The sequence below is a fragment of the Bradyrhizobium sp. UFLA05-153 genome, assembly GCF_054185185.1.
The window spans coordinates 1-113,390 of sequence record NZ_JBBIAM010000017.1 but is presented as its reverse complement, the minus strand read 5'-3'; the positions used below and the strand labels follow the sequence as shown (position 1 = coordinate 113,390).

The 113,390-nt window shown below is 63.9% G+C and carries 107 protein-coding genes; 50 read left to right on the top strand and 57 right to left on the bottom strand.

The features are described 5' to 3' along the window. The first annotated feature begins 626 nt into the window (after positions 1-626). The 5 genes from Q2941_RS13115 to Q2941_RS13095 all read left to right on the top strand — a co-directional run bounded on the left by Q2941_RS13115 (position 627) and on the right by Q2941_RS13095 (position 7,820). A complete protein-coding gene (locus tag Q2941_RS13115; protein ID WP_027524573.1) occupies positions 627-1,922 on the top strand; it encodes an N-acetylmuramoyl-L-alanine amidase in 1,296 nt (431 codons plus the stop codon). Between the two features lie 255 nt (positions 1,923-2,177). Then, positions 2,178-4,682, top strand: a complete 2,505-nt coding sequence (locus tag Q2941_RS13110) for a penicillin-binding protein 1A (RefSeq protein WP_458192742.1) — start codon at positions 2,178-2,180, stop codon at positions 4,680-4,682. A gap of 123 nt (positions 4,683-4,805) precedes the next feature. Next, a protein-coding gene (prfB, locus tag Q2941_RS13105; protein WP_156944459.1) for a peptide chain release factor 2 occupies positions 4,806-5,937 on the top strand; the annotation gives its coding sequence in 2 pieces (ribosomal slippage) (positions 4,806-4,874 and positions 4,876-5,937; 1,131 coding nt in all). Then, positions 5,937-6,809 carry an NAD(P)-dependent oxidoreductase gene (locus Q2941_RS13100; protein ID WP_458192741.1) on the top strand — a complete coding sequence of 291 codons (873 nt, stop codon included), beginning with the start codon at positions 5,937-5,939 and terminating at the stop codon, positions 6,807-6,809. The genes prfB and Q2941_RS13100 overlap by 1 nt, the downstream gene beginning before the upstream one ends. 84 nt (positions 6,810-6,893) lie before the next feature. Next, the gene (locus Q2941_RS13095; RefSeq protein ID WP_254112284.1) at positions 6,894-7,820 is read left to right on the top strand and encodes a DMT family transporter; all 927 of its coding nucleotides are present in this window, start codon (positions 6,894-6,896) and stop codon (positions 7,818-7,820) included. Here Q2941_RS13095 and Q2941_RS13090 read toward each other — a convergent pair. From Q2941_RS13090 to Q2941_RS13070, 5 genes are read right to left on the bottom strand one after another with little or no spacing between them, the layout of a single operon-like run. Beyond that, on the bottom strand, positions 7,800-9,044 hold the full coding sequence (locus tag Q2941_RS13090; RefSeq protein WP_458192740.1) for an O-antigen ligase family protein: 1,245 nt from the start codon (positions 9,042-9,044) through the stop codon (positions 7,800-7,802). The two genes, Q2941_RS13095 and Q2941_RS13090, sit on opposite strands and share 21 nt — an antisense overlap. Before the next feature lie 10 nt (positions 9,045-9,054). Continuing rightward, positions 9,055-10,440 carry a glycosyltransferase family 4 protein gene (locus tag Q2941_RS13085; protein WP_458192739.1) on the bottom strand — a complete coding sequence of 462 codons (1,386 nt, stop codon included), beginning with the start codon at positions 10,438-10,440 and terminating at the stop codon, positions 9,055-9,057. Continuing rightward, positions 10,437-11,177: an ABC transporter ATP-binding protein gene (locus Q2941_RS13080; RefSeq protein WP_027524579.1), complete on the bottom strand. Its 741-nt coding sequence runs from the start codon at positions 11,175-11,177 to the stop codon at positions 10,437-10,439. Before Q2941_RS13080 ends, Q2941_RS13085 begins: the two co-directional genes overlap by 4 nt. A gap of 4 nt (positions 11,178-11,181) precedes the next feature. Then, positions 11,182-13,101 (bottom strand): glycosyltransferase, encoded by a 1,920-nt coding sequence (locus Q2941_RS13075; protein WP_458192738.1) that lies wholly within the window; start codon positions 13,099-13,101, stop codon positions 11,182-11,184. 19 nt (positions 13,102-13,120) lie between these two features. After that, positions 13,121-13,276 (bottom strand): hypothetical protein, encoded by a 156-nt coding sequence (locus Q2941_RS13070; protein ID WP_458192737.1) that lies wholly within the window; start codon positions 13,274-13,276, stop codon positions 13,121-13,123. Positions 13,277-13,405: 129 nt separating this feature from the next. Between Q2941_RS13070 and Q2941_RS13065 the strand changes: the two genes are divergently transcribed. Together Q2941_RS13065 and Q2941_RS13060 are read left to right on the top strand one after the other, a co-directional pair. Next, complete coding sequence (locus Q2941_RS13065) at positions 13,406-14,287, top strand: DUF6502 family protein (protein WP_458192736.1); 882 nt, start codon at positions 13,406-13,408, stop codon at positions 14,285-14,287. Beyond that, positions 14,284-15,480 carry a DUF5666 domain-containing protein gene (locus Q2941_RS13060; RefSeq protein WP_027524582.1) on the top strand — a complete coding sequence of 399 codons (1,197 nt, stop codon included), beginning with the start codon at positions 14,284-14,286 and terminating at the stop codon, positions 15,478-15,480. The genes Q2941_RS13065 and Q2941_RS13060 overlap by 4 nt, the downstream gene beginning before the upstream one ends. 20 nt (positions 15,481-15,500) lie before the next feature. Here Q2941_RS13060 and Q2941_RS13055 read toward each other — a convergent pair whose 3' ends face one another. From Q2941_RS13055 to Q2941_RS13030, 6 genes are read right to left on the bottom strand one after another with little or no spacing between them, the layout of a single operon-like run. Beyond that, positions 15,501-16,223: an amino acid ABC transporter ATP-binding protein gene (locus tag Q2941_RS13055; protein WP_458192735.1), complete on the bottom strand. Its 723-nt coding sequence runs from the start codon at positions 16,221-16,223 to the stop codon at positions 15,501-15,503. Positions 16,224-16,232: 9 nt separating this feature from the next. Then, positions 16,233-16,937, bottom strand: coding sequence for an amino acid ABC transporter permease (locus Q2941_RS13050; RefSeq protein ID WP_458192734.1), 705 nt, complete (start codon positions 16,935-16,937; stop codon positions 16,233-16,235). Beyond that, a complete protein-coding gene (locus Q2941_RS13045; protein ID WP_458192733.1) occupies positions 16,937-17,650 on the bottom strand; it encodes an amino acid ABC transporter permease in 714 nt (237 codons plus the stop codon). Before Q2941_RS13045 ends, Q2941_RS13050 begins: the two co-directional genes overlap by 1 nt. A gap of 34 nt (positions 17,651-17,684) precedes the next feature. After that, positions 17,685-18,503, bottom strand: coding sequence for an ABC transporter substrate-binding protein (locus Q2941_RS13040; protein ID WP_458192732.1), 819 nt, complete (start codon positions 18,501-18,503; stop codon positions 17,685-17,687). A 22-nt stretch (positions 18,504-18,525) separates the two neighbouring features. Continuing rightward, complete coding sequence (locus Q2941_RS13035; RefSeq protein ID WP_458192731.1) at positions 18,526-19,743, bottom strand: aspartate transaminase; 1,218 nt, start codon at positions 19,741-19,743, stop codon at positions 18,526-18,528. Then, the gene (locus tag Q2941_RS13030) at positions 19,740-20,414 is read right to left on the bottom strand and encodes an RraA family protein (protein ID WP_458192730.1); all 675 of its coding nucleotides are present in this window, start codon (positions 20,412-20,414) and stop codon (positions 19,740-19,742) included. Before Q2941_RS13030 ends, Q2941_RS13035 begins: the two co-directional genes overlap by 4 nt. Before the next feature lie 129 nt (positions 20,415-20,543). On the opposite strand from Q2941_RS13030, the gene Q2941_RS13025 reads away from it, so the two are divergent. Further along, on the top strand, positions 20,544-21,470 hold the full coding sequence (locus tag Q2941_RS13025) for a LysR family transcriptional regulator (RefSeq protein WP_458192729.1): 927 nt from the start codon (positions 20,544-20,546) through the stop codon (positions 21,468-21,470). Here Q2941_RS13025 and Q2941_RS13020 read toward each other — a convergent pair. Together Q2941_RS13020 and Q2941_RS13015 are read right to left on the bottom strand one after the other, a co-directional pair. Further along, on the bottom strand, positions 21,467-22,822 hold the full coding sequence (locus Q2941_RS13020; RefSeq protein ID WP_458192728.1) for a M23 family metallopeptidase: 1,356 nt from the start codon (positions 22,820-22,822) through the stop codon (positions 21,467-21,469). The genes Q2941_RS13025 and Q2941_RS13020 overlap by 4 nt on opposite strands. A 111-nt stretch (positions 22,823-22,933) precedes the next feature. Then, positions 22,934-23,626, bottom strand: coding sequence for a peroxiredoxin (locus tag Q2941_RS13015; protein WP_084801514.1), 693 nt, complete (start codon positions 23,624-23,626; stop codon positions 22,934-22,936). A 195-nt stretch (positions 23,627-23,821) separates the two neighbouring features. Here Q2941_RS13015 and Q2941_RS13010 point away from each other — a divergent pair, with 195 nt between their 5' ends. After that, positions 23,822-27,649 carry a YhdP family protein gene (locus Q2941_RS13010; protein WP_458192727.1) on the top strand — a complete coding sequence of 1,276 codons (3,828 nt, stop codon included), beginning with the start codon at positions 23,822-23,824 and terminating at the stop codon, positions 27,647-27,649. A gap of 57 nt (positions 27,650-27,706) precedes the next feature. On the opposite strand, the gene Q2941_RS13005 is transcribed toward Q2941_RS13010, so the two are convergent. The 4 genes from Q2941_RS13005 to tyrS all read right to left on the bottom strand — a co-directional run bounded on the left by Q2941_RS13005 (position 27,707) and on the right by tyrS (position 31,118). Continuing rightward, entirely contained in the window at positions 27,707-27,892 is a 186-nt protein-coding gene (locus Q2941_RS13005) for a hypothetical protein (protein WP_156944462.1), read from the bottom strand. 11 nt (positions 27,893-27,903) lie between these two features. Beyond that, on the bottom strand, positions 27,904-28,335 hold the full coding sequence (locus tag Q2941_RS13000; protein WP_254095352.1) for a DoxX family protein: 432 nt from the start codon (positions 28,333-28,335) through the stop codon (positions 27,904-27,906). Between the two features lie 224 nt (positions 28,336-28,559). Next, positions 28,560-29,807 (bottom strand): MFS transporter, encoded by a 1,248-nt coding sequence (locus Q2941_RS12995; protein ID WP_027524587.1) that lies wholly within the window; start codon positions 29,805-29,807, stop codon positions 28,560-28,562. Positions 29,808-29,864: 57 nt separating this feature from the next. Next, complete coding sequence (gene tyrS / locus Q2941_RS12990) at positions 29,865-31,118, bottom strand: tyrosine--tRNA ligase (RefSeq protein WP_027524588.1); 1,254 nt, start codon at positions 31,116-31,118, stop codon at positions 29,865-29,867. 161 nt (positions 31,119-31,279) lie between these two features. Between tyrS and Q2941_RS12985 the strand changes: the two genes are divergently transcribed. Both Q2941_RS12985 and Q2941_RS12980 read left to right on the top strand, forming a co-directional pair. Beyond that, positions 31,280-32,383, top strand: a complete 1,104-nt coding sequence (locus tag Q2941_RS12985; protein WP_458192726.1) for an anhydro-N-acetylmuramic acid kinase — start codon at positions 31,280-31,282, stop codon at positions 32,381-32,383. A gap of 95 nt (positions 32,384-32,478) precedes the next feature. Then, on the top strand, positions 32,479-33,156 hold the full coding sequence (locus tag Q2941_RS12980; protein WP_458192725.1) for a glutathione S-transferase family protein: 678 nt from the start codon (positions 32,479-32,481) through the stop codon (positions 33,154-33,156). 23 nt (positions 33,157-33,179) lie between these two features. Here Q2941_RS12980 and Q2941_RS12975 read toward each other — a convergent pair whose 3' ends face one another. The 4 genes from Q2941_RS12975 to Q2941_RS12960 form a co-directional block, all read right to left on the bottom strand. Continuing rightward, on the bottom strand, positions 33,180-33,470 hold the full coding sequence (locus tag Q2941_RS12975; RefSeq protein WP_458192724.1) for a DUF1330 domain-containing protein: 291 nt from the start codon (positions 33,468-33,470) through the stop codon (positions 33,180-33,182). After that, positions 33,467-33,985 carry a DUF1697 domain-containing protein gene (locus Q2941_RS12970; RefSeq protein WP_458192723.1) on the bottom strand — a complete coding sequence of 173 codons (519 nt, stop codon included), beginning with the start codon at positions 33,983-33,985 and terminating at the stop codon, positions 33,467-33,469. Before Q2941_RS12970 ends, Q2941_RS12975 begins: the two co-directional genes overlap by 4 nt. A gap of 9 nt (positions 33,986-33,994) precedes the next feature. Then, entirely contained in the window at positions 33,995-34,642 is a 648-nt protein-coding gene (locus Q2941_RS12965) for an alpha/beta hydrolase (RefSeq protein WP_027524593.1), read from the bottom strand. A gap of 379 nt (positions 34,643-35,021) precedes the next feature. Then, positions 35,022-35,969 carry a LytTR family DNA-binding domain-containing protein gene (locus tag Q2941_RS12960; protein WP_458192722.1) on the bottom strand — a complete coding sequence of 316 codons (948 nt, stop codon included), beginning with the start codon at positions 35,967-35,969 and terminating at the stop codon, positions 35,022-35,024. 44 nt (positions 35,970-36,013) lie between these two features. Between Q2941_RS12960 and Q2941_RS12955 the strand changes: the two genes are divergently transcribed. The 9 genes from Q2941_RS12955 to Q2941_RS12915 all read left to right on the top strand — a co-directional run bounded on the left by Q2941_RS12955 (position 36,014) and on the right by Q2941_RS12915 (position 44,850). Beyond that, positions 36,014-37,207 carry an acyltransferase family protein gene (locus tag Q2941_RS12955; RefSeq protein WP_458192721.1) on the top strand — a complete coding sequence of 398 codons (1,194 nt, stop codon included), beginning with the start codon at positions 36,014-36,016 and terminating at the stop codon, positions 37,205-37,207. Positions 37,208-37,261: 54 nt separating this feature from the next. Further along, on the top strand, positions 37,262-38,401 hold the full coding sequence (locus tag Q2941_RS12950) for a cysteine desulfurase family protein (RefSeq protein ID WP_027524595.1): 1,140 nt from the start codon (positions 37,262-37,264) through the stop codon (positions 38,399-38,401). Positions 38,402-38,514: 113 nt separating this feature from the next. Next, positions 38,515-40,011, top strand: coding sequence for a Fe-S cluster assembly protein SufB (gene sufB / locus Q2941_RS12945; protein WP_027524596.1), 1,497 nt, complete (start codon positions 38,515-38,517; stop codon positions 40,009-40,011). A 62-nt stretch (positions 40,012-40,073) separates the two neighbouring features. After that, positions 40,074-40,826 (top strand): Fe-S cluster assembly ATPase SufC, encoded by a 753-nt coding sequence (gene sufC, locus Q2941_RS12940; RefSeq protein WP_027524597.1) that lies wholly within the window; start codon positions 40,074-40,076, stop codon positions 40,824-40,826. Between the two features lie 11 nt (positions 40,827-40,837). After that, positions 40,838-42,145, top strand: coding sequence for a Fe-S cluster assembly protein SufD (gene sufD, locus Q2941_RS12935; RefSeq protein ID WP_254112290.1), 1,308 nt, complete (start codon positions 40,838-40,840; stop codon positions 42,143-42,145). Beyond that, positions 42,142-43,389, top strand: coding sequence for a cysteine desulfurase (locus Q2941_RS12930; RefSeq protein ID WP_254112291.1), 1,248 nt, complete (start codon positions 42,142-42,144; stop codon positions 43,387-43,389). The genes sufD and Q2941_RS12930 overlap by 4 nt, the downstream gene beginning before the upstream one ends. Continuing rightward, entirely contained in the window at positions 43,386-43,757 is a 372-nt protein-coding gene (locus tag Q2941_RS12925; protein ID WP_027524600.1) for an SUF system Fe-S cluster assembly protein, read from the top strand. The genes Q2941_RS12930 and Q2941_RS12925 overlap by 4 nt, the downstream gene beginning before the upstream one ends. A 53-nt stretch (positions 43,758-43,810) precedes the next feature. Continuing rightward, entirely contained in the window at positions 43,811-44,218 is a 408-nt protein-coding gene (locus Q2941_RS12920) for a HesB/IscA family protein (RefSeq protein ID WP_198031809.1), read from the top strand. 182 nt (positions 44,219-44,400) lie between these two features. After that, the gene (locus Q2941_RS12915; RefSeq protein WP_027524602.1) at positions 44,401-44,850 is read left to right on the top strand and encodes a TfoX/Sxy family protein; all 450 of its coding nucleotides are present in this window, start codon (positions 44,401-44,403) and stop codon (positions 44,848-44,850) included. A gap of 67 nt (positions 44,851-44,917) precedes the next feature. On the opposite strand, the gene Q2941_RS12910 is transcribed toward Q2941_RS12915, so the two are convergent. The 3 genes from Q2941_RS12910 to Q2941_RS12900 all read right to left on the bottom strand — a co-directional run bounded on the left by Q2941_RS12910 (position 44,918) and on the right by Q2941_RS12900 (position 49,028). Further along, on the bottom strand, positions 44,918-45,985 hold the full coding sequence (locus tag Q2941_RS12910) for a GGDEF domain-containing protein (RefSeq protein ID WP_254112292.1): 1,068 nt from the start codon (positions 45,983-45,985) through the stop codon (positions 44,918-44,920). 230 nt (positions 45,986-46,215) lie between these two features. Then, on the bottom strand, positions 46,216-47,745 hold the full coding sequence (locus tag Q2941_RS12905; RefSeq protein WP_458192720.1) for a DEAD/DEAH box helicase: 1,530 nt from the start codon (positions 47,743-47,745) through the stop codon (positions 46,216-46,218). 320 nt (positions 47,746-48,065) lie between these two features. Further along, positions 48,066-49,028 carry a helix-turn-helix domain-containing protein gene (locus Q2941_RS12900; RefSeq protein ID WP_458192719.1) on the bottom strand — a complete coding sequence of 321 codons (963 nt, stop codon included), beginning with the start codon at positions 49,026-49,028 and terminating at the stop codon, positions 48,066-48,068. Positions 49,029-49,238: 210 nt separating this feature from the next. Here Q2941_RS12900 and Q2941_RS12895 point away from each other — a divergent pair, with 210 nt between their 5' ends. Beyond that, positions 49,239-50,762: a caspase family protein gene (locus Q2941_RS12895; protein WP_254112295.1), complete on the top strand. Its 1,524-nt coding sequence runs from the start codon at positions 49,239-49,241 to the stop codon at positions 50,760-50,762. 12 nt (positions 50,763-50,774) lie between these two features. Here the strand turns inward: Q2941_RS12895 and Q2941_RS12890 are convergent, their stop codons facing one another. The 3 genes from Q2941_RS12890 to Q2941_RS12880 all read right to left on the bottom strand — a co-directional run bounded on the left by Q2941_RS12890 (position 50,775) and on the right by Q2941_RS12880 (position 54,624). After that, complete coding sequence (locus Q2941_RS12890) at positions 50,775-51,662, bottom strand: carbon-nitrogen hydrolase family protein (protein WP_027524607.1); 888 nt, start codon at positions 51,660-51,662, stop codon at positions 50,775-50,777. A gap of 70 nt (positions 51,663-51,732) precedes the next feature. Further along, complete coding sequence (locus Q2941_RS12885; protein ID WP_458192718.1) at positions 51,733-53,232, bottom strand: M81 family metallopeptidase; 1,500 nt, start codon at positions 53,230-53,232, stop codon at positions 51,733-51,735. 51 nt (positions 53,233-53,283) lie between these two features. Beyond that, on the bottom strand, positions 53,284-54,624 hold the full coding sequence (locus tag Q2941_RS12880) for an MFS transporter (protein WP_458192717.1): 1,341 nt from the start codon (positions 54,622-54,624) through the stop codon (positions 53,284-53,286). Between the two features lie 103 nt (positions 54,625-54,727). Here Q2941_RS12880 and Q2941_RS12875 point away from each other — a divergent pair, with 103 nt between their 5' ends. From Q2941_RS12875 to Q2941_RS12860, 4 genes are all read left to right on the top strand, one after another. Then, on the top strand, positions 54,728-55,639 hold the full coding sequence (locus Q2941_RS12875) for a LysR family transcriptional regulator (protein ID WP_458192716.1): 912 nt from the start codon (positions 54,728-54,730) through the stop codon (positions 55,637-55,639). Positions 55,640-55,719: 80 nt separating this feature from the next. After that, a complete protein-coding gene (locus Q2941_RS12870) occupies positions 55,720-56,937 on the top strand; it encodes an FAD-dependent oxidoreductase (protein ID WP_458192715.1) in 1,218 nt (405 codons plus the stop codon). A 183-nt stretch (positions 56,938-57,120) separates the two neighbouring features. After that, positions 57,121-57,897: an outer membrane protein gene (locus tag Q2941_RS12865; protein WP_458192714.1), complete on the top strand. Its 777-nt coding sequence runs from the start codon at positions 57,121-57,123 to the stop codon at positions 57,895-57,897. A 248-nt stretch (positions 57,898-58,145) separates the two neighbouring features. Beyond that, positions 58,146-59,069, top strand: coding sequence for an outer membrane protein (locus Q2941_RS12860; RefSeq protein ID WP_458192713.1), 924 nt, complete (start codon positions 58,146-58,148; stop codon positions 59,067-59,069). A gap of 71 nt (positions 59,070-59,140) precedes the next feature. Here the strand turns inward: Q2941_RS12860 and Q2941_RS12855 are convergent, their stop codons facing one another. From Q2941_RS12855 to parE, 8 genes are all read right to left on the bottom strand, one after another. Further along, on the bottom strand, positions 59,141-59,911 hold the full coding sequence (locus tag Q2941_RS12855) for an SDR family NAD(P)-dependent oxidoreductase (RefSeq protein WP_458192712.1): 771 nt from the start codon (positions 59,909-59,911) through the stop codon (positions 59,141-59,143). Positions 59,912-59,941: 30 nt separating this feature from the next. Further along, positions 59,942-60,127 carry a hypothetical protein gene (locus Q2941_RS12850; protein ID WP_027524613.1) on the bottom strand — a complete coding sequence of 62 codons (186 nt, stop codon included), beginning with the start codon at positions 60,125-60,127 and terminating at the stop codon, positions 59,942-59,944. A gap of 341 nt (positions 60,128-60,468) precedes the next feature. Next, positions 60,469-61,425 carry an outer membrane protein gene (locus Q2941_RS12845; protein WP_458192711.1) on the bottom strand — a complete coding sequence of 319 codons (957 nt, stop codon included), beginning with the start codon at positions 61,423-61,425 and terminating at the stop codon, positions 60,469-60,471. A gap of 349 nt (positions 61,426-61,774) precedes the next feature. After that, positions 61,775-62,515, bottom strand: coding sequence for an outer membrane protein (locus Q2941_RS12840; protein ID WP_027524614.1), 741 nt, complete (start codon positions 62,513-62,515; stop codon positions 61,775-61,777). A gap of 429 nt (positions 62,516-62,944) precedes the next feature. Beyond that, positions 62,945-63,745: an outer membrane protein gene (locus tag Q2941_RS12835; RefSeq protein ID WP_458192710.1), complete on the bottom strand. Its 801-nt coding sequence runs from the start codon at positions 63,743-63,745 to the stop codon at positions 62,945-62,947. A gap of 240 nt (positions 63,746-63,985) precedes the next feature. After that, on the bottom strand, positions 63,986-64,774 hold the full coding sequence (locus Q2941_RS12830; protein ID WP_458192709.1) for an outer membrane protein: 789 nt from the start codon (positions 64,772-64,774) through the stop codon (positions 63,986-63,988). Positions 64,775-65,017: 243 nt separating this feature from the next. After that, positions 65,018-65,803 (bottom strand): outer membrane protein, encoded by a 786-nt coding sequence (locus Q2941_RS12825; protein ID WP_458192708.1) that lies wholly within the window; start codon positions 65,801-65,803, stop codon positions 65,018-65,020. 244 nt (positions 65,804-66,047) lie between these two features. Further along, the gene (gene parE / locus Q2941_RS12820; protein WP_027524618.1) at positions 66,048-68,093 is read right to left on the bottom strand and encodes a DNA topoisomerase IV subunit B; all 2,046 of its coding nucleotides are present in this window, start codon (positions 68,091-68,093) and stop codon (positions 66,048-66,050) included. Positions 68,094-68,368: 275 nt separating this feature from the next. Here parE and Q2941_RS12815 point away from each other — a divergent pair, with 275 nt between their 5' ends. The 3 genes from Q2941_RS12815 (at position 68,369) to argC (ending at position 70,788) form a co-directional block, all read left to right on the top strand. Beyond that, entirely contained in the window at positions 68,369-68,899 is a 531-nt protein-coding gene (locus Q2941_RS12815) for a DedA family protein (protein ID WP_027524619.1), read from the top strand. A 228-nt stretch (positions 68,900-69,127) separates the two neighbouring features. Beyond that, positions 69,128-69,808, top strand: coding sequence for an FMN-binding negative transcriptional regulator (locus Q2941_RS12810; protein ID WP_458192707.1), 681 nt, complete (start codon positions 69,128-69,130; stop codon positions 69,806-69,808). After that, complete coding sequence (argC, locus tag Q2941_RS12805) at positions 69,805-70,788, top strand: N-acetyl-gamma-glutamyl-phosphate reductase (protein WP_458192706.1); 984 nt, start codon at positions 69,805-69,807, stop codon at positions 70,786-70,788. The genes Q2941_RS12810 and argC overlap by 4 nt, the downstream gene beginning before the upstream one ends. Before the next feature lie 112 nt (positions 70,789-70,900). Here argC and Q2941_RS12800 read toward each other — a convergent pair whose 3' ends face one another. Together Q2941_RS12800 and Q2941_RS12795 are read right to left on the bottom strand one after the other, a co-directional pair. After that, positions 70,901-71,299 carry an MAPEG family protein gene (locus Q2941_RS12800; protein WP_254112309.1) on the bottom strand — a complete coding sequence of 133 codons (399 nt, stop codon included), beginning with the start codon at positions 71,297-71,299 and terminating at the stop codon, positions 70,901-70,903. 65 nt (positions 71,300-71,364) lie between these two features. Next, positions 71,365-73,173, bottom strand: coding sequence for a PHA/PHB synthase family protein (locus Q2941_RS12795; RefSeq protein WP_458192705.1), 1,809 nt, complete (start codon positions 73,171-73,173; stop codon positions 71,365-71,367). Positions 73,174-73,438: 265 nt separating this feature from the next. Here Q2941_RS12795 and Q2941_RS12790 point away from each other — a divergent pair, with 265 nt between their 5' ends. The 5 genes from Q2941_RS12790 (at position 73,439) to Q2941_RS12770 (ending at position 78,470) form a co-directional block, all read left to right on the top strand. Beyond that, on the top strand, positions 73,439-73,723 hold the full coding sequence (locus Q2941_RS12790; RefSeq protein ID WP_254112311.1) for a hypothetical protein: 285 nt from the start codon (positions 73,439-73,441) through the stop codon (positions 73,721-73,723). Positions 73,724-73,951: 228 nt separating this feature from the next. Next, positions 73,952-75,172, top strand: coding sequence for an LL-diaminopimelate aminotransferase (locus Q2941_RS12785; RefSeq protein ID WP_027524625.1), 1,221 nt, complete (start codon positions 73,952-73,954; stop codon positions 75,170-75,172). Between the two features lie 27 nt (positions 75,173-75,199). Next, on the top strand, positions 75,200-76,516 hold the full coding sequence (locus Q2941_RS12780; protein WP_027524626.1) for a homoserine dehydrogenase: 1,317 nt from the start codon (positions 75,200-75,202) through the stop codon (positions 76,514-76,516). A gap of 93 nt (positions 76,517-76,609) precedes the next feature. Beyond that, positions 76,610-77,611, top strand: a complete 1,002-nt coding sequence (gene glpX, locus Q2941_RS12775; protein WP_027524627.1) for a class II fructose-bisphosphatase — start codon at positions 76,610-76,612, stop codon at positions 77,609-77,611. Between the two features lie 139 nt (positions 77,612-77,750). Next, positions 77,751-78,470: a haloacid dehalogenase type II gene (locus Q2941_RS12770; RefSeq protein WP_027524628.1), complete on the top strand. Its 720-nt coding sequence runs from the start codon at positions 77,751-77,753 to the stop codon at positions 78,468-78,470. Between the two features lie 51 nt (positions 78,471-78,521). Here Q2941_RS12770 and Q2941_RS12765 read toward each other — a convergent pair whose 3' ends face one another. Continuing rightward, positions 78,522-79,127, bottom strand: a complete 606-nt coding sequence (locus Q2941_RS12765; RefSeq protein WP_458192704.1) for a glutathione S-transferase family protein — start codon at positions 79,125-79,127, stop codon at positions 78,522-78,524. A gap of 215 nt (positions 79,128-79,342) precedes the next feature. On the opposite strand from Q2941_RS12765, the gene Q2941_RS12760 reads away from it, so the two are divergent. The 3 genes from Q2941_RS12760 to Q2941_RS12750 all read left to right on the top strand — a co-directional run bounded on the left by Q2941_RS12760 (position 79,343) and on the right by Q2941_RS12750 (position 81,146). Continuing rightward, the gene (locus tag Q2941_RS12760) at positions 79,343-79,759 is read left to right on the top strand and encodes an ASCH domain-containing protein (protein ID WP_027524629.1); all 417 of its coding nucleotides are present in this window, start codon (positions 79,343-79,345) and stop codon (positions 79,757-79,759) included. Positions 79,760-80,320: 561 nt separating this feature from the next. Beyond that, positions 80,321-80,671 (top strand): response regulator, encoded by a 351-nt coding sequence (locus tag Q2941_RS12755; protein WP_035663139.1) that lies wholly within the window; start codon positions 80,321-80,323, stop codon positions 80,669-80,671. Between the two features lie 67 nt (positions 80,672-80,738). Continuing rightward, positions 80,739-81,146 carry a response regulator gene (locus Q2941_RS12750; protein ID WP_198031812.1) on the top strand — a complete coding sequence of 136 codons (408 nt, stop codon included), beginning with the start codon at positions 80,739-80,741 and terminating at the stop codon, positions 81,144-81,146. A 90-nt stretch (positions 81,147-81,236) separates the two neighbouring features. Here Q2941_RS12750 and Q2941_RS12745 read toward each other — a convergent pair whose 3' ends face one another. Next, a complete protein-coding gene (locus Q2941_RS12745) occupies positions 81,237-82,529 on the bottom strand; it encodes an adenylate/guanylate cyclase domain-containing protein (protein WP_051389856.1) in 1,293 nt (430 codons plus the stop codon). Between the two features lie 247 nt (positions 82,530-82,776). Between Q2941_RS12745 and Q2941_RS12740 the strand changes: the two genes are divergently transcribed. The 3 genes from Q2941_RS12740 (at position 82,777) to Q2941_RS12730 (ending at position 85,323) form a co-directional block, all read left to right on the top strand. Further along, a complete protein-coding gene (locus Q2941_RS12740; RefSeq protein ID WP_458192703.1) occupies positions 82,777-83,274 on the top strand; it encodes a cupin domain-containing protein in 498 nt (165 codons plus the stop codon). A 301-nt stretch (positions 83,275-83,575) separates the two neighbouring features. After that, positions 83,576-84,280 carry a hypothetical protein gene (locus tag Q2941_RS12735; RefSeq protein WP_458192702.1) on the top strand — a complete coding sequence of 235 codons (705 nt, stop codon included), beginning with the start codon at positions 83,576-83,578 and terminating at the stop codon, positions 84,278-84,280. A gap of 197 nt (positions 84,281-84,477) precedes the next feature. After that, positions 84,478-85,323 carry a hypothetical protein gene (locus Q2941_RS12730; protein WP_027524630.1) on the top strand — a complete coding sequence of 282 codons (846 nt, stop codon included), beginning with the start codon at positions 84,478-84,480 and terminating at the stop codon, positions 85,321-85,323. A 130-nt stretch (positions 85,324-85,453) separates the two neighbouring features. Here Q2941_RS12730 and Q2941_RS12725 read toward each other — a convergent pair whose 3' ends face one another. Continuing rightward, on the bottom strand, positions 85,454-85,813 hold the full coding sequence (locus tag Q2941_RS12725; RefSeq protein ID WP_458192701.1) for a hypothetical protein: 360 nt from the start codon (positions 85,811-85,813) through the stop codon (positions 85,454-85,456). A 250-nt stretch (positions 85,814-86,063) separates the two neighbouring features. Then, complete coding sequence (locus Q2941_RS12720; RefSeq protein WP_458192700.1) at positions 86,064-87,152, bottom strand: methyl-accepting chemotaxis protein; 1,089 nt, start codon at positions 87,150-87,152, stop codon at positions 86,064-86,066. 268 nt (positions 87,153-87,420) lie between these two features. Between Q2941_RS12720 and recJ the strand changes: the two genes are divergently transcribed. The 3 genes from recJ (at position 87,421) to Q2941_RS12705 (ending at position 90,991) form a co-directional block, all read left to right on the top strand. After that, complete coding sequence (recJ, locus tag Q2941_RS12715; protein WP_254112319.1) at positions 87,421-89,262, top strand: single-stranded-DNA-specific exonuclease RecJ; 1,842 nt, start codon at positions 87,421-87,423, stop codon at positions 89,260-89,262. Positions 89,263-89,295: 33 nt separating this feature from the next. Next, on the top strand, positions 89,296-90,105 hold the full coding sequence (locus Q2941_RS12710; RefSeq protein ID WP_027524634.1) for an SDR family NAD(P)-dependent oxidoreductase: 810 nt from the start codon (positions 89,296-89,298) through the stop codon (positions 90,103-90,105). Positions 90,106-90,199: 94 nt separating this feature from the next. Then, positions 90,200-90,991, top strand: a complete 792-nt coding sequence (locus tag Q2941_RS12705) for an aldolase (protein ID WP_458192699.1) — start codon at positions 90,200-90,202, stop codon at positions 90,989-90,991. Positions 90,992-91,003: 12 nt separating this feature from the next. On the opposite strand, the gene Q2941_RS12700 is transcribed toward Q2941_RS12705, so the two are convergent. Next, the gene (locus tag Q2941_RS12700) at positions 91,004-92,230 is read right to left on the bottom strand and encodes a lytic murein transglycosylase (RefSeq protein ID WP_458192698.1); all 1,227 of its coding nucleotides are present in this window, start codon (positions 92,228-92,230) and stop codon (positions 91,004-91,006) included. A gap of 91 nt (positions 92,231-92,321) precedes the next feature. Between Q2941_RS12700 and Q2941_RS12695 the strand changes: the two genes are divergently transcribed. Next, on the top strand, positions 92,322-92,489 hold the full coding sequence (locus tag Q2941_RS12695) for a hypothetical protein (protein ID WP_458192697.1): 168 nt from the start codon (positions 92,322-92,324) through the stop codon (positions 92,487-92,489). A gap of 12 nt (positions 92,490-92,501) precedes the next feature. Here Q2941_RS12695 and Q2941_RS12690 read toward each other — a convergent pair whose 3' ends face one another. After that, on the bottom strand, positions 92,502-93,002 hold the full coding sequence (locus tag Q2941_RS12690; protein WP_458192696.1) for a MarR family winged helix-turn-helix transcriptional regulator: 501 nt from the start codon (positions 93,000-93,002) through the stop codon (positions 92,502-92,504). 56 nt (positions 93,003-93,058) lie between these two features. On the opposite strand from Q2941_RS12690, the gene Q2941_RS12685 reads away from it, so the two are divergent. Together Q2941_RS12685 and Q2941_RS12680 are read left to right on the top strand one after the other, a co-directional pair. Beyond that, entirely contained in the window at positions 93,059-93,538 is a 480-nt protein-coding gene (locus tag Q2941_RS12685; RefSeq protein ID WP_458192695.1) for a carboxymuconolactone decarboxylase family protein, read from the top strand. A gap of 27 nt (positions 93,539-93,565) precedes the next feature. Beyond that, a complete protein-coding gene (locus Q2941_RS12680; RefSeq protein ID WP_458192694.1) occupies positions 93,566-94,075 on the top strand; it encodes a cupin domain-containing protein in 510 nt (169 codons plus the stop codon). A gap of 2 nt (positions 94,076-94,077) precedes the next feature. Here Q2941_RS12680 and Q2941_RS12675 read toward each other — a convergent pair whose 3' ends face one another. The 4 genes from Q2941_RS12675 to efp form a co-directional block, all read right to left on the bottom strand. Next, positions 94,078-94,290, bottom strand: a complete 213-nt coding sequence (locus Q2941_RS12675; RefSeq protein WP_458192693.1) for a hypothetical protein — start codon at positions 94,288-94,290, stop codon at positions 94,078-94,080. Positions 94,291-94,776: 486 nt separating this feature from the next. Continuing rightward, entirely contained in the window at positions 94,777-95,685 is a 909-nt protein-coding gene (locus Q2941_RS12670) for an amino acid ABC transporter substrate-binding protein (RefSeq protein ID WP_458192692.1), read from the bottom strand. A 174-nt stretch (positions 95,686-95,859) separates the two neighbouring features. Then, positions 95,860-97,467 (bottom strand): peptidase M23, encoded by a 1,608-nt coding sequence (locus Q2941_RS12665; protein WP_027524640.1) that lies wholly within the window; start codon positions 97,465-97,467, stop codon positions 95,860-95,862. A 53-nt stretch (positions 97,468-97,520) separates the two neighbouring features. Continuing rightward, positions 97,521-98,087 (bottom strand): elongation factor P, encoded by a 567-nt coding sequence (gene efp / locus Q2941_RS12660; RefSeq protein WP_027524641.1) that lies wholly within the window; start codon positions 98,085-98,087, stop codon positions 97,521-97,523. A gap of 162 nt (positions 98,088-98,249) precedes the next feature. Between efp and epmA the strand changes: the two genes are divergently transcribed. Genes epmA through Q2941_RS12645 form a run of 3 tightly spaced genes read left to right on the top strand, consistent with a single transcriptional unit; the run spans position 98,250 to position 100,692 of the window. Then, entirely contained in the window at positions 98,250-99,302 is a 1,053-nt protein-coding gene (gene epmA / locus Q2941_RS12655) for an EF-P lysine aminoacylase EpmA (protein WP_027524642.1), read from the top strand. Continuing rightward, positions 99,299-100,393, top strand: coding sequence for a lysine-2,3-aminomutase-like protein (locus tag Q2941_RS12650; protein WP_254112328.1), 1,095 nt, complete (start codon positions 99,299-99,301; stop codon positions 100,391-100,393). Before epmA ends, Q2941_RS12650 begins: the two co-directional genes overlap by 4 nt. 47 nt (positions 100,394-100,440) lie before the next feature. Continuing rightward, a complete protein-coding gene (locus Q2941_RS12645; protein WP_027524644.1) occupies positions 100,441-100,692 on the top strand; it encodes a hypothetical protein in 252 nt (83 codons plus the stop codon). 53 nt (positions 100,693-100,745) lie between these two features. Here the strand turns inward: Q2941_RS12645 and Q2941_RS12640 are convergent, their stop codons facing one another. From Q2941_RS12640 to Q2941_RS12630, 3 genes are all read right to left on the bottom strand, one after another. Then, the gene (locus Q2941_RS12640; RefSeq protein ID WP_458192691.1) at positions 100,746-101,831 is read right to left on the bottom strand and encodes a 3-deoxy-7-phosphoheptulonate synthase; all 1,086 of its coding nucleotides are present in this window, start codon (positions 101,829-101,831) and stop codon (positions 100,746-100,748) included. 232 nt (positions 101,832-102,063) lie between these two features. Further along, positions 102,064-102,642: an HdeD family acid-resistance protein gene (locus Q2941_RS12635; RefSeq protein ID WP_027524646.1), complete on the bottom strand. Its 579-nt coding sequence runs from the start codon at positions 102,640-102,642 to the stop codon at positions 102,064-102,066. Between the two features lie 72 nt (positions 102,643-102,714). Continuing rightward, positions 102,715-103,746 carry a PrsW family intramembrane metalloprotease gene (locus Q2941_RS12630; RefSeq protein WP_027524647.1) on the bottom strand — a complete coding sequence of 344 codons (1,032 nt, stop codon included), beginning with the start codon at positions 103,744-103,746 and terminating at the stop codon, positions 102,715-102,717. A 222-nt stretch (positions 103,747-103,968) separates the two neighbouring features. Between Q2941_RS12630 and Q2941_RS12625 the strand changes: the two genes are divergently transcribed. Next, positions 103,969-104,280, top strand: coding sequence for a hypothetical protein (locus Q2941_RS12625; protein WP_156944469.1), 312 nt, complete (start codon positions 103,969-103,971; stop codon positions 104,278-104,280). Here the strand turns inward: Q2941_RS12625 and Q2941_RS12620 are convergent. From Q2941_RS12620 to Q2941_RS12590, 7 genes are all read right to left on the bottom strand, one after another. Then, complete coding sequence (locus tag Q2941_RS12620) at positions 104,277-104,546, bottom strand: hypothetical protein (RefSeq protein WP_051389859.1); 270 nt, start codon at positions 104,544-104,546, stop codon at positions 104,277-104,279. The genes Q2941_RS12625 and Q2941_RS12620 overlap by 4 nt on opposite strands. A gap of 199 nt (positions 104,547-104,745) precedes the next feature. Further along, positions 104,746-105,312 carry a hypothetical protein gene (locus tag Q2941_RS12615; protein WP_027524649.1) on the bottom strand — a complete coding sequence of 189 codons (567 nt, stop codon included), beginning with the start codon at positions 105,310-105,312 and terminating at the stop codon, positions 104,746-104,748. Between the two features lie 405 nt (positions 105,313-105,717). After that, a complete protein-coding gene (locus Q2941_RS12610) occupies positions 105,718-109,098 on the bottom strand; it encodes an autotransporter family protein (protein WP_458192690.1) in 3,381 nt (1,126 codons plus the stop codon). 907 nt (positions 109,099-110,005) lie between these two features. Continuing rightward, a complete protein-coding gene (locus Q2941_RS12605) occupies positions 110,006-110,155 on the bottom strand; it encodes a hypothetical protein (protein WP_156944471.1) in 150 nt (49 codons plus the stop codon). A gap of 1,069 nt (positions 110,156-111,224) precedes the next feature. Beyond that, complete coding sequence (locus Q2941_RS12600; protein ID WP_458192689.1) at positions 111,225-111,530, bottom strand: hypothetical protein; 306 nt, start codon at positions 111,528-111,530, stop codon at positions 111,225-111,227. Between the two features lie 467 nt (positions 111,531-111,997). Continuing rightward, on the bottom strand, positions 111,998-112,282 hold the full coding sequence (locus Q2941_RS12595) for a hypothetical protein (protein WP_254112335.1): 285 nt from the start codon (positions 112,280-112,282) through the stop codon (positions 111,998-112,000). Positions 112,283-112,394: 112 nt separating this feature from the next. Then, entirely contained in the window at positions 112,395-112,667 is a 273-nt protein-coding gene (locus Q2941_RS12590) for a hypothetical protein (protein WP_254112336.1), read from the bottom strand. A 451-nt stretch (positions 112,668-113,118) separates the two neighbouring features. Between Q2941_RS12590 and Q2941_RS12585 the strand changes: the two genes are divergently transcribed. Then, a complete protein-coding gene (locus Q2941_RS12585; protein ID WP_371933074.1) occupies positions 113,119-113,244 on the top strand; it encodes a hypothetical protein in 126 nt (41 codons plus the stop codon). Positions 113,245-113,390: the final 146 nt, after the last annotated feature.

Below are 113,390 nucleotides of genomic sequence, written 5' to 3'. Positions count from 1 at the left end.
AAGGCCAAAACACCTGCGCTCGCGCCGCGCCGAACCGAAAGCCGAGAGGACAACGCGGCGCGCGGAAGTTTCGCTCCGCAATGTCGCGAATTGTCTCTCAGTTTTGGTCGGCACAGTCTGGCGCATCAAGCGTCGGCCCGTATGAAACATCGGACGGCGAGCGCGCCGCCCCTTAATCAGTTGCTGCTGGCCAGGGTATGGCGCGAAAGCGCTCGCCCCTTGGGAACACCGCCGGGTCCTTGGGATTAAGGAACCGGGTTACGGGCTACGCCGCCTGTCAAAGCCGTCCCTGGAAATGGTGGTAACCTGGGACCGGCGCCACCGGAGCCTTGACCCGTCCAACCTCGCTGCCGCGCGCAGCGCTGGCCGTGAAGGAGGGGGGAAAACGCTGGAATCCTCAAACCTTGAGAGTTCCGGCGCTGCACCGTGAGGCTGAGAGCGACACAACCGGAAATATTGGCCGTCAGCAGTTCGTACATACGAGGAATGCGACCTTGGTGCAAGGGAGCGTGGCGCGAGCGTCGCGCGCCGGTCACACTTGGGGAGATTTGGTCATTGCGTCATTAAGGACTGATTCACCCTGTGGCTCTATTGCGTTAGAAGAGCTGCTCGGAGGCACGGAATCGGTGGCGAGCCGCGCAAATCATCTGATTTTGCTGGGATGTGCGCTGCTGTGCGCCGCAGCATTGCCGTGCTCTGATTCTAGGCCTGTCGCGGCTGCGGAAAGCCAGCCGCAAGCTGCCGTTTCGGCGTCGAATTTCCCGATTGTCTCGGCGGCGCGCCTGGCCGGGGACACCAGCCAGACCCGCCTTATTCTCGATCTCGACCAGACCATCACGTTCCGGGCCTTCACCCTGGCGGACCCGTATCGGGTGGTGGTCGATGTTCCCCAGATCAATTTCCAGCTTCCTGCCGGCACCGGGGCAGCCGGGCGCGGGCTGGTCAAGGCGTTCCGCTATGGCCTCGTGATGCCAGGCGGCTCGCGAATCGTGCTCGACCTCGCGGGCCCTGCCAAGATCGCCAATTCCTACGTGCTCGAGGCCGCCAACGGCCAGCCGGCCCGGCTGGTGCTGGAGCTGGAGGAAGTCGATCGCGCTGCTTTCGTGCAGTCGGTGGCGCCGGAAAGCCGGGCCGCTCTGCACCCTGCGACAACCGATGCTCCTCCGGCGCCAGCGGCGCCTGAACCTTCCCAACAAAAGCCCGCAGCGCCGACGGATTCACGTCCCGTGGTGGTGATCGATCCCGGCCATGGCGGCATCGACAACGGCACTCAGTCGAGCGGCGAGAGTGAAAAGAATCTGGTGCTGGCCTTTGGCCTCGCGCTGCGCGACCGGCTGGAGAAGACCGGCAAGTACCGCGTAGTCATGACCCGGGATGACGACACCTTCATCCCGCTCAACGACCGCGTCAAAGTCGCCCGCTCCATCAATGCCGCGCTGTTTGTCTCGATCCACGCCGACGCGCTGCCGCGTGGGGAGGGCGACGCCCAGGGCGCCACCATCTACACGCTGTCGGACAAGGCCTCCGACGCGCAAGCCGAGCGGCTGGCGGAAGCCGAAAACAAGGCCGACGCCATCGGTGGGGTCAATCTGTCCGATGAGCCGGCCGACGTCGCGGACATCCTGATCGACCTCGCCCAGCGGGAAACCCGCACCTTTTCAAACCGTTTCGCCCGCCTCTTGATGGGCGAGATGAAGACCACGGTGCGGATGCACAAGCACCCCCTGAAATCGGCGGGGTTCCGGGTGCTGAAGGCGCCCGACGTGCCCTCGGTGCTGGTCGAACTGGGCTACGTCTCCAACAAGGGGGACCTCGAGCATCTGGTCTCGGAGAGCTGGCGTTCCCGGACTGTGGCGTCAATGGCCCAGGCCATCGACGCCTTTTTGGCCAAGCGGCTCGCGACCGCCGGACAGGCCAATTGAAAAGCGAGTTTTGGCTGGTCCCGCAAAGCCCTAGTTTGGCCACAGCGGGCGCTCTATAAAATCTGCGGATGGGGGGCAGGAATCGACAACCCCCGCGGCAAGCGTGTTAGGGCTAGAGGCCCAGCGAAGCTCTTGAGTGGTGTAATCTGGCACGCCGGTGAATTCGCGACTTGAGGAAGGCGCCCTTTTGCCGGCGCCGAGAATCGTTCCATGGATATCCATGGGTTGTTCAAGGTTTGAACGGATAAACAGATAATGCGCTTGCTGATACGGTTCATGGGCTTCCTGTTCGCTGCGGGAACCGTGGTGTTCCTGGTGGGCGTCGGGGCCATGGCTGGCCTGATCTGGCATTTCTCCAAGGACTTGCCCGACTACTCTCAGCTTCAGGATTATGAACCGCCGGTGATGACCCGCGTGCACGCGGTCGACGGCTCGTTGGTCGGCGAATACGCCAAGGAGCGCCGGCTGTATTTGCCGATCCAGGCCGTGCCGAAGCTCGTGATCAACGCCTTCCTCGCCGCCGAGGACAAGAATTTCTACGAGCATGGTGGCATCGACTACACCGGCATGGCGCGCGCCGGACTGGTCTACTTGCAGAACTACGGCTCCAACCGCCGTCCGCAGGGTGCCTCCACGATCACTCAGCAGGTCGCCAAGAACTTCCTTCTGACGAACGAAGTGTCGTTCGCCCGCAAAATCAAGGAAGCCTTGCTGGCGATGCGGATCGAGAAGACCTACTCCAAGGACAAGATCCTCGAGCTGTATCTGAACGAAATCTATCTCGGCCTCGGCGCCTACGGCATTGCCGCGGCCTCGCTCGTCTATTTCGACAAGTCGGTGAACGAGCTGACGGTCGCCGAAGCGGCCTATCTGGCGGCGCTGCCCAAGATGCCGGCGACGCTGCATCCGGTGCGCAACCGTGACCGCGCCATCGAGCGCCGCAACTACGTGATCGACCGTCTGCAGGAAAACGGCTGGATAAAGCAGGCTGACGCCGAGAAGGCGCGCAAGGAGCCGCTGGCGGTCACCAACCGCTCCAACGGCGCCCACACCTTCGCCGGCGAATATTTCGCCGAGGAAGTCCGCCGCGACATCTTCGAGCGCTACGGCGAGAAGAAGCTCTATGAGGGCGGCCTTTCGGTGCGCACGACGCTCGATCCGAAGATCCAGGTCATGGCCCGCAAGGCCATGGTCACGGGCCTCGTGAACTATGACGAGCAGCAGGGCTATCGCGGTGCGATCAGCAAGCTCGACATTTCCGGCGACTGGGGCGTCAAGCTCGCCGACATCAAGTCGCTCTCCGACATCTCGCCCTGGCGCATGGCGGTGGTGCTCGAGACCAGCGACCAGTCGGCACGTCTGGGCTTTCAGCCGGCACGCGAGCTCGGCGGCGCCGTCAGCAAGCAGCGCGAGACGGGTATCGTCACGCTCGATGGCGTAAAATGGGCGCGAGCGGCCTCGGGTCCCGCGAAAGGCAAGGCGCCGACCGCGGTGTCGCAGGTGCTGCAGCCCGGCGACGTGATCTATGCCGATCCGCTCTACAGCAAGGAGGGGCAAGCCGTCGAAGGTCAGTACCGGCTGCGCCAGATCCCCGAAGTCTCGGGCGCGATGGTGGCGATGGATCCCTGGACCGGCCGCGTGCTCGCGATGGTCGGCGGCTTCTCCTTCGACCAGAGCCAGTTCAACCGCGCTACGCAGGCCTATCGGCAGCCGGGCTCGTCCTTCAAGCCGATCGTATATTCGGCCGCGCTTGATAACGGCTATACGCCGTCGACTGTCGTGGTCGACGCGCCGATCGAGATCGACCAGGGGCAGGGTGGTGGCGTCTGGCGGCCGGAAAACTTCTCGAACGGCAAGTACCAGGGGCCGGTAACGCTGCGCAACGCGCTGCGGCTCTCGCTCAACACCGTGACGGTGCGCTTGGCGCAGGATATCGGCATGCCCTTGATCGGCGAGTACGCGCGTCGCTTCGGCGTCTATGACGAGTTGCCGAACTATCTCTCGTTCGCGCTCGGCGCCGGCGAGACGACGGCGATGCGAATGGTCACGGCCTATTCCATGATCGCCAATGGCGGCCGTCGCGTGAAGCCGACCCTGATCGACCGCATCCAGGACCGCTACGGCCACACCATCTTCAAGCATGACCAGCGCGAATGCCGGGGCTGCGATGCGCCGGGCGGCTGGAAAAACCAGAACGAGCCGCAGCTGGTCGACCGCCGCGAGCAGGTGCTCGACTCGATGACGGCCTATCAGATCACCGAGTTGATGGAAGGCGTCGTCCAGGCCGGTACCGCGACCGTCGTCAAGGAGGTCGGTAAGCCGATCGCCGGCAAGACCGGCACCACCAACGAGGCCAAGGATGCCTGGTTCGTCGGCTTCTCGCCGGATATCGCAGTCGGCATCTATATGGGCTACGACAAGCCGCGCGCGCTGGGTAAGGGCAATGCGGCGACCGGCGGCCATTTGGCCGCGCCGATCGCGCGCGATTTCCTCAAGCTCGCGCTCGCCGAGAAGCCGGCAGTTCCGTTCAAGGTTCCGGCCGGCATCAAGCTGATCCGCGTCGTCGCCAAGACCGGCATGCGCGCTGGCCCGGGCGAGACCGGCGGCACGATCCTGGAAGCCTTCAAGCCCGGCACGGCGCCGCCGGATAACTACTCCGTCATCGGCGTCGCCGATGCTGATGGCCGCGGCGGCGTGCCGCAGCAGGCGCCGCCTGATTCCGGCTTCTTCATGCGACCCGGTACCGGGGGGTTGTACTAGGGCTCAGAGGGCCCAGGATAAAGCTGGCGATCCAAAGCTCCGGCGGTTGCGCTTTGCAGCCGCCGCCGTTACATCCCCATTTCATTCATACGCGGGAACAATTCCGCGAGACCAGAGAACGACATGCGCGCCGAAATCGAACGGTTGGTAGAAGAGATCAAGCAGTCAGTCGGGCTGCTGAGGAGGCATCTTTGACGTCGAGAAATCGACGGCGCGCCTCGCTGAGCTGAATAAGCTCGCAGAAGATCCCAATCTCTGGAACGATCCGCAGAAGGCCCAGAAGCTGATGCAGGAGCGCACCTCGCTGGAGGATGCGTTATCGGGCATCGGCAAGGTCGAGCAGCAGCTCGAAGACGACGTCGGCATGATCGAGCTCGGCGAGGCCGAGGGCGATGAGGGCGTGGTCGCCGAAGCTGAGGCTGCGCTCAAGAACCTGAAAAAGGAAGTCGCACGGCGCGAGCTGGAGGCACTGCTCTCGGGCGAGGCCGATCGTTTCGATTCCTATCTTGAAGTCCACGCCGGCGCCGGCGGCACCGAGAGCCAGGACTGGGCGCAGATGCTGCTGCGCATGTACACGCGCTGGGCCGAAACCCACGGCTTCAAGGTCGAGTACCTCGAAGAGTCCGAGGGCGAAGAGGCCGGCATCAAATCCGCGACCATCCAGGTTTCCGGCCATAACGCCTATGGCTGGCTGAAGACGGAAGCCGGAGTGCACCGTCTGGTGCGCATCTCGCCGTTCGATTCCAATGCACGGCGGCACACCTCGTTCTCGAGCGTGCAGGTGTTCCCGGTCATCGACGACAGCATCAAGATCGACATCAAGGAATCCGACGTCCGCACGGACACCATGCGTTCGGGCGGTGCCGGCGGCCAGCATGTCAACAAGACCGAATCCGCGGTGCGGCTGACGCATATCCCGACAGGTGTCGCGGTGGTCTGCCAGGCCGGCCGCTCCCAGCACAAGAACCGCGCGCAGGCCTGGGACATGCTGCGCGCGCGGCTCTACGAGATCGAGCTGAAGAAGCGCGAGGAAAAGGCCGCCGCCGACCAGGCCGCCAAGACCGATATCGGCTGGGGCCACCAGATCCGCTCCTACGTGCTGCAGCCCTACCAGATGGTGAAGGATCTGCGCACGGGCGTGCAGACCTCGGACACCTCGGGCGTGCTCGGCGGCGATCTCGACGAGTTCATGGCCGCAACGCTCGCCCAGCGCGCCTTCGGCACCACGAGCGGCGAGATCGAGGACGTCGACTGATGCCGCGCGTCGCCTTCATCGGGCTTGGACGGATGGGTCACGGAATGGCCGGCCGCTATCTCGATGCCGGTTTCACCGTGTCGCTCTGGAATCGCAGCAAGGCCAAGGCGGAAGACCTGATCGCGCGCGGTGCGCGCTGGGCGACCTCGCCCGAGGACGCCGCGATCGATGCGGACGCCGTGGTGACCATGGTCGCCGATGATGAAGCTTCGCGCAGTGTATGGCTTGGTCTCAACGGCGCCGCGAAGACGGCAAAGGCCGGCACCATCGCGATCGAGTGCTCGACGGTCTCATATGATCACGCACGCGAGATGGCGCGCGAATTGAACGGGCGGGGGCTCATCTATATCGATTGCCCCGTGACCGGCCTGCCGGATGCGGCGGCGGCGGGAAAGCTGACGCTGCTGGTCGGTGCCGACGCCGCCGATCTCGAACGCGCCCGGCCGTTCCTCGAGCCGATCGGCTCGACCATCCGCCATTATGGCGCGGTGGGTTCGGGTACGGTCTACAAGCTCATCAACAACCTCATGGGTGCGATCCAGATCGCAGGGCTCGCTGAAGGTCTTGCGATCGCCGAGCAGGCCGGGCTCGACATGAAGCTCGTGCTGGAGTCGATCCAGGCCGGCGTCGCTGCAAGCCCGCAGGTGCTGAGGCACTCCAAGCGCATGGTCGCGCGTGATTTCAGCGGGGCGACGTTCACGTCAGCGCTGCGCCACAAGGATGCGGACTACGCGGTGAAGCTCGCCGAAAGCCTGCTCGCCGACAAGCCGCTCGTCGGCCCCGCTGCGGTCGAGGCTTATGCCAGGGCGAAAGCCGTGATGCCCGACGATGACGAGGGCAAGATGATCGAGCTCGTGTCGCGGCCGAAATAGGCCCGTTCATCCCAATCGGAAATCGGGTGGCAATACCCGCGGCTCCGCGGTAGGCGATCTATTCGATCGCCAATGTGAGACGCCATGCCCGCCAACGACAACCGGATCGACGCACGAGACTGGTCGCTGCTCTCTGTGCTCTCAGTCCTCTGGGGCGGCTCGTTCTTCTTCAATGGTGCTGCGCTGCGAGAATTGCCGCCTTTGACGCTGGTGTTCCTGCGTGTCGCACTCGGCGCAGCCATTTTGCTGCCGTTACTGCGCACCCAGAAGATCGCCTTTCCCAAGGGCGTTGCAGGCTGGCGGACGTTCTTCGCGATCGGACTGCTCAACAACGTCGTCCCGTTCTCCCTGATTGTGATCGGCCAGACCTTCATTCCGAGCGGCCTCGCATCGATCCTGAACGCCACCACGCCGCTGTTCACGGTGATCGTGATGGCGATGGCGGGCGAAGAGACGTTGCAGATGCGGCGCGTGGCCGGCGTTGCCTTGGGGCTCGTCGGCGTGGTCATCCTGAGGGGATGGGGCGTCGAGGCGAGGACGGGGCAGGGCCTCGGCATTTTCCTCTGCCTCGGCGGCGCCTTCAGCTATGGCCTCGCGGCACTGGCGGCACGCCGATTGCTGAAGGATTCGCCGCCGCTCGGGACGGCAACCTTTCAACTGCTGGCTTCGACAGTCATGATGGCAATTGTCGCCGGCGCCATCGAACAGCCATGGCGACTTCCAATGCCTGATGTAACGACCTGGCTTGCCGTGCTTGGCCTCGCTGGGCTGTCGACGGCGTTCGCCTATATCGTTTTCTTCCAGATCCTTCGACGTTCGGGCGCAACCAATGTCATGCTGGTGACGCTGCTCATTCCAGTGACTGCCATTCTTCTTGGCTGGCTCGTTTTGGGCGAGGCGGTCTCGCTGCGCGAGATCGCGGGGGCGATGGTCATCGGCAGCGCATTGCTCGTGATCGACGGACGCGTGCTGGCGGTATGGCGCAGCGCTTCAGCGACGTTCGGTCTTTAGCGCCATGCCGCCGGCGACGCCAACGCCGAGCACGTAGATCCAGCCGGCATGAAAATCGAACAGATGCGAGTTCAGCAGCGAGCTCGTCATGTTCTGCACGACGACGACGAGTCCGATCCAGGCCGCGAGGCCGTCTCCCGTGAACAGCGAGAGATGGACAAGCCACATCGCATAGAGCAGGACGACGCCGAGCAATCCCCATTGCATGGCGACGTTGAGGGTCTGGTTGTGGGGATTGTTGACCACTTCGGCCTCGAGGCCGGCCTGTCCCGCCGCGGCGCGCTCGAACTCCCGCTTGATCGCGCCGGTACCGTGGCCGAGCAGAGGCGCCTCTGCAAAGGAGACGATCGCCTTGCGCCAATAGGCCAGCCGCTGCGCGGTGGAGGCGTGGCTGATGTCCTCGTGTCCATGCTTGTATTCGACGGCAATGTCCGTGATCCGCTGACGCAGATACGGCGATGTCGTCCAGGCGAGAAAACTTGCCGCGACAGCGCCGGCCAGCAGCAGCATGGCGGCGGGCCGGCTCAGATGCCGCCAGGCGAACAAGGCGAGCAGTACGGGCATACAGAGTAGCGCGGTGCGGGCCGAGGCGACGAACAGCATGTTGGTGACGAACAGCAGGATCAACGCGAGGCAGCCCAACGCCGCGGTCAGCCGTCGCTCGCGCCAGAACGTCAGTGTCGGAAGCGCCAGCGCAAAGGCGCACAGGGTGAATTCCTGGCTCTGGTCGATGTAATTCTTGACCGGCACGCCGGCGGACGCGGTCACTGTGAGCTTCCACTCGGCGTGGAACAGCACGATCCAGGAAAAGATCGCGAGCAAGACGCACGAGGCGAGAAAGGCAGCGAAGACCCACGTGCCGCGCTCCGAGCGCCGGACGTGATACAGCAGCGGCGGAATGATGATGAGCTTTGCCACCGGCTTGATGGCGTGCAGCCGGTCGGCCCAGGCGGCGTCGGACCAGAGCAGGCCTGCGAGCGCAAGACCCAGAAATGCGAAGGGCAAGGCGAAGGCCGGCTGCTTCAGGCAGCCTGCATAGTCCCGCCAGTCGATGGTCGGCGCCAGGACGAGCAGCCATAGCGCCACGAAAATCGAGGGCAGCGAGGTCGACCATGGCAGCGACGCCGCGATCATCGCGGCGAGCAGGTCGGCACCGTGCTGCAGCGTTGCCGTGCTGCGCGAGGGCGCAAGCACGCCGCGCGTGTCGGCGGCTTCAACGGTCATGACGAAGCGCCTATTGCGCGGCCATCATGCTTTCGGCCGGCCGATACTGTCCGAGGAAGTCGGCGGCCTGGGTCTGGTAGCCGAAGCGTTTGGCAAGCTCGCCGCGGTGGTCCCTGATGTTGCGGCGGCATTCTTCCTGCCGCGCGATGACTCGCGTGACGGAGGCGCGGATCGACTCGGCCGAGAAAGGATCGAAATAGTCGGCGAGCTCGCCCGCGACCTCGCGAAACACCGCGATGTCGGAGCAGAGAACGGGCGTGTTCGCCGCGAGCGCCTCGATGATCGGCACGCCGAACCCTTCGGCGAAGCTCGGCATGATCAGGCCGTGCGCCTCGGAGATCAGCGTCGCTTTCTCATGCTCGTCGACATAGCCGGCAAAGCGGATATTGGGCGGCAGGTTGCGCATCTGCGAGGCAAGGCCGGCATAGCCGATCACGACGAGGTCGGCTTGCGGCATGCCGCGGAAGGCACGGATCACGGTGGCGACGTTCTTGCGCGGCTCGTTGGAGACGATGACGACGAAGCTCGGCCGCCCCGGACGCCCCGTCGGGGCTGGCAGTTGCAGGACGTCCGGAGCGTCGAACTGCGTGCGGGGGTAAACGACCCTCGCAGGCAGATGGGCAAATTGCGGCAGCAACTCTCTGAACCGCATCATGCTGTAGTTGGAGACGAAGGCGAGCTCGTCGGCCTGGCGCAAGCTCGTCAGCAGGCGCGACAGGAACAGGCGCGTTGCGACGTCGCTGAGCTTGAGATCGGTGAGCGGCAAGAGGTCGTGGACCACGCAGATCACCTTGGCGCCGGGCTTGCGCTTGATCGCCACGCGGGTCGGCGTATCCACCAGGATGACGTCGTAATCTCGGGCATCGATCCGTGGCGGCGGCAGCAGGAAGAGGGCCGAGGAGTCCTGGTAGCTGTAGAAGCCGGCCTCGAGCTGGAAGTCGCGGAACAGCTCGAGATGACGCAGATCCGGCGGAATGTATTCGAGCGCGGCGCTCTTGTTCTCGATCAATCGCGTGCTCATCCCGCGCAGGCCGATCGCACGCAGGAAGCAGAGCGCGTATTCCCACGACGTCGCCATGTCGATCCGGTGCCGGATCCAGCCGAGCAGGCGACGCAGGCCGCCATGGCTGCGCATCATCGGCTCGCTCATGTTGACCTCGTCGAGGTAGCGGTACAGCGCCAGGAGCTCGATGTTGCGCGATTGCCGCGGAAACAGCCCGGTACGCCGCTCGCGTGCGCGCAACTTGCGATAGCGGCGCGTGGTCTCGACGAGCAGGGTCAGCGCGTGGCCGTCGGCTTCGAGCGATCGGATCAATTCGCGGCTGAAGTGGAAAATGCCGCGCTTGTGGTTGGGCTCGCCGAGCGCCTCGGAAACGACCAGAATGCTCTTCTTCATGCGCGTATCTCGCGGAGCTCGAATGGATGGGCCGCGGGCGGCTCGACGGCGACCGTCGAGGCGACGCGCCCGTGGTCGAGGTTGATGATGGTGGAGCAGGTTCGGCGCAGCAGCGGCTGGTCATGGGACGCGATGATGACGATCGCGGCCTGCGAAACCAGTTTGAGCAGACGGGCCTGCGCCTTGGCCGAGAAATTCTCGTCGACGACACTGAGCCACTCGTCGAGCAGCAGGATGTCGGCCGGGAATGCGGTTGCCGTCGCAAACAGCACGCGCATCAGCATGCCCGAGGAGAACATCCTGAGCGGCAGCCGCTGCATCCGCTCCTCGAGCTCGGTGAAGGCCCAGATCTCGTCGATGATGGCGCGGGTCGGCTTGCGGCCGGAGATCCGCAGCAACAGCGCGATATTGTCCTCGGCCACGAAGTCCAGGTTGACGCCGGCATTGAGGCCGAGCAGGGGCACGATGTTGCCCTTGATCGCGACGTTGCCGCTGCTCGGCGGATAGACCCCGGCAATGAGCCGGAGCAGTGTCGACTTGCCCGAGCCGTTCGGTCCGGCAAGACCGATCCGTGCGCCGGCCTCTGCTTCGATCGTGATGTTGTCGACGGCGCGAATGATCCGCATCCCGCCTTGCTCGCGGATGAGATGGCCGAGGAGGCGGCGCTTGAGCGAGTAATCGTAGGCGCCGTAGAGGGGATAATCGAGACTGACGTTACGCAGGTTGATCGAGGCCATGACGCTAGATCCAAAAGGCCGCTTTGCGCAGGTGCACGAGCGTCAGCCAGCTTGCGAGCATGAGCACGGCAACGCACGCCAGCACATAGAAGATGCTGATCGTGTCGACGTGACCGCCCGCCAGAGGCTCGCGCCACACCGCGAACAGGTGCGTCAGCGGATTGATCCGCATGATGGTCGAGCGATGATTGATCATCTCCGACGACCAGATCACGGGTGAGGAGAGGAAGCCCAGCATCAGCGAGGATTCGATGATCGGCTTGAGGTCGCGATACCGCGTCGCCATGGCGCCGAGCACCAGGCTCAGCGCGAAGGTGCAGGCGATGAAGAGCAGCAGCCCCGGCAGGGCGGCGAGCGCGTGGGAGAGATCGCGCGGGGTCAGCACCAGCCAGAGGATCAGCGGCACACAGGCGTTGTGGAGCGCGAACAGGGCCTGGCGGAAGGTGCATTGCAGAAGGAAGATCACCGGCGGCAGCGCGCGGTCGCGGATCAGGCTAGCCGAGCCCTGGAGCGCCGTGGTGGCATCGAGCACGACGCTGTTGAGGAAGGTCCAGGCCGTCATCGACAGCGCGAGCATGGGCAGCCGCGCGAGCACGCCGGCGTTGGACATCTGGCCGATCACCGAGCCCAGCACGGCGACCACGATCGCCATCTGGAGCGACATCCAGAACGGGCCGAGCAGCGAACGCACATAGCGATGGCGCATGTCGGACCAGGCCAGCGCGCCTGCGATCCGGATCATTTCGAGCCAGCCCGGCGCGGCGGACGAGCTTGTGCTCGCGGCCGAGGCCTGAGCCAATGCCTGGGCGTATACCGTCTCCATACCGTTCTTGAAGGCCGTGGCGGAATAGCGCGTGGCCGCACGCGTTCGCGCGGCAAGGCCCATGCGGCGGCGGCGTTCGGGATCGCGGATCAGGGAATCGATGGCGTTGCCGAGCGCTGCGGCATCGCCGGGCGGTACGGTGATCGCCTCGATGCCGTCACGCGCAACATGAGGTACGGCCGTATCCAGCGCGGTGTTGACGACAGGCCGGCCTGCCGCCATCGCCTCGAGCTGGACGAGCCCGAACGTCTCGGCGTTGGTCACCGACGGCATCGCGAACACGTCGGCGATGCACATCAGCTTGACGCGCTCGCAATCGGGTACGGAGCCGAGCAGGCGGACGCGGTCGCCCACACCGAGCTCGGCGATCAGTTGCTCGAGCCGCGCGCGCTCGGTGCCTTCGCCGATGATCCAGACCTCGAAATTCCACCCCTGGGCGGCGCGGATCAGCACCTCAAATCCCTTGTAGGGAACCAGCCGGCCGCAGGCGAGCACGAGCCGTCCGCGATCGTTGACGTGCTCGGGCTCGATCCTCGGCCAGTCATACTTCGTGGTGTCGATGCCGAATGGCACGACGTGGCACTTGTCGGCGAATTCCCGCAGCAGCGGCGTTGTGTCGACCAGCACGCGGTCGGAGACGATGATGGCGGCGGCCTGACGCAGCGTCCGGCGCATCAAGGGTTCGATGAACCAGCGCAGGCCGGCATGGGTGACGATGTCGGCGTGCCAATGCACGACCAGCGGCCGCTTGCGAGCAAGGCCGAACGCGAAGACGAGGTCGGCAAGCGGGAAGGGGGCGTGCAGCGCCAGCAGGTCGTGCTGCGCGATCTTGCGCCACAGGCGCCACGGATAAGTCGGCGCAGCCGGCAGCGAGAGCACGTCGCCGAATGACTGCACGCGCTCCACGGCCACGTCGTCGACGACGATATCGCGGCGTTCTTCGGCGGATTTCGAGCAGACCAGCACGGCGGAGGCGAAGGCGTCCTTCAGGCTCGCGCAGATGTCGCGGATCACAGTGAGCGTGCCGCCGAACAGGTCGGGGTAGTAGACCTTGAAGATATGAAGAACCGACGGGCGGGTGGGTTCGCTGACAGGGGTCATGCTGTTCGTCGCGCTCCGCTCAGCCGGCCAGGAGGGCGGCGACGAAGGGCACCGCGAGCGTCGAGATGAAGATCGCGCCGCGCAGCAGCGCAGGCAGCATTTCGACGGCGTCAGGGCGGCGTCGGCCGAGATGTGCGGAAATCATGCTGGAATTGCAGACCAGGCGGTCAGGCATTGGGTCAACTTTCCCTTTCGAGTCGTGCCCTCAGTTGCGTCTCCTATATGTGGGAAAATTTACCACGTCAACGACGCAAACGAAAAATGTGGGATTGTGTCCCACGCGAGGCGCCGTTACAATTCAGACATGAATGCCAAGCCCGGGTCCAAAGCGGCGGATAAGCCGGCTGCGCCACAGCCGAACGCCGCGGCAAAGCTGCACGCGCCCCTCGCGCGGCTGTTGCGCCCGTTGGTGCGCCTGTGCATCCGCAGCGGCATGACGTTTCCGGCGCTGGCACAATTGCTCCGCGAGCTGTTCGTCAACGTCGCTGAGCACGATTTCGCGCTCGAGGGCAAGGAGCAGACCGACAGCCGCGTCAGCCTGCTCACGGGCATCCATCGCAAGGAAGTGGCGCGGCTGCGCGGCGCCGGTGCGCCCGTGCACGAGGCGCCGGCGGCGGTGTCGCTGACCAGCGCGGTGATCGCGCGCTGGCTTGCCGCGCCCGAATTCACCGATGCGAAGGGCGAGCCGCTGTCGCTGCCGCGCACGGTCGAAGGCGCGGCTCCCTCGTTCGAGCAACTTGTCGCCTCCGTCACCAAGGACGTCCGTCCCCGCGCGGTGCTCGACGAATGGCTCGATCGCGGGCTCGTCACCATCAACGGCGATGACGCGATCGAGCTGGTCGAGGCTGCCTTCGTTCCGCGCGGCGAGGACGACAGCAAATGGCACTATCTCGGCCGTAACCTGCACGACCATATCGCGGCGGCGGCCGAAAACGTCTCTGGGCCTGCGCCGCGCTTTCTCGAACGCGCAGTGCATTACAACGGCCTGTCGCCAAAACTTGCCAAACGGCTCGAGGCGCGCTCGCGCGAGCTTGCGATGGAGGCGCTCAAGACCGCCAACCGCGAGGCGAACCGCGCGCTCGCCAAGGACAAGGGCGGCGATGCCCGCTGGAATTTCGGCATCTACATTTATTGCGAGGACGTCGAGGAGGAGAGCGACGGCAGCGGCGAGGGCGGTCGCTCATGACCACGCCGCCGCGCATTTCCCGCCGCCTGCTGCTGACGGGATTCTGGCTCGCCGGAACGGCTGCCGCCTGGGCGCAAACCAGGCGCGGCACGGACCAGGGCATCGGCGGCACCGGAATTACGCGCGGCGATGATCAGGGCATCGGCGGCACCGGCATCGTCGGCGTGATCCAGCGCTTCGGCAGCATCTACGTCAACGGCGAGCGCGTCGCTTACGCGGCCGACGTGCCGGTGCGGATCGACGGCGAGCAGGCTACGACCAAGAGCCTGCGCATCGGACAGCTCGCGCGCGTGGTCGCCGTCCGGCAGGCCGACGGCACGCTGGCGACGCGCAGCATCAACATCGCCAGCGAGGTTGCAGGCCCGATCGAAGCGGTGAAGGGCAACGAGATCACCGTGCTCGGCCAGAAGGTGGTGGCGAGCGGCCAGGAGAGCTGGCGCCGCGTCGGCACGCATGTCGCCGTGTTCGGGCTGCGCCGCACCGACGGCACGATCGTCGCAAGCCTCGTCGAGCAGCGTCGCAAAGCCACCGCGCGGGTTTCCGGTCTGCTCGAGCGCGGTCCGGACGGGCTGCATATCGGCGGCCTGCGGCTGAAGGGTGCCGATGTCGCGCTGGTCGGCCAGCGCGTTCAAGTCGAGGGCAGCGCGAGCCAGGGCATGCTCCAGGTCGCGCACGCGAGGGTCGACAATTTCCAGGATCTTGCCGGCGCGACGAGATTGTCGGTCGAAGCCTATGTGCAGCGCGAGGGCGCCAACCTCCAGCTTGGCTCCGGCCTCATCGCCCATGACGGCTCGCGCTTTGCGCCGAGCGCAGGCGAGGCGCGGGTGGTGCTGAACGGCATATTCGATCCCGCGCGTGGCTTGCAGGTCGAATCGGTGCAGGCCGTCACGCAGTTCCCGGGATCGTCGCTGCAGGGGCCGGGCAGCCCGCCTGGCTTTGGCGGCCATTCGCCGGGTGGCTCGATCCTGCATCCGGGAAGCGGCACGCCTGGTTCGCCGAGCGGCCAGCCCGGCGCACCACCTGGTGGTGGGCCCGCGCCTGGTTCGAGCCCCGGTTCAGCTCCCGGCTCCGGGCCATCCGGCCCGGGCGGTCCGTCCGGTCCCGGCGGCCTTGGCTCACCCGGCGGTCCCATGGGGCCCGGCGGTGGCGGCTTCGGTGGTCCCGGCGGCGGGATGGGCGGCGGCAGGCGTTAAGGAGCGAAACTGAGGGCGCCCTAACGCGCCCTCGAGAGAAACGAGCGCAACCGCTCGTGACCGGGATCATCGAGGACCTCGGCCGGTGGACCGCTTTCGACGATCTGGCCCTTGTCCAGAAACCAGACGGTGTCCGCGACCTCGCGGGCAAAACCGATCTCGTGCGTGACGACCACCATCGTCATGCCGTTTTGGGCCAGGGACTTCATCACCCGCAGCACCTCGCCGACCATTTCCGGATCGAGCGCGCTGGTCGGCTCGTCGAACAGCATGACGTCCGGATCCATCGCCAGCGCGCGTGCAATCGCCACGCGCTGCCGCTGCCCGCCGGACAGGCGCGCGGGCAAGGCGTCGGCCTTGTCTGCCAGCCCGACGCGGTCGAGTTCGATCATGGCGCGCTCCCTGGCCGCAGCCTTGCGCATTTTTCGTAGACGCTCGAGCCCCAGCGTAATGTTGCCGAGAACTGTGAGATGCGGAAACAGGTTGAACGCCTGGAACACGAATCCGACGCGCTGGCGCAAACGGTTGATGTCGACGCCACGCTCCGCGACATCCACACCCTCGAACAGCACTTGGCCGCCTTGAATGTCTTCCAGGCGCGTCACCGCACGAATGAGCGTGGACTTCCCTGAGCCCGATGAGCCGAGCAGCGTGACGACCTCGCCGCGTTTCACTTCGCCCGTCACGCCGGCCAGCACCTGGTGTTGGCCAAACCATTTTTCGACGGCCTGGAAGCGGATCATGGCTTGCCCTCACGCCGGCTGAACGCCCAGCCCACCGCGCTCGGCCGCCAGCCGTCGTTCCAGCCAGCGCGCCGCCGATGTCCGGGTGAAGCAAAGCGTGAAATAGGTCAGCGCCAGCAAGCCGTAGACCTCGAACGGTTGCGTCATGAGCTGGTTGTTCACCTGGCTCGCCGCAAAGGTCACCTCGTTGGCGCTGATGACATAGCCGAGCGAGGTCTCCTTGATCGTGGAGACGAACTGGCTGACCAGGCTGGGCATCATGTTGTGCAGGACTTGCGGCAGGATGACCTTGAAGGTGGTCGGAATGTAACCGAGGCCAAGGGCCTTTGCCGCTTCGGTCTGGCCTTTCGGCAGGCCTTCAATCCCGGCCCGGATGATTTCCGAAAGATAACTCGCCTCGTAGACGACGAGTGCGAAGAGCAGCGTTTCGACGCCTCCCACCGTATGTCCGATCAACAGCGGCAGCGCGAAATAGGTCCAGAAGATGAACATGATCAGCGGCAGGCCGCGCACGACATAAACCACGGCGGTCGCCGGCCCGCGAAGCCAGGGATGCGAGCTGAGACGCGCAAGAGCAAGTGCGATCGCGACGGGAAAGCTGAGGGATAGACCAGCGACCGCAAGGAACAGCGTCATCGCAAGCCCACCGACCGGACCGTGCGGGTATTGCCCGATCAGGAACAGAAGCCAGTTGTCCTCGAGGATCTGCAGCATCAGCGCAACTCGAGTTTCAGTCGCCGGTCGGCGAAGGCGCCGAGCGCCATGATCCCGAAAGAAATCGCAAGATAGATGATGGTCGCGACCGCAAACGCTTCGAACGTCTTGAACGTGTAGCTGTCGACCTCGCGCGTGCGATAGGTCAGCTCACCGACGCCGATCGCCATGGCGAGGCTGGTGTTCTTGAACAGAAGCAGGGTCTGGTTGATCAGCGGCGGAATCACGATGCGCAGCGCCTGCGGCAGGATCACGTAGCTCATCGCCTGGAGGTAGTTGAATCCGATCGAGCGCGCGGCCTCATATTGCGTCTTCGGGATCGAACGAACTCCGCTGCGCAGATCCTCGGTGATATAGGCCGCGCTGGCGAGGCCCAGCGCCACCATGGCGAGGAGGAACTCGCTGTGGTGGCTGTTGACCCACATGCGGATGGCGCGAGGCAACAGCTGCGGGACGCCGAAATACCAGACCAGGATCTGAACCAGCAGCGGAACGTTGCGATGATATTCGACGTAACCCGCGACCAGCCATTCGAAGGGCCGGAACGGAAGCATGCGGACCAGGGTCAGGATGATCCCGATCGTCATTCCGAGCAGCCAGGCCGCCAGGGTCAGCGCGATCGTCGTCGCCAGTCCCCAGATGAACCAGTCCAGATATTGGCCGGTCAGGACTGCGGCCGGGTCGAAGACATAGCCCATCGTTAAGTCATGCACTCCGGATGTTCAGCTTCGCGCGGAGGCGAGGTGATCAGCCCTTGATTTCCTCGATCTTGAAATCGAGCTTCATTCCATAGACGGTATCGGGGCCGAACCACTTGGCAAAAATCTTGCCAGCCTCTCCGGACGCATCCAGCTCGGTCAGCACCTTGTTGACGTGCTCCTTGAAGGCGGCCTCACCCTTGCGCACGCCGAGTCCCCACGGTTCGACGAAGACCGACTTCTCCACGATCGACATCGGCGAGGATGCCTGCGCCTGTTTGCGGAGCTTCACCAGGATCAGCTCCGAAGCGCAAAAACCGTCGACCTTTCCCTGAACGACAGCAAGGAAAGCCGAGGACGAATCCTGAAAAGTCACAGTTTCTGCCGTTGGTATGACACGTCTGACGCCCTGTTCCGAAGACGATCCCTTGAGCGCGCTGACCCTCTTGCCGGATAGCTGCTCCAGGGTTGCGATGCCGGAATCGGCGGACACGAGCACCTTCTGCTCGCTGACAAAGTACGAATAGCTGTAGTCGATCTGTTGCGCGCGCTCCTTCGTCCAGCCGAGATTGGCGGCGAGGATGTCGACCCGCCCCTGGAGCAGCTCGGGGATGCGGGCCTCGACGGCCATCGGCTTGAGCTCGAGCGCGACACCGAGGGATTCCGCGACCTTGCGGCACATGTCGACGTCGTATCCGACGATCTCCCGTGTTTTCGGGTCCTGGAAGCTGAACGGTTCGGCCGTGCCGAGCGTGCCGCAGACCAGTTTGCCGCGGGCCTTCACATCGGCAAGCTCGTCGGCCTTTGCCACGCCGACAACCCCGGTGAGGAAAAAGAGTCCGGCGGCGGCGACCTGGAGTAATCTCATGGCTCTTCCCTTCATCCTTCGGTTAGCGCAAGGCCGCACAGGTTCGCGCGAGCCGTGTGCAGGCTTCCTCGATCTTCGGCAATGATGTCGCGATCGACATGCGCAGATAGGACGGCATGCCGTAGGCCGTTCCATCGATCACCGCGACGCCGGCGGCATCGAGGAAGTGCATGACGACGTCCAGATCGGTCTTGAGAACCTTGCCCTCGGGCGTGGTCTTTCCGATCAGGCCCGCGCAAGACGGAAAGACATAGAAGGCGCCATCGGGCGAAAGGCAAGAGAGACCGGGAATATCGTTCAGCATGGCGACCGCACGGTCGCGGCGGCGGCGATACATCTCGCGAGCCTCCGTGACGAAGCCCTGATCGCCTTCGAGTGCTGCGGTCGCCGCCGCCTGGCTGATCGCCGACGTGCAGGACGTCGACTGTGACTGGATCGTGTTCATGGCTGCGATCAGCTCTGCGGGCCCCGCGCCGTAGCCGAGCCGGAAGCCGGTCATGGCGTAGGTCTTGGAGACGCTGTTGACCAGCAAAGTCCGCTCCTTCAGCCGGGGCTCGACGGCAACGATGCACGGGGTTGCCCCGCCATCGAAGCGGATGTGCTCGTAAATGTCGTCGGTCATGCCAGCGACATTGGGGTGGCGCAGCAGCACCTCGGTCAGCGTAGCCATCTCGGCGGTGGAATAGAATGCGCCGGTGGGATTGCAGGGGGAGTTCAGGATGAGCCAGCGCGTTTTGGGCGTGATCGCTTGCTCCAGAGCTTCGGCCGACAGCTTGAATCCCGCATTCTCGCCGCAGCTCACGATCACCGGCGTGCCGTCGCAGGCTTCGACCATGTCGGGGTACGAGACCCAATAGGGCGCGGGGATGATGACCTGATCGCCGGCACCGAGCGTGGCGGCGAGCGCGTTGTAGATGACCTGCTTGGCGCCGCCGCCGACGGAGATCTCGTTCATGGCGTAGCTAACGCCATTCTCGCGCGCGAGCTTTTCGATGATCGCCTTGCGTAGCGCCGGCGTTCCGTTGACCGGCGTGTAGCGCGTTGCTCCCGCTTCGAGCGCGGCAGCAGCCGCTGCGCGGATATGCTTCGGCGTGTCCAGATCGGGCTCGCCGGCCGTGAGATCGATGACGTCACGTCCCTCGGCCTGGAGCTGGCGGACCCGATCCCGCGCGACCATGCTCGGCGACGGCTTGATTCGCTGAACCCTCGGAGCGAGGGCGATGGCACCAGCCCGGCTCATGACGCTGCCCCTTGGGCAGGCGTGTTTCCGGTGCCCATGTAGGAATCGTCGAGGCGGCCCTCGCGGATGGCTGCCAGTACGCCGGCTTCGCGCGCCTCCTGCTTCCTGACCCGTTCGAGCAGCTCGGCGGCAACGGATCGGTCGAAGGCCACGACACCATCCTCGTCGCCGAGAATGACGTCACCCGGCATCACCACCATGCCATCGATCGAGACGGGCACGTTGATCTCTCCGGGACCTGACTTGTAGGGACCGCGATGCGTGACACCGCGTGCGAAGCAGGGAAAGCCGGCCTCGGCGAAGGCACCGACGTCGCGGACGGCGCCGTCGATGACGAAGCCGGCGACGCCCATTGCCTTGGCGCGCGTCATCATGATCTCGCCGACCAGGGCCTGGCCGAGGTCGCCGCCACCATCGACCACGAGCACGTCGCCCGGCCGGAGCTGCTCATAGGCCTTGTGCAGCATGAAATTGTCGCCGGCGCGAGTCTTGACGGTGATCGCGGTGCCGATCAGGCGGGCACTGCCATGGAGCGGCCGGAGCGCGCGTGTGCCGTGCAGCCGGTTCATGTTGTCGGAGACGATCGCGACTTGCGCGGCGGCAAAATCGGCGATGATTGCAGGCGGGACGGCGGGCGGCGAGGGGAGCAGTCGATGACCGGGCAGGAGCATGGGCAAAACCGATGGGCTGTGCGCCGAAGCGCAGATGTCGCCTGAAGCCTGCCCCGCGGGCGACTTGAAGAAAAGTGAATATTTTTCTAGGGATGCAATCGCTTTTCTCGATTAATGGACATCGCAGCCATGGTGAGCCTGACGCTGAAGCAGGTCGAAGCCTTCTACTGGATTGCCGAACTGGGCGGTGTCGTCGACGCCGCGGAGCGGCTGAACCTGGCGCAATCGACCATCTCCAAACGCATCGCCGAATTGGAATCAGCAGTCGGGAGCACGCTGTTCGATCGCAATAGCCGAACGATCAGCCTGACGCGCAGCGGTGAAAACCTGATCGGGCTCGCCGCTCAGCTCCTGGAGCTCGAGGCGCGAATGCGCCAGGTCGCAGCCGGACCGCTGGCCTTCAGCGGTGCGTTCCGGTTCGGCGTCACCGAACTCGTCGCGCTGACCTGGCTGCCGAAACTGATCGTGGCCATGAAGGAAGCCTATCCGGCGGTCATTCCGGAGCCCGAAGTCGAATCCAGCGTCGTGCTGCTCGACAAGCTCGCCGATCGTCGCCTGGATCTTGTGATTGGTCTTGATCCACCGGCCAGTGCCGATTTCAACGCGCTGCCGCTCGACAGCGTCACGCTGCAGTGGATGTCGGCGCCCGGCGTCGGCCCCAAGGCCAACGAGGCCGCGCTGGATGAGATCGCCCGCTACCCGATCCTCACCCAGGGGGAAGGATCAGGCTTGCAGAAACTGGTTCTGGATTGGCTGGGCGCGAGCGGAATCAAGCTCAATCGCGTCGTCAAATGCAACAGTTTGAGCGTCCTCTCGGCGTTGGCCGTGGCCGGGCTCGGCATCACTTTTCTGACCGAGCAGTATTTCCGGCATGAGATCGAGATCGGTCTGCTGCGTACGATCAGGACGTCGCCGCCGATCCCGCAGATCCGGTATTTTGCCGTGACGCGTGCGGATGCCGTCGATCCGCTGGCCGGACAGATCGCGCGGATTGCGCGTGAATGCTGCGATTTCTCGCTTCGCGGCTTGTCGGCGCGGCGCGTCCGACAGTCTTAGCCCGCGCTGAGGCGCACGCCGGCGCGCAGGAATTTCTGCGGGTCGACCGCTTCGCCGTCGATGCGGGTTTCGTAGTGCAGATGCGGGCCAGTGGAGCGGCCGGTCGATCCGACCAGTCCGACAACCTGGCCGATCTTCACGATCTCGCCGACCTTGACGTTGATCTCCGAGAGGTGGCCGTAGCGGGTCGAGAGCCCGTTGCCGTGGTCGACCTCGACCATGCGGCCGTAGCCACCTGACCATCCGGCCGACACCACCTTGCCGTTGGCGGTGACGCGGACGGGATCGCCGGTCGCGGCGCGGAAGTCGAGGCCGGTGTGCATCGCCGGCCGGCCGAGGAACGGATCGCTGCGCACGCCGAAGCCTGAGGTGAACTCGACCTCGCCGATGACCGGCTTGCGATAGGGCACCAGCGCCAGCGTGCGGTTGAGCCGATCCACCTCGGCGCGCGTGACGTTGATACGATTAAGCTGCTTCTCGAACGGACCGGCATTCGCGGTGAGTTTGACGGGTACAAAAGGCCCGCCCATCGCGGTCCGCGGCACGGCGGCTTCGAGATCGGCGAGGTTCAGGCCAAGATCACTGACCACGCCGCGCATCCGACGCGCGCGCGATTCCATGCTGTCCTCGACGGCGCTGAGCGCGGCGATCTGGCGTCTCTCGACCTGGTCAAGCGAAGTCTGCAAACGCACCAGGACGTTGTCAAAACCCTGAACCTTGGCGAACTGGTTCGGCTGCGGGCTGGCGATCACTGGTGTGCGGGATTCAAGCCGCGCCTCGCGATCCGGCGGCGCCACGAAAATCACGGTGTCGCTGATCGGCGAGGGTTTCGGTGTGCCCTGAGGAGGGGTGGCGTCGCCGCGCTGCGGTGTCGCGCGCGGGATCGATCCGGTCACGTCGGGCATGGCGCCGAGCGCCGTTGCGCGCGACTCGAGCGCGGTCTGGCGCTTCATGATCTGGTCGAGCTTCTGGTCGAACTGCTCCTGGTCAAGCAGCTGCCGGCTCGTGGTGCGATCGACCTTGGCCCTGAGCTCGGCGATGCGATCCTCATAGGCATATTGCATCTCGGCCTGGCGGGCGATCAGCCGCGTCAGCACGTCGTCGCGGAAGGCGAAATAGGTGGCGGTCGCCGCCGACCACAGCCCGAGCAGCACGACGGTCCCGACCACGATCCAGAACACCACGGGCCCGAGGCGGACCTGCTTGCCGTGATGCACGATGGTGTAGGCGTCGTCGGCGGCGGGCAGGGGTATAGCGGTGGCGGAGCTGACAGGACGGCGGTTGAAGGGCCGCCCGTGGTCGTGAGGGTGATGCTGGGAGTAGTGCGAGTATTGGGCAGAACTTTTCGACATCGGCACTCCCGCGCCGGTCGGAGAGGTTCCGTACGGCTCAATTGCCGCAGCAATCTGGGCCGCTCATGGTTAATTTTCCGGAAACGGGAACGCTCGAATTCGCGCAACTGGTTAAAGAGATGTTGCCGCCGCCAGCACGTCCTCGGCGTGGCCGTCGACCCGGACGTTCCGCCAGATTCGCGCCACCTTGCCGTCGGCGCCGACCAGCACCGTGGTGCGAAGAATCCCGAGGAAGGTCCTGCCATACATCGATTTTTCGCCCCAGGCGCCGTAGGCCTCGAGCATCTCGTGCTGCTCATCCGAGATCAGGGGAACAGCCAGCTTGTGCTTGTCGCGGAACTTCTCCTGGGCCTTCTGGGGATCGGCCGAGATGCCGAGCACGCTCGTGCCGGTCGCGGCGAAGGCATCCTTCAGCCGGGTGAAGTCGATTGCCTCGCGGGTGCAGCCCGGCGTGTCGGCGCGGGGATAGAAGAACAGGACCAGCTTCTTGCCGGAATAGTCAGCCAGCCTCGCCACGCCGCCGCCGTCGCGCGGCAGGCTGAAGGCGGGTGCCTTCTGGCCTTCGGACAGGGCACCCTTGGTCCCCTTGGCGGGGGCGGCGGTCGATTCGGAAGATTTTAACCGTTTCGACGTGGCCTTGTGCGATGCTGCCACGGTTGAGGTCTTTGTTGATTTGCGTGTTGCGGCCCGCTGCGTCCTAGCGGGCTTTGTTGTCGCCATAGTCCGCGTTTGCGTCCGCTTTTTCCTAGGGGTTGGGCTGCCGGAGGCCGTCTTGGACGATTTCTTTCGCGTTTTCTTGGACATACGCCTTCCTTTCGACGCTTTCGGCGGGTCAACCAAAGCGGTATTGCAGCTCTCGTCCGGCGTGCCGGATTCGTGCCCTCGGCTGGGCAACTCTGACGGCGCCGGAGTATGGTTACAAGGAATTCCAAGCACCACCCCACTGCTCGTTGAACGCGCGCTCGGGGCGATATGACGAACAGCAGGAATATCAAGGGAATGGCGGCAATGCCGGTGCAGGGACGTTTGGTCCCCGCGGACGGCTGCGGCCCCGGCGGCGCTCAATCTAGGGATGGGCGCCTGTATCGAGAGGCAATGGCAAGGAATACGTCGCCCCAGGACCACAACGGGGACCTCTATCGGGACCTCGATCGGCGCGCCGGAGTGCAAGAGCCCGTCGAATGGGACGAGGTCGATTGGGATCCGGACCAGGAGGCGGCCGCAGGCCACCGGGCGCGCCGGCTGTTGTCCCGTTCCAACTCCCGCTTTCATCGCGTAGGCGACGGCTTTGGCGCGTTCGGCCGCTGGCTCGCGGCCGATCGCTGGGTCAAGCGGCTCGCCCTCGTCACCTGTACCCTCGTCATCATCTTCGTCTGTTGCTTCGCCACGCTGTGGTGGCGGCTCGGCGCGGGTCCCATCAATCTCGACATGGCGACGCCATGGCTCGCGGCGGCGATCGAGGACAATATCGGCCACGGCAACACCGTCGAGGTCGGCGGCACCCAGATCGAGCGCGCAGGGCGGATCCGCATCGCCGTGCGCATTCGCGACATCATCGTCCGCGACCGCGATCGCGCCATCGTCGCAAGTGCGCCGAAGGCCGAAGTGCGGCTGTCGGGCGTGGCGCTCCTGATGGGCCGGCTGCGCGCCGAAAGTCTCAATCTCGTCGATGCCGAGCTCGCGATCCGGATCGCGCCTGACGGTACCGTCACAGTGTCGGCCGGTGACACCGCCAAGCCGCTCGCCACCGGCGTCGCGTCGAAAAAGGAGGCGGGCCTGCCGCCGACCTTCCCGCGTCCGGGATCCGCGCCGCCTCCCGCAACGACTGCTCCCGCCACCCCGTCCGGTGCGGACGCGGCCGCAGCGTCTTCGGCCAGCGGCAGCACGCAGAGCGGACTGCTTGCCGGGCTCGACTGGCTCGACAGCCTGAGCATGACCGGGCTCGACGGCCAGAATCTCAACGAGATCGGCCTGAAGAACGGCAATCTGATCGTCGACGACCAGCAGCGTGGCAGCAAGTGGAGCTTCGAGAACATCAGCCTCAGCCTGCGCCGTCCGCACGGTGGCGGCGTTGCGCTCAGCTTCGGCGAAGAGGGCGCGCGGCCATGGTCGCTCCGCGCAACGATCGGCCCGGCCGAGAACGGCGTGCGCTCGGTCGATATCAAGGCCGACAAGGTCTCGACCTCGAACATCCTGCTGGCGTTGCGGCTGAAGGACCTGACCTACAATGCCGACCTGCCGCTGACCGGCGAGCTCAAGGGCGAACTCGGCCGCGACGGCCTGCCGACCTTCTTCCGCGGCAAGATTCTCGTCGGCGCGGGCAACATCATCGACACCGACACGCCCGACTATCCAATGGCGATCGACTCGGCCGAGCTCAATCTCGAATGGGATGCCGGACGCCGGGTGCTGGTGGCGCCGTTCAAGATCATCTCGGGTGCCAACCGGGTCACGCTGCTCGCGCATCTCGAGCCGCCCAATGGCACCACCAACGACTGGCAGCTCGGGTTCAGCGGCGGATCGATCCTGCTCGGCGGCATCGACAACGAGCCGCCGCTGGTCTTCAACCGCATCGCCATCGGCTTCCGTTTCGACACCGACCACAAGCGCGTCGTGCTGACGCAGGCCGACATCAGCAATGGCGAGATCGGCGTCGCCGGTACCGGCGCCATCGACTATTCCGGCGAGCCGCGGCTGATGCTCGGCTTTGCGGGCACGCCGATGTCGGCGTCCGCGCTCAAGCGGATGTGGCCGACGCTTGTTGTTCCGGAGCTGCGTGAGTGGGTGATCGAGCGGATCGAGCGCGGCTCGCTCCAGCGCATCGAAGTCGGCGTCAACTCGCCGACGCGCAATCTCCCCCGGAAGGGCCCGCCGATCCCCGATGACGGACTGTCGGTCAACATCGTGGCGAGCGGGGTTGCGGTTCATCCGGTGGACGGCATGCCCTCGGTGCACGACGCCGACCTGAAAGCGCACGTCACCGGACGGACCGCGACGGTGACGATCGGGCAGGGCATTGCCGATACGCCGGCGGGGCGCAAGATCACGATCTCGGATTTCACCTTCGAGGTGCCTGACATGGCGCCAAAGCCCTCGCCGTCGCGCAGCAAATTCCGCGTCGATGGTCCGGTGCCGGCGGCTGCGGAAATTCTCGCCAATGATCGCTTGAGCGATCTATCCGCCACCTTCGTCGATCCCAACACCAGCAAGGGCACGTTCTCGGCCAACATCACGCTCGCCTTGCCGGTGAAGGGCGAGCTGACCAAGGCGGACACGAGCTACGCCGTCGCCGCCGACCTCAACGGCTTTGCTGCCGACAAGCTGGTGATGAACCAGAAGCTCGAGGCGAACAGCCTCAAGATCGTCGCCACCAACCAGGGCTACCAGGTCAAGGGCGACGTCAAGATCAACGGCCAGGCGGCCTCGCTCGATTACCGCAAGCCGGCCGAGGGCGATGCCGACGTCAAATTGCAGGCCACGCTCGACGATGCGAGCCGCGCCCGTCTCGGTTTCGATCTGGGTCCCGCCATCAGCGGTTCGATTCCGGTCAAGGTCTCCGGCAAGATCGCCAGCGGGCCCGAGCAGACCACGCGCCTGGGCATCGAAGCCGACCTGACCTCACTCAAGCTCGACAACATCCTGCCGGGCTGGGTGAAGCTGCCGGGCAAGTCGGGCAAGGCCAGCTTCAAGGTGGTGCCGACGGCGCAATCGACGCGGCTGGAGGACATCGTCGTCGAAGGCGGCGGCGTCTCGATCAAAGGCTCGCTCGAGGTCGACCAGAACGGCGACCTCATGAATGCGAACTTCCCGACCTATTCGCCGTCCGACGGCGACAAGGCCTCGCTGAGGGTCGAACGCGGTCCCGACGGCGTGGTGAGGGGCACCATGCGCGGCGACGTATTCGACGGCCGCGGCTTCCTGAAGTCGGCGATATCAGGGAATTCCGGCAAGGACGACAACAAGAGCAAGCTGAAGAACGTCGACTTCGACATCGACGTCAAGTTCGGCGCGGTCGCCGGCTTCAATGGCGAGGCGATGCGCAGTGTCGATGCCAAGATGTCGCGGCGAAGCGGCGCGGTGAAAGCTTTCACGCTAAGCGGCAAGGTCGGCCGCGACACGCCGGTGACGGCGGACTTGCGTGGTGGGCGTGCGCAGGGCAGCCGCGAGGTGATCTATCTCCAGACCAACGACGCCGGCGCGTTCCTGCGCTTCTCCGACACCACCAACAAGGTGTTTGGCGGCCAGATGGTGGTGGCGATGGAGCCGCCGACATCGGAGCCGACGGCGCGCGAAGGTCTCATCAACGTGCGTGACTTCACCGTCAAGGGCATGGAGCAGCTCGATCGCGTTGCGGCGGGTGGCCCCAACGGCACACAGAGCGGTGTGTCCTTCTCCGCATTGCGCGCGGAATTCACCCGGCAGAACGGCGCGCTCACGATCCGCGACGGCGTCGTCAAGGGACCGATGATCGGCGCCACCATCGAGGGCTCGATCGACTATCCCGGCAATCAGGTGTGCATGAGTGGCACCTTCGTGCCGGTATACGGGGTGAACAACATTTTTGGCCAGATTCCGTTGTTCGGCATCTTCCTCGGTGGCGGCGACAAAGAGGGGCTGATCGGCGTCACCTATGAGGTCGTCGGCACGCCGTCTGCGCCCGTGATGCGAGTCAATCCGATCTCGGCGATGGCGCCGGGCCTGTTCCGCAAGATCTTTGAGTTCAACACCGGTAAACAGAACTCGCCGATTGACGAGCTGCCAACACAGTCGGGCGAGAGCGGATCATCGCGGCCGCTATCGAGCGGCTGCAATCTGGCGCGGCGATAGCTTGAAGACGGTGAGGCGCCTCGCGCCAGCTTGCGTCCGTTCAAATCGTGATGAAAATCAGCCCAAGGCTTTTTCGGCAGCAAGACCGCCGGCGTCTGAACCCGCCTGGGTAAGCCCGCAATGAACCGCTTCGTTCACCGCTTCATCATGGCCGTGCTTCTGGCCGCGGCACTGGCCGTCATCTGGAACGTGCTCGGCGGGCGGTGAAGCGGCACCGGCGAGTTCGCCGGTGCCAATTCGCATTCAGGAGATTCTTAGCGCCGCGCGAAGGCGCCGCTCGGCTCCTCGCCCTCCTTGCGGACCAGCGCGTCGACGCTGATCGGGCCGCCACCGGCCGCGGAGATGTACAGACAGGCGAAGCAGAACAGGATCGCCGCGGTGCCGCCGTTGAGCAGCGGCAGGAACACCGGCGAGCCGCTCTTGAACATGTGGCCCATGAAGTACGCGAAGGCCATTTCGCCCGACAGTACGAACGCAGAGATCCGCGTGAACAGCCCGATCATCAGGGCCGCACCGAGCACGAGCTCGAGGGCGCCGGCCGCATAGATCAGCGGCGGGATGTCGGCGAAGTAGGGGACCGCCGGAAACTTGAAGATCTTGGCGATGCCGTACTGAAGCAACAGCAAGCCAGTGATGAAGCGAAACAGGCTCAGCAGAGCCGGTTGAAAGCGAGACAGTGAATTCATGATTTGCGCCCTTCCATCCAATTCCCATGCGACTTGAATCGCATCCGGTTCCACCCTGCAAGACAGGGACCATCAATTTGTGCTGACATTTTCGTCATGACAGACAAAACACCGCAAGCGATGCTTTGAGCCTGAGGCTTTGCACATTTTGTTTCCGGAACAAACGCATCCGCTGTCCGTAGTTTTCCGGTGGCGATACCGATTGCAGGTTACCTCGGGTACACCTAGCGCCGCAAGGCGGGCACAACCAGGAAGGGAATCATCCCGAGCACCACGCTCGCAAGTGCGAAGGCGAGCAGCGGATTGTAGCTCTGGGTCGCATCGTGGATCAGGCCGCCGCTCCAGGAGCCGAATGCCGAGCCGAGCCCGCTGCCGATCGAGATGCTGCCGTAGATCGTGCCGACGCGCTTGCCGCGGAAGATCTTCATCGCGGTGGCGGAGATGAGCGGTCCCCGCGAGCCCATCATGCTGCCGAAGCAGACGACGAAGCCGGTGAGCAGGATGGTGTTCGGATTATACTGCAGCAGCCACAGGAGGAGGATGCCGAGGATCGAGATCGCGTAGCTCAACAGCACCGAAGGCCTGCGGCCGATCAGGCCGTCAAGCGCAGACACGCCGAGCATGCCGAACACCAGCACGACGCCCGAAAAGCCCCAGGCGGTTGCGGCCTGCAAAGGCGGGAAGCCGGCATCGATCAGATAGGCGACGATCTGGGCCGCGATGGAGTACATGCCGACCGCGGTGAAAAAGAAGGTCGAGAACAGCGCCCAGAACGCGTGATGACGCATGGCGCGCAAGAGCGTCCAGCCTTCGTCGACGAAATCGGGATCGGTCTTCTTCACGATATGGGGCGAGCCCGACGCGAACATCCGCCACGGTAGCAGCAGCAAGGGAAGCAAGAGGCCGAGGGCCGTGAAGCCGAAGATCTCATAGGTGCCGCGCCAGCCGACATGGTCGATCAGGATTTGCGAGATCGGCAGCAGCACGAGCACACCGCCGCCCATCGCCGAATAGACCACCGACATCGCGGTCGGCAGGCGCGGACCGAACCAGCGGCCGAGCAGGATCGAGTTCGGCACGATGCCGATGAAGGCGATGCCGACGCCGACGCAGAGACCGATCGAGAGCTGGAACTGCCAGAGATAGTTTGCGCGCGCCGCGACCAGGAAGGCGGCGCCGAGCAAGAGCAGCCCGAGCGCATAGACGCTGCGCGGTCCGGAATGGTCGAACAGCCGTCCGACGAACGGCGCGGTGAGGCCGCTTGCGAGCCAGGTCAGTGAATAGACCGAGACGATCTGCGCGCGATCCCAGCCAAAGCTTTCCGAGATCGGCTTCAGGAACACCGTAAAGCTGTCGCCAAGCCCGCGTCCGAGCACAGACAGCGTGAAGCACAGTGCGAGCACGACGAGGGCAGTGCGCACATGCGCGCCCGACTGTGCCGCGGCATTTCCCTTGGACGTGTTCTGATCCATTGCCCCTCAGGGAGCGCGTTTCCGCGCGCCCTGGCAAGCAGTGAAAAGCTCATACGCCTATGCAGGCTTGACGAGCACGTGCTTCTTCTTGCCGAGCGAGAGCTTGATCACGCCCTCCGGCGTGAGATGGGCCGGCGTCAGCGTCATCTTCTCGTCGGTGACGGATTCGTCATTGACCCTGAGGCCGCCGCCCTTGATCTGGCGCCGCGCTTCGCCGTTGGAGGCGACGAGGCCCGCCTTGACGAAGGCGTTGAGCACGCCGAGTCCGGCCTCCAGCTCACCGCGCGGAATTTCGATCGTCGGAAGCGTCTGCGCCAGCGCCCCTTCCTCGAACGTCCGCCGTGCGGTCTCGGCCGCTTCATTTGCGGCGTCGCGGCCGTGCAGCAGCGCGGTCGCTTCGGTCGCGAGCAACTTCTTGGCCTCGTTGATCTCCGAGCCCTGCAGCGCCTCGAGCTTCCTGATCTCGCTCATCGGCAGCGTCGTGAACAGTTTCAGGAACTTGCCGACGTCGGCGTCCTCGGTGTTGCGCCAGTACTGCCAGAAATCGTAGGGGCTGAACTGGTCGGCGTTGAGCCAGACCGCGCCTTGCGCGGTTTTGCCCATCTTGGCGCCCGAGGCGGTCGTGAGCAGCGGCGTCGTCAGCGCGAAGAGCTGCGGCGAGCCCATGCGGCGGCCGAGATCGACGCCCATGATGATGTTGCCCCACTGGTCGGAGCCGCCCATCTGCAACCGGCAGCCGGCGCGCTGCGAGAGCTGCACGAAGTCGTAGGCCTGGCAGACCATGTAGTTGAACTCGATGAAGCTCATCTCCTGCTCGCGCTCGAGGCGCAGCCGCACGGAGTCCATGGTCAGCATGCGGTTGACCGAAAAGTGCTTGCCGACGTCGCGCAGCATCTCGATCCAGTTGAGCTTGGTCAGCCACTCCGCATTGTCGAGCATGACGGCGTCGCTTGCGCCGTCACCGTAACGGAGCACCTTGGCGAACACGCCGCGGATCGAGGCCTTGTTGGCTTCGATCTCGGCGATCGTGCGCATGGCGCGCGTCTCGTCCTTGCCGGAGGGATCGCCGACCATGGTGGTGCCGCCGCCCATCAGCGTGATCGGCTTGTTGCCGGACTGCTGGAGCCAATGCAGCATCATCATGGTCAGGAAGTTGCCGATATGCAGCGACGGAGCGGTGCAATCGTAGCCGACATAGGCCGTGGCTTCGCCCTTGGCGGCGAGCGTGTCCAGCCCTTCGAAATCGGAGCACTGGTGGACGAAACCCCGTTCCTGCAAAATATTGAGGAAATCCGATTTAAATGCACTCATCTGTCGTCGGCTCTGATCATTCTTATTTTACGGTAATTGCGGCCAGTTGCGGAACCCGGAAGGAACGGACTGCCGCGTCGCGGCGCGCTGTGGCATTATAAGATGTGCTTGTTTGATACAAGCCAGGCGTCGGGGTAGGGAGACGTCGAGGCTTATTTGCGATGATGTTAACCGCACTTGGTCTGATGAGCGGGACCTCGCTTGACGGGGTCGACGTTGCACTGATCGAAACGGATGGAAAGCAGATCAAGGCGTTCGGGCCCTCCGGCTACCGGCCTTACAGCAATGCCGAGCGCAGCCTGTTGCGCCGGGCGCTCACCGAGGCTGTCCATTTGCCGCGGCGCGATGCCCGGCCGGGGGTTCTGGCCGAGGCCGAGCGTGCGGTGACGCTGGCCCATGCCGAAGCGGTTGCCGCTTTCACTGCCCAGAACCGGATGAAGCCGGAAGAGATCGACATCGTCGGCTTCCACGGCCAGACCGTGCTGCACCGGCCCGAGCGGCGCTTGACGGTCCAGATCGGCGACGCGCTGGCGCTGGCGAAGGCCATCCATATCCCCGTGATGCACGATTTCCGCGCCGCCGACGTCGAGGCCGGCGGGCAGGGCGCGCCCCTCGTGCCGGTTTACCACCGGGCGCTGGCGCAATCGCTGGAGCGCGAGGGGCCGATCGTCGTCGTCAATATCGGCGGCGTCTCCAACATCACCTATATCGACGGCAACGATACGCTGATCGCCTGCGATACCGGTCCCGGCAACGCGCTGCTCGACGACTTCATGTACCGGACCATGAACCAGGCGTTCGATGCGGAAGGAAAGTTCGCCGCGCTCGGCAAGGTGGACGAGGCCTGGATCGCGCGGGCGCTGGGGCTACCATTCTTTGCGCTGCCGCCTCCGAAATCGCTCGACCGCAACGATTTTGCCGCACTCAAGCTAGGCGAGGTCTCGCCGGCAGATGGCGCTGCGACGCTTACCGCCTTCACCACGGCCGCGATTGCCCGGGTCATTCCACTGCTGCCGCGACGACCGCGGAGCTGGATCATCAGCGGCGGCGGCGCGCGCAACCTCACCATGCTGCGCATGCTGCGGGAGCGGGTAGGCTCGGCCACCGTCCAGGCCGCCGAGACGCTCGGCTGGGCCTCCGACGCCATCGAGGCGCAGGCCTTCGGCTTTCTGGCGGCGCGCGGCATGAAAGGCCTGCCGCTGTCCTACCCGGCCACCACCGGGGTGCCGATGCCGATGACGGGCGGGGTGATCGCGAGGCCATAGATCACGGGTGGTTGATGCATATGCATCGATCTTGACGGTTTCATGCAAATGCATATATGTTGATGCGGATGCATTGACCCGCCAGGATCTCCGCCATGACCGCAGCCCTCAAACTGATCAGCCACAAGCTTTGCCCTTATGTACAGCGCGCCGTGATCGCGCTGACCGAAAAGGGCGTGGCGTTCGAGCGGATCGACATCGATCTCGCCAACAAGCCCGACTGGTTCTTGAAGATATCGCCGCTCGGCAAGGTGCCGGTGCTGGTGGTCACGACCGCGCAAGGCGAGGTCGCGCTGTTCGAGAGCAACGTGATCTGTGAATACATCGAGGAGACGCAAGGAGGCGGCAAGCTGCATCCGGCCGACGCGCTCAGGCGCGCCGAGCACCGCGCCTGGATGGAGTTCGGCTCCGCGATCCTCGGCGATCTCTGGGGACTTGAGACGACAACCGATCCAGCAACGTTCGAGAGCAAGCGTCAGGCGCTCTCAGCCAAATTTGCTCGTGTCGAGGCGGCGCTCGGGTCCGGCCCATTCTTCGCCGGCGCATCGTTCAGCCTGGTCGACGCCGTGTTCGCGCCGATCTTCCGCTATTTCGACGTGTTCGATGAGCTGGCTGAGCTCGGCATCTTCAATGGTTTGCAGAAGGTCGGCGCATGGCGCGCGCAGCTTGCCAAGCGTCCGAGCGTTCGCACGGCTGTCGGCGCGGACTATCCGGAACTGCTGCGCGCTTTCCTGGCGCGCCATGACGCGCATCTGTTGAAGCTCGCGGCGTGAAGCGCGCCTCTGATCGCAGGTGGTTAGGTGCACCCATCGGCGAGCAGCAATCTGCTCGTCGTCGTCGCGTAGCGCACCTTGAACAGCTCCTGAATCTCGGGGTCGCTCAGGAAAGCTTCCGCGTTCGCGCGCTCTGGAAATTCGATGATGACGAAACGCTCGGGGGTCCAGTCGCCCTCGACCGTTGTGGGCTGAACTCCGCGGACAATGTATTTGCCTGAATGCTTGGCGATGAAGGCGGGAATCTCGGCGATGTATTGCTTGAAGCCTTCGAAGTCATTCACCGAGAGGTCGAGCACCAGATACGCCTTCATTGCTCGAGCTCCGCGGCCATCTTCGCCAGCGTCGCGATCGTGTTCATGTTGCGCGCGGTGCCGGTTTTCGCGGCGGGGATGACGAGCTTCGACGTCCCCATGCCGTCGCCATAATGCACGTAGATCTCGCGGCGGCCGAGGCGGACTTCCTCGTCCTTCTGGCCGCGGATGCCTGCGAGCGCGTCGGCCGGCGGCGGCTTGTCGAGGAAGGTCGCGAGGGTGCGGTTGGGCGCGGCCTTCGGAAAGGGATTGTCGGCTGCAACCTGCGCCATCTCCGCCGCGCTGCGCACGAGCACGCCGACCGGTTTGCCCGCGTAAGCGTGCAGGCGCTTCTCAAGCGCAGCCTTGATTGCAGGTTCGGACTTGCGACTGGTGAACACCACATTGCCGCTGGCTATATAGGTGCGCACGGCGGCAAAGCCGAGCTCCTCGCACATCGCCTTGAGCTCGCTCATCGGCAGCTTGCCGGTGCCGCCGACATTCACGGCACGGAGCAAGGCGACGAACGAGCCCATCAGCAGCCTTTAGCGAACGTTGGCGAGCCGCATGTCGAGATAGGCGGTGATGGTCTCCATCAACGGCTCGAGCTTGCCGTCGAAGAAGTGATTGGCGCCGGGAATGACCTGCTGGTCGATCACGATGCCCTTCTGCGTCTTCAGCTTCTCGACCAGCGTGTTGACGTCCTTCGGCGGCACCACCGCATCCTTTTCACCATGGACGATAAGTCCCGAGGACGGGCAGGGCGCAAGGAAGGAGAAGTCGTAGAGGTTGGCCGGCGGCGCGATCGAGATAAAGCCTTCGACCTCGGGGCGGCGCATCAACAGCTGCATGCCGATCCAGGCGCCGAAGGAGAAGCCGGCAACCCAGCACGCGCGGGCTTCGGGATTGATGGTCTGCGCCCAGTCGAGCGCCGCGGCGGCATCGGACAATTCGCCGGTGCCGTGATCGAACGAGCCCTGGCTGCGGCCGACGCCACGGAAGTTGAAGCGCAGCACGGAGAAGCCGCGGTGCGCGAAGGCGTAGTAGCACTGGTACACGATCTGATGATTCATCGTGCCGTGAAACTGCGGATGCGGATGCAGGATCATCGCGATCGGCGCGTTCTTCTGCTTGGCCGGATGGTAGCGGCCTTCGAGACGGCCTGCGGGGCCGGCGAAAATGACTTCAGGCATGATGATCTCTTGATTGATTCCCTCGAGACGATCCTCAGCGATCAACCGATCGTGGCGGCTTCCACCGGCTGCAGAGCCGACGAAAGCGCGCATGGGAGTGGAAGGGGCGCCCTCGGATGATGCGCGAGTGGCGCGCGGGTGAACTGACGCGCGCGTTCTAACACGAGGCAAGGGTCAGAAAGCAAGCTTCTTCGACATCTCGCAATGCGCTCAAGAGCTTAGCCGGTCATCGCGGCGTCATGAGCGCCCCGCCGCACGCGGCTGTGTCGCCGCCGGGATCGAGCAAATCGACGACGAGGATCGGTGTTGAGTTCAGGATTCCAAGTTAACCAATTGGAATCATGGCGATTTAGCGCCCGCCGGGCAGCCCCGGAGCGATTCACACAGGAGGCGTGCGACCTCCGAGCGAGGCAACCGCTAGCCGATAGCGCCGGCTGCCCTGGAGCGTTTGCCCGTTGTCGAAGGTGAGTTCGAAATCTCCTGACGGTTTCAGGTCCACGCCGCTCACCCGATCGAGATTGGCAAGCTTCGTCCGATGAACGCGAACGATGGCGAAGCGCGAGAGCTCGCCCTCGGCCATCGCGAGCGTACCCCGGATCAGGTGCTGACTGCCGTCGGTAAGGCTGTATTCGATGTAGTTGCCGGCGGAGGCGACCCAGAGAATGTCGCGCGGCGCGAGGCGAATGCGGCTTGCGCCGTCTCGCAGCCAGATCAGATCGGGGACAGGCGGCTGTCGCGGGTCGGCAGCTTTGGCGGCCAGCGCGGCCCTTTTCAGCTCACGTCGGCTCTCGAATAGCCAGATCGTTCCGCCGATCAGGAGGGCGGCCACGGCATCCTTGCGAAACTCGTATGAGATCGTCGCAAACGAGAAATGGAAATCGTAGGCGCTTCCGGCGAGCCAGAGCACGAGCTTCCTGACCCAGACCATGCCGGTGATGTGAAGGGTCGAGAAGCCGAGCAGGGCGAGCGCTCCGATACCCACCCGGACGACGAGCCCCGGGCTCCGGTGCATGCGCCGGACGGCCAGCACCAGGAGCGGGATGGTCAGCAGGACGACGGCGATGCTCGACATCTCCCAGAACAGCCGCCGGCCGATGTCGTAGCTGTCGCCGCGCCAGGCGGCATCCTGCGCGCCGGAGAGCGCATTCACGATTCCGAGCGCAAGCGCGACGGCTGCGATCGCCGCGAACATCGTCCAGTCGCCGCCGCTGATCCCAAAAAGCCCACCGCTCGTCCCAGGGCGTGACGCTTCATCCCGCGTGTTGCGGTTCTGATCCCAAACCGGCTCGACGCGCTCTGCTTGTGGGGCATTTTCGGTGTCAGCCATGGCCAAAGAACCGTGCTTGGCGTCCCGTCAAGGAGCAGAAAACCATGTCAACACCACAGCAACTCTCGACCTCGGAACGGCGCATCGATCTAGACTGGGTGCGGATTGGCGCCTTCGGGCTCTTGATCTTCTACCACGTCGGCATGCTCTACGTGTCCTGGGGATTTCACATCAAGAGCGTCTACAGGCTGACCTGGCTCGAGCCGTTGATGCTGGTCCTCAATCCCTGGCGGCTCTCGCTTCTGTTCCTGGTTTCCGGGGTTGCGACGAGGTTCATGCTCGGCAAGTACCGCCTCGGATCGTTCGTTGGCGCGCGGTCGGCGCGGCTGTTGATTCCCCTGATCTTTGGCATGCTGGTGATCGTGCCGCCGCAGTCCAATCTCCAGATCGTCGAAAGCCTCGGCTATCCGGCCGGCTTTGTCGATTTCTATGTCCATCACTATCTCGCCTTCGGGGCGCAGTTCTGTCCGAACCCTTGCATCGTCCAGCCGACCTGGAACCATCTCTGGTTCGTGGTTTACCTGTGGGTCTACACGATCGCGCTGGCCGGCGTGCTCTGGCTATGGCCGGCCGTGACCGATGAACTCGGTGCGCAGCTTGCCGTTCTGCTCACAGGGCCCGGATTCCTGATCCTGCCGAGTCTGCTGTTCGCGGCCTGGCGCCTGTTCCTGTTCCCGGCCTTTCCGTCCACGCACGCGCTGTTTGGCGACTGGTACAACCACGCGGACTATGCGACGGCGTTCCTGATCGGCTTCCTGCTGGCGAAGCAGGGGAGCGTCTGGTCCGAGATCGAACGCCAGCGCTGGGCGGCGCTGGCAGTCGCAGCCGCTTGCTTCATCATCTTCATCCTGCTGTTCGCAGGCCTGCTCGCGCCGTCGCCGCTGCTGAAGAGGTGCGCCAGCATCGCCTATGGCTGCTATCAGTGGCTTGCCATGGTCGCAGTGCTCGGTTTCGCACGGCGGCACTTCACGGCCGACGGACGCGTGCGCCGCTATCTCACGGACGCGATCTTCCCGTACTACATCGTGCATCAGACCGCGATCATCGTGATCGCGCATGGACTGCGTGGCAGCGGATTCTCGGTTGAGGTCGAGGCCCCCATCGTGATCCTCGGCACCGCGCTTACATGCGTAGTCACCTATGAGATCGTGCGGCGCATCGCCTGGCTGCGGCCTCTGTTCGGATTGCGGACCGGGTCCCGCCGCCCGGCCGGGATCCCGCAGCAGCAACCGGCCTGATGCGGGCGGGGTCCCGATTGGCGCGCTGGCAAAAGGTGCTAAGAGGGCGATATGCTGCCGACCCGCGTTTATCTCGACTGGAATGCGACCACGCCGCTGCGCCCGGAGGCGCGGGCGGCGATGGTCGCGGCCTATGATCTGGTCGGCAATCCGTCGTCAGTCCACGCCGAGGGGCGGGAGGCACGGCGGCTGGTCGAGGCGGCTCGTGCTGCGCTTGCACGAGCGGTTGCCGGCCTGCCGCGCAACGTCATCTTCACTTCGGCGGGAACCGAGGCCAATGCGCTGGCGCTGTCGCGGGGTCTAAAGGGGACCTCAGGTGGCCCGATGGAACGCCTTCTGGTGTCCGCCGTCGAGCACGCCTCGGTGCTGGCAGGCGGGAGGTTTCCGGCCGATGCCGTCAGTCCGATTCATGTGACGCGCACCGGCGTTGTAGATGTCGGCCACCTCAAGGCGCTGCTTGCTTCCGGTCCGCCGGCGCTGGTGTCGATCATGGCCGCCAACAATGAGACCGGCGCGCTTCAGCCGGTGGCGGAGGCGGCGCGGATCGTCCACGAGGCGGGCGGGCTTTTGCATGTCGATGCGATCCAGGTGCTTGGCAAGATACCTTTTGATATCAATGAGATATCTGCTGATCTTGCCACCTTCTCTGCACACAAGATCGGTGGTCCCAAGGGTATTGGCGCATTGGTGGTGGCCGAGGGCGTAACGGGGCTCGAACCGCTGCTGCGCGGTGGTGGGCAGGAACTCGGCCGCCGCGCGGGAACCGAGAACGTCCCGGGCATCGCCGGTTTCGGCGCGGCCGTGACGGCGGCCGTTCAGGCTCTGGCGGAGGATGCGGAGCGGCTCCGAACCTTGCGGAATCGCTTGGAAAACGGGCTGCGAACGGTGCCGGGCACGATGATTTTCTCGGAGGATGCTGGGCGGTTGCCAAATACCACCTTGTTTACGGCGCCGGGGCTGAAAGCCGAGACCGCCGTGATCGGCTTCGACCTCGAAGGGATCGCCGTATCCTCAGGCTCAGCCTGTTCGTCCGGGAAGGTACAGCCCTCCCACGTGCTCTCCGCCATGGGATTCGACCCCAAAACGGCCCAGGGAGCGGTGCGTCTCAGTCTGGGCTGGTCCACGCAGGAGGCGGACATCAATCGTACCCTTGAGGCTTGGCGAAAGCTCGGTAATAACCTACTTAGAGAGTAGGCGACGAAACACGGCTTGAACGGTTCTAAGCACGTGCTTTCCGCATAGAAACATCGTAATAGTCGTTCGAGTTTGATCCACCGCGGTCCTTGAAACCGCGAGCGGAGGATGGAATGCCAGCCGTACAAGAGACGGTCGAGCGCGTGAAGCGCATCGACGTCGACCAGTATCGTTATGGGTTTGAAACCCTGATCGACTCCGAGAAGGCCCCGAAGGGGCTGTCGGAAGACATCGTAAAATTCATTTCCGGAAAGAAGAACGAGCCCGCCTGGATGCTCCAGTGGCGGCTCGAGGCCTATCGGCGCTGGCTCACCATGACCGAGCCGACCTGGGCGCGCGTCGAGTATCCCAAGATCGACTTCCAGGACATCTACTATTACGCGGCGCCGAAGCCGAAGAAGACGGTCTCCTCGCTGGATGAGATCGATCCGGAGATTTTGAAGACCTACGAGAAGCTCGGCATTCCCTTGAGGGAAGTGGCGATGCTCGAAGGCGTCGAGCCGAAGCCCGGTGAGGAAGACCCGGCCCGGCGCAAGATCGCGGTCGATGCGGTCTTCGACTCGGTGTCGGTTGCGACCACCTTCAAGGCCGAGCTGAAGAAGGCTGGCGTGATCTTCATGCCGATTTCGGAGGCGATCCGCGAGCATCCCGAGCTCGTGCAGAAGTATCTCGGCTCCGTGGTGCCGACCTCTGACAATTTCTACGCGACGCTGAACTCGGCAGTGTTCTCCGATGGCTCGTTCGTCTACGTGCCGCCGGGCGTGCGCTGCCCGATGGAGCTCTCGACCTATTTCCGCATCAACGAGCGCAACACCGGCCAGTTCGAGCGCACGCTGATCATCGCCGATAAGGGCTCCTACGTCTCCTATCTCGAGGGCTGCACGGCGCCGCAGCGCGACGAGAACCAGCTGCACGCCGCCGTGGTCGAGCTCGTCGCGCTCGACGACGCCGAGATCAAGTATTCGACGGTGCAGAACTGGTACCCCGGAAACTCGGAAGGCAAGGGCGGCATCTACAACTTCGTCACCAAGCGTGGCGACTGTCGCGGCAACCACTCCAAGATCTCCTGGACCCAGGTCGAGACCGGCTCGGCGATCACCTGGAAATATCCGAGCTGCATCCTGCGCGGCGACAATTCGAGCGGCGAGTTTTACTCGATCGCGATCTCGAACGGTTTCCAGCAGGTCGATAGCGGCACCAAGATGATCCATCTCGGCAAGAACACGTCGAGCCGGATCATTTCCAAGGGCATCGCGGCCGGCAAGTCGCAGAACACCTATCGCGGTCTCGTCACCGCGCATCGGAAAGCGACCGGCGCCCGCAACTTCACCGCCTGCGACTCGCTGCTCATCGGCGACAAATGCGGCGCGCACACCGTGCCCTACATCGAGGCCAAGAACTCCTCGGCCACCTTCGAGCACGAGGCGACGACCTCGAAGATCTCCGAGGACGTGCTGTTCTACTGCGTCCAGCGCGGCCTCAGCCAAGAGGAAGCCGTCGGCCTCGTCGTCAACGGCTTTGTGAAGGACGTGCTCCAGCAGCTCCCGATGGAGTTCGCAGTGGAAGCGCAGAAGCTGATCTCGATCTCGCTTGAAGGGTCGGTCGGTTAATTGCCGGCTCTCGCGGCGCGCTTCGGCGCTCCCTGGATCATTTGAATAGACTGGAAACCAATATGGCTTTGCTTGAAGTGAAAGACCTGAAGGTTCGTGTTGAGGAACGTGAGATCCTCCACGGACTGACGCTGACCGTGAACGAAGGCGAGGTGCATGCGATCATGGGGCCGAACGGCTCCGGCAAGTCGACGCTCTCCCACGTCATCGCCGGCAAGCCCGGCTATGAGGTCACCGACGGCCAGATCCTGTTCAAGGGTGAGGACCTCCTGGAGATGGACCCCGAAGAGCGCGCCGCCAAGGGCGTGTTCCTGGCGTTCCAGTATCCGGTCGAGATCCCCGGCGTCGCCACGATGAACTTCCTGCGCACGGCGCTCAACGCGCAGCGCAAGGCGCGCGGCGAGAGCGAATATTCGACGCCGGACTTTTTGAAGAAGGTCCGCGAGGTCTCGAAATCGCTGAACATCCCGCAGGACATGCTCAAGCGCGGCGTCAATGTCGGCTTCTCCGGCGGCGAGAAGAAGCGCAACGAGGTGCTTCAGATGGCGTTGTTCGAGCCGAGCCTGTGCATTCTCGACGAGATGGATTCCGGTCTCGACATCGACGCGCTGCGAATTGCCGCCGACGGCGTCAACGCGCTGCGTTCGCCGAAGCGCGCGATGGTGGTGATCACCCACTATCAGCGCCTGCTGAACTACATCGTACCGGATTTCGTGCACGTGATGTCGAAGGGCCGCGTCGTGAAGAGCGGCGACAAGCAACTGGCGCTGGAGCTGGAGGAGTCCGGCTACACCCAGTTCGAGGACGCGGCGTAAGGGATTTTGCGATGAACGTTGCTTTGGTCAAGACCGGGACCGGCCGCGCGGTGAGCGATCTCTTCACCAGCGCCGAAGGCCGGCTGCCCGGCTCGCCCGCGGTCATAGCGGTGCGCCGCCAGGCCTTCGAGACCTATGAGCGTCTCGGCCTGCCGCACCGCCGGCTCGAAGAATGGAAATACACCGATCTGCGCGCACTCGTCGGCGAGGTGCTGCCGCTTGCGGCCACCCCCGACGCCGCGGCGCTGTCGCGCGCAGCCGAGGCGGTGAAGGCGCATGGCTTCGCCGGCGCCCGCAAGCTGGTACTGGTCGACGGCATGTTCGCGGCCGACCTGTCCGACGTGAAGGCGCTCGCATCGGAAGTCAGCGTCAAGACGCTGCGCGAAACGCTGGAGAAGGAGTCCGGCGACCTGCTCGCGACCGCCTCGACGGACGCGATGATTTCTTTGAATGCGGCGATGGCGACCGACGGCGTCGTGGTGTCGATCGCGGACGGTGCGCAGCTTTCAGCTCCGATCCAGATCATCCACATCGCGACCGCCGCCTCCGCGTCCGCCTTCACGCGCTCGCAATTGCGAATCGGGAACGGCGTCCGCGCCACCATCATCGAGAGCTTCGTCGCGGCTGGCGCTGCGGCCTACCAGGTCAACGACGCCGTGCTGGTGACGATCGGCGACAACGCCGATGTCGCGCATATCCGCCTGATGGATGATGCGCCTGACGCCGTGAACATCACCTCCGAGATCATCACGGTCGGCGCGAATACGAAGCTCAACTTCTTCAACATGACGACCGGCGGCGCTGTGAGCCGCCTGCAGGGCTTCATCACGCTGGCAGGCGAGGGCAGCGAGCTCGCGGTCAATGGCGTGAACCTCCTGAAGAAGACCGAGCATGGCGATTCGACGCTGGTCGTCGACCACGCCGTGCCCCATTGCACCAGCCGCGAGATCTTCCGCGCCGTGATCGATGATCGCGCGCATTCGGTGTTCCAGGGCCGCATCATCGTCCGCCCCGACGCACAGAAGACCGACGGCAAGATGATGACGCGGGCGCTGCTGCTCTCGGACGAGGCTGAGGCCGACAACAAGCCCGAGCTCGAGATCTTTGCCGACGACGTCTCCTGCGGCCACGGCGCGACCGCCGGTGCGCTCGACGACAGCCTGCTGTTCTATCTGCGCGCCCGTGGGTTGCCCGAGAAGGACGCTCAGGCGCTGCTGATCCAGGCCTTCGTCGGCGAGGCGATCGAGCAGATCGCCGATGATGATTTGCGCGAGCACGTGATCGGCATTGCCGAGCGCTGGCTGGAGCGGCGGTCATGAGCACGCATCCGGCGGTCCTGAACGGTTCTTATGACGTCGCGCGGGTGCGCCAGGATTTTCCGGCGCTCGCCATGCAGGTCTACGGCAAGCCGCTGGTCTATCTCGACAACGCGGCCTCGGCTCAGAAGCCGCAATCCGTGCTCGACCGCATGACGCAGGCCTATACGAGCGAATATGCCAATGTGCATCGCGGCCTGCACTACCTCGCCAATGCGGCGACCGAGGCCTATGAGGGCGGCCGCGCCAAGGTGGCGCAGTTCATCAACGCGCCCCGACCTGAGGAAGTGATCTTCACCCGCAACGCGACGGAGGCGATCAACCTCGTCGCCTCGTCCTGGGGTGAGCCCAATATCAAAGAGGGCGACGAGATCGTCCTCTCGATCATGGAGCACCACTCCAACATCGTGCCCTGGCATTTCCTCAGGGAACGCTACGGCGCGGTGATCAAATGGGCTCCGGTCGATGATGAAGGCAATTTCCTGATCGACGAGTTCGAGAAGCTCTTGACCGCGAAGACCAAGCTCGTCGCGATCACGCAGATGTCGAACGCGCTCGGCACCATCGTGCCGGTCAAGGACGTGGTGAAAATCGCGCACGCCCGCGGCATTCCCGTGCTGGTCGACGGCAGCCAGGGCGCCGTGCATATTCCGGTCGACGTCCAGGACATCGGCTGCGACTTCTATGTCTTCACCGGCCACAAGGTCTATGGGCCGACCGGCATCGGCGTGCTCTGGGCCAAATACGACCACCTCGTCGCGATGCGTCCCTACAATGGCGGCGGCGAGATGATCCGCGAGGTCTCCCGCGAAATCGTCACCTATGGCGATCCCCCGCACAAGTTCGAGGCCGGCACGCCCGCGATCGTCGAGGCGGTCGGGATTGGCGCGGCCATCGACTACGTCAACTCGATCGGCAAGGAGCGCATCGCCGCCCACGAGCACGATCTCCTCACCTATGCCCAGGACCGCCTGCGCGAGATCAACTCGCTGCGGCTGATCGGCACCGCGCGCGGCAAGGGCCCGGTGATCTCCTTCGAGCTGAAGGGGGCGCACGCCCACGACGTCGCCACCGTGATCGACCGCCAGGGCATCGCGGTGCGCGCCGGCACCCATTGCGTGATGCCGCTTTTAGAGCGGTTCAACGTGACCGCGACGTGCCGGGCATCGTTCGGCATGTATAATACAAGGGACGAAGTCGACCATCTGGCACATGCGCTTTTGAAGGCGCGGGATTTGTTCGCATGAGTGACACGGCCGAAATCAAAGCCAATCCGATGGAGACGCATTCGGCGCTGCCGCCGGAGGAGACCGAGCGTCTGACGCGCGAGATCATCGCGGGGCTCAAGACCGTGTTTGATCCGGAAATTCCCGCCGACATCTACGAACTCGGCCTGATCTACAAGGTCGAGATCAAGGACGACCGTTCCGTCGACGTCCTGATGACGCTGACGACGCCGAATTGCCCGGCCGCAGGCGAGCTGCCGACCATGGTCGAGAATGCGGTTGCCAGCGTTCCCGGCGTCGGCGTGGTCGATGTCAAGGTCGTCTGGGAGCCGGCCTGGACGCCGGAACGCATGAGTGACGAGGCGCGCCTCGTCCTCAACATGTGGTGACATCAATCAGGCTCTTGCACATCCGGCATTGAACTTGCTCCGCAACGGACCAAATGACTGACATGACCCAGGCTTCTCCAGTTTCGACTCCCAAGCCGCGGCGGCCGCGTCCGCAGGTGATGCGGCTGACGGATGCTGCCGCGCAGCGCATCATCGAGCTGACGCAGCGTGCGGACTCCGAGATCGTCGGCTTGCGCGTCGGCGTGAAGAACGGCGGCTGCGCCGGGCAGTCCTACACCGTCGAATACGCCCACGAGATCCGCCCGACCGACGAGGTCGTCGAGGACAAGGGCGTCAAGATCCTGGTCGATCCCAAGGCCGTGCTGTTCCTGCTCGGAACCGAGATGGACTACAAGGCCGACAAGATGCAGGCCCAGTTCGTCTTCAACAACCCCAATCAGATCTCCGCCTGTGGCTGCGGCGAGTCGGTCGAGCTGCGGCCGGCCAAGGTCGAGGGGTAGCCCCGCTCTCGCCATTCACTCCGCTGTCGTCCTGGCGCAAGCCAGGACCCATACCGCGTGATTTCTCGTGGGTGACAGGTCTCAGTACCGGCGCTGGTACAACTAGCGGTCTTCGCTAAACTGCTCCCTGGGGTAATGGGTCCTGGCTTTCGCCAGGACGACCATGCGGAGAGAGCGTGCCGATGGACCGCGAATTCCTGATCGACCTATTTGCCGATTTCGGCCCCGTCACCATCCGCCGGATGTTCTCCGGCTACGGGATCTCCGCCGACGGCACCAATTTCGCGCTGGCTCTGCGCGCCGGCCTGTTCCTCCGCGCCGATGAGCAGACGATCCCGAGCTTCGAGGCCGAAGGCTCAGCGCCGTTCCAGTACCAGACCCGCGCCAAAACCGTGATGGTGAACTCCTACTGGCAGTTGCCTGCACGCCTGTTCGACGATTCCGAGGAGCTTGCGGAGTGGGCGAGGGCCGCGCTCGCCGCCGCCCAGCGCGCCAAGGTGAAGAAGCGGCCCAAGGCAAAGAAGGCGACAAAGAAGGCGGTGAAGAAGGCCGCCAAGCCTGCGAAGAAGGCGCTGGTGAAGAAGCCGACCAAGAAGGCTGCGGTTCGCAAGCGCGCGAAGCGGAAGGCGTAGCTCTAACCATTCGTCATTCCGGGCTCGCGGCTTCGCCGCGTCCCGGAATGACGGCGGTGAATAAGGCTCAAGCCACCTGGCCGCGCCTCTCGACGCTGTATTCCGGGTCGGTCTCGCAGATCACGCGGTTGCGGCCGTTGCGCTTGGCGGCGTAGAGGCAGGCATCGGCGCGCTCGATCAGGGAGTCGGTGTCGTCGCCCGGCTTCACCATGGAGACGCCGACTGAGATCGTGACGCGGCCAAGGATCTCACCGGTCGATTTCTTCTTCAATTCCTTCGCCATCACGGCGCGGCGGATGTGGTCGGCGACCGTGAGCGCCTGGCGCAGCGCGGTGTTGGGCAGCACGACCGCGAACTCCTCGCCGCCGTAGCGCGCGGTGATGTCCTGGCCCTTGATGGTTTGCTTCAGTGACAGGCCGACGAGCCGCAGCACTTGGTCGCCGGTGAGGTGGCCATAGGAATCGTTGAACGACTTGAAGTGGTCGATGTCGAACAACAGCAGCGACAGCGGCTCGCCGCTTGCGAGCGCGTTCTGCACGGCCATACCGATCATGCGATCGAAATATTTGCGGTTGCCAAGACCAGTGAGGGGATCGGTCAGGCTTTCGGCGCGGATCGCCTCGAGGCTCTGCTGGAGATTGCTGATCTCGTTCGCGGACAAGGTCAGGCGGTCCTCCAGCGCCTTGTTGGTCTCGCGCATGTCGCGCGTCGCATGGAGCAGCGTGTCCACGATCGCCTTGATCTGGTCGCGGTCCTTGGCGGTCGACAGCTTTGCGGCGGCGCCTGACAGGCTCGCATCATAGGAGGCGGACATGCCCAGCGCTTCGGTGAGCACCTTCATCACGTCGTCGATCTCGCCGATGACGCGCGCGCCGACCTTGTCGATGCGGTCGGTGGTCTTGATGTGGGAGAGATAAGTCTCGTAGATCTGCTCGAGATCGGCTTCGGTCAGCTTGCCGTTGCGCGCCAGCGTCTCGTTGATGATCTTGTTCAGCGGGGCGTTGTAGCCGGTGGCGTAGACGTACCAGATCTCGTAGTTGCGGGGAATTGCGGTCTGCTTGAGCGATCGGATCTGACCGAGGGCCACCTCGGCGAACGCCATCGTGCGTTCGTGTTCGTCGAGCACCTTGACCACAGAACATCCCCAGAGCAGCCGGTGCGCCTCCGACTGCAGCAATACTTAAATTATGGTCTCAGGCTAAAGGACGATTCTGAACGGCCGGTAAACGGCCGTTCCCTGGAGCATGATCCGGACCCGAAGGGCCGCGTCAGCGCAAAGTGTGTCGCGATTTTCCCTCGCGACAAACGCGGGACGCGTTTGCGCGGAGATCACGCTCAGACAAACAACCTAAAGCGCGGCGCGCTTTAGGCGCCGGCGGGGGAACGAACCGGTCGCAACAGAAATGCCGGCAGATGCGAATGATCGCCGGGCTCGCTGTCGGCCTCGCGCTGCGGACGGCGGGGCTCGGGCCGGCCGATCGAGGGCACATGCGACGTATTGGCCTGCTGGCGCGAGCCGTGGCGCGGCTCAGAGGCGTGCCTTGCTTCGCGCGCAGGCTTTGCCTCGCGTGAAGGCTTGGGCTCACGTGCAGGCTTGGGCTCGCGTGCAGGCCGCGCTTCCGCTGCTGGCCTTGCGTCCGAGGCGTGCCGCGCGTCACCACGCTGCTCATGGCCGCCGCGACGCGACTTGCCGCGACCGCCGCGCGACCGCTCCCGGCCACGCTGCTCGCGCGAACGCTCGGTTGGCTCGGCGGACTCGCTGTGGACCTCGAACTCGCCTTCGGCGCGCGGAATGTTCTGGCCGATCAGCTTTTCGATCGCGGCCATCGACTTCTGGTCGAGCGGCGTCACGATCGAGATCGCGGTGCCGGTGCGGCCCGCGCGTCCCGTGCGGCCGATGCGGTGAACGTAATCGTCGGGATGATGGGGAACGTCGAAATTGAAGACGTGGCTGACCTCGGGGATATCGAGGCCGCGGGCGGCGACGTCGGAGGCGACCAGCAGCGGCAGCTCGCCCTTGCGGAACTGATCCAGCGCCGCCATGCGGGCCGGCTGATCCATGTCGCCGTGCAGTGCTCCGACACTGAAGCCGTGCTTCTGGAGCGATTTGTGAACGATCGCGACCTCGCGCTTGCGATTGCAGAAGATGATCGCGTTCTTGAGATCCTTGGCCTCGCGCAGGAGGCGGCGGAGGAGTTCCCGCTTCTCATGCGCCTCGCGTCCGGCGGGGACCTGGGACTGCGTGACTGTGACGGCGGTGGTGGCGGGCTTGGAAACTTCGACCTTCTGCGGATTGTGCAGGAAGGCTTCGGTGATGCGCCGGATCTCCGGCGGCATGGTCGCGGTGAAGAAAAGGGTCTGCCGCGTGAAGGGGACGAGCTTGCAGATGCGCTCGATGTCGGGAATGAAGCCCATGTCCAGCATGCGGTCGGCTTCGTCGATGACGAGCAGCTCGACGCCGGTGAGCAGGAGACCGCCGCGCTCGGTATGGTCGAGCAGGCGGCCGGGGGTCGCGATCAGCACGTCGACGCCGCGCATCAGCTTGGCATCCTGGTCGCCGAAGGAGACGCCGCCGATCAGGAGGGCGACGTTAAGCTTCTGGCCGGCGCCGTAGCGGTCGAAGTTCTCCTTGACCTGGGCGGCGAGCTCGCGGGTCGGCTCGAGGATCAGGGTGCGCGGCATGCGTGCCCGGGCGCGACCCTTTTCGAGGATGGTGAGCATTGGCAGCACGAAGGCCGCGGTCTTGCCGGTGCCGGTCTGGGCGATGCCGAGCACGTCCTTGCGTGCGAGGACGTGAGGGATCGCCTGTTCCTGAATGGGGGTGGGGTTGGTGTAACCGGTGGCCGCCACTGCGGCGAGGACTTTTTCGGATAGTCCGAGATTTGAAAAGGACATTGAGCCTCTAGTCGAAACCGCCGTTCGGAATCGAGGGTAATTTAAGGCTGTCGCGCTCCACCCCGAAACGGCGCGCTCTCAAAGAAGCTGGGGGTGCTGACCTACGCGAGCAAGGCTTTGCGCGAACAACGCGCCAAACTCAGGAATCGCGTTTCGATACCGAGCCGCGTTGCCCGGAACATAGGGGGGAATCGGCCAAAGTCAATGGAGCGAGCGCGGGAAGGCTCTTAAAAACCTAGCGTTTTTGCTCAAATTGCGGGCGAAGTCGGGCTTTTCGCCCGATCGCCGGCCGGGCGACCGGGGGGAGGCCAGGAAGGCGGCTAACGCTTCTCGGCCGCCTGCGCCCGGAAATCGCCTGGCGGCAGCCCGTAAGCTGCGTTGAAGACCCGGTAATAGGTCGCAAGGCTTTCGAAGCCGCAGGCGGTGGCGACGTCGGCAATCAGCCGTTCCGGCGCTTCGCGCAACAGGCGGCGGCTCTGGGCCAGGCGTTGCTCGGTCACGGTCTGGGAGAAGCTCTTCTCCGCCATTTCGAACAGCATGTGGAGGTGTCGCAGGGACACCCCGAGCCAGTCGGCGACCATCGCCGGGGACAACCGGGGATCGTTCAGGTGGCGGACGATCAGGCGGCGCGCCAGCGAGAGCCGGCCGATCCGCAGCGCGTATTGTCCGCGGCGGCCGCCGGGCCTGACGATGCCGCGCTCGATCAAGGCGAGACAGGCCAGCGCCTCCACCAGCGGTTTGGCGTGGGTAGTCTCGTCCCCGCCGGCGAGTTCACCGAGTTCGGCAAAGGCGGCATCGAGTAGGGGGGCCAGCGCAGGGTCGCCGAACGGCTTTGGCGTGAGGTCGCGAGCGCGACTGTCCTGCGCCGGGACGCCGGCCACGGGGATCTTCAGGATCCTCAGGTGAAAGCCGGCGGCGCCGAGCGGCACGGTGCGATAGGGCAGGTCGGTATGGCTCGTGGCAAACCTGCCATTTTCGATTGCAAAATCGCTGCTGCGCATGCCGCCGAACCAGCCGCCGCCGCCGAGCTGCTGGTAGACGCAGATGCTGTCGCTGGCCGCGTCCGCAATGTCGGCTTTGCTACGCTCGACCTGGTAAGGTGAGGCCTTGAGCTCGACGAGGCCGGCACCGCCGACCTTGCGCAGCGTGAACTCGCCGGAGAAATCCGCGCGCTGCTCGCGGGCGAGTTCCGCGGTGACGCCGAACAGCCCCTTGGCGCGCACCTCCCGCCAATAATCGAAGCGGTCCTGCGGCTCGACCTCGTCGGTGCACCAGCGATACACGGAAGACCCTCGGGTAGATAGGTAATGCCGCTTAAGCAAAAGCAGATTCCGCTCAGGCCGGCCATAGGACAGATCGCGCGGGGGCATCCCGCTGGGCGCTTGCCTCGCCTTCTTGAAGCCCTGCCATGAACCCCTGACATGGCTCGGCCGACTATGACATCAGTGGCCGCAGGAACCCAACTGACCCTTCCTGCAAACGGGGATTTTTCGATGACGCGCAGGCTTCTTTCGGTTTTGGCGGCCCTTGGCATCATCGCCAGTCTGACGGCGCTCGCAGCCCCCGCGCACGCCGACAAGCGCGTCGCGCTCGTGATCGGCAACAACGACTACAAGAACGTTCCAAAACTGCTCAAGGCCGTCAACGACGCCCGCACCATGGGCGATACGCTGAAGCAGCTCGGCTTCTCCGTGATGGTGGCCGAGAACCAGAGCCGCCAGCAGTTCACCGAGACGCTGCTTGCCTTCGACAGGGCGATCGAGCCGGGCGACACCGCGTTCTTCTTCTATGCCGGCCACGGTTTCGAGATCGCGGGCCAGAACTATCTGCTGCCGACCGACGTGCCGGCGGCGACCGAAGGCCAGGAAGAGCTGGTTCGCGATTCCTCCATCCTCGCCGACCGCATCATCGAGCGCCTCCAGAACAAGAAGGCGCGCACCTCGATCCTGGTGTTCGACGCGTGCCGCAACAATCCGTTCGAGCGGACCGGAACGCGCGCGGTCGCCGGCGGTGGCGGGCTCGCGCCCATGACGCAATTGCCGGAAGGCGTGTTTTCGGTGTTCTCCGCGGGCCCGCGCCAGACCGCGCTCGATCGCCTCTCGAACGATGACGCCAATCCCAATTCGGTGTTCACGCGCACGTTTGCCAGGGAGCTGTTGCAGCCCGGCGAGAACCTCGTGCAGGTGGCGCAGCATACGCGGCGGCTCGTCAGCGAGATGGCCGACACCGTCAAGCACAAGCAGGTGCCGGTCTATTTCGACCAGATGGTCGACGACGTCTTCCTGAGCGGCGCGGCCAAGGCCGCGGCCGACGCCGCGGCACGCCCGGCCGATCCGCCGGCGCAGAAGGTCGCGGCGCTGCCGCCGGTCTCGGCGCCGCGCGTGCCGAAGGAGGAAGCCACCAACGCGCCGATCGCGAGCTTCTCGCGCCACAACGGTGGCTGGTCGGTGACGTTCTCCTTCGCAGATCCCACGCTCGGCATTTCCTGGCGCATGGCAGGCCAGGGCGACTTCCGCGAGACAGGCTTCATCGACACGCTCGATCCGCGCACCCGCAAGCGGCTGCCGAACCCCTCGATCGAATTGCCGCCGGATGCGCCGGCCGGCACCATCGAAGTCCGCTATGTCGATGCCTCCGGCGATATGCAGGGCCCGTTCCCGATCAAGTTCGAGCCCGAGGCTGCGCTGCTCCGCGACCAGCGCAAGATCCTCGACATGACCGCGACGAGCTGGCTGTCGTTCCGTGAGTTCAATGGGCTGCTCGTCTATTACACGCACCTCGTATCCTATCGCTGCGCCATCCGCGAGGTCCGCATCGGCATCGACACCGCAGTCCCCAACCAGGTGCTGAAGATGCCTGCCTGCGACATGCGCGACCCCACAGCGATCTCCGCCGGCATGCCGCTCTACATGAAGCTCGCGCCGTCGACGCAGGTCGTGTCGGTGGAACTGACTTATCGCGATGGCAGCGTGTCGGAGATCAAGAGCTTCCGGACCGCGAACCGCAGCAACAATTGAGCGCCGAATGCCTCAGACGGGCGCAGTCAGGTATCGTGCGTAGATATCCGCACGCCTGTCTGTCGCGAGCCCGACATAGCTTCTGTAGCGGGCAACGTCATCAAGGTCGATTTCCGCGCGTACGATGTCCTCGTCCTCCGTGGTGGACTGCGCGAGAATCTTGCCGTCCGGCGCAACGATGATGCTTCGGCCCATGAAGGCGCAACTGCCCTGCCTGCCGGCGCGGTTGCAACTGAGGAAGAAGACGCCATTCTCGGTCGCGCGCGTGTAGGCGCGGTGCGTGAAGATCTGCTCGTCTTCCAGGGGCTTGTCTTGCGGGCGGAACGACGCCCAGATATTCGTGACGATCTGAGCGCCTTGCACCATGAGTGCCCGCGTCAATTCCGGAAACCGGATGTCATAGCAAATCTGCATGCCGATCGGCCCCAACATCGTCTGCTGCACCGAGATGCTCTCGCCGGCAACGAAGTAGAGCTTTTCCAGATGCCAGCGATGAATCTTGTGGTAGGTGCCGAGCACGCCGTGAGGGCCAATCAGGACCGACGCATTATGCATCACGCCCTGCTGCACCGGATGACGGAGGGCCAGCCCGACGACAACATGGAGGCTGTGCTCACGGGCGAGGTCGCACAGCGACGTGATGAAGGGGCCGTTCTCGGGTTCGGCGGCCTGGAATAATCGGAGGGCATATTGTTCGGCTCCGCCGGATTCCGGGCTGAAGGGGGCGCCGGGCGTCACCGGCTCCACGTATCCCGTGTTCGACAACTCCGGGAATACGATCAACTGCGCGCCTGCCTTTGCCTCCGATCGCATCACTGCCTGCATTCGCTCGAGATTCGACGCCGGCTCCAACACTTGGACGTCAAATTGAATCAAGCTCACGTTTACTTTGCCGGTCATCGCTTGTCCGTTCTCCTGTCGCGGGCCCAGCGATCCGCGCGTGTCGTTCTCTGCTGGCGTTCAGCCGACATCAATGGGCTCTTTCAGGAGCAAGCGGAAATACGCGACGGGTATCCAGCCGCTCATAGGGCAGGAGCCGCAGGTCGGCGACGCCGTGGTCCGGCGTATCCACGATCATGATTTCCTCCGCCAATCCCTCATAGAACGCACGGAAATGGGTCTTTGAACGAAGCACGATGATGTCGAAGTCTTCCGGACGCAACCCGAATACTCCGAATGCATCGCCGTCGACCGCGAATGCAAAAGCGCTGACGACACTCACCGACACGCCATCGACGTCAAGCAACGCCGTCATTCCCAGATCGACAGGCATGCCATGCATGTAGGAGCCCGTCACGCGGTACGATTTCGGGCCTGCCCACTGCACGCGCGCAGTGATGTCCAGCGTCGGCCCTGCCTTCTCGGAGCTGTGGCCGCCAAGCCTTAGGTTCACCAACGCACCAACCCCGGCCTCGAATGCCTTCTGCGCTGCGGCCGCATCCCAGAGAAAGGGCACGGCAGCCCGCGAGACGCCGCGCTTGAGCAGCTCCGCCAGCAGGTACGTTGAGTCGTTCATTCGGTCTGCGTGCTCGACCAGGACGTAGGGGCGCCCCTGCGTCCTGCGCGTCGTCAGGCCTGTGCACGCGCGCGAGACCGCTGACTCTGCGGTGTAGACTTCGAAGGGCCCGGAGAGTGCATGCCGCTCGCTCCAGATCCGTTCCGAAAGATGGTCTGCGATCGCCTGGGCGCGCGCGGGGTCGCCGTCGGTGACGCACAGCACCGAAAAGCCGGCATTGTGCGCGTCTGCATAGGAAAAGCCGGCCATCAGCGAAATGTCGGTGTAGCGCTCGCTGTCACGTTGGATGCGCTGGCCTTCCTCGATGAGATCCGCCAAGGGGCGCAGCGCAGTCGCGCTGAAGATCGACGGGACGAGCACGCCCGGCTTGGCGATCGCCCATGTTGGCGAAATCTCTCCACGCAGTGTGCGGAGCATGCAGATGGCGGCACGGCGTCCCGTGTCGCCCGTATCGGTATGCGGCGATTTTCGATAGGCGAACGCCGCGGTCGCGTTTTGCAGCGTGTTTGCATCGATGTTGCCATGGTAGTCCAACGCGACGATCAAGGGCTTGTCTTGCCCCAGGGCGGCACGCACCGTGTCGATGATGAAGCGCTCGGGGTCCGGATACGAAGCCGTCCAGCACGCCCCGTGGAGGAAAAGCAGCACGCCGTCCAGGTCGGACAAGACGCGGACGCCCGAAGCCATCTCGTCCGCGTAGCGTCTGACGGCCTCATCGGCGGCCGGACCCACGGCGCCGAGGGCCGTGTGGACGAGCGGAGCCAACGCCACGCTCGCCTGTTCGCAGACCTCGATGAAGCCGCCCATCACGGTGTTTGTGCCTCGGAGCTCTTCGACGATTTGATCCCCACGCAGGGCCACCTGCTCGAAATCGTCCCAGGTCGAGACGGCCGGCAGGAAACTCACAGACTCAATATGGAATCCGGCGATAGCGATCCGAAATGGCTTGTGCATGCTGTGCCTGGGGCCGGAAGGGATTGGAGGCTCGTGGACCATAACGCTTCCCTAGGCCGAGACGACATGCCGGGCCATCAGGTGCCGCGGAATCGCAAAGATCAGCGCGGCCGCGGCGAACAGCGCGATCGCCAGCAGCGAGACGCCGGCCGTCATGCTGCCCGTCAGTTGGCTCAGGACGCCCAGGACGGCTGGACCGGCGAAGCCCGCGCTGGCCGCTCCGATATTGACCAGACCGGCGCCGCTGGCCGCGGCCGTTCCGGCAAGCACGCGTGAAGGCAGGCTCCAGAACATGGCCAGCGTGCACTGGATGCCGGAGATGCCAATTGTCAGGCACAAGAGGGAGAGCGCCGGCGCGTCTCGCGTCGTCACACTCGCCACCAAGGCGGCGCCGCCAACGATCAGGGGCGCTGCGGTATGCCAGAGCCGCTCGCCGGTCTTCACTGAGTGGATCGAATTGAGCTGCATGGCACAGGCGGCGATCAGGTAGGGCAGTGCGGTCACCACGCCGATCTGGAAGTTCGTCAGCCCGCCGATCGACTTGATCATGCTCGGCATCCAGAAAACGAGGCCGTAATTGCCGAGGTTATAGAGAAACGACGTCGCGAACAAAATCCACAGCGTCGGCTCACGCAACGCTGGCCATAAGCTCGTTTGCTTGTCCTTGGATTCCTGAGCGAGTTCTCGCTGCACCAGGGCCTTCTCGTCGTGCGACAACCATGCGGCATCGTCCGGCCGCTCGACGATCGCCCTGATCGAGACGAGCCCGAGCAGGATCGCCGGGAGTCCTTCGAGCAGGAACATCCATTGCCAGCCTTTCAGGCCGTAGCCGCCATGGGTGACGTCCATGATCCATCCGGACAACGGACCGCCGAGGATCACGCCGAGGGGCAGGGCGAGGAAGAGCAAGGACATCACCTTGCTGAGCCTGAATGAGGGAAACCAGACACTGAAGAAGGCGATCACGGCGGGGAAGAAGGCTGCCTCCGTGATTCCGAGCAGGAACCGAAGCACGTAGAAGCTGGCTTCGTCCCGCGTCAGCAAGGTGGCCATGGAGACGAGCCCCCATGAGATCATCGACGCTGCGATGCACTTCCTCGGGCCGTAGAGCTGAACCAGGTAGCCGGCGGGCACCTGGAGCAGGAGATAGCCGATAAAGAACAGGCCTGCACCGAGGCCATAGGCGGCCTCGCTCAGACGCAAATCGTTGACCATGCCGAGCTTGGCGAAGCCGACGTTCACCCGATCCAGGTAGCCAAAGAAGTAGCAGACGAGGATGAGCGGCATGATGCGAAGCACGATCTTCCGGTAGATCGCATCCGCCTCGGCCACGTAGGCTGATGCAGTGGTGGCGATCGGCACGGGCGACGCTAGTTGCTGCTGGGTGGGCATCGATGCTACCTGTTCCCTTTGGTCTGGCTAATCCCCCAGGATCGTAGAAACCGCCGACTTCGAGGTCCAATGCGGGTTCGCTTGCGACTGATGAGACTCCCGCATGAAAGTCGAGAACGCTGAACTCGAAGCCTTCGTGATCGCGGCAGAGCTGCTGAATTTCCAACGTGCAGCCGAGAAGCTTCATCTGACCCAGCCCGGCCTGTCGCGCCGGATCCAGAAGCTGGAGCAGACGCTGGGTGTCGAACTGTTCAGCCGCACCACCAGGTCGGTGGTCCTCACCGGAGCTGGACGCCACTCCCTTCCGATGGCTCGCCAGCAGATCAACAACCTGAACGGGATGCTCGATTCAATTCGCGAGGTCGCCGAAAGGCGTTTCGGCAAGATTCGGGTGGCCAGCATTCCGACCGTGGTCTGCCAGGCCTTTCCGCCCCTGCTGAGGACCTTCACCGAGCGGCATCCGAACGTCGGCGTGCAGGTCTTTGACGGTAACCAGGACTTTGTCGTTCGCCAGGTCTTGTCGGGGTTGGCCGAATTCGGGGTCGGCGTGGATCCGGGGCCCGACCCCGATCTGACATTCGCACCGTTGCTAGCAGACCGCTTCGTCCTGGCCGTGCACAAGAACGACGCGCTGGTCGCTCGCCAGGAGGTCGCGCTGCAAGAGCTACAGGCGATGCCAAAGGTTCGGCTCATGATTGGCGGGCGCGATAGCGGCAACAGGCTCCTGCTGGAGGTCTTGCTCGGAAATGCTGCTCTGAAGCTGCGGTGGTTTTACGAAGTCGAACACGTCTCCTGCATCATCGAGCTCCTGGAAGCGGGCGTCGGCTGCGCCATCTTGCCGGCAATGGCCCTACCGACACATCCCGGCTCCAATATCCGGTCAGTTCCCATCTCCGCTCCCGAGATCAAGCGGACTGTCGGCGTCATTCGCCACCGGTCCTTGAGCATCTCGCCGCTGGCCAGTGAGTTTCTCGATCTCGTCACTCGGCATCTTAGTGCCGAGCCTGCGCTATAATCATTGTTGCGCATCGAACCACCGCCGAGGACCGGATCATGAACGCTAACGGGCCAGAACCGCCAGCCGCACCTCGCTCCATGAAAGTTCGCTGCTGCATCGTCGGCGGCGGACCCGCGGGCATGATGCTCGGCTATCTCCTGGGGCGCGCCGGCATCGACGTCGTGGTGCTGGAGAAGCACGCGGATTTCTTTCGCGATTTCCGTGGCGACACCGTGCATCCCTCGACGCTCCAGGTGATGGACGAGCTTGGCCTGATCGACGGCTTCCTGAAGTTGCCGCATCAGCGCTTGCAGACGCTTGACGGCATGTTCGGCGGCACGCCTGTGCGCATCGCCGATCTCCGCCGGCTCGACACCAAATACCCGTTCATCGCCTTCATGCCGCAATGGGACTTCTTGAATTTCTTGCGCGAGAGCGGTCAGCGTTTTCCCTCGCTCAAGGTGATGATGAGCACGGAGGCAACCGACTTGATCCGGCGCGGTGAGGCGATCGCCGGCGTGCGCGCGACGACGCCGGAGGGCCCGATCGACATCGAGGCGGATCTGACCATCGCCTGCGACGGCCGTCATTCGACGGTGCGCCAGCGCGCGGGCCTCGCGGTCGAGGAGATCGGCGCGCCGATGGACGTGTTGTGGTTTCGCGCCGGACGGCGGTCGAACGAAACCGAGAACGTGTTCGCACGCGTCGAGCCCGGCAAGATGATGATCACGTTCGACCGTGGCGAGTACTGGCAATGCGCCTATGTCATCGCCAAGGGGCAGTTTGACGCGGTGAAGGCGAGGGGGCTGCAAGCGCTGCTCGACGATGTCGTCCGCATGGCGCCGATCCTTTCATCCGGAATCTCCGACGTGAAGAGCTGGGACGACGTCAAGCTTCTCACCGTCGCGATCAACCGCCTCAGCCGCTGGACGCAGCCGGGCCTGCTCTGCATCGGCGATGCCGCGCATGCGATGTCGCCGGTCGGCGGCGTCGGCGTCAATCTCGCGGTCCAGGACGCGGTTGCGACCGCCAATCTGCTCGCCGACAAGATCAGGAACGGTTGCCCATCCGAAGCCGAACTCGACGCCGTGCGCCAGCGGCGTGCGTTTCCGGTGAGGATGACGCAGGCGATGCAGGTCGTCGTGCAGAACAAGATCATCAGCGGTGCGCTCAGGCCCGGCAATCAGCCCGTGAAGGCTCCGCTGATCGTGCGTCTCGTTACGGCCTGGCCGTGGCTCCAGAAAATTCCCGCGCGGTTCGTCGCGCTCGGCGTGCGGCCCGAGCACGTGCATTCGCCGGTCGCGCGCGCATCGTGATCGCGTGATGATCTAATAGGGATAACATCGCGTTAAGTCAGCCTGCGCACGTTGCGCACGTGCAACAGCGCGATTGGATTCCGAGGCGCGCGAAAGCCAATGGTGCGGCTTAACTTCGTTGATTCCAATTTTAGTAAGGACTGTCTGTGAGCGTGCAGCCCATCTGAGGACAAGGGGTGTACCATGCGTTCCAAGTTGATTGCCGCCTTCACCTGCACCAGCGCGCTCGTCGCAGCCGGTAGCGTTTCCGCCGCCGATCTCGCCGCGCGGCCCTACACGAAGGCTCCGGCCTATATCGAGCCGCTCTTCAACTGGACGGGCTTCTACGTCGGCGGCAACATCGGCGGCGCCTGGACCAATCAGCAGTGGATCAACAGTGCGAACACGACGCTGTTCGGCGATCTCTCGCCTGGCGAGGGCTTTCGCCAGCGCGGCTCCGGCCTCATCGGCGGTGCGCAGATCGGCTACAACTGGCAGGCCAGCAATTACGTGTTCGGTCTCGAAGGCACCATCTCCGGGCTCGACAACCACGGCACTGTCAACAACACAGTGTTCGGCGTCGGTCTGGACGATCAGTTCAGCTGGCGCACCAACGTGCTGGCGACGATCGTCGGTCGTGCGGGTTACGCCGTGCACAACAACCTGTTCTACATCAAGGGCGGCTACGCTGGCGCCAACAATCGCCTCTCGGTGTCCGACACTGTCGGAGTTGCGACCGGCTCGGGCGGTCAGACTCATTGGGCCAGCGGCTGGACTGTCGGCGCCGGCTGGGAGTACGGCATTACCCGCAACTGGATCGTCGGTGTCGAGTACAACTACGCCGCCTTCACGAGCCAGACCTATCAGCTCGCCGGCACGGCCGCGGGAACCTACACCTTCGATGCCAAGCCGCGCGACATTCAGTGGGCGGTGGTGCGAGCGAGCTACAAGTTCGACTCGCCGGTCATCGCGCGCTACTGAGACTCAATCGCTTCGGCAATGAAACGAAAAGCCCCGGCATCGGCCGGGGCTTTTTGCTTTTGGTGCAACAGTTAGGGGCGAACTATTGACCTATCGCGGCCTATTTTACCGCTGATTTGTTGCTGGATGTTGCTGACGCGCCACGTCAGCCGAAAAAGCGAAACAAGACGAAGTGGCGCCCAGGGTTCCAACTCGTTTGATCATGTCAAGAAAGCTATCCTTTCTCCCGGAATTAAATTCGCTTTTTCATGAAATTTTTGCAGGGGGAATTAATGAAATACCGCTTGGGCTGGGCGCTTGCAGCGTCACTCTTCTCAGTAGGAATTATCGGGACTGCATCGGCGGCAGACATGGCCGTCAAGGCACCACCTCTTCCGGTTCCGGAAGTCTGGACATGGACCGGCTTCTATGTCGGTGGCAATCTCGGCGGCGCGTGGTCGGACAACAGGCTCGGCTATGACATGCCGTTCACGACACCCGGCAACATCTTCACGTTCTGTGGTTCACCCGCAGGCGTAGCCGCCCCTGTCCTCGTGGGCGCCAATCCCTTCGACCTCTCGACCAGCTGCTCGCGTCCGAGCAGTTTCATTGGCGGCGCACAGATTGGCTACAACTGGCAGATGGGAACTTGGGTCGTCGGTATCGAGGGAGACGGTGCCTGGCAACAGCTCATCCAACATAGCTTTGTCCAGTTCGGGACCAACCGTGCGGTCGGAGCGCCCATGGGCACCGTCGCATCGGACACCGCCTATTTCCGCTCTGAGCAGGGTGCTCTCGGCACTGTCCGTGGCCGTATCGGCTATACCGGCGGCAACTGGTTGCTCTACGCAACCGGCGGTCTCGCCGTCGGCGCGGTGAAACACTCGATGACAGAAGTCCTTGCCCCGGGCGTCGCTTGTCCGGTTGCCCCCTCGGCAACGTGTCGCACGGTCAGCGACGATACAACGCGCGTCGGTTGGACTGTGGGTGCAGGCGCCGAATGGCTGTTCGCGAGGAACTGGTCGGTCGGCGCCGAATACCTCTATGTCGACCTTGGCAGGACGACGCTCACGCTGGCGCCGGCTGGTGGCTTTTTCTTCAATACGAGTACCGCGCGATTTGACGACCGCGAGCACGTGGCACGGGTCAAGATCAACTATCATTTTGGTGGACCGGTGGTCGCCAGATACTGATACCGGCTTGCCCGATCCTCTGATGCAAAGCCCCGGCCTCAAGCCGGGGCTTTTTTACGCGCGCCGTGATCTCAAGCCATCACCGAGAAGCCGCCATCGACGGGGATCGCGGTGCCAGTGACGAAATCGGAGGCGGGTGAGGCGAGGAACACCGCGATGCCGGCGAAGTCGTCGATATTGCCCCAACGGCCCGCGGGCGTCCGCGCGAGCACGCGCTCGTGCAGCCCGGTCACCTGCTGACGTGCGCCGCGCGTGAGATCGGTGTCGATCCAGCCCGGCAGGATCGCGTTGACCTGGATGTTGTCGGCCGCCCAGGCGTTGGCGCAGGCGCGCGTGAACTGCACGATGCCACCCTTGCTTGCAGCATAGGCCGGCGCGAAGCTCGCGCCGAAGATCGACATCATCGAGCCGATATTGATCACCTTGCCGCGGCCGGATGCCTTCAGCTCGGGATAGGCCGCCTTCGAGCACACGAAGGCGCTGGTGAGGTTGGTGTCGATCACCTTGCTCCATTCCTCGAGCTCGAGCTCGTGCGGCGGCTTGCGGATGCTCATGCCGGCATTGTTGACGAGGATGTCGATGCGGCCGAGCTCCTTTGCGACACGCGAGGCCATCGCCTCGACCGCGGCCTTGTCGGTGACGTCGGTCGCGACCGCGATTGCCTTGACGCCACGCTGGCGGAGATCCTCGACCGCTGCTTTCGACTTCGCTTCGTTGCGACCGACCACGGCGATGTTGGCGCCGGCATCGGCCAGCCCGCGGGCCATGCCGAGCCCGATGCCGCCATTGCCTCCCGTGACGATCGCGACCTTGCCGCGGAGATCGAACCGGCTGGATGTCATGCTGTGATGTCCTTTTCTTGTTTGGTTTTTCTACTGGCTGCTTTCCCAGATCAGGACCAGGCCGAAACCGGCCATGGCTATGCCATAGCCGGCCCATTGCAGCTGGTTGACCATGAAGCTCGATCGCGGCCAGGGAAACGTGCCCGTGCCCTGTCCGATCCAGATCAGGCCCATGGCAGTCGCGAACAGGCCTGCGGTCAGCAGAAATCTGCGCATGCGTCCCTCCCATTGGTCTGCTTCTGTCGCGCTGCGGCATCGACGATGCCGGCGGTCGCGAAAGGCTTGGACCAGACTAGCCGCAGCTTTGGTGCGGAGACAATGGCAGCCGGGCTGGGGGCCGGGCGAGGAGTCCTTTCGGCGTCGCGCGGGCAGAGGCGAAGGCCTATCGCAGCGCGCTCGGCGAGACGATCACGGATGCCGTTTCGGTGCGATCAAGACGCCGCTTCAGGACGCCTGCGGGGCACCGGCAAGCGTGCGGAATTGAATGCTGAAGGAAAAAGCCCCGGACGATGCCGGGGCTTTGAGTCTCGCATGAAGAGTGGATCAGTACTTCGCGACTACCGGCCACCCCAGTTGAAATGGTAGACCAGCGTGCTCCGGATCGTTTGAACGTATTTGTGAGAGTCGGTGTATCCAGCTGGGGTCGTGGTACCGAACGCGTAGTACGTGTCGCGCACTGTGCCAAAGTCCGAGAACCGATATTCGGTGTTCCACTTCAAGCCCGGAATCCAGCCCAGATCATATTCGAGACCGCTTCCGATGAACCAGCCATCCCGCCAGCCCGAATTCACACTAAAGAGCGGTGCCGTCGGAACCGGAAAAACGTTCCGGGTGAGATTGAAGCCGCTGAAGTGAGCCTGCGTGTAGCCACCGCTGAAGTAGGTGAGCAGGGTGGGCGTAACGAGCCAGCCGACGCGGGCGCCAACGGCCCAGGATTGGTCAAGCTTCTCGTCTCCGAAGTACGGCCAGGTACCGATCGAAGCGTTCCGAGTGCCGTGAATATCGGCGAAGTCATAGTCCGCCAGTGCGCCGACAACCATGTTCCAGCTGCCAAGCGCAAACTGGTAATCGCAACCGCCGCCGACCGTCCCGAACGAGCCGCGCCCACCTGACGTTGCCCAAACGGCGGAGTCGGGGGTACCCGCCAAGGTGAACTCCCGGGTATTTTGGCTCAGCAAGCCGCCTCCACCGCCACCACCGATGTAGCAGCCGGTCCAGCTCGCAACTGGAGCAGCAGCCAGCGGAGCTTTGGTGTAGGGCCGCGCACCCAGGTCGGCCGCCGAGGCGGAGCCGGTCATTGCGGCCAGTGCGGTGAGTGCAAACAGGTATTTCTTCATGCCAATCTCCCAACCTTCACGCGAGCGGCCTCGCGTCCCAAAACGTGCGGCCGGCGTGTTCGGCGCAAGATCGGGAATAATCTCCGCGCGTCTTGCCGTCTTGTTCTGTGGCGACGTTCGATTGGTCTGCGGCGAACTCATGGAATCATTGCGCGACAGGTGTTGCAAATAGAGCACCCGCCGGTGCCGCCAACGCCAATCGCATCAAGCGTTTGCGATAGTGCGGCGCGCAAAACCGCGTCTTGCCGCGCCGAGGCATCGGCGACTAGCGATCGACGCGCATGCTGGAGAGCGATCGGGGAGGAGGAGGCCTTCGCGGCTTCCGCCTCCCACACCACTGCACGTACGGCTCCGTGTCTGGCGGTTCGTCCTAGCTCAGTACTTGGCGACGACCATGCCGTTCGGGTTGGAACGGTAGACGGTCGATGCGCGCCGGCTCACCGTCAGTGCAGAGCAGCCCACAACGACAAAAGCCCCGGGCGATGCCGGGGCTTTTGATGCTTGGACCAGTTCAGTTCAGTGGCGACTAACGACCCCAGTTGAAGCGGTAGACGAGCTCGCTGCGCACGCTGTGCTCGCGGAATTTGTTGGTCTGGGCGATTCCGGTCGGACCGACACCAACCTGGTCGATGCTGACGTCCGCGCGGTCAAACTCCGAATAGCGATACTCGGTTTTCCAGAACAGGCCGGGGAGGAAGTTCAGGGCATATTCGTCACCGGTGCCGATGAACCAGCCACCTTTGGTGAAGCCATTGCTCGCAAGCGATGCGCCCAGGAAGTTGCCGTAGTCGGTCGACTTCCAGTGGGCCTGTGTGTAGCCGCCGGAGACATAGGTCAGGAGCTGGGGGAGAGCCAGGTAGCCGACACGGCCGCCGACAGCCCATTGCGAATCCTGCTTCCGCGTTCCCACCAAGAAGCCGGCCGCCGAGGTGTCACCGGACACATCCATGAAGTCGTAGTCGCCGAACAGGCCGATCACGAAATTGCTGACTTGATAGTCGCAGCCTGCTCCCACGGTGCCGAACCAGCCACTCGCGCCAGCCGTCGAGTTTCCGAGCAGCGAAACGCCAGTCGTGGTGATGGACTCGCTGTGATCGTTCCTGGTGTAGGCGCCGCCACCGCCGCCGGCGACATAGCAGCCGGTCCAGTTGGCGACCGGGGCAGCAGCCACCGGAGCCTTGGTGTAGGGCCGCGCGCCGAGGTCGGCGGCCGAGGCGGAGCCGGTCATTGCGGCCACTGCGGTGAGTGCAAACAGGTACTTCTTCATTCCAATCTCCCAAGCCCTTCACGCGAGCGGCGTCGCGTCCCAAAACGTGCGGCCGGCGTGTTCGGCGCAAAATCGGGAATAATCTCCGCGCGTCTTGCCGTCTTGTTCTGTGGCGAATTTCGATTGGTCTGTAGCGAACTCACTGGATCATTGCGAACAGGTGTTGCCGATAAAGCACCCTGCTGTGCCGCCAACGCCAATCGCATCAAGCGTTTAGCGACAACCCGGCGCGCAAAACAACGTCTTGCCGCGCCGAGGCTTCGACGTCGAAGTCAAGTTCCGCTTGCTCGGTACTTGGTGCCGACCACGCCGTCCGAGTTGGAACTGTAGCCGGTTGATCTGCGCCGACTCACCGTCAGTGCGGAGCAGCCCCACAAGGAAAAAGCCCCGGACGATGCCGGGACTTTTGAACTCGGATCAGTACTTCGCTCAGTACTTGGCGACCACCGGGCCCGCCCAGTTGAAGCGGTAGACCAGCTCGCTGCGCACGCTGTGCTCGCGGAATTTCTGGGACTCGCCGTAGCCGGTAGCAGGGCCGCCGTACCCGGTATAGTCGATGGTGACATTGGCGCGATCGAACTCAGAATACCGGTACTCGGTCTTCCAGAACAGACCGGGCAGGAAGCTCGTCAGAGCATATTCGTCACCCGTGCCGATAAACCAGCCGCCCTTGGTTGCTCCGCCAAGAGTTGCCGTTCCGCCCGCGAAGCTAAGTGAGGTGAGGGCCGTGCTCTTCCAATGCGCCTGCGTGTAGCCGCCCGACACGTAAGTCAGCAACTGCGGGAGAACGAGATATCCCACGCGGAGGCCGACGGCCCACTGCTGATCCTGCTTCTGGCTTCCAGTCGAGGTTGGGACGATGGTGCCGTCGATGCTGAGGTCGCCTCTAACATCCATGAAGTCGTAGTCCGCGAAGGCGCCGACCAGCCAGCTGGTGCCAGCGAATTGGTAGTCGCAGCCACCTTGGACGGTGCCGAACCAGCCGCGAGCTCCAGCTGTCCTATTGGGAGTGCTGGAAATCGGTACGCCGGTCGTGGCATCGTAGGTGTCGTTGTGATCGTTGTTAGTCATCGCGCCGCCGCCGCCGGCACCGACGTAGCAGCCCGTCCAGTTGGCGACCGGAGCCGCAACCGCTGGAGCCTTGGTGTAGGTCCGCGCCCCCAGGTCAGCTGCGGAGGCGGCGCCCGTCATTGCCGCGATCGCCGTGAAAGCAAACACAAACTTCTTCATTTCGAATTCCACCCCAGGAAGGGGGCGCGAGTGCCCCGGAATCGATTCAACCGATGGGTTGCTTATAAAGGGTTCCCTGGAAAATGCTGTTGCTGCTCCAACACAACAGCCGCGCGACTCCGCTGCCTGACGCGACGCGATAAGCTTCTGGCGTCAGAAGACGGTGTGTCCTGACGGGCTTGTCACAACGAAAAAGCCCCGGACGATGCCGGGGCTTTTGAACTCGGATCAGTACTTCGCTCAGTACTTCGCGACGACCGGGCCCGCCCAGTTGAAGCGGTAGACCAGCTCGCTGCGCACGCTGTGCTCGCGGAACTTCTCGGTCACCGAGCCGGCGGTCGTGCCACCGCCTGCCGCGGCAGCTACGTTGAGCGGCACGTTTACGCGATCAAACTCCGAATAACGATACTCCGTCTTCCAGAACAGGCCGGGCAGGAAGCTGGTCAGCGCATATTCGTCGCCGGTGCCGATGAACCAGCCCCCCTTGGTACCGCCGGGCACCGTGAAGGTCGCCCCGATGCCTCCCAGCGGGAAGCTCAGATCCGTGTCTTTCCAATGGGCCTGGGTGTAGCCGCCCGAGACATAGGTCAGCAACTGCGGCAGAACCAGGTAACCGACGCGAGCGCCCACCGCCCACTGCCAATCCTGCTTCTGCGAGCCCGTGAACGGGCCGACGGCCGGCACGTTGATATCGCCCCTGACATCCATGAAGTCATAGTCGGCGAAGGCACCGACCAGCCAGTTGCCAGCGAACTGATAGTCACAACCACCCTGAACCGTAGCGAGCCAGCCGCGTGCGCCAGTCGTAGTGTTTTGATCGACGGCAGCACCAGTAGCGGTGAGGAAGGTGTTATGGTCGTTGTTGGTCATGGCCCCGCCACCGCCAGCAGCGATGTAGCAGCCAGTCCAGCTCGGCACCGGAGCAACGGCCACCAGAGCCTTGGTGTAGGGCCGCGCGGCCAGGTCAGCGGCCGAGGCTGCGCCCGTCATTGCCGCGACCGCCGTCAGAGCGAGCACAATCTTCTTCATATCCAAATCCCCAACCAAGTAGCAGGCGCGAGCGCACTGATTCCGTTCAACTGATGCCTGAGCTTATAGACAGTTCCGGCCGGAAAGCTGTTGCTGCCGAGACACAATTGCCGGGAAACGATGTCGCAGGGGGACACGCCCTCGGCGCGTTGCGCCGCGATTGAGGGGCGGCGCCGATCGGGAGGCAAGAACGAAAAAGCCCCGGGCGATGCCGGGGCTTTTGAACTCAGATCAGCACTTCGCTCAGTACTTGGCGACGACCGGGCCGCCCCAGTTGAAGCGGTAGACCAGCTCGCTGCGCACGCTGTGCTCGCGGAACTTCTCGGTCATCGAGACGCCGGTCGCGCCACCGCCAACTGCAGCAGAGAAGTTAACCGGCACGTTCACACGGTCAAACTCCGAATAGCGATACTCTGTCTTCCAGAACAGGCCGGGCAGGAAGCTGGTCAGCGCATATTCGTCGCCGGCTCCGATGAACCAGCCACCCTTGGTGCCGCCGGGCACAGTGAAGGTCGACCCGAAGCCTGCAATCGGGAAGCTCAGATCCGTGTCCTTCCAATGGGCCTGGGTGTAGCCACCCGAGACGTAGGTCAGCAACTGCGGCAGGATCAGGTAACCGACGCGAGCGCCGACTGCCCACTGCCAATCCTGCTTCTGCGAGCCGACGAACCCGCCAAGCCCCGACGGGGCGAGATCGCCGTGGACATCCATGAAGTCATAGTCGGCGAAGGCGCCGACAACCCAGTTCTGGAACTGGTAATCGCAGCCGCCCTGCACGGTGCCGAACCAGCCACGCGCGCCGCTGGTGGCGTTGTTGGTGAGAGCAAGGCCCGTCACGGGATCGAAGAGGTTGTTGTCGTTGTTGGTCATGGCGGCGCCACCGCCGGCGCCGAGATAGCAGCCCGTCCAGCTCGGAAGCGGAGCCGCAACCACCGGAGCCTTGGTGTAGGGCCGCGCAGCCAGGTCAGCCGCTGAGGCCACGCCCGTCATCGCCACGACCGCCGTCAGAGCGAGTACAACCTTTTTCATATTTACATCCCCAACCTTTGGTCTGAGCACCGAGCGCAAGCGCCGCGAATTCTGTCGCCTGATACAGACTATAGTCGTTCCCAGCTAAAAAGCTGTTGCAGCGCAGGCACAGTCACCGGAAAACAATCCGCACTTCTACGGACGACGACCTCTGGTTGCGCGAGTCGCGTCAAAAATTCCACCGCGTTTATAAGGCGTTGGCGCTGGAAATGGGTAGGACTCTTGCGCCAATCAGGAATAGGACTCAGACGTCCAGCAGGTCCTCACTGGCGAATTCGGCTTTGTCCGAAATGAAGGCAAATCGTGCCTCCGCCTTGGTGCCCATGAGTCGTTCCACCGAATCGGCCGTGGTGTCGCGATCGTCGGCAAGCAGGACCACCTTGAGGAGCGTCCTCCGCGCCGGATCCATGGTGGTTTCCTTGAGCTGCGCCGGCATCATCTCGCCGAGGCCTTTGAAGCGGTTCACCTCGACCTTGGCGTTGGCGTTGAACTCGCTCTTGAGCAGCGCCTCCTTGTGCGCGTCGTCGCGGGCGTAGACCGATTTGGAACCGTGCGTCAGCTTGTAGAGCGGCGGCACCGCCAGGAAGAGGTGGCCTTCGTCGATCAGCCGCGGCATCTGCCGGTAGAAGAAGGTGATCAGCAGCGAAGCGATATGGGCGCCGTCGACGTCGGCGTCGGTCATGATGATGATCCGCTGATAGCGCAGATCCTCTTCGCGATATTGCGCGAGCGTGCCGGAGCCGATCGCCTGCACGAGGTCGGAGAGCTGGGCGTTTGCCGTCAGCTTGTCCTTGCCGGCAGAGGCGACGTTCAGGATCTTGCCGCGCAGCGGCAGCACGGCCTGAGTCTTGCGATCGCGCGCCTGCTTGGCGCTGCCGCCGGCCGAGTCGCCCTCGACGATGAAAAGCTCGGAGCCTTCCGTTCCCGCGTCGGTGCAGTCGGCGAGCTTGCCGGGCAGGCGCAGCTTCTTGCCGGCGGTCTTGCGCGCGGTCTCCTTTTCCTGGCGGCGGCGCAGTCGCTCCTCGGCGCGATCGATCACGAAGTCGAGCAGCCTGTTGGCCTGGTTCGGATTGCCCGAGAGCCAGTGATCGAACGGGTCCTTCATCGCCTGCTCGACGATGCGCTGTGCTTCAGCGGTGGCGAGACGATCCTTGGTCTGGCCCTGGAATTCAGGCTCGCGCACGAACACCGAGAGCATCACGGCCGCGCCCACCATCACGTCTTCCGAGGTGACGGAGGCCGCGCGCTTGCCCTGGCCGACGCGCTCGGCGTGGTCCTTCAGGCCGCGCAGCAGCGCGCTGCGCAAGCCGGATTCATGCGTTCCGCCATCGGGCGTCGGCACGGTGTTGGTGTAGGAGGACAGGAAGCCGTCGGCGTCCGCAGTCCACGCCACAGCCCATTCGCAGGCGCCGTGCGCGCCGTTGCGGCCCGACTTGCCGGAGAAGATGTCGGGGTGCACCAGCGTGTCGGCATGGATCGCGGCGGCGAGATAATCCTTCAACCCGCCGGGGAAGTGGAACGTCGCTTCCGCCGGCACGTCCTCGACGCCCTTCAAGAGCTCGGGCGCACAATTCCAGCGGATCTCGACGCCGCCGAACAGATAGGCCTTCGAGCGCGTCATCTTGAACAGGCGCTGCGGCTTGAACGCCGCCTTGGCGCCGAAGATGTCGGTGTCGGGCTTGAAACGCACGCGCGTGCCGCGGCGATTGTTGATCTTGCCGAGGTCCTCGAGCTTGCCCTTCGGATGGCCGCGCTCGAACGTCATGCGATAGAGTTTCTGGCTGCGCGCGACCTCGACCTCGAGAAGGGAGGAGAGGGCATTGACGACTGAGATGCCGACGCCGTGCAAACCACCCGAAGTCTCATAGACCTTGGAGTCGAACTTGCCGCCCGAATGCAACGTGCACATGATGACTTCGAGCGCCGACTTCTTCGGGAATTTCGGATGCGGGTCGACAGGGATGCCGCGGCCGTTGTCGGTGACGGTGAGAAAGCCGTCCGCGCTCAGGTCGACCTCGATGAAGGTCGCGTGCCCGGCAAGCGCCTCGTCCATCGAGTTGTCGATGACTTCGGCGAAGAGGTGATGCAGCGCCTTCTCGTCAGTGCCGCCGATATACATGCCGGGACGGCGCCGGACCGGTTCCAGACCCTCCAGCACCTCGATATCGGCCGCGGTGTAATCGGCCTCGCCGCCACTCGCACGCGAAGCCGCCTTGGCCGGTGCGCGCGGCTTAGGCTCGTCGCCGCCGAAGAGATCGCCTTTTGCTTTGGTTTTCAATTGCTTGGACATATATCTTGATGGGTTTTGAGGGCCGCGGAGGCGGCGAATCGGTTAGGCCGACTATGCCACGGCTGGCCTGAAAAAGTGACCGTCGGACCGGTCGCCGGTGTCGTTGCGGGCCAATCCCGGCGATTTTACGCCGCCTCGGCCCATTGTTCCCGGCAATTTGACATCGTGGCATGTATTGAGCCGGTCTTTGTGACTTGATGTCACGCAACGCCTTGGCTTACCAGTCCTTTTCACGATCCAGGACGCGAGGCGGGGCGGGGAAGGCATTTTTGGCAATGGAGCAGTATGCGCACGCACTGGCCGACTTCGTGCGCGTTCACCAGGTCTGGGCAGCACCGATCGTGTTCCTTCTGGCATTCGGTGAATCGCTCGCCTTCATCTCGCTCCTGGTCCCGGCCTGGGGCGCGCTGGTTGCGATCGGCGCCCTGATCGGGGTGAGCGGCATCAGCTTCTATCCGGTCTGGATTGCGGGTGCGATCGGGGCTGCGCTTGGCGACTGGGTCTCCTACTGGTTCGGCTTCCGCTACAAGGAGCAGGTCGCGCAGATGTGGCCGTTGTCGCGCTATCCGGAAATCCTGCCGCGCGGCGAGGCGTTCGTGCGGAGCTGGGGCGTGCCGAGCATCTTCATCGGCCGCTTCTTCGGCCCCTTGCGCGCCTCCGTACCGCTCGCCGCCGGCATTTTCGAGATGCCGTATTGGAGCTTTCAGGCCGCCAATTTCATCTCGGCGCTGGTCTGGGCGGCGGCGCTGTTGCTGTTCGGTGATGTGATGGCCAAGATCATGGAGTGGATCTTGCGCCTGGTGTGACAGTGTCAAACCTTGACGCCGGAACCACATGGCCTTATAGCCGCGCGCCATGATCAACGCCGCGACCATTCCGTTCGCCCGTCGCCGCCGCCGCACTTTAGCGGTTTGGGCGGTCGATCGCGTTTGAGATCATCGTCTTTGCCGCTGGATCCGATCCGCGGCATTCTCTCTCCTGTCAGCGCGATCTGATCCGGCGGCCCCCACAAGGAGCCCCAGCAGGAGACCACGATGTACACACCGCCCTTTTTCAAGCAGGACCGCGCCGCGAGCCTCAAGCTTGCGGACGAGCGCGGCTTCGGCACCTTCTGCGCGTGGGACGGCACCAGGCCGATCGCGTCGCAACTGCCGTTCTATGTGAGCTACGCCGCCGACGGCACGCCGCAGGTCGCCTTTCATGTTGCCCGTCACAATCCGCTGGTAAAGCTCGGGGACGGATCGACGTCCTGGCTGCTCGCGATCAATGGTCCGGATGCCTATGTATCGCCGGACTGGTACGTCTCGCCGGACCAGGTGCCGACCTGGCTCTATCAGTCGGTCCATCTGACCGGGCCGGTGCGCGTCTTGTCGGACGCGGAGCTCAGCGTCCAGATCGACACGCTCAGCACCAAGTTCGAGGACTGGCTGCTGCCGAAGAAGCCCTGGACCTCGGCGAAGATGACGGCGGGTCGGTTCGAGACGATGAAGAGGGCGATCGTGGGTCTGGTCATGACGGTTGAAGAGGTCGAAGGCAGCTTCAAGCTCAACCAGCACAAGTCCGAAGCCGACTTTGCTGCGGTCGTCATCGCGCTCGACAATGGCGATGCCGACGCGAAAGCAATTTCCCGATTGATGCGGCAGACGCGGCCGCAAATCTTCGCTGATCAAGCCGTTGCATATGACACGAACAAGCTCGAAAGGAGCCCGACATGAGCCTCGCTGAGACAAAACAAGCACCGAATGTCGGCGCCGCCACCAAGAAGCCGGTCGTCTTCGTCGACGGCGGCTCCGGCACGACCGGCCTTGGCATCAACGAGCGGCTCAAGCTGCAGGGCGACGTCGCGGTGAAGACGATTGCCGACGACAAGCGCAAGGATCCCGCGGCCAAGAAGGCGCTGATGGAGGAGGTCGATCTCGTCATCCTCTGCCTGCCCGATGACGCCGCCAAGGAGACGGTCGCACTCGTCGACAGCGTGGGTGCCGCGGCGCCGAAAGTGCTGGACGCTTCGACCGCGTACCGCGTCGCGCCCGACTGGGCCTACGGCTTTCCCGAGCTGACGCCCGATCAGGCCGGCAAGATCAAAGCGGCGAAAAAAGTCTCCAATCCCGGCTGCTATCCCACCGGTGCGATCGCGCTGCTGCGGCCGATCGTCGATGCCGGCCTCTTGCCGCAGGACTATCCCGTCACCGTCAACGCGGTGAGCGGCTATTCCGGCGGCGGCAAGTCGATGATCGCGAGCTTTGAAGACGGCAGCGCGCCGTCCTTCGAGCTCTACGGCCTCGGCTTCGAGCACAAGCATCTGCCGGAGATGCAGCTCTATTCGAACCTTACGCGGCGGCCGATCTTCATTCCATCCGTCGGCAACTACCGGCAGGGCATGCTGGTCTCGGTGCCGCTCCAGCTCGACACGCTGCCGGGCAAGCCAGGCGGCGCCGATCTGCAAGCTGCACTCGCCAAGCGCTACGTCGGTTCAAAGTACGTCTCGGTGATGCCGCTCCAGAACGAGGCGACCAAGGGCGGCCGGCTCGAGCCGGAGGCGCTCAACGAAACCAACATGATCGAGCTCTACGTCTTCGCCAGCGACAAGTATCACCAGGCGGTGCTGGTCGCGCGCCTGGACAATCTCGGCAAGGGCGCCTCGGGCGCCGCCGTGCAGAACCTGCGGCTGATGCTGGGATTGCCGGAGGACTAGCCGAGGGTTTCTCCGTCATTGCGAGCGAAGCGAAGCAATCCAGAAATGTCCCCGCGGAAGCGGTCTGGATTGCTTCGTCGCTTCGCTCCTCGCAATGACGAGGAAGAGAGCGTCAGAACACCTGGAAGATCGCCAGCGCCAGCACGGCCTGGGCGAGGAAGCCGACGGTGAAGGCGAGGGTGCGGAACACCGGCAGGCCGAGCGCGTAGACGATCAGGTGCGCGACGCGGGCCCAGAAATAGACGGCGCAGGCGAGCACAGTCCATTTGCTGGAATAGTCGATCGCATTCAGGATCAGCACCAGCGGCGCGAAGATCACGAGGTTCTCGACCGCATTGTCATGCGCGAACATCAGCCGGTTCGCCCATTCGGCGTGCGGCTTGTCGTTACGCGACGGGTTGGCCATCGCGCCCGAGAGGCCGCGGACCTGGCAGCGGTTGATGATGTAGGGGATCCAGAGGATGCCGGTCAGGATCACCGTCAAAGTCAGCCAGAACAATTCGCGCGTCATAGTCCGATCCCCACTTTATTCACCGTGCTGAAGAGGGAGCTTATACAAAAGCGCGGGAGATTCCGCTACGCGCGAACGCGGACGTAGCTGCCGGGTGCGTCCTCGATCGGCGGCACCGCCGCGCTGCCAACGGTGCGCGCCGGGACCTCCTCGGGGTCGAGCCCGCCCAGCCATTCGCGCCAGTCCGGCCACCACGAGCCCTTGTGCTCCTCTGCGCCCTTCATCCACTGCGTAACGTTGACGTCCCTGATGTTGTCGTTGGTCCAGTACTGGTACTTGTTCGAGGCCGGCGGGTTGACGACGCCTGCAATGTGGCCCGAGCCCGACAGCACGTATTTCACCGGACCGCCGAAGAACTGCGAGCCGTAGAGCACGGATTCGGCCGGCGCGATGTGGTCCTCGCGAGTGGCGAGATTGTAGACGGGCACCTTGACCTTGGAGAGATCGAGCAGCGTGTTGTCGAGCACCAGGCTGCCTGTCGACAGCCGGTTCTCCAGGTAGCAGTTGCGCAAGTAATAGGAATGGTTCGCCGCCGTCATGCGGGTTGCGTCCGAATTCCAGTGCAAGAGGTCGAACGCGCTCGGCTGCTGGCCCTTCAGATAGTTGCTGACGACATAGGACCAGATCAGGTCGTTGGAGCGCAGCATGTTGAAGGCCATCGCCATCTTGGAGCCTTCGAGCACGCCGGCGGCCTTCATGTCGTGCTCGAGTGCCGAGATCTGCTCCTCGTCGACGAACACGAGAAGATCGCCGGCATGGGTGAAGTCGACCTGCGCGGCGAAGAACGTCGCCGAAGCGACGCGCTGGCGGCGCTTCTCGGCAAGCCAGGCCAGCGTGGTCGCGAGCATCGTGCCGCCGACGCAATAGCCGGCGGTGTGCACCTTCATCTCGCCGGTCGCCCGCTCGATCACGTCCATCGCCGTGAGCGGGCCTTCCTTCATGTAGTCTTCCCAGCTCTTGTTGCCGAGCCGCTTGTCCGGGTTGACCCAGGAGATCACGAACACGGTGATGCCCTGGTCGACGCACCATTTGATGTAGGATTTGTCCGGCTTGAGATCGAGAATGTAGAACTTGTTGATCCAGGGCGGCACGATCAGGAGCGGCGTGCGCAGCACCTTCTCGGTGGTCGGCTCATACTGGATGAGCTGCATCATCTCGTTCTGGTAGATCACCTTGCCGGGCGTCGTCGCCATGTTGACGCCGAGCTCGAGATTGTCCGGATTGGATTGGCGGATCTTCAGCATGCCCTTGCCGGCCGCGATGTCCTCGGCCAGCATTTGCAGGCCCTTGGCCAGATTGTCGCCGGAGCTTGCGACCGTCTGGCGCAGCACCTCCGGATTGGTCAGCACGAAATTCGACGGCGACAGCGCGTTGGTGACCTGCTGCACGTAAAACTCCGCCTTGCGGCGGGTGTGCGGATCGAGCCCTTGCGCGTCGTTCACCAGCTCCTGCGCGCGCTTGGTGGTGAGCAGATAGAGCTGCATCATGAAATCGAAGAACTGGTTCGATTTCCATTCGGGATCGGCGAAGCGCTTGTCACGTGGCGAGGGCGCGATCGCGGGCGGCGCGTCCTCGCCTGCCATGCGACGGGCCGCCGAGCCCCAGAGGTCGAGATAATCCTTGGCGAGCCGCGTCTGGAGCTCCGAGGAGCGCGCATTGTCCGACAGCCAATATTCCGCGACCGCGGTGAAGGTCTTGACCATCTCGGTGAGCTCGGGCGGCGGCCGGTCCTGGACCTCGCCGGTCTCGCGCGGCTTCAGGTAAGCGGCGAGCGCCTTGCCTCCGCTTTCCATGGCCCGCGCGACGTTCATCGCGAAGGCTTCCGCATCGAACTTCTTCTCGGATGTGGTCGTGTCGGTCGTGACGATACTCATGGCAAGAACAGTAACGATTCATTGCGCGTTCGTCACCGCGAAGCTCGTACCATCTACGGTTAATCGCCCGCGAACATGTGCTGCACTGCGATATAGTTCTTGGTTCTGTCACAATCAGGGTTCACCAACGGCGCAGGGGTCTTGTTTAGTAAGCGTCTTGGATGTGGTCGGCTCACGCCATTGAGGGCAGCAATGGTTTGAGCTGAGGCACGCTGTTGGGTAAGCTCCATCGGCCGTGCTGTTGGGACGAGTAGGGGATTCCCTGGTGCTGGCGTTGAGGGACCGACAAACGAGGCGGCTTGCGCCGTGCGCGCTGCTCATTATTGCGTTTACGCTCGGCGGCTGCTCAAGCCAGATCGCCGATTTGACGCCGGCTGACACGCAGCCGCATCTGAAGGAGGCGGGTGGCTATCTGCCCGTGCATGATCTGCCGCCAGCGCGCGACGAGGCGGTGATCCCGCCGGATCAGCGCGCCAAGATCGAAGCCGAGTTGACCGCCGCGCGCGAGCGCCAGGCCACGGCGGCGGCCAAGGATGCGAGCGGCAAATAGCCCTGATCGAAGTAACTGCGCGCGAGGTAATCGCTGGCTTGCCCGCTGGTCCGTGCTAAAAGATCGTCATTCAGCCGAAAGTCAGGGTGAGGGAGTTCAGCCCCCGCCTTAAGAATTTTGCTCTAAGCGCTTGATTTGGAGTGATTTTCAGGCGGGATCCGGCATCATCTCGATTGAATTGCGAGGCCGCCCGATTCTGCCCTGGCCGGTGCTCGGAGCCTGGAACCCATGGAAGAATTTTACCGTATCCGCCGTCTGCCGCCTTACGTGTTCGAACAGGTCAACCGGGCCAAGGCGGCCGCGCGGAACGCCGGCGCCGACATCATCGACCTCGGTATGGGCAATCCGGACCTGCCGGCCCCGCCGCACGTGCTGGAGAAGCTCAAGGAGACCCTCGGCAAGCCGCGCACCGACCGCTACTCCGCTTCGCGCGGCATCCCCGGCTTGCGCAAGGCGCAGGCGGGCTATTACGCCCGCCGCTTCGGTGTGAAGCTCAACCCGGACACCCAGATCGTCGCGACGCTCGGCTCGAAGGAAGGCTTTGCCAACGTGGCGCAGGCGATCACCGCGCCGGGCGACGTCATCCTCTGTCCCAATCCGAGCTATCCGATTCACGCCTTCGGCTTTTTGATGGCGGGTGGCGTGATCCGCTCGGTGCCGTCGGAGCCGACGCCGCAGTTCTTCGAGGCGGTCGAGCGGGCGATCGTTCATTCGATCCCGAAACCGCTCGCGCTCGTCGTCTGCTATCCCTCGAATCCGACGGCCTATGTCGCGAGCCTCGACTTCTACAAGGACCTCGTCGCCTTCGCGAAGAAGCACGAGATCCTGATCCTGTCGGATCTTGCTTATGCCGAGGTCTATTTCGACGAGAACAACCCGCCACCCTCCGTGCTCCAGGTGCCCGGCGCGATGGACGTCACCGTCGAGTTCACCTCGATGTCGAAGACGTATTCGATGGCCGGCTGGCGCATGGGCTTTGCGGTCGGCAATGAGCGCGTCATCGCAGCTCTCGCCCGCGTGAAGTCCTATCTCGATTACGGCGCGTTCACGCCGGTCCAGGTCGCCGCGACCGCGGCGCTGAACGGCCCCGACGATTGCATCAAGGAGATGCGCGACACCTATCGCAAGCGCCGCGACGCGCTGGTGGAGTCGTTCGGCCGCGCCGGCTGGGAGATCCCGCCGCCGGATGCCTCGATGTTCGCATGGGCGCCGCTGCCCGAAGCCTTCCGCAGCGTCGGCAGCATGGAGTTCGCGACCCTGATGGTCGAGAAATCCGGCGTGGTGGTCTCGCCCGGCGTCGGCTTCGGCGAGCATGGTGAAGGATATGTCCGCATCGCCATGGTGGAAAACGAGCAACGGATCAGGCAGGCCGCACGTGGCGTGCGCCGCTTCCTTGAAAGCGGCATCGAAACGTTGCACAACGTCGTTCCGCTCGCCAATCGGCGTTAATTCCTTCCGGCAGGTTTTCGAAGCATTATGGTCGCACCCCTGAAAGTGGGTATCGCGGGGCTCGGCACTGTGGGCGCCGAAGTTATCCGCTTGATTGAAACCCAGGCCCGTGTGCTCGCGGGCCGCAGCGGCCGGGGCATTCGCGTTGTCGCCGTCACCGCGCGCTCCAAGGCGAAGAAGCGCGGCATCGACCTGCGCGGCGTTGAATGGGCCAAGGATCCGCTCGCGCTCGCCTCGCACCCGGACATCGACTGCTTCGTCGAACTGATGGGCGGGGCAGGCGACCCCGCGCTCTCCGCGGTCGAGGCTGCGCTGAGCGCCGGCAAGTCGGTCGTCACCGCCAACAAGGCGCTGCTCGCCAAGCACGGCATCAAGCTGGCGAAAGCCGCCGAAAAGCACGGCGGCGCGCTGAATTTCGAGGCAGCCGTCGGTGCCGCGATTCCCGTCATTAAAACGTTACGCGAAGGTCTCGCCGGAACCGGCATCAACCGCGTCTACGGCATCCTCAACGGTACCTGCAATTACATCCTGACCCGGATGGAGCAGGAGGGCCTGTCTTTTGCCGAATGCCTGAAGGATGCGCAGCGGCTCGGCTATGCCGAGGCCAATCCGTCCTTCGACGTCGACGGCCACGACACCGCGCAGAAGCTCGCGATCCTGGCGAGCCTCGCCTTCGGCACGAAAGTTGCTCAAAAGGCCGTGTATGTCGAAGGCATCTCCTCGATCGCTCCGGAAGATCTTCGCGCGGCCGCCGATCTCGGCTACCGCGTCAAGCTGCTCGGCGTTGCCGTGCGCACCGCCAAGGGCATCGAGCAGCGCGTGCATCCGACCATGGTTCCAAAGTCGTCCTCGATTGCGCAGGTGATGGGTGTCACCAATGCGGTCACGATCGATGGCGAAGGTATTCCGCCGATCACGCTGGTCGGCCCCGGCGCGGGCGGTGCTGCGACCGCATCAGCCGTTGTCGCAGACATCGCCGATGTTGCGCGTGGCATTCGCGCCAATCCGTTCGGCCGGCCGGTCGCGCAATTGCACGACACCAGCAAGGCGCCGATGGAGCGGCACGAGGGCGGCTACTACATCCGCCTTTTGGCGCGCGATTTTCCGGGTACCGCGGCCGCGATCGCCACGAGGCTCGCCGAGCAGAAGATTTCGATCGAATCCATCGTGCAGCGCCACCCCAACGGGGCCGCGCCGCAGACATCAGGCAAGGCTGTACCCGTGCCTGTCATCCTGATCACTTATGCGACCCACGAGGACGCCGTGCGCCGCGCGCTTGCCGCCGTTCAGCACGACAAGGTGATCAGCGGACGGCCGCAGGTGATCCGGATCGAGAAGAACTAGAGCATGATCCGGAAGAGCGGTTCGAACCGAACCGAGACGTTGCGAATTGATGCGGCGGACATCCGCTGAGAGCTGTTTTGAAGGAGTGAGCCAATGTCGACCCATATTTCAGTCCCCCCGCAGATGCTGCTCGAGCGCATTCTCACGCTGGAGATCGTGCGGGTGACGGAACGGGCGGCGGTGTCGTCGGCGCGACTGCGCGGGCATGGGCAGGAGAAGGCGGCCGACCAGGCCGCCGTCGACGCCATGCGGCGCGAGCTCAACAAGCTGCCGATCCAGGGCACCATCGTGATCGGCGAGGGCGAGCGCGACGAGGCGCCGATGCTCTATATCGGCGAGCAGGTCGGCCTCAAGGCCGGCCCCCAGGTCGACATCGCGGTCGACCCGCTCGAAGGCACCACGCTGTGCGCCAAGAACATGCCGGGTTCGATCGCCACCATGGCGATGGCCGACGGCGGCACGCTGCTGCACGCCCCGGACGTCTACATGCAGAAGCTCGCGATCGGCCCCGGCTACGACAAGGGCGTGGTCGAGCTCGATGCCTCGCCCGCCGATAACGTCCGGCGTCTCGCCAAGGCCAAGGGGGTCAAGCCGGAAGGCATCACCGTTCTCGTACTCGACCGTCCGCGCCACGCCGACATCATTCAGAGCGTGCGTTCGACCGGCGCGGCCGTGCGCCTCATCACCGACGGCGACGTCGCCGGCGTGATCCACTGCGCCGACCCCGACAACACCGGCGTCGACATGTATCTCGGCACGGGCGGCGCGCCGGAAGGCGTGCTCGCGGCGGTGGCGCTGCGCTGCATCGGCGGCCAGATGCAGTGCCGGCTCATTCTCGACTCCGACGAGAAGCGCGAGCGCGCCGCCAAGATGGGCGTCAACGATCCCAAGATGATCTACGGTATCGAGGACATGGCGCGCGGCGACTGCCTGTTCGCGGCCACCGGCGTCACCACCGGCTCGCTGCTCTCGGGCGTCAAGTTCCGCAAGGACGGCGTGATCGAGACCGAAACGGTCGTGATGCGCTCGGTCACCGGCACCGTGCGCTACATCAAGGCCGAGCACCGGCAGTTGGAGAAGTTCTACCTGGGCTGAGGCTCTCTGTCATTCCGGGGCTCGCGAAGCGAGAACCCGGAATCTCGCGCCACAACTTCTAGATTCCGGGTTCGATGCTGCGCATCGCCCCGGAATGACAACGATAAGAAGACAACGATAAAAATAAGAGGAAGCGCACATGTCCGATCTGTCCGCCGTCAAAGCCCTCGTCTTCGACGTCTTCGGTACGGTCGTCGACTGGCGCACCAGCCTGATCACCGACTTCATGTGGTGGGCGAAGCGCCGCGGCATCGCCGCCGACTGGACCGCGCTGGTCGACGGCTGGCGCGGGATGTACATCGCCTCGATGGACGACGTGCGCAAACACCCCGAGCGCGGCTATGTCATCCTCGACGATTTGCACCGCCGCTCGCTGGAGAAGCTGGTCGAGAAGTTCGCGATCAAGGGCCTTAACGAAGCCGATCTCGATTACCTCACCAAGGGCTGGCATCGCCTGCACCCCTGGCCCGACAGCGTCGCGGGCCTGACGCGGCTGAAAGCCAAATTCGTGATCTCGCCGCTGTCGAACGGCAACGTCGCGCTGCTCACCAACATGGCGAAGTTCGCGAGGCTCCCGTGGGACCTCGTGATGTCGGCCGAGCTGTTCGAGCACTACAAGCCCGATCCCGAGACCTATCTCGGCGCCGCGCGCCTCCTCGGCCTCAAGCCGGAGGAGGTGATGATGGTCGCCGCCCACAATTACGACCTGAAGGCCGCACAGAGCCACGGCTTGAAGACCGCCTTCGTCGCTCGCCCGACCGAATATGGTCCGCTTCAGAAGATCGACTTCGAAGCCACGGGCGACTGGGACATCGTCGCGAAGGATTTTGGCGGGATTGCCGATCGGCTGGGGTGCTAGGGCAGGGCGCTTACAAACTCTGGTGGCCCCCCCGAGAGTGATGCGTCGCTTTCAAGGCTCGGTCGAGCGGAACGTGTCCTCGTCGGCTAAACGCTTCGCTAGTTCGCGCAGGCGTGGCATCCGCGCAGCCGTGTCGATGCCGAGTCCCCTTGCGAGCCGTTCCGCGACGAAAGCGGTGACATCGGCCTGGGTGAGACGGCCGAGCAGCAAATAGGGCGAGCCCTGCTCGATCATTGCATCGATCGTAGCTAGCGCATTCGTCATCTGCGCCATGCAATCGTCGATCCAGGGTTGGTGCAGCTTTTCCGGCGGACGATGATTGCGCTCGTAGGCGGCCTGAAGGCCTTTCTCGCACGCCTCCATCATGAGCGCGGCAACCTTTTGCACGGCGCGGCGGTCCCGGCCGGCGGCAGGCGTCAAGGCGCGATGGCGGCCATACATTTCGTCCAGATGGTCGATGATGGCGTTGCTGTCGACCAGTGTCTCACCATCGTCGAGCACAAGTGCGGGGATCCGGCCGAGCGGGTTGCTTGCGCGTACCTTGTCCCGATCGCCGAAGCCTGAAAGAGGCCGCTGCTCGAGCGGCACCTCATAGACGTTGAGCGTTATTGCGACGCGCCGCGTGAATGGCGATCGGTTTACCCCAATGAGCAGCATCTCGTCCTCGATGGAGGGGCGCAACTAGCCCGAAACGAAGCCTGCGCGCGGTGTCCAGATCACTGACCATACGGCATTTGCCAAATCCCGCATTCTCTATCAGGTTGTGGTCGGATTGCGCTTAAATCAGGTGCGATCGTACCAGGCAAGTGTCATTCCTTACCGTTGGAGCAGGTTCGTGTAGCATCGGCACTCCCTGAAGAAGTCGGAAAACCATGAGCAAAACGGTTCCCGAATGCTATCAGCATCTGCGGACGTTCGCCTTCGGCGACAGTCCCGCGCTCGCCGATGAATTGCTCGAACTGGTCATCAAAGGCATCAAGACCGCAACGTGCAGCACGGAAGACGAGCCGAACACCTCGACGCCTGGCGAGCGCTGGGTCGTCCTCGACGGACGCGGAGAACCGCGCTGTGCCATCGAAACCACCGAGGTCACGTATCGGCGCTTCAACGAAGTCGACGCCGCCTTTGCCTACGATGAAGGCGAGGGCGATCGGAGCCTGGCCTATTGGGGGAGTGCCCATCGCGCTTATTTCGGACGGCTCGGACGATTCAGCGAGGACATGATGCTGATGTGCGAGCGCTTCCGCCTGGTCGAGGTCTTCGACGATCTCCCACATTCCGAACAGTAGCTGAACTTTGCTTGCGTGCGGCCGGCCGAGCGTGTCCGCTCAAGAGGCTGACTTCGGAGCCGCCGGCAACTTGGAGTTCGTCGCCACCGGTTTGGGCGGCATCACCAACAGGCTGGAGTGCTGTCAGGCGCGCGTAGGAACGTCGGAGGTCGGCTCTGGTTGCCGATCATGTCTGCCGTGACAAATCTGCTTGCTCGAAGGCGACAGCTGCTCAAGCAGCTCGAGAGTGGCTCGTCGGACGTTTCACGCCAGGAAACCGAGCGTCAGCTTGAGCAAATCGATACAGCGCTGGAGTTGCTGGAGTGGTTAGCCAAAAGCAGAGATCACCATAAGCCATGACATCGATCCGACAGAGGCCGCCCTGCGGTTGACCCAGGAGTCGCAGACGCTGCGCTTAACCCAGTTAAAGGCGACTCGACCATTCTATGGCTATTGCACGAGGGAGTTACCGATGCGCCTCGGAACCTTCGTCGTCGGGATCGATTTAGCTCATGCGAACCCATTGAGGCAGGTGAGAAAGTGAACACAGGCGGGAGGCTGGAACCGGTCGCAGACAGCTTCATGAAGCGCCCGGTGCTTGTGGTGGACGACGACGTCCTGGTTCGCGCAATGATCGCGGATGTACTGCGGGGCGCGGAGCTGGTCGTCATCGAATGCAGCGATGCGGACGAGGCCCTGGAAATCCTGCGGTCAGGGATAACCGTGGCGCTGTTGCTGAGCGATGTTCGGATGCCGGGTTCGATGGACGGTGTCGGTTTGGCGAAAGCTGTCAGAACCACGCATCCCCATCTCAAGATCGCCCTTACGTCTTCGGAACGACCTCCGGAAGATGCTCTCTGCGATGAATTCTTCGCCAAGCCATGGGATTTCGGCCGCGTGATCAGAGGGGTCAAATCGCTGCTGAACGGCTAGGAACGCTCCAGCGCTGCACCGGTTAGCCGGCATGGACGTACGACCGGACACGAAGACGCGGACCATCTTGCTCGCCGAAGGTGACGTGCTGATGCGGATGCCGCTCGCCGAGTTCCTGCGCGGATGTGGCTATCGCGTGCTGGAAGCCAAATCGGCGGATGAAGCGATTTTGTTCATCGAGGATGATACGTTCACTCCTGAAATCGTTGTGAGCAATGTCGAGCTGGCCGGTGATGGCTTCGGTATCGCCAATTGGATCCGAAACAACAGGCCCGACCTTACGCTGATCCTGACCGGTACGCCCAAACGCGCAGCCGATGTGGCAACGTCGCTTTGCGAGAATGGACCGCTGCCTCCGCCCTATGATCCGCAGATATTGCATCGCCGACTGTTGCGCTTGATTGCGAGCCGGAAGTCTCCCCGAGGGCAAGGAAAGCGCAACGCGCTTCAAGCGGGGCTGAAGGCACGAGGATGAACCTCTGCGCCAGCGACGATGATCGCCGGCTTTCGCTGAGCAGGCCGAAGTCGAACAGCTTCCCCGAACGTGAAGCCTACGCGCGCGCTCTCAGCGCTCCGCGGCCAGCCGTGAACCGCCGATACGGTGATACACGGCAAGAAACCGGTCATTCGGAAAATGGCGGTCCCCGCCGCGGCAGTACTCCTTCTTCAGGCCATTGAGAAAGAACATTTCGTGCGTGCGTTCGTGCTTGGCTTCGATCGGGCCGCGCGTCTCCAGTTCGAAGAATTCACGGACATGTCCGGCCACAGTTTCCGAGACGTTGATACGTCCTGCGAGCCCGAACGCCTCCATGAACCATGCGGTGTTGACCGCATCGCCCCAGATATCGAAGGTCATCCTGCGGTGACCGACAACGCCGGAAATAACTGGCCCGGTATGGATGCCGATGCGTAATTGCAGCGCATGTTCGCCAATCGCTTCGCATTGCGTCTTCAGGTGATCGAGCCGGGCTCGCATCTCCAGGGCCGCCAGACAAACGTCTATCGAGTGCCGTCGGTCGGGCGAAAGCACGCCAGCCACTGCCATGTAGGCGTCGCCCATGGTCTTGACCTTCTCCAGACCGTACCGAGCGCCGATTTCGTCGAGTGCCGAGAAATACTCGTCGAGGAGGTTGATGAGCCTGGCCGGCTCGGTCCGTTCGGCCAGCAGCGTAAAGCCCTGGATGTCTGCAAACAGGATGGTCGCCGACCGCGTATATTTGGGCGCAACCCTGCCGCTGCGCTTCAACTCGTCGGCGATCGGCGCCGGCAAGACGTTGCGCAGCAGCTCTTCGGCGCGCGCTCTCTCGACAGCGGTCTCGCCTCGCGCCTGCTCGAGCTCCCTGATCGTCTGGCCGTACGCGATCAGCTTGCGGCGGAGCTCCAGTTGCGCGAGCACCTGATGCGACAGCATTCGCAGGGCCTCGGTCTGGTCGAAGGAAAGCTGCCGCGGCTCGAAATCCATCACGCAAAGCGTCCCGAGCGCATAGCCTTCATCGGTAATGAGCGGCATGCCGCAATAGAAGCGGCAGGACGGCGTCAGCGCGACCATCGGGCTGTTCTCGAAGCGTGGATCCTGTTTCAGGTCTGGAATGACGAGCAGCTCGGTACCGCAAATCGTCGTCGTGCACACGGCGGTCGAACGTGGTGCGTCGGTCACTTCGGCCGGCAAGCCATATCTTGCCTTGAGCCAGCGCCGGTCGTCGTCGATGAAACTGATATAGGAGACCGGGCAGCCGCAGAGTTGCGCCGCAAGCTCGGTGATTTCGTCGTAAGCGGTTTCCGGCGCGCTATCGACAATGTCGAGCGCGTGCAGGGCAGCCAGCCTCTGGGTTTCGTTTGCGGGTGCCGGTGAGGGCATGCTGGTCTCCGCGCCGGAGAACCTGGGACGAGCCTCGCGCTTTCCGCGAAAACAAGCGGTGCGGCTACCCCACTCATTTGGGAAGTGCGGAAGGTGCGACAAGTGGCGTTCGACCGGGCGACGAGGCCGGTTCCGACATCGCGCGGCCACGGCAGGCATCACTCGGGTGCGGAACGTTACTGCGTCAATGGGGTTCACTCACGCTAAACGACAACGCATCGCAACCCGACATATGGAGGGAACCGTCATGACCCGCGATGCAAGCCGCGATGTTTCGCAATTGAGCCCGCTCTTCCGGGCGCCGGGGACCGGACCCACGCTCGACGTGCTCGCTGTGACCCACAGCTACAAGGCGATGGCGAGCGATACCGGCCAGCAGTTCTCCATCTGGGAGTCCATCGTGCCGCCGGGCCGCGGCGCACCGCCGCACACGCACACCCGCGAGGACGAAGCCTTTTACGTGCTTAGCGGCGAAGTGCTCGTTGATATCGAAGGTGCAACCGATCCTCTGCGTCTCGGCACCGGGGCATTTCTTTTTGCGCCGCGCCATCGGCGCCACGGCTATCGCAACATTGGTACCGATACCGCGCGCCTCCTGGTGTTCGCGATGCCGGGCGCCGGCCTCGATCGCATGTTCAGTGCCTTCGACGAGTTGGGAAAGCGGGGCGGACAGTCGCCGGCTATCCAGACCATTGCGACGATTGCCCAACAGCACGGTGTCGTCATCCATTCATCGGTGGGGTGAACGGCGCGAAGATCGACTGTTGCTCCTGACTTGCCGGGCGTGTCAGCCGCAATTCCGGATCGGTCCGATCAGTGTCCACGTCCAGCACGGGCGGAATGAAGCCTCCGCGTTGCCCGATTTGAGTCGCATTGCGACCTAGGTTGGAGCCAAAGGTCGTGCTGGGCGGGGCGCAACACCGGGGGTTTTCATGTCCGGTCATTTGCGATTTTTTTGCTCGGCTGCTTTTCTCCTTCTCGCAGGCCTATCGGCGTCACCTGCATTTTCGAATCCCTTCTCTGGCTTATTGGGCCAAGCCGATCCGGTGGAAGCCTCGCCGCCAGCTCCATCCAAAACGGATTGCGCGTCGCAGCCCGGCAAGTCGCCCGCTGAGGGCCAGCATTGGGTCTATCGCTTCGACGGCCACCGCAAATGCTGGTTTCAGGCCGCGGAGGGCACCCTGATCGGGAAGAAGTCGGTTCGCCATCAGGCCGCGAAACATGCCGCCGCTTCGAAGAAAAGCGAGGCCGCCCCGCGCAGCGGAAAGGTGGCTGTGGATGCGCGTGCGGAGCTGCTCCCCTCGGCGCCGACGGACGCCAACCGCCATGCCCCGTCCGCGCCCGAGCTCAAGGTGGCCGATGCCAGTCCCGTTGGTGCTACGGAGGCCCCGGCGCTCGCGCCGTCCGAACCCGGTATAGCCAGGCTCCCGGCCGATCGACTGACGCCGCTCGATCCCAAGGGGGGCCAGGTCGACGTGGAGATGCTCTTGGCCGCCATGCCGGCCGACGGCGACGCGGTTGTCCCCCCGACGGCTCCGGCCGTTGCAGTTCCTGCCGCCGAGGGGGGCGAGGACGGGTTGGGGTGGACGGCGACCTTGCTGGGCGTGCTGTTGATGGCGATGGGCTTGGTTGTCCTCCTAAGTTCGAGCCGAGCCCTTCGGCGCGGTGTGCTGACCGTCCGGCAGGTCCGGCAATTCATATCGGAGGGCGGCTGGGCGGCGGTCGCCAATGACGATCTGCAAGCATCGTGAACCATCGAGCGGAGTGGTCAACGCGCTGGCAAGGCGGCCATCCGCCGAACCGCACTTCCCGCACGAGCTCAAACGGCGAGCTTGATAGCTGGGCTGACCTTTGATCTAGGTCAACTTTCCGAGCAAAAGTCTCGGCACGATCTTGGGTCGACGAGGTCAACCATTCTGTTGAGCTCACCCTCTGAACGGGTGTTCAGGTGATCACGATTCCAGAACTGTTAGCGCATACGTTATCGTCATTTCTTACGTCCGATACTCGAGATCGGTTTGGTTCTTCGCATGCAGGCCTGACCGAAGTCCTTCCGTTTGCTGCGAGACTTACATTGGAATGCGTTGGCAACAGCGACGCTCTGTATCACGACATAGAACACACTATGCTTGTCACTCTTGCGGGGCACGACATCCTGATGGGACGGATGTTGTTGCGGCCGACGACAGCCGTAGACTACGCGAATTTCATCCTGGCTTGTCTCATGCACGATATTGGGTTCGTGCGCGGGATCGTTCAAGGAGACAACGAAGACTCCTACGTCGCCGATGTGACCGGCCGTACAATTCGCCTCCCACGAGGGGCGTCGGACGCCTCCCTCGCACCCTATCATGTGGACCGCTCGAAGTTGTTCGTTGTTGAGCGTCTCGACGGTGTCGAAGACGTCGATGCGAGCCGAATTGCCCGAGCGATAGAATTTACGCGCTTTCCCTATACGGATTCCTCAAACGACGAACTGATCGAAGAGGAAGGAATGTTGCTGCGCGCTGCGGATCTTATCGGTCAACTTGGCGATCCCAACTATCTCAGAAAGGCAAATGCACTGTTCCATGAGTTTGAGGAAATCGGGCTGAACAAGAAGCTCGGTTACGAAACGCCTGCCGACGTCGTTTATAAGTACCCGCAGTTCTATTGGAACAATGTCGCCCCGCAAATTCAGAGCGCCATACGCTATCTCAATATCACCTCGAGCGGTCGGCAATGGATAGCAAACCTTTATAGCAATGTTTTCCGAGCTGAACGCGAACCGGGCTTATCCGGACCGCAGCTATGATTGTGCTGGTGTCCAAATTTAGCGAACGCGGGGGTTGATCAATCGATTCTACGCCGCTGAGACGAGCCCGGAGATAATCTCGATGGGCACCTTCCACGTGTCAGCCGACTTCCCGGAGCGCAATGCGCAGTCAGCCGCAATTCCAGATCGGTCCGATCGGGGTTCGCGTCCAGCACGGGCCAAAGCTGCCGCTGTTGTAGCGGCCACCATAAAAACCGGGCCGGCCGAAATAGTGCCAGTTGCCGTCAAACCCGTAATAGCTCGGGACGGGGTCGATATACCAAGGGCGCCGGTTGCTGCGCGCCATGCGCCGCGCCGCGGCTTTCTGGGCATAAAGTGGAAGGCTGTTGCTCGGCGGCTGATGATAGCCCGGCAGGAAGCCGTAGCCATGCCAGACAGGTGCCGGCCGCTTGTGACTTGGCGCAGCCGGCGCGACGGCCGGCAGCAGCGACAGAACGATGGCAATCGACAGACACACGAGACGCGACATCAGCAGACCATAGACAGTCGGTTGCGGGGAGGCGATTCAAATCCCGGGTGCAAAGCTGTCCGCCGCTTGCCGTGATCTGCGCGATGATCGACTATTGCCCCTGATTTGCCCGACGTGTCAAAGGGGGGCCGAAATGCGTGGGCCTCCGGCCGCTACTCCCGGCTACTTTGCATGGGGTTGTTTTCGCGGTTTCTGCTCAGGCTACGAACCGGCCCGTCCTCGCGCTGTTTTGGACCCGCGGACTTGAGCCTCAAGCCCCGCAGATGATCACGCCGTACCAGCCCAAGCCCCGGTAGGTCTCGTAGCCTGGCGTGGCGTGGAAGGCGACGAGGGCACCGGTGCGGTCGTGATAGAAACCAGAGCGCTGGCCATTCATCGAGAGCGAGACGCGCTCTGACAAAATGCCCTGGCCGTCGGAGGCGGCGATGACACGAAAGTTCGAGTCGACCAGCAGCACGCGCGCCTTGTCGCTGTCGCCGACGCGCACGCCCTGCACGATGGCGCGGGCCTGCGACTCCCAGTCGAAATGGATGGCGAGCATGCCGATCGGCGCGCCGTTGACCTCGCCGCCCGTGCGCACGCTCGCGCAATAGGTCGCGACCTGCGCATTGCCGAGCAGCGGCTGGTTCTCGACATCGCCGGCGACATAATCGTCGCCGGAACGCAAGGTGCGCGCCTCGCGAAACCATCTTGTATCGGCGACGTTCTGGCCGACCACGCGAAAGCGGTCGGCGCGGCCGTTGGCGATCACGTTGCCGTCGAGGTCGCAGAGCCAGAGGTCGAGATAGACGGTGTAGGCGCCGAGGATGACGGCGAGACGGCGCGAGACGTGCGAAACTGCCGCTGCGCTCGGGGATGCCGCGCAGTCGACAACGGCCGAGTCGGTCGCCCACCAGCGCACGTCGCAGGTGCGCTCATAGAGGTTGCGATCGATCAGCTCGATGGCATTGAGCGACAGATCCATCATGCGCTCGCCGCGCGAGCGTTGGCTCATGCGCTCGATCGAGGAGACGAGGTCGCCGGTGCGCTTCGTCAGTTGTGTCTCGAGCTCGCGCGCGATGGTCTCGACCTGCTGGCCGACGCCGCGCACCTCCTGCGCCACCACGGCGAAGCCCGCGCCCTGCGCGCCGGCGCGCGAGCTCTCGATCAGCGCGTTCAGCGCCAGCATCTTCATCTGGTTGGTGATCTGCTGGATCGCCTTGGTCTTGTCGACCGCGATCTGGTTGACCTCAGCCGTCAGCCGGTTGATCAGCGCGGAGATGTCGGAATTGTCGTCGGCGGGTTCAGGATTGGTTCCGGTGGGAAGCGGCTTGGTCTTCACGGCCAGCGCAGCAGACATCGAGGGAATTCCCTTGCAATGAAGTCTGACCTGCAATGACCCGGAACTAAAAATTACAGATCGAATACGGATCTTTTTCGAGGATTCCGCCTAACGCCCACTTAATTTGCTGCCGGCGCGACTGCTCAAATGATAGTCAGATCGCTTACGGTTTCGGCAATCCACTGCTTTGTTCGGCCCGGACATTGCAAATGGCTCGAGTTTCCCGGCGGAATCCTGACTGCCCGAGGCCGCCGGCCTGATCTGAACCCATCGAAGCCCTCGAATCATGACGCTGCCCGCCACCGCCTTGCCCGTCGAGTTGCCCCAGGCGTTCCTCGGCGTCGCGCGCTCGCTCACCGACAAGCTCTGGCGTGACCGGCTGGACGCGCGCGGGGCGGCAAGGGCGCTCGCCATCGTCCAGCGCCATCAGCTTCCGGAGCTTCTGGCGCGGGTGCTGGCCGGGCGCGGTGTCGACATCGACGCGGTCAATGACTTCCTCGATCCGACCATCCGCAAATTGCTGCCGGACCCGTTCACGGTGACGGAGATGGAGGCCGCCGCCAAACGCATCGCGGAGGCCGCTGCGAAGGGCGAGAAGGTCGCGATCTTCGGCGACTACGACGTCGACGGCGCGACCTCGGCCGCGCTGCTCGCCTGGCATCTGCGCCATTGCGGGCTCGATCCCCTGATCCACATTCCTGACCGCATTTTCGAAGGCTACGGCCCGAACACGGAAGCGGTGCGGGCGCTTGCTGCGAAGGGCGCGACGCTGCTCGTGACCGTCGATTGCGGCACCACCAGCATCGAGCCGCTCGCCGAAGCAAAACGGCTCGGCATGTCCGTGGTGGTGATCGATCACCATCAGGCCGGCGCCGAGCTGCCGGCGGTCGACGCGCTGGTCAATCCGAACCGGCTCGACGATCTCTCCGGCCTCGGCCATCTTGCCGCCGTGGGGCTGGTGCTGGTCACGCTGGTTGCGGTCAATCGCGAGCTGCGCCAGCGCGGCTTCTGGACGTCCGAGATGCCCGAGCCCGATCTCCTGGGCATGCTGCATCACGTCGCGCTCGGCACGGTCGCCGACGTGGCGCCGCTCATCGGCCTCAACCGCGCCTTCGTCGCAAAAGGGCTGATCGCGATGCGGCGGCGCGACCATGTCGGCCACACCGCGCTGATGGACATCGCGCGGCTCAACGGCCCGCCGGAGGCCTGGCATCTCGGCTTCATGCTGGGGCCGCGCATCAATGCGGGCGGGCGCATCGGCCGCGCCGATCTCGGCGTGCGGCTGCTGCTGGAAGGCGACAGCGTCGAGGCCGCACGGATCGCGGCTGAGCTCGACCGCCTGAACAGCGAGCGCCGCATCATCGAGCAGGCGGCGGAAGCCCAGGCCGAAGCCGAGGCGCTCGCCTCGATCGGGCTCGAGGACAAGCTCGGCGTGATCGTCACGGCGTCCGAAGGCTGGCATCCCGGCGTGGTCGGCCTCGTCGCCTCCCGGCTGAAGGAGAAGTTTTCGCGGCCCGCGTTTGCCATCGCACTCGAGCCCGGCGGCATCGGCACCGGCTCGGGCCGCTCGATCGCCGGCGTCGATCTCGGCAAGGCGGTACGGCAGGCCGTTGCCGACGGTATTTTGCTGAAAGGCGGCGGGCATGCCATGGCTGCCGGCGTCACGCTTCGCAAGGAGAAGCTCGCCGAATTCCGCGCCTACCTCGAAAGCGCGCTCGCGCGCGAGGTTGCGGAAGCGCGCCACGTCAACGAGCTCTTTATCGACGGTGCAGTGTCCGCGCGCGCGGTGACGCCAGAGCTCGCCAACACGCTCAATCGTGCCGGCCCCTTCGGCAGCGGCAATCCGGAGCCGGTGCTGGCGCTGCCGGCGCATCAGCTCGTCTATGCCGACGAGGTCGGGCAAGCGCATTTGCGACTGCGCTTCAAGTCGGGCGATGGCGCGATCGTCAACGGCATCGCGTTCCGCTCCATCGGCCAGAAGCTCGGCAATGCGCTTCTCGCCAATCGCGGCCAGCAGCTGCACGTCGCGGGCGCGCTGTCGCTCGACCGCTACCAGGGCGCCGAGCGTGTGCAACTCCGCGTCATCGATATCGCCTTGCCTGACCAGGGGCCCCAAACCATCCGATAAGCGTAACCCAACAACAAAAAAAGGGGAGTGCAAATGACAGGACAGGTAGAGGGAAAGGTCGCGCTGGTGACCGGCGGCGCTTCGGGCATCGGCGAAGCCGTCGTCGAATTGCTGGCGAAGGAGGGCGCAACCGTCATCGCAACCGACGTCGATGATCTCCGTGGCCCCGAGGTCGTGGCGCGGATCATCAAGGCCGGCGGCAAGGCGATCTTCCTGGAGCAAGACGTCACCAGCGAGGAGCGCTGGGTGGAGATCGCAGCCGAGATCGCAAAACGCTATGGCCGGCTTGACGTACTGGTCGCCAATGCCGGCATCGGCATCGCCGTGCCCTCGATCGTCGACATGACGCTCGCCGACTGGCGCAAGCAGAATGCGGTCAACCTCGACGGCGTGTTTCTCTCGGTCAAGCACTGCCTGCCATTGATGCGCAAGCTTGGTGGCGGCTCCATCATCATGATGTCCTCGCTCGCGGGTCTGCGCGGTGCACCGGGACTGTCGGCCTATTCGGCCACCAAGGGCGGCGTGCGGCTGTTCGCAAAATCGGTCGCGATGGAGTGCGCTGGCGCCGGCGATGGCATCCGCGTCAACTCGGTGCATCCCGGCATCATCGACACGCCGATCTGGGGCAAGATCCCGACGGGCGCTGCCGGCAACCAGGGCAACGCGCCGATCGATCCCGAGGAGCGCGCCAAGCTCGCAACCCCGTTGGCGCGTGCAGGGCAGGCCGCGGAGATCGCCAGCGGCGTGCTCTATCTCGCCTCCGACGCCTCGCGCTACGTCACCGGCACCGAGCTTGTCATCGACGGTGGCATGAACGCCGGGAGCGCGCCGCGGCGGGCGTGAGGCGCAGGGCAGGGCGGCGGGGCGAGGGGCTGACGCCTGCGCCTCGCCCCTGTACAAGCCGGGCAACGACCTCACCCCAAGAGATGTCTTTGCCATGGCCCACAGTCTGCATTCCGATGCGCCCGCGCCCGTTCGCTCGAACCGTCCGGACCTCGCCAGCGATGCGATCCGCACCGCGCGCGAGGACCTCGCCGCCTGCTTCCGGATGGCGGCGCGGAACGGCTTTGAGGAGGGCATCTGCAACCACTTCTCCGCAGTGGTGCCGGGCCACGACGACCTCTTCCTCGTCAATCCCTATGGCTACGCCTTCCGCGAGCTGACCGCGTCAAAGCTGTTGATCTGCGACTTCCATGGCAACGTGCTCGACGGCGACGGCGTGCCAGAGGCGACCGCCTTCTACATCCATGCCGAGATGCATAAGCGCCTGCCGCGCGCGAAAGTCGCCTTCCACACCCACATGCCCTATGCCACGGCGCTGTCGATGACCGAGGGCGATCCTCTGATCTGGGCCGGCCAGACCGCGCTCAAATTCTATGGCCGCACGGTGGTCGATCGCGACTACAACGGCCTCGCGCTCGACAATCGCGAGGGCGCCCGCATCGCCTCCGCGGTTGGCGATGCCGACATCGTCTTCATGAAGCATCACGGCGTGATGGTGCTCGCCCCGTCCATCGCGGAGGCCTGGGACGATCTCTATTATCTCGAGCGCGCCGCCGAGGTGCAGGTGCTGGCGATGTCGACGGGGCGCAAGGTGCTGCCCGTCGATCCCGCGATCGCAGCCGCGACCTACAGGCAGATGCGCGAGGGCGATTCCGAATCCGCGCGGTTGCATCTCGCCGCCATCCGCCGCCAGCTCGATGCCGAGGAGCCGCAATACCGGCATTGAGGCAGGATCAGTTCAGGAGCCCTGCCGCAGCTTCGCCAGCACCTTCAGCCCGCCATAACCGTCCGCGGGCGTTATGCCGGCCCTCTGCTGAAAATCCTTGATCGCTTTCATGGTATCGTTGCCGACGCGGCCGTCGGTGCCGCCGGTGTCGAAGCCGGCCTTCGTGAGCCGCGTCTGCATCTCCTGCACTTCGGCAAGCGTCAGTGCGCGCTCGGAGCCGGGGAAGGGCTGGATGAAAGGCGGCGCGCCCAGGCAGCGATCGCCGAGATGGCAGATCGCCAGCGCATAGTTCATCGATGGATTGTAGCTCTTCACCGAATAGAAGTTCGGTCCCAGCAGGAGTGTCGGGCCGCCCGGGACAGGCGTCCACATCTGCGCCGATGCAGTGGGTTGCGGAAACGGCTGGCCGTCGGCGCGCGTGACGCCGGCGGCTTGCCAGGCCGCATACGTTCGACCGCCGCTCAGGTTGGCGGGCGCACGCACCTCGTAGCCCCAATGCTCGCCACGGTGCCACTTGCCGCGATTGACGAGATATTTTGCCGTCGAGCCCAGCGCATCGTCGGGCTTGCCGAATGGCGAGACCTTGCCATCGCCGTCATAGTCGATGCCGACATTGAGCCAGACTTCCGGCATCCATTGCGAATGCCCCATCGCGCCCGCCCAGGAGCCTTGCATCTGTTCTGGCGTGCTCCAGCCCTTGTCGACGATGCGTAGCGCATTGATCAGCTCGGTCTCCCAATAAGCCTTTCGCCGCGGTTCGTTCCAGGCGAGCGCGGCAAGCGAGGGAAATACCGGCTTCATGTGGTTCTGCTGCACCAGCGGATCGCCATAGGCGGATTCCACGCCCCACAGCGCGAGCAACGTGCCGCGCTCGACGCCGAAATCACGCTCGATGCGTGCGAACAGCGCCTCGTTGTTCTTCAGCGCAATTTTGCCGTTGATGATGCGCCAGTCGGACACGCGACGGTTGATGTATTGCCAGACCTGCTCGTTGAACTCCGGCTGATTGCGGATCTCCTTGAACACGCTCATGTCCGGCTCGACGCGCGCCATCGCGCGCTGCCAGGTAGCGGCCGAAATACCCTTGGCCATCGCGCGTGCACGAAAACTCTCGCGCCATTCATCGAAGCCGGGCGGGGTGGCCGCCAGGGCAGGCGAGGCGATGAAGGCTGCTGCGCCGAGCAGGGATTGCAGCGCGGTGCGGCGGGTCGGATGGGGTGAGGAATCAGGCTGGTTCATGCAGACAGCTTAGCCGGAAGCAGGCGCTCTCGTTGGTGAAACCTGACGCCGGAGGGACGACTTTCGACCCATCGATTTACGGAACTTTGGCATGTCATCCCGCAGAATGGCTGCCATGCAGGAGTTGTTCGCCCTCATCCGCGCCAATCCCTGGCCCTTTGCCGCCGGGTTGATCGTCGTCATCGTGGCGATTCTGGCCGAAAACTACGGACGCGGTGGCGATGGCACCGGATTCCCCGACATGTCCTGGGACGATTAGGCCGGTTCCTTCCTAGCCCTGCTGCAACTCCGTTGCGATCCGCGCCAGCCAGCGCCGGACGGTGATTTCCGCCTTCGCGTCGAGGCCTGCGGCCAGTCGCTGCTCCAGGGCGACGACACGCTCCCGGCACGTCTTCAGGAGCGTCTTGCCGCGCGCCGTCAGTGTCCATTGCAGGATACGGCCGTGCACGGGATGCGGCGTCTTGCCGATCGCGCCGTCGCGCTCGAGATTGCTGATGATCACGCCGACGGTCTGCGGCGTCAGAAAGGTCAGGCGGGCGACCTCGGCCCCGGAAAGGCCGGGATAGGCCTTCAGCATGGTCAGCACGGCAAATTGCGGCGGCGTGACGCCGAGATCGGCGAGGCTCCGCTCCATGCTGAGCCTCACGGCGGCCTGGGCCTGGCGCAAGAGATAACCGAGATACCCCTCTTCGCCGCGTTTGCCTTCGCCGGGGGCGGGCGGAACCAGCGTCCGTTCCGTTTGCGACTTTGTGATCCGGCGAGGCTTGCGCATAATATAAGAGCCCTGATAACTTGTAAGTACACTTATAATATCACGAGGTGAGGTCCATGTCACACGCCCGCAGCGAATATGAAGACTTCAAGGCGCTTGCCCCCGATGCCTACGACCTGACGCTCGCGCTTGGCCAGCTTGCGGCCAAGGCCGGTCTGGACAAGCAGCTGCTCGAGCTGGTCAAGCTGCGCGCCTCGCAGATCAACGGCTGCACCTTCTGCGTGCAGCATCACATCCTGCTGTCCGAACGGCTCGGCGTGCCCGTCGACAAGCTCAATCTGGTCGCGGTGTGGCGCGAGGCGCCGACCTTCTCGGCGCGCGAGCGGGCCGCGCTTGCCTGGACCGAGGCGCTGACCTTCCTGCCCGAAGGTGTCAGCGACGACGTCTATGCCGAGGCAAGCCGCGAATTCTCGGCAGTAGAGCTCATGTACCTGACCTCGGCTATCGCCTCGATCAACGCCTGGAACCGCTTTGGGGTCGCCTATCGGTGGACGCCGCCGCAGCGGCCGGCCATGGCGCACGCCAAGGCCTCGTGATCCCATACACTTTCGGGAGGACATAGGATGTCGTCAACGATATCAGCCATCTCCGCCACACCCTGGCGGCTTGAATCACGACCGCTGTCGCGCGCGATCGTCGCGGGTCTCGCCTGTGCGCTAGCCCTTGGAAAGGCGCTGCCGGTGACGATGGACACCGTCTCCGGCGCGCTGGCGCCGCTTTGCGCGAGTGCGGCTGAAGGATCGCCGCTCGACAAGGTCGAGCCGATCGGCTCCTACGCGCTGCCGAACGTGCCGGGCAAGCGCGTCACCATCGTGCGCGTCACTTACGGCCCGGGCGGCTTCTCGCGGCCGCACCGGCACGCCGGCTCCGTCACCGCCTATATCACCAAGGGCGAGATCCGCTCCCAGCTCGGCGGTGGCCCGGTCGAGACCTTCACGGTCGGTCAGTCCTTCTTCGAACCACCGGGCTCCACGCATCTGGTCTCGGCGAATGCGAGCAACACGGAGCCGGCGGAGCTGATCGCGGTGTTCGTAGCGGATGAAGGAGCTCAGCTCACGACATTCATCAACTAGCGCTATTGTGTCGCCTTGCCAGCGCCCGACACCATCGACTTCCAGTCGATCGCGGAGGCATGATCGGAATGGATCATGCGCTCGAAATTGCGTTTGGCCTTGCTCGTGTCGTGATTGATGGAGGCATCCTTCAGCATGGCGGAGGCCTCGCGGTGGGCGCAAAGGAGAAACACGGCGCTTGCAAGCACGGACAATGTGGATGGTTTGTTGTGCATGGTCGGAACTATCCGTTCAGCGCGAGCGTGCGGGGCGCGTCGCAGAATAGGGGCCGGTGGCGCGGTCCGAAACCACGGACAGGGTCAGAAGATCGTGAACCAAGGCGGTTCCGGACCTAACCAGCGTGCCTTGACCTTCTGCGCCTGCGTCGGGATATCGCATCTCGGATGCCGTAGCCTGCGGCCATTCCCGCGCTGAAAATGCCGACGATGATGAAGATTGCGAGCATCTCAACTGAAAAGCATTTTGCGTGCCATCGACGTTCTCCGGGACAGGAGGCTCAACGCGCGGCGCGTTGCACAAATTGAATGCCGGCGTCAACGCTGGCTGGGATCGGGCAGCTTCGTGTGGGCCATTGATGCAATGCGACTGTCGCGGTTCTCTGCATCGCGCATCGGCAACGGGATCCTTGGTGCCCCCGGACGCAACGCGACCGGGGACACGTGAGCGGGGAACATGTCCGGTTTCGATCGACCGTGTGGCGATCAACCTCCGTACGAAGCAGGATCGGGATTGTCGGACGGGTTCGCGAAGGCCTTCTTCATCGAGGCCGGCATCGGGACGTGGAAGTTCAGGCCGCGCGGCGGCACCGGCTCCATGAACCATTTGTTGTAGATCTTCTCGATCTCGGTGCTCTTGTAGAGCTTGGCAGTCGCACGATCGACGACCGTCTTGAATGGCACATCGTCCTTGCGCAGCATGATGCCGTAGGGCTCCGGATCGGAGAAGGCACCGGAGCTGATGGCGTAGAGCGAGGGGTCCTTCGAGGACGCTATCATGGTCGCGAGCTGGATGTCGTCCATGACGAAGGCCTGGGCACGGTCGGTCTCGACCATCAGGAACGCTTCGGGGGTGTCCTTGGCATTCATCACGGTGATGCCGAGCGAGCGGGCGGCATTGGCCTTGTTGAGCTGGACCAGATTGGTCGAGCCAGAGACCGAGACGACGGTCTTGCCCTTGAGATCGTCGATCTGGTCAAGCTTCTGCGCCTTCTTGGACACGAAGCGGCTGGCCGTGAGGAAATGCGTGTTGGTGAAGGACACCTGCTTCTGGCGCTCGGCATTGTTGGTCGTCGAGCCGCATTCGAGATCGACGGTGCCGTTGGCCATCAGCGGAATGCGGTTCGACGAGGTGACGACGGTTTCGTTGACATCGAGCTTGTCCAGCTTGAGCTCGGCCTTGATCTCGTCGACGATCTTCATGCAGATGTCGATCGCGTAGCCGACGGTCTTCTGGTGGTCGTCGATGTAGCTGAAAGGCGGTGCGGCGTCGCGCACCCCGAGCGTGATCGCGCCGGTGTCCTTGATCTTCTTCAACGTGCCGCTCAGTTCCTGCGCATCGGCAGGGACGGCGAACGCGACGGCCAGCATGGCCGCCGTGGTCCAAAAACGCATGTGCTTCCCTTATTCCGTTTTCAATACGGCGCTCGCGCATTGGTCGCTGCGCCCCCAGCACCCAAGCAATTCTGAGGCCAGATAGGGCGGAGCCTGAAGGGCGCCAGGTCCGGGTCGCTCGCAGCGACGCTGCTGAGGTGGAGCAAACGCCGTCTGTCGACGGCCGCGCTCGCCTCAATTCTCTTCGCTGCCTGAGCCTTCGCGCTGGTCTGGCTTGACGACGTCCTCGGGTAGGGCATGCGCGAGGGGTTGCGCCGCGCCGGCGACCTCCGGGCCGAACTCGCGGCCGCGGCCGCGGATCAGGCGTTCGTAGGCGGAGACGAGGGTGACGTAGGGGTTGACCCAGATCCAGCCCTCGCGGGTGAACACCTGGACGTCGAAATGCAGGTGAAGCGAGGTGCCGCCGGGATGGTCGAGATAATTGGAGATCACGCCGATCTTCTCACCTTCGCTGACCATGCGGCCGTTGACGAGACCGTCTGCGTTCATCACGGACGGGTTCATGTGCATGTAGCGGAAGCGGATGTGCTCGGTGCGGCTGTTGACCTGGAGCGTCGCCGCCTGGTCCTTCGGCCCGCGGATCACGGTCGCGTCGCGCACGGCGACCACGCTCTGCTGCTTGGGGTCGCAGCGTTCGCCGGCGTCAGCATTTGCCGGGCAATCGGCGGCGCGGATGTCCTCGCCCTGGTGGCCGTAGCCGCCCGGGCACTGCCAGACCTCGAAACTGCGGGACTCGCAAAAATTATCGCGCCAGGGATAGGCGGTCGGCCCGTCCGTCTTGTCGCGCTTGCTGTAGGATTGCGAGCGGACGAAGGCGGGCGCCTTCGCCAGCGGAAAGCGAATCTGCGCGTAGGCCATGACGTCGGGATGGCCCGCCTGTTTGCGGTAGCCGGTGTTGGGAATGATGTCGCCGCTCGGCCGGTAGCCGAAATCCGCCGATCGCCCCGAGGGCCGATCGACCATTTCGGAAGCGACGTCCGTCAGCGGACGCAAGCGCTGCCCGCCCGCCACATGCAGCGCCTTGAGGAAACGCTCGGCAACCGGATAGGCTTCCTTGCAGGCGAGCCGCCGCGGTTTGGCGACGCTGTCGAGACACTGGATCGACACGACATAGGCGGCGCCGAAGCGGCTGAAGGCGTAGCGCACATAGCCTTCGCGGATGAAACGGCGCAGATCCGGATATTGGCCGGATAGCGACTTGACCGGTTCGCCCTTGCCGCCGGCGGGATCGGCAAGATCGTAGATCAGCGCGGAACCGGTGATCTGGATCTCCACCGGCTTTGCGAACACGCGTTGCGGCAGGCCTTCGCCGGCGCCCGGCTCGAGTGAGAAGACGGCGTCGTAGCCGGCAGGGCCCGCATCGAACACGTCGGCCGGGCCGAAGTCGGACTGGTAGCGGGCAAGCGACAGGTTCGCCGGCGCGCCGCTGCGCTGCGCGTCGAGATAGGCGGCGGCATCGAAGGGCAGCAGCACCGGAACCGAGCTGCGCGCGATACCTGAGAAGAACTGCGAGGAAACCCCGTTCAGTTGCACCAGCGCCGGCAGCGCGCGGGGATCGAAGCGGCCGACCGAACGCCGCTGTGTGAACACGAAGTCACCGGCGATGGCGGGATGCGCGTTGATTTCGCTGCGGAGCTGGTCGAGCGCTACGCGCCAGTCGACGCGCAGGGCCGTGAGCGAGGGGGTGCGGAATTCGTCCGCCGACAGCGGCGCAGAGCCGGCGACCAAAAGCGTAAGCAACCCCACAAGAGACGAGACGAAGCGGAACCTGTGCCTGCCCACTGTTGTCTCGCCCCCCGGCGACCTTGCCCGTTCCGACCGCTTGGTTGCTTTGCCTAGTCCTTGGCTCGCTCGGCGTAAGAACCGTCTTCCGTCATCACCACGACGCGGGTGCCAACCGAGATGTGCGGCGGCACGGTGGTGCGGACGCCGTTGGAGAGCACCGCGGGCTTGTAGGAGGAGGAAGCGGTCTGGCCCTTGGTCACGGGCTCGGTCTCGACCACTTCCAGCGTCACGCGCTGCGGCAGCGCGATCGACACCGGATTGGCGTCGTGCATGGACAGCTTGACGGTCATGCTCTCCTGGAGATAGGCGGCCGAGTTGCCGACGATGTCCTTGGAAACCTGGACCTGGTCATAGGTCTCGGGATTCATGAAGTGGTAGCCGTCACCATCCTCATAGAGGAAGGTGTAGTTCCGCTCCTCGATCGTGACCTTCTCGACCTGGTCGGTCGTCTTGTAGCGCTCGGAGATCTTTACCCCGTCGCTGATTCGGCGCATTTCGATCTGGCTGACCGGGGTGCCCTTTCCGGGATGGATGTTCTCGGCGGTCACGACGACGTAAAGCTTGCCGTCTTGCTCGATCACGTTGCCCTTGCGAATAGAACTGGCGATGACTCTCAAAGCTGTATTTCCTGCTTGCTTGGCCCGGCACCGGCCAGGACATGGTCTGATTTCGGGGGGACTTGGGGCCTCAAATGGGGCCACTGCGCCCGTTTCGGGCCGCAACATACTGATTTTGCCGTTGGATGCCAGTGTTTTGCTGCCCCCCGGGATGATCCGGTAATGGTTGGGGACAAGCCCAGCAGCCCGTTCTGGACGCCCAATCGCCACCTCGACCGGCGACCATTCCTCCAGGCAAGGGCGGCGATCACGGCGGCCGTCCGGGCCTTCTTCGCCGAGCAGGGCTTTGTCGAGGTGGAAACCTCGGTTTTGCAGGTCTCGCCGGGCAATGAGACCCATCTGCACGCGCCCCGGACCGGGATCATGCGCCCTGACGGCAGCCGGGTGACGCGGTATTTGCGGACTTCGCCGGAATTCGCCTGCAAGAAGCTGCTCGCGGCCGGGGAGCCGCGAATTTTCGAGCTGGCGCGGGTGTTTCGCGACCGGGAGCGGGGCGACCTGCATCTGCCCGAATTCACCATGCTGGAATGGTACCGCGCAGGCGCTCCCTACGACGCCATCATGGCCGACTGCATCGTGGTGATCGCCCAAGCCGCGCAGGCGACCGGGATCGGCCAGTTCTCGTTCCGTGGCCGAACCGCCGACCCCTTTGCGGAGCCGGAGGTTTTGACGGTTGCCCATGCTTTCGAGCAGTTTGCAGGCATCGACCTGCTGTCGACCATTTCGGGCGACGAGGGCGACCGCGATGCGCTCGCCGCTGCTGCAGGGCTGAAGGTAAGGGTCACGGAGGACGACACCTGGTCGGACATCTTCAGCAAGGTCCTGGTCGAGCTTGTCGAGCCGCATCTGGGGCAGGGGCGTTTGACCATTTTGTTCGAATACCCATCTCCCGAGGCAGCGCTCGCACGGGCGAAGGCGGACGATCCACGGGTGGCCGAGCGGTTCGAGGTCTATGCCTGCGGGGTGGAGCTTGCTAACGGCTTTGGCGAATTGACCGATGCCGACGAGCAACGCCGGCGCTTTCAACTGTCGATGGCAGAGAAGCAGCGGCGCTATGGCGAGGCCTATCCGCTGGACGAGGACTTTCTCGCCGCCGTCGGCCAAATGCCGGAGGCGAGCGGCGTGGCGCTCGGCTTCGACCGGCTGGTGATGCTGGCGAGCGGCGCATTACGGATTGATCAGGTGGTATGGACGCCGCCTCAAGGTGAGACATGAAGAAGACCAATCTTGCACGCACCTTGCGCGAGCCGGCCGAGCTCGTAGAGCACGGCCTCGCGCCGGCCTCCGAACTCGCGGCGCTCGAGCGCGTCGCCTCGCGCTACGCGGTCGCGATCACGCCCGAGCTCGTCGGCCTGATCGACAGCTCCGATTCCGATGATCCCATCGCGCGGCAATTCGTTCCGAATGCTGCGGAACTCGAGGTGCAGCCGGGCGAAGATGCCGACCCGATCGGCGATCACGCCTGGTCGCCGGTCCCGGGCATCGTGCATCGCTATCCCGACCGGGTGCTGTTCAAGCTCGTGCATGTCTGCGCAGTGTATTGCCGCTTCTGCTTCCGCCGCGAGATGGTCGGCCCCGGCAAGGAGAACGCGCTGTCGGAGAGCGCCTATCGCGCAGCGATCGCGTATATCCGCGCGCACAGTCAGATCTGGGAGGTAATCCTCACCGGCGGCGATCCCCTGATGCTGTCGCCGCGGCGGATGGGCGAGATCATGGCCGATCTCGCCGGGATCGATCACGTCAAGATCATCCGCCTGCACACCCGCGTGCCGGTGGCCGATCCCGATCGTGTCAGCGACGAGATGGTCGCCGCCTTGAAGGTGAAGGGCGCCACGACCTGGGTCGCACTGCACGCCAACCACGCCCGCGAGCTTACGGACAAGGCGCGCGCCGTTTGCGCCCGCCTCGTTGATGCCGGCATTCCCATGGTGAGCCAGTCCGTGCTGCTGCGCGGGGTCAATGACAACGTCTCCGCTCTGTCGGACTTGATGCGCGCTTTCGTCGAATGCCGGATCAAGCCTTACTACCTGCATCATGGCGATCTCGCGCCCGGCACTGCGCATCTGCGCACCACGCTCGCGGAGGGGCAGGAATTGATGCGCGCGCTGCGCGGCCGGGTGTCGGGGCTGTGCCAGCCGGAATTCGTGCTCGATCTTCCCGGCGGCGCCGGCAAATCGCCGGTTGGCCCGAATTACGTGTTGGCGGTGCAAAATACCGCACCCGCCAAAGGTGATGCGGCAACGGAAACGCGCTATCGTATCGTCGACTATTGCGGCGACGTTCATCTTTATCCGCCTGAGAGCTGAGCGGGTGGAGGCAAGGACGAGCCGACGTTTCGGGATGGAGGAGCAGAATGAGAAAAATCGTCGTGGCCCTGTCGCTTCTGGTCTTGCTCGATGGCGCGGCCATCGCCCAGACCGGCAGCAAGGGGGCTTCATCGGGAGGGGCGACCTCGGGCTCGGTGCTGCCAGCGCCGGTCGGTCATCGCCAGCCGCGCGCCTCGGACGTGCCGAACGAGAAGAACCTCAGCGATCCCACTGATCCCCTGAGCAAGGAAAACCAGGCGCTCGACAAGAAGATCAAGAGCATCTGCCGCGGGTGTTAGGTTATTCTCCGCGGGCAGGGCGTGACAGCTCGCCCCGCCCGGGAGGTCCTGGTCTACGCCGAGCGCTCATGGACTCCGGAGCGCTGCGTGTTCCGCCGGATTTCGACCGCGTCGGCGAGCTGCTTGAGCACGCTCGCCGTCGTCGTCCAGTCGATGCAGCCATCGGTGATGCTCTGGCCGTAAGTGAGCGGCTTGCCCGGCACCACGTCCTGGCGGCCGGCGACGAGGTTGCTCTCGATCATCACACCCATGATGCGGCTCTCGCCACCTGCGATCTGGCCGGCGATGTCGGCGGTGACGAGCGGCTGGTTCTCCGGCTTCTTGCTCGAATTGGCGTGGCTCGCATCCACCATCAGGCGGGGCCCGACGCCGGACTTGGCGAGCTCGTTGCACGCCACTGCAACGCTCGCTGCGTCGTAGTTCGGCTTGCTGCCGCCGCGCAGGATGATGTGGCAGTCCTCGTTGCCTGCGGTCGACGCGATCGCCGAACGGCCGCGCTTGGTGACCGCCATGAAATGGTGCGGATGGGCGGCTGACTTCACCGCGTCCGCAGCGATGCGGACATTACCGTCGGTGCCGTTCTTGAAGCCGACCGGGCAGGACAGCCCCGACGCCAGCTCGCGATGGATCTGGCTTTCAGTCGTGCGCGCGCCGATCGCGGCCCAGGACACGAGGTCGGCGATGTATTGCGGCGTCGTCATGTCGAGAAATTCAGCGCCTGCCGGCAGGCCCAGATTGTTCACCGCGGACAGCACGTTGCGTGCAAGTCGCAGACCCTTGTTGATGTCGAAGCTGCCATCGAGGTCGGGATCGTTGATCAGACCCTTCCAGCCGACGGTGGTGCGCGGCTTCTCGAAATAGACCCGCATCACGATCTCGAGCTGGTCGGCGAGATCCTCGCGCAGTCGTGCGAGCTTCTCGGCGTAGTCGATCGCAGCCTTGGGATCATGCACGGAGCAGGGGCCGACCACGACCAGAAGGCGGTCGTCCTGGCCATTGAGGATGGCGTGGATTGCGTTGCGCGCCGCCATCACCACGCGGGTTGCAGTGAGCGTGCGCGGGATTTCCCGCATCACCTCTTCCGGCGTGCTCAGCTCTTTCAGTTCGCGGATACGAAGATCGTCGGTCGTGCTCAGCACGGCGGGCTCCTGTTTGTTAGAGAACCTGCCGGCCAATAAAAAAGCCGCCAGGTCTGGCGGCTGTTCGGATGTCTTGCTGCAATGTGTCAGATTGAGCGCGATACTCCCGCCGCCAGCGAGCTGTCGTAGCTAAAGTACCAAAAATAGCTGGTGGCGAAGGTGATCATGGCGCGCTCTATAGCGCAGCATTTGGGGCTTGTCACCCCCAAACAAGGGGGAGCCAACGCGCCGCTCAAGTGTTGCTGTTGCGTGCCGCAAGCGAGATGCCGATCAGCGTGGCGCCGCCGAACAGGAGGTTGACCCCGACGAGGATACCGATCGCCCATTCCGCCGAGCTCGGCAGGCCCGTGATGACCAGGAACGAGATCACGATGTCGACGAGGCCGGAGATCAGGAGCCACGACCAGCGGCCGGTCAGCTCGCGGCGATGCTCCAGCGCATACATGATTGTGGCGACGCCCTCGGCGAGGAAATACGCCCCGAGCACGATCGTCAGCGTCAGCACCGCCTGCATCGGCCGCGCCAGCAGGACCATGCCGGCGAGCACGGCCAGCGCCGCCGAGATCAGCGACCACCAGAAGCCCGGCATGTTGCGCGCCCAGAAGGTCACAACCAGCCCGCCGATGCCGCTGATCAGGAACATCCAGCCGAGGAAGATCGTGATCGCGAGGCTTGCGAGCGGCGGCAAGATCAGCGCGGCGATGCCGAGAATGACAAGCAGGATGCCTTCGAACAGGAAGGCTTTCCAATGCGCCTTGACCGCTCGGCTCATGGCGGACTGCAGGCGCGCAAATTCCTCGGGCGACGTCATGGAAGCCTCCAGGCCTGAAGGAAGGACTTTGCAGTTCACTCTAGTCTGCGCGTTCCGCCGTGACCACCCGCCTCAGGGCGCGGATGAAAATCCTTCCGCGCTGGTGCGGATGCGGTTGCGGCCGAGAACGTAGATCGCCGTTGTGACAACCAGTAGGGCGATACCGAGCAGGATCGAGGTCAGACCGATGGGGATCAGCACCAGCGTCACGTTGTGATCGGGGTTGACCAGCCAGTGATGGATCGAGGTCAGCACGAAGGCGAGGCCGACAAAGCCGACGCCGCCGCCGATCACCAGCAGCGCCCACATGCGCCGAAGCTGGCTGAGGCGCTCGCGCGCAACCTCGGTGCGCGGTGCGTGGTGGCGCGCGACGCGCCGCACCAGGCGGATAGCGAAAGCGATCGAGCTGAAGCCGATCAGAAGGCTCGCCGCGCCGAGCCACATCCGCACATTCGGATCGAGGTCGGGCATCCGCTGCAAGGTCAGCAGCGGAAAATCGAAGCTCGCATGCAGTGCGAGCGGGCCCATCAGCATCAGCACGCGGCTCGAGAAACGCGCCCAGTCGCGATGATGGCGGTGCGCGCCGAGCGCTGTGCCCGAGCGGGCGATGGCGAGATAGGCTCCGGCAATGATGCCGAGTGCGCCGTGGAAGGGCACCGTGAGCACGCTGCGCAGGGCCGCGAGCGAACGCCACATGTCGGCATGTTGCACGAGATAGGCGAGGTTTTCGTAGGCGGCAAAGCCGAGCCCGACGGCGGCGCCATAGACCACCGTGTCCATCGGATTGGCAAAGGTCCGCCGCTTGGTCGAGGACACCAGAACGATGGCGATGACCTTCACCGCTTCCTCCGGCAGCGCCACGCCGAAGATCGAATGCATGGCCAGCGCGGCCCAGGGATCGTCGGGGGCTGCGACCATCTTGGCGAACGGCGCGCGGGCGAGCCCCAGCAGCGAAATGCTGGCCGCACCGAGCAGGAAGGCAGTCCAGACCTGGGCCGGCGGGCCGGGACGCTCCTCGGCCGCGATGACGAGCCAGAGCATCAACAAAGCCGGTGCGACGGCGGCCGTCCCGATTACGGTCGGCAATGCTTCAAGCAGTGTCATCATCGGCTGGACAATAGGTTCCCTCGGTCAGCTTATCCACTTGAAGCGATGCGACGATGTGTCATGCGTCTGCTGTCGCAACGCTTAACGGTCCCGACAGCTGCCGTTCATGCATGCTCGGCATCTCGATCGAAAGGCCTGCGCGATCAAACGCATAACCATCTCCGCTCGATTTCTACATCAAGAACGGCGCGCGTGAGCGGTGATTAGTCAGAAAAATCAATGGATTCAGAGCGTTTCTTAGCTCCACGATGCGCGCGTTCGGACCGCGTGTCCATAAGCGAAATCGCGAAAACCGGGCAGCCGGTGGTCGCCCTCAAGCACCTATCGCCGCTGCGGCGGTTGGTTGCGGTGTGCGCGGGCCTGCTCGAGCTGCCAGAAGAGCCGCACACAACAAGAGCCCAGGAAGACGACGATGAGCAGCAACAGGAAGGCCTGATCGGGAGCGGCAAGATGGTTCATGCCCCTGACAAAGCACCACCTATGCCATCTGTTCCCCGCGGCGCCCTGCACCTGGGGCAGACGCGCTACTAGTGAAGCCCGCCTGTCGCCGCACCCGCATATCCGCCATCGGAAGCTGGTTGAGCGTCGGGAGCGATGTCGAACGCGCCGAGATGGAATTCATCGCCGACCGCATCGGCCGACGGCGCTTGCGCCAGGAGCGTGAAGGCAGCGTCTGGGTACTGCTGCCAGACCTGGATGTCCCCCTCCGTGATCGTCAGCCAGCCGAACGTGTACATGTAGCGTCCGGGCTCGGTGACCCGGCCGACGCGTTCCCAGGTGATCTTGTTGACAGCCATTCGGTCTCCGATCGCAAGCGAGCAATGACAGCGAAGGCCGCGCACAAGGCACGGTCGTCAGCAGTTTGCCTCGGCAATTTGGGCCAAGACAAGGCGATCAGTCGAACGCGGTTAAGGCGGGACGGCGCAGGCGGCCGGCCAGGGCGAGATCAGCCAGCTGTCGAGGTTGCTCGCGCGTCCGAGGCCGCTCCATGGTCCTTCAACGCGAAAGCGCATGATCGCGATGGACAGAGGCGATCAGTCGAACGATTTCGCAGGTGGCAAGGAGGCCGATCAGCCACGCGATGTTGAGCAGTCCGAGGCGCGCCACGACCGACGTCGTGAAGGCACCGGCTCCGCCAAGGAGAGGCGTGACAGCGAACAGCATGAGCTCGTACGCGCCGTAGGCGCACAGCAGGGCAATGGCGAGCACGAGCGGCGTGCTCTTCAAGGAGAGATGTTGGAGCACAGCCGATGCTGCCGCGGTCGCAGCCAGCGCGGCGGCGCCGATCGCAACACCCCAGGCCATCGTGCTTGCATCGATCGGATAGTGAAGCGCGGCGAATCCGATGGTTTGGTTGACGAGCCACGCACCGGTGATGACAAGCAGCGCCGGGCGTTGCGGCAGTGCTGCCGCGGCAATGACCGCGAACGCCGCAAAGGGCGTCGCGCAGGCGAGCGCAAAGCTCGCAAGCGCGCATGAGGCGGTTAGCAGCGCGAAACAGAAGGCCGCTGCATGGCGCGGTTCGACCGGACGAAGACGGACGTGATCGACGGAAAGCGGCATGAAATATCCTCTCGTCGAACTCTAATACATTTTCAGATCTGAGACAGTCCGGACGAGATCACGGTTTGGCGGCCGGAGCCTTGGCATCACCGGCCGATGAGCAGGACGATCGTCGCCAAAAAAATGGCGAAACCGATAGCGGGGACGATGATCCAGATGGTTTCGTTCCTCATGCCGACTGATAGGCCGGAATTTGCGGTACTCCGATAGCTATACGTTGGTTTCAGCAAGTCCGACGCTAGGGCTGCCTAGTGGCGTCGATGTTCCATTCAAAATCAATGGGTTTAAGCGTACTGGGAAAGCAAATTTCACTGCTTTCTAGTAGCTTTTTTGCACGTCCCCAACGCGAAGGCGTTCCTTTCCCTCGCCAGGGAGCCGTGCTGATTTCGAAGATGGCAACCTTCGTCACCAATTTACCCGCAATCCGGCCTTGCCGGTGTAGGCGAATCCGCCGCCGTCAAACCGGCTCTGGTAGGACGCGTTGGCATAGAGCGTCGTATTCGATCTCACCTGCGCGCTGACGCCGACATTGATCTCGCCCCAGAGACCGCCGAGATCAGCAAAGAACGGAATGAAGCCGGTTTCCGAAGAGAACGATGTGACCGGGTTGCCGCGGAATTCATTCCAGAGATTTGGCCGGATCCAGGCGGTAATCGCCTGCTGCGCGAACCCGTCAAGCGCCCATGTGCGACCAAACCTCGCGCCGACTCGAGCGGCGAGCGAATCGACGTCGGCAAAGCGGACCCGGGCCGCGATGTCGGAGGCGTCATGGATGTTGATGTTCTGATAGATCAGCTGCGCCTGCGGTTCGATGAACCAGCCGCCGGCGAACTTGAAGGGATAGCCGCCCTCGAGTGAGGCGGCCAAACCCTGGCCTTGAGTCTTCAATGTCGGCAGGCCGCGGTTGGCCGTCGAGTTGATGTCGTAGAAGGTGCCCTGCAGGATCGCATCAAGGTACCAGCCGGTCGGCCCGAAATGAGTCCAGTAGCCGCCGAGCGTGTAGGCAGCGAAGTCGCTATTGCCTTCTCTGCTGTCGAAATGGGTGACCTGCCCCTGGTTGCCGCCGATTGCGAAATAGCCACCGGCGTGATCGCGCGAACCATCGGGTCGGTCTTGGCGGAGGAAATCCATGCCCGCCTGCAGCCCCAGGAATTGGTATTCAAAGCGCGGACCGCCGGTGCCACCACTCAACACGCCGAAGCTGTCGCCGTGCTGCGTACCGTTGACGCCGATGATCCGACCCCAGCCAAGATACGGTGAGCCGGGAGTGAGCGGGGCAGCCTTGTAGTATCCGGCCGAGGCCGCGCTTGGATCGAACTCCTCTCCGACGCGCTCGTGCAGCGTATCGAGCAGATTGCGGCCATACAGGAGCGCCATCGACGGGATCGCCGCATAGAGCGAGGTCTCGATGCGGAAGTTTGGGGTCGTCGGCGTCGGTGGAATGGGCGGAACCGGTGTCTGACATTCTGGCAAGTTCGGGGCCAGCGTGCAGTTCAGCGTCGAGCGCAGGTACCAGTTGCCGTTTCCTGCATCGGCGCCGACACCGCCCAGGAACAGGGTGTATTCGTAAGGGCCGGCGACGGCGGGCGCGCCGAGCGTGAAGACGCCGCCGGCTGAACGGCCGGGATCAAGTGCCTGCACAACCAGGATGCCGTCGTTGACCGTCAGCGCACCAGCGCCGCCAGCATTCTTGGCAAAGAGCCGCGTCGCACCGCCAGCGCCAAGCGAGGTGCCATCGACCACGAGCACGTCGGAGTGCGAGTTGGCGCCGCCCTCATTCAGCACGGTGTCGAGCAGAAGCTGGCCGCCATTCGCGATGAATGTACCGCCACCGCTCATGCCGGGCGTATGGCCACCCGAAATCAGCAACACGTCACCGGGAACGGGATTGGCCTGCAGATCGATGATGCCGGAATTGGTGAAGCTGGTCGCCCCGAGAATCTGGCCCTGCACGGGGCCGCCGAGCGCCATCGCATTGAAATTCAGTCCCAGCGGCAAATACTGGCCGGCGGCATCGAGGGTGGTCGCCCCAGGACCGCCCAGCAACGCCAACGTTCCGCTATTGGTGAAGGTACTGGGACTGCCACCAAGATCTGAAACCGCGACACGCAACGTGTCGCGAACTCCGTCGCCATTGGTGTCGGCGAAATGGCGCAAGTTGAAGATGCCGTTGTTGGTGACATCGTTCACGCCCGCGAGCTGGACAAAACCGGTGATGGTGCCGTTGTTGATGATGATCGGATCGCCGGCAACGGCGCGATCAGACAGTGCGCTTATGCTCCCGTCATTGGTCAGGGTCGCGAGCCCACCTGCGGAGCTGAGGAAAACACCGGTGGCCTGCAAGCCCCAAATCGGCCCGACACCGGTCAGGTCGGCCTGCCAGCCGCCCATGATCGATCCGCCTTGCGCGATGTTGACCGTCACGCCACCGCTGCCGCTCGTTGCGCTGATTGCGGTACCGAACTGTCCCGGCGTCGATACGTTGGCCGCGTTGACCTCGACATGTCCTGTCGTTGTGGAGCGCGCAACCGGCCCGTGCAAAGTCTGGGTATCGGTGAGTAGCCCGCTGTTTCTAGCGAGTATCGTGCCACTGTCAGCCAATATGCCAACAGCATTGGAGCTATTCGTCGTGTCGATCGGCCCGGTGGCATTGATGGTGATGCTGCCACTGCCGGAAAGGGCAACGATGCCGGCGCCGCCACCGCCCTGGGTGGTAATGCCGGGGCCGGTGTAGGTCACCGTGGTTGGCGCGTCGGCGTAACTGATGGTTCGGATACCTACGGGATCGTTGAAAATATTCGAATCGGGGACCGCGGTCCCGAAGCTCATGATGGTCGATGCTACGGTCGCAGTTAGCGACCGTCCGTTTGCTGCGGTGGCCGAATCCAACTGGACAGCGATGCCCGCCTTCACAGGTTGAGTAGGGCTGCCGTCCCCGGGGTTCGCGCCACTGACGGTTATGACGGTGCCAGGACTGGTGGTGACCGATGCCGAGCCGTCGCCCTCGGCCCATACGACGATGCCACGAGGCTTGTTTCCAAACACGTTGATCGTGCCACTATTGTATGTCACCGACGCATCGCCGGCTCCCGACGGGACAAGCAGGGAGTCACCGGCATGAGCGATCAAGCCGTAAAAACCGGCCCCACCTACACCCGGCGTGCCCGTGATATTGCCGGAAGCAACTATTGCGGCGTTTCCTATTCCGCGGTTATCGGCCTGGATGCCAGTCGCCTCGGTTCCGCTAGAGGTTAGGCTCCCGCCGCTCCAGGTTACGCTCGCCAGATGTGGGATCCCCGTCAGGTTTGGCATTGCGAACGCAACGATCGCGTCCTCACTTGCGGTGCCGGCCACGTCAATCGTCGTGTTCGTTGCGCTGATGATCGCGTCGCCGCTCGACTGGATCCGCAATCCGGTGTTGTTAGCCGTAAGAGGATTGGCCGTATTGTTGATGGTCACACTATCCGTAGTGATGGTGATGTTGGCACTGCCCGAAGTTACGCCCGTTGAGTTAGCGGCGTTCACGGCGTTAACGCTGCCTGCGCCGGCGGGGATGACGACATTGACGCCGGGTAGAAGTGTGAGGCCGATGGGGGTGCCGCCCAGGCCGTTATTGGTATCGACGTTGATGCCGCCGGAATAGGGGTTGCCGCCCAGCGTACAGATCGTGTTGCTCGCGGGACCCGCGCACTGCGCCAGCGCTGGCGACAGTCCCGCATCGAATGCGGCGACGGCAGTTACAATGGCGGCTAACGAAACGGTTGATAGCAGCCGATAGCGTAGCAATCGATACGAGTCGAAATCACGAACCAGTCGGTGGAGCGCGACGGTCGCAACCGAATGGTGATCTCGACGCTTTATGGCGTTCCAGACTTGTGGGTCCGATAAACAAGCGCCGACGGCCGCGAATCCATGCTTCATCGCTTTCCCCACCGAGGTGATACAAGCAAATGAAAAAGGCGCGCCGTCCCGTTTGGTTGGAACGCAAACACAATCGTTGCGTCACACGATCAGCATGACGCTTAAATTCAAGCTCCCCAGCCTGACTGTAAGCCGACGCCACAATCGTCAATGAAGTCGTGCACGTCTCCTTGTCCCCGCGCGACGCCATCCGTGATTTGTGGTCATAATCCCCAGCAACGATCCGGCAACTACGGGACCGTTGCTTGTGAGGCCTGTCGGATTGCCGATAGGCACGCTCATACAAGACGATAAACCCAGAGCGTGCAATTGTCCTTAAAGACAATTGCCCGCTAGAGGTGCGGTCCTGGTTGCAACGATCAGCGGCGCACTGCCCTTGAGCTAATGCTTGCTTTGAGCATGCAAGGTCCGAAAGAACCCTTGCGAGCGCACGGGCGAAGGAGAGAAAGACTTCGATGTGGGAGCGACCCCGTTGACGGAACTGTCCGATGCGCAACCTTACGAGATCGCCGGGACGAGCTGAGGTCATCGGAGACGCACACCGCGATGCCGCGCTCGAGCCGGCGGATCACCGGTCGGTATGGGGGAACTCGTAGCGCTCCAGCCGCTCGACGGCTGCCTCTTGCTCGTGATGTCCCAACCACAGGACGAAGAGGATCAGCGAGCCGCCTAAAGCAGCCTGGCCGAAAGCTAGCTGCCTCATCCCGTTTGAATGCGCAGTAGGGCCCGACGTTCCCGCGTTTTCCAGGCGGCGCCGCTTCGGTTCCGCGTCCTATATTGACGGGCTGACCGATCCGCAGGGCATATGGGTTTTGACCAGGCGCCCGTGCAGGCACTCTCCATGCCGCTCGTGGACGAAGGCAAGCAAGCCCATGACAATCAAAGCAGCGACGACACACACGATTACGAAGTTCTGCGTCATGATGCCACTCCAGGGCCGGAGTCTGATCCGCGGCTATCGGGCGGGATCAGCACATCATTGAGGAGCTCAGGCGGTGAACGAAAAACTGCCCGCCAACTCCTAGGCCGGCGGGTTCGCCATGCGTCGCAGCTTCATCTTGGCAGGTGACTTTTTTTGCTTTGGGGCAGCGAGAACCTGCGGACTGTCGCTGTCGGGCTGGCGTTGTTGCTGCGCTGGTGAAATGGGCCGTTCAAATCTGGCAGCCCACCGCTGCGCGGACCGCCTTTCAAGTTCTAGAGGGACCGTACTCACGACCGGAACTCCGGGTTCACGATCCTGCCCTGGCTTGGAGACCTCAACGCTCACGACGTCTCAAAGGTCCCATTCGGGATTTCCCGGTCTCGACCGGACACAGGCGAGTCCACACTCGCGCGCGTGCGAACCTCCGGTATGACGACCGCGGAACGCCGCGCGCCGTCGCGCTCCTTTTCGGCCTCCGGGCGCCTAGGTGTGACGTGGGTCACGGCGCGAACGAACCCAAGAGAGCCACACTCTTCTCTTCCTAAACCATTGCAGGAGCGAGAATGAGCAACGAACTTCACGAACTATCCATCGGCGATCTCGATGAGGTTAGCGGTGGCATCTATAGGGATTTCACCCCTGGCCCGGCCGTTGTGCCATCCATCCCCATCCCGCCGCCCTTGCTGGGGCTCTTGGGGGCCGGCCCGGTCATCCCTGGAGGGTACGGCCCGATCGGTACCATCACCCCTCAGTAACGCGCGCTCTTAACGCAGGCGGCGCCTCAAGCGCCGTCTGCGCACCTTACCGCGCCTGGGACATCTTCCAATACAGGCACGCCCGCCTCAGATTTTTTTCGAGCCAACTCCGCGTCGCTAGCGGAGCCATAGAGCCACGAGGGCACACGTGAAGCCTGCCGCCAGGATGCTCGCCGCCGTTAGGGTGACTAGATCAATTGACCAGGGGTGTCGTTTTCCACCGATCAAGTCGAAGTGTCTGGAGTGGTGGTCGTCCCTGAATGTCTGAAGGCGCATGACACGCACTCCCTTGTGCGCGGTACCCTGACCTGGCCTTAGTATCCTGACTTGGCCTTTGCACCGCTGGCCGCATTTCCGGTCGTCGTTCCAGTCGACATGCCGGTCGTCGTGCCTGGCGCCATCTTCTTCCCTGCATGGTGAACTTTGTGGGTCGTCTGATGGGCCGTCGACATGGCGCTTGTGGCTGTTGGAGCGACGCTTAGGCCGATGGCGATAGCTCCCACAATGAGTGCCTTGAGCATGGCAAACCTCCGGTCGGCCTGCCCCAAAAAGAAAACCGGCGGATTTGTGAAAAGTTCCTTTTTCGCCTTGATTGCAGCCACCCAGCGCGCGTCGCTCATGCGTCGGCAGGAGGCCTCACAAGGCGCTGCGGCCCAGCCCACGAGTGTTGCTTCCGATGAGGGCAATCGCAAGCCCGTCCAGGAATCGGCGCCGGTTATTTTGGTCACTGACCGCCACTAGGCGCTTGCGATCCTCTCGACGACCGTGTGTGAAGTTAGCTTGACGGCACTTCTGACAGGTCGCCATGGCGGCCCGTTTCGTTTACCCGCCAACTGCGAGCGCGGCCTCGTTCTCGATTTGGCGCCGCAAGTTAGTTCGGGAGCCGGGCGTCGTCCGACGTCGGTCGAGCATTTCCGTTCGCGCCGATCTCGCAGGTCCTAGCCTGGCGTATCAGTCGGTCTCGCTCCGCGCCCGGGGCAACCGAATGTGCGCGCAGGCGCGCCGCAGCGGCCTGCTCGAGGAGCCGCTTTCGTTCGGCAGCGAAGTCAGTGTCGCGTCGCATCTTAGTCCCCGTCGACATTCTGAATCACAGATTAGGGTAGTAGAAGTGAGCACCCAGCACCGTCGCCCTTCGGCCACACTCAGGCGCATGACGTCCGCTTATCCACAGCGCGGAGCGCCAGGGCGCGAGCGCGGGGTGGATATCAGTGAGGATCTGCAAAAAGCGCTGGCGGCGACGCCGCGCAAGCATGTCTGCGTCATCACCACCGAGTTCGGGAAGCAGTTCACGGTCGACGGCTTCAGCGGCTTCATGCGCGATGCCATCAAGCGGGCAGGATCGGACGTCCGAGATCATGCGGGCGGCCGTCACGTACACGTCTCTCAACGGCGCCATCAACGGCGCATGGAGGGCGGAGCACACTGGCAATTCAACCGTTGCCGAGCCGGTTCTCACGCTGGCGGGGCGTAAGGCGTATGTCAGCCTATCGTGCAATCTGTCGTCGTCGTCGATTCCCCCGCGGGGTTGGCGGCTGCGAGGTCCGGTTCGGATTTGCCTCCAATGCCGGGCCTCGCTTCTTACCGCTGTTCAAGGCTCGCACAATGCCGATGCGAGCAAGCATCGTCGGACCGCCTTTCTCAGCGACCAGGATCAGCGCCTCCATCGCGGCCTGCCATTCCGGGCGATCGTGCACGGCCTTCGGCAGCTCGGCAATGTATTCGCCGGCATTGCGCAGCGTGGCCAGCTCTGTGTTCACAAGTGCACCGACCGGCGGGTTCGATTGCCCTAAAGGCCAATTTTACTCAACTCGCGGTGTGCTGCAAAAGGATGGCTGGCGCGGACCTGTTTCGCCAGGGGTCGCTAAGAGCCGGACATCGCTCATCGGGAAAAATAGGAACCGGGGCATCTCCAAGCATTTGTTGCGTTCTTGAAGCGTCCAGGAGTCTTTCATGCTGACAGCCGCAGAATGCCAAGCACTTGCCGACGAATACAGATCCCGCGCTCGGCAGCCTGAAATCTCGAAAGAGTGTGCCGCCATGCTCACGAATATCGCGCGAAGTTTTGCCGGTCTCGGGACCCAGCTTGATCGCCTCTCCGCCTACATGAGAGATGATTCAAACCGGAGACCACGTCAGTCGACTTCTGGTTTCAGCAACCGCACATAGGTCCCGCCTCTCGCGCAGCTCGAGCCAGCCGCGTTCGATTGCATGATTGATGCCGGCGCCAAACTCTTCGCCGCTGGCCTTCAGCGTATAGAGGAACGGGGCGTTGATCTTCTCGATATGAATGCGGCCGTCTTGGACGGCTTCGATGCCGGCGGCGATCTCGACTAGCACTACTTTGGCAGAATCTATTTGCGCCAGTGTTTTTCAAGGATTTGTTTTCGGCAGTATGGGCACCGCTGAGACGGCGGCCGAAGGATGAGATCGACGATGGCGTGACGTACGGCGGGCATGGTTGGCTGAGGCGGAGGTCCGTT

Excerpts from the sequence above, each read along its gene's own strand:
- Q2941_RS12835 (WP_458192710.1), bottom strand. The coding sequence starts at position 63,745 with ATGAAGAAGTTTGTGTTTGCTTTCACGGCGATCGCGGCAATGACGGGC.
- Q2941_RS13090 (WP_458192740.1), bottom strand. The coding sequence starts at position 9,044 with ATGACCGTTGAAGCCGCCGACACGCGCGGCGTGCTTGCGCCCTCGCGC.
- Q2941_RS12635 (WP_027524646.1), bottom strand. The coding sequence starts at position 102,642 with ATGACGTCGCCCGAGGAATTTGCGCGCCTGCAGTCCGCCATGAGCCGA.
- Q2941_RS12840 (WP_027524614.1), bottom strand. The coding sequence starts at position 62,515 with ATGAAGAAGTACCTGTTTGCACTCACCGCAGTGGCCGCAATGACCGGC.
- Q2941_RS12985 (WP_458192726.1), top strand. The coding sequence starts at position 31,280 with ATGATGTTAACCGCACTTGGTCTGATGAGCGGGACCTCGCTTGACGGG.
- Q2941_RS12630 (WP_027524647.1), bottom strand. The coding sequence starts at position 103,746 with ATGACACTGCTTGAAGCATTGCCGACCGTAATCGGGACGGCCGCCGTC.
- sufC (WP_027524597.1), top strand. The coding sequence starts at position 40,074 with ATGGCTTTGCTTGAAGTGAAAGACCTGAAGGTTCGTGTTGAGGAACGT.
- Q2941_RS12770 (WP_027524628.1), top strand. The coding sequence starts at position 77,751 with ATGTCCGATCTGTCCGCCGTCAAAGCCCTCGTCTTCGACGTCTTCGGT.
- Q2941_RS12810 (WP_458192707.1), top strand. The coding sequence starts at position 69,128 with ATGTACACACCGCCCTTTTTCAAGCAGGACCGCGCCGCGAGCCTCAAG.
- Q2941_RS12925 (WP_027524600.1), top strand. The coding sequence starts at position 43,386 with ATGAGTGACACGGCCGAAATCAAAGCCAATCCGATGGAGACGCATTCG.
- glpX (WP_027524627.1), top strand. The coding sequence starts at position 76,610 with ATGTCGACCCATATTTCAGTCCCCCCGCAGATGCTGCTCGAGCGCATT.
- Q2941_RS13020 (WP_458192728.1), bottom strand. The coding sequence starts at position 22,822 with ATGTCGAAAAGTTCTGCCCAATACTCGCACTACTCCCAGCATCACCCT.
- Q2941_RS12625 (WP_156944469.1), top strand. The coding sequence starts at position 103,969 with ATGGATTCAGAGCGTTTCTTAGCTCCACGATGCGCGCGTTCGGACCGC.
- Q2941_RS12680 (WP_458192694.1), top strand. The coding sequence starts at position 93,566 with ATGTCGTCAACGATATCAGCCATCTCCGCCACACCCTGGCGGCTTGAA.
- Q2941_RS12720 (WP_458192700.1), bottom strand. The coding sequence starts at position 87,152 with ATGTCTGCTGCGCTGGCCGTGAAGACCAAGCCGCTTCCCACCGGAACC.
- Q2941_RS12860 (WP_458192713.1), top strand. The coding sequence starts at position 58,146 with ATGAAATTTTTGCAGGGGGAATTAATGAAATACCGCTTGGGCTGGGCG.
- Q2941_RS12605 (WP_156944471.1), bottom strand. The coding sequence starts at position 110,155 with ATGACGCAGAACTTCGTAATCGTGTGTGTCGTCGCTGCTTTGATTGTC.
- Q2941_RS12615 (WP_027524649.1), bottom strand. The coding sequence starts at position 105,312 with ATGCCGCTTTCCGTCGATCACGTCCGTCTTCGTCCGGTCGAACCGCGC.
- Q2941_RS13010 (WP_458192727.1), top strand. The coding sequence starts at position 23,822 with ATGGCGGCAATGCCGGTGCAGGGACGTTTGGTCCCCGCGGACGGCTGC.
- Q2941_RS12960 (WP_458192722.1), bottom strand. The coding sequence starts at position 35,969 with ATGGCTGACACCGAAAATGCCCCACAAGCAGAGCGCGTCGAGCCGGTT.
- Q2941_RS12780 (WP_027524626.1), top strand. The coding sequence starts at position 75,200 with ATGGTCGCACCCCTGAAAGTGGGTATCGCGGGGCTCGGCACTGTGGGC.
- Q2941_RS13095 (WP_254112284.1), top strand. The coding sequence starts at position 6,894 with ATGCCCGCCAACGACAACCGGATCGACGCACGAGACTGGTCGCTGCTC.
- Q2941_RS13000 (WP_254095352.1), bottom strand. The coding sequence starts at position 28,335 with ATGAATTCACTGTCTCGCTTTCAACCGGCTCTGCTGAGCCTGTTTCGC.
- argC (WP_458192706.1), top strand. The coding sequence starts at position 69,805 with ATGAGCCTCGCTGAGACAAAACAAGCACCGAATGTCGGCGCCGCCACC.
- Q2941_RS12690 (WP_458192696.1), bottom strand. The coding sequence starts at position 93,002 with ATGCGCAAGCCTCGCCGGATCACAAAGTCGCAAACGGAACGGACGCTG.
- Q2941_RS12620 (WP_051389859.1), bottom strand. The coding sequence starts at position 104,546 with ATGGCTGTCAACAAGATCACCTGGGAACGCGTCGGCCGGGTCACCGAG.
- Q2941_RS13060 (WP_027524582.1), top strand. The coding sequence starts at position 14,284 with ATGACCACGCCGCCGCGCATTTCCCGCCGCCTGCTGCTGACGGGATTC.
- Q2941_RS12930 (WP_254112291.1), top strand. The coding sequence starts at position 42,142 with ATGAGCACGCATCCGGCGGTCCTGAACGGTTCTTATGACGTCGCGCGG.
- Q2941_RS12600 (WP_458192689.1), bottom strand. The coding sequence starts at position 111,530 with ATGAGCGACGCGCGCTGGGTGGCTGCAATCAAGGCGAAAAAGGAACTT.
- Q2941_RS13085 (WP_458192739.1), bottom strand. The coding sequence starts at position 10,440 with ATGAAGAAGAGCATTCTGGTCGTTTCCGAGGCGCTCGGCGAGCCCAAC.
- sufB (WP_027524596.1), top strand. The coding sequence starts at position 38,515 with ATGCCAGCCGTACAAGAGACGGTCGAGCGCGTGAAGCGCATCGACGTC.
- Q2941_RS12650 (WP_254112328.1), top strand. The coding sequence starts at position 99,299 with ATGAAGAAGACCAATCTTGCACGCACCTTGCGCGAGCCGGCCGAGCTC.
- Q2941_RS13100 (WP_458192741.1), top strand. The coding sequence starts at position 5,937 with ATGCCGCGCGTCGCCTTCATCGGGCTTGGACGGATGGGTCACGGAATG.
- Q2941_RS13065 (WP_458192736.1), top strand. The coding sequence starts at position 13,406 with ATGAATGCCAAGCCCGGGTCCAAAGCGGCGGATAAGCCGGCTGCGCCA.
- Q2941_RS13055 (WP_458192735.1), bottom strand. The coding sequence starts at position 16,223 with ATGATCCGCTTCCAGGCCGTCGAAAAATGGTTTGGCCAACACCAGGTG.
- Q2941_RS12785 (WP_027524625.1), top strand. The coding sequence starts at position 73,952 with ATGGAAGAATTTTACCGTATCCGCCGTCTGCCGCCTTACGTGTTCGAA.
- Q2941_RS12885 (WP_458192718.1), bottom strand. The coding sequence starts at position 53,232 with ATGCACAAGCCATTTCGGATCGCTATCGCCGGATTCCATATTGAGTCT.
- parE (WP_027524618.1), bottom strand. The coding sequence starts at position 68,093 with ATGTCCAAGCAATTGAAAACCAAAGCAAAAGGCGATCTCTTCGGCGGC.
- Q2941_RS12685 (WP_458192695.1), top strand. The coding sequence starts at position 93,059 with ATGTCACACGCCCGCAGCGAATATGAAGACTTCAAGGCGCTTGCCCCC.
- Q2941_RS12880 (WP_458192717.1), bottom strand. The coding sequence starts at position 54,624 with ATGCCCACCCAGCAGCAACTAGCGTCGCCCGTGCCGATCGCCACCACT.
- Q2941_RS12800 (WP_254112309.1), bottom strand. The coding sequence starts at position 71,299 with ATGACGCGCGAATTGTTCTGGCTGACTTTGACGGTGATCCTGACCGGC.
- Q2941_RS12975 (WP_458192724.1), bottom strand. The coding sequence starts at position 33,470 with ATGAAGGCGTATCTGGTGCTCGACCTCTCGGTGAATGACTTCGAAGGC.
- Q2941_RS12855 (WP_458192712.1), bottom strand. The coding sequence starts at position 59,911 with ATGACATCCAGCCGGTTCGATCTCCGCGGCAAGGTCGCGATCGTCACG.
- Q2941_RS12890 (WP_027524607.1), bottom strand. The coding sequence starts at position 51,662 with ATGACCGGCAAAGTAAACGTGAGCTTGATTCAATTTGACGTCCAAGTG.
- Q2941_RS13075 (WP_458192738.1), bottom strand. The coding sequence starts at position 13,101 with ATGACCCCTGTCAGCGAACCCACCCGCCCGTCGGTTCTTCATATCTTC.
- Q2941_RS13015 (WP_084801514.1), bottom strand. The coding sequence starts at position 23,626 with ATGTCCAAGAAAACGCGAAAGAAATCGTCCAAGACGGCCTCCGGCAGC.
- Q2941_RS12830 (WP_458192709.1), bottom strand. The coding sequence starts at position 64,774 with ATGAAGAAGATTGTGCTCGCTCTGACGGCGGTCGCGGCAATGACGGGC.
- Q2941_RS12725 (WP_458192701.1), bottom strand. The coding sequence starts at position 85,813 with ATGTCGCGTCTCGTGTGTCTGTCGATTGCCATCGTTCTGTCGCTGCTG.
- Q2941_RS13080 (WP_027524579.1), bottom strand. The coding sequence starts at position 11,177 with ATGGCCTCGATCAACCTGCGTAACGTCAGTCTCGATTATCCCCTCTAC.
- Q2941_RS13005 (WP_156944462.1), bottom strand. The coding sequence starts at position 27,892 with ATGCGAATTGGCACCGGCGAACTCGCCGGTGCCGCTTCACCGCCCGCC.
- Q2941_RS12895 (WP_254112295.1), top strand. The coding sequence starts at position 49,239 with ATGACGCGCAGGCTTCTTTCGGTTTTGGCGGCCCTTGGCATCATCGCC.
- Q2941_RS12865 (WP_458192714.1), top strand. The coding sequence starts at position 57,121 with ATGCGTTCCAAGTTGATTGCCGCCTTCACCTGCACCAGCGCGCTCGTC.
- Q2941_RS12705 (WP_458192699.1), top strand. The coding sequence starts at position 90,200 with ATGGCCCACAGTCTGCATTCCGATGCGCCCGCGCCCGTTCGCTCGAAC.
- Q2941_RS12850 (WP_027524613.1), bottom strand. The coding sequence starts at position 60,127 with ATGCGCAGATTTCTGCTGACCGCAGGCCTGTTCGCGACTGCCATGGGC.
- Q2941_RS12905 (WP_458192720.1), bottom strand. The coding sequence starts at position 47,745 with ATGTCCTTTTCAAATCTCGGACTATCCGAAAAAGTCCTCGCCGCAGTG.
- Q2941_RS12970 (WP_458192723.1), bottom strand. The coding sequence starts at position 33,985 with ATGGGCTCGTTCGTCGCCTTGCTCCGTGCCGTGAATGTCGGCGGCACC.
- recJ (WP_254112319.1), top strand. The coding sequence starts at position 87,421 with ATGACGCTGCCCGCCACCGCCTTGCCCGTCGAGTTGCCCCAGGCGTTC.
- Q2941_RS12965 (WP_027524593.1), bottom strand. The coding sequence starts at position 34,642 with ATGCCTGAAGTCATTTTCGCCGGCCCCGCAGGCCGTCTCGAAGGCCGC.
- Q2941_RS12825 (WP_458192708.1), bottom strand. The coding sequence starts at position 65,803 with ATGAAAAAGGTTGTACTCGCTCTGACGGCGGTCGTGGCGATGACGGGC.
- Q2941_RS12740 (WP_458192703.1), top strand. The coding sequence starts at position 82,777 with ATGACCCGCGATGCAAGCCGCGATGTTTCGCAATTGAGCCCGCTCTTC.
- sufD (WP_254112290.1), top strand. The coding sequence starts at position 40,838 with ATGAACGTTGCTTTGGTCAAGACCGGGACCGGCCGCGCGGTGAGCGAT.
- Q2941_RS12995 (WP_027524587.1), bottom strand. The coding sequence starts at position 29,807 with ATGGATCAGAACACGTCCAAGGGAAATGCCGCGGCACAGTCGGGCGCG.
- Q2941_RS12645 (WP_027524644.1), top strand. The coding sequence starts at position 100,441 with ATGAGAAAAATCGTCGTGGCCCTGTCGCTTCTGGTCTTGCTCGATGGC.
- Q2941_RS12760 (WP_027524629.1), top strand. The coding sequence starts at position 79,343 with ATGAGCAAAACGGTTCCCGAATGCTATCAGCATCTGCGGACGTTCGCC.
- Q2941_RS13035 (WP_458192731.1), bottom strand. The coding sequence starts at position 19,743 with ATGAGCCGGGCTGGTGCCATCGCCCTCGCTCCGAGGGTTCAGCGAATC.
- Q2941_RS13040 (WP_458192732.1), bottom strand. The coding sequence starts at position 18,503 with ATGAGATTACTCCAGGTCGCCGCCGCCGGACTCTTTTTCCTCACCGGG.
- Q2941_RS12700 (WP_458192698.1), bottom strand. The coding sequence starts at position 92,230 with ATGAACCAGCCTGATTCCTCACCCCATCCGACCCGCCGCACCGCGCTG.
- Q2941_RS12765 (WP_458192704.1), bottom strand. The coding sequence starts at position 79,127 with ATGCTGCTCATTGGGGTAAACCGATCGCCATTCACGCGGCGCGTCGCA.
- Q2941_RS12815 (WP_027524619.1), top strand. The coding sequence starts at position 68,369 with ATGGAGCAGTATGCGCACGCACTGGCCGACTTCGTGCGCGTTCACCAG.
- epmA (WP_027524642.1), top strand. The coding sequence starts at position 98,250 with ATGGTTGGGGACAAGCCCAGCAGCCCGTTCTGGACGCCCAATCGCCAC.
- Q2941_RS12710 (WP_027524634.1), top strand. The coding sequence starts at position 89,296 with ATGACAGGACAGGTAGAGGGAAAGGTCGCGCTGGTGACCGGCGGCGCT.
- Q2941_RS12875 (WP_458192716.1), top strand. The coding sequence starts at position 54,728 with ATGAAAGTCGAGAACGCTGAACTCGAAGCCTTCGTGATCGCGGCAGAG.
- Q2941_RS12695 (WP_458192697.1), top strand. The coding sequence starts at position 92,322 with ATGTCATCCCGCAGAATGGCTGCCATGCAGGAGTTGTTCGCCCTCATC.
- Q2941_RS12795 (WP_458192705.1), bottom strand. The coding sequence starts at position 73,173 with ATGAGTATCGTCACGACCGACACGACCACATCCGAGAAGAAGTTCGAT.
- Q2941_RS13030 (WP_458192730.1), bottom strand. The coding sequence starts at position 20,414 with ATGCTCCTGCCCGGTCATCGACTGCTCCCCTCGCCGCCCGCCGTCCCG.
- Q2941_RS12670 (WP_458192692.1), bottom strand. The coding sequence starts at position 95,685 with ATGCGTTTTTGGACCACGGCGGCCATGCTGGCCGTCGCGTTCGCCGTC.
- Q2941_RS12980 (WP_458192725.1), top strand. The coding sequence starts at position 32,479 with ATGACCGCAGCCCTCAAACTGATCAGCCACAAGCTTTGCCCTTATGTA.
- Q2941_RS13110 (WP_458192742.1), top strand. The coding sequence starts at position 2,178 with ATGCGCTTGCTGATACGGTTCATGGGCTTCCTGTTCGCTGCGGGAACC.
- Q2941_RS13025 (WP_458192729.1), top strand. The coding sequence starts at position 20,544 with ATGGTGAGCCTGACGCTGAAGCAGGTCGAAGCCTTCTACTGGATTGCC.
- Q2941_RS13050 (WP_458192734.1), bottom strand. The coding sequence starts at position 16,937 with ATGCTGCAGATCCTCGAGGACAACTGGCTTCTGTTCCTGATCGGGCAA.
- Q2941_RS12755 (WP_035663139.1), top strand. The coding sequence starts at position 80,321 with ATGAAGCGCCCGGTGCTTGTGGTGGACGACGACGTCCTGGTTCGCGCA.
- Q2941_RS12585 (WP_371933074.1), top strand. The coding sequence starts at position 113,119 with ATGATTGATGCCGGCGCCAAACTCTTCGCCGCTGGCCTTCAGCGTATA.
- Q2941_RS12745 (WP_051389856.1), bottom strand. The coding sequence starts at position 82,529 with ATGCCCTCACCGGCACCCGCAAACGAAACCCAGAGGCTGGCTGCCCTG.
- Q2941_RS13070 (WP_458192737.1), bottom strand. The coding sequence starts at position 13,276 with ATGCCTGACCGCCTGGTCTGCAATTCCAGCATGATTTCCGCACATCTC.
- Q2941_RS12870 (WP_458192715.1), top strand. The coding sequence starts at position 55,720 with ATGAAAGTTCGCTGCTGCATCGTCGGCGGCGGACCCGCGGGCATGATG.
- Q2941_RS12955 (WP_458192721.1), top strand. The coding sequence starts at position 36,014 with ATGTCAACACCACAGCAACTCTCGACCTCGGAACGGCGCATCGATCTA.
- tyrS (WP_027524588.1), bottom strand. The coding sequence starts at position 31,118 with ATGAGTGCATTTAAATCGGATTTCCTCAATATTTTGCAGGAACGGGGT.
- Q2941_RS12920 (WP_198031809.1), top strand. The coding sequence starts at position 43,811 with ATGACTGACATGACCCAGGCTTCTCCAGTTTCGACTCCCAAGCCGCGG.
- Q2941_RS12675 (WP_458192693.1), bottom strand. The coding sequence starts at position 94,290 with ATGCACAACAAACCATCCACATTGTCCGTGCTTGCAAGCGCCGTGTTT.
- Q2941_RS12915 (WP_027524602.1), top strand. The coding sequence starts at position 44,401 with ATGGACCGCGAATTCCTGATCGACCTATTTGCCGATTTCGGCCCCGTC.